The 115,343-nt window shown below is 44.1% G+C and carries 110 protein-coding genes, 1 tRNA gene and 1 riboswitch (2 of these 112 cut by a window edge); of the genes, 61 read left to right on the top strand and 50 right to left on the bottom strand.

The features are described 5' to 3' along the window. On the bottom strand, positions 1–143 hold the 5' portion of the coding sequence (locus tag QF117_RS10375; RefSeq protein ID WP_282388890.1) for a DNA topoisomerase III. Its footprint begins 1,852 nt before the window's first position; only the first 143 of its 1,995 coding nucleotides appear in the window; its start codon is at positions 141–143; the stop codon falls past the left edge of the window. 84 nt (positions 144–227) lie between these two features. Continuing rightward, a complete protein-coding gene (gene grxD, locus QF117_RS10370; RefSeq protein WP_282388888.1) occupies positions 228–566 on the bottom strand; it encodes a Grx4 family monothiol glutaredoxin in 339 nt (112 codons plus the stop codon). 255 nt (positions 567–821) lie between these two features. On the opposite strand from grxD, the gene sodB reads away from it, so the two are divergent. The 3 genes from sodB to QF117_RS10355 all read left to right on the top strand — a co-directional run bounded on the left by sodB (position 822) and on the right by QF117_RS10355 (position 2,970). Further along, on the top strand, positions 822–1,406 hold the full coding sequence (sodB, locus tag QF117_RS10365) for a superoxide dismutase [Fe] (RefSeq protein WP_017040349.1): 585 nt from the start codon (positions 822–824) through the stop codon (positions 1,404–1,406). Between the two features lie 186 nt (positions 1,407–1,592). Next, a complete protein-coding gene (locus QF117_RS10360; protein WP_282388887.1) occupies positions 1,593–2,096 on the top strand; it encodes a VC2046/SO_2500 family protein in 504 nt (167 codons plus the stop codon). 190 nt (positions 2,097–2,286) lie between these two features. Next, positions 2,287–2,970, top strand: a complete 684-nt coding sequence (locus QF117_RS10355; RefSeq protein WP_282388886.1) for an SDR family oxidoreductase — start codon at positions 2,287–2,289, stop codon at positions 2,968–2,970. A gap of 45 nt (positions 2,971–3,015) precedes the next feature. On the opposite strand, the gene QF117_RS10350 is transcribed toward QF117_RS10355, so the two are convergent. Next, positions 3,016–3,492, bottom strand: coding sequence for a low molecular weight protein-tyrosine-phosphatase (locus tag QF117_RS10350; RefSeq protein ID WP_282388885.1), 477 nt, complete (start codon positions 3,490–3,492; stop codon positions 3,016–3,018). A 250-nt stretch (positions 3,493–3,742) separates the two neighbouring features. Here QF117_RS10350 and QF117_RS10345 point away from each other — a divergent pair, with 250 nt between their 5' ends. Then, positions 3,743–4,684: a universal stress protein gene (locus QF117_RS10345; protein ID WP_282388884.1), complete on the top strand. Its 942-nt coding sequence runs from the start codon at positions 3,743–3,745 to the stop codon at positions 4,682–4,684. A gap of 162 nt (positions 4,685–4,846) precedes the next feature. After that, on the top strand, positions 4,847–5,452 hold the full coding sequence (gene cobO, locus QF117_RS10340) for a cob(I)yrinic acid a,c-diamide adenosyltransferase (RefSeq protein ID WP_282388883.1): 606 nt from the start codon (positions 4,847–4,849) through the stop codon (positions 5,450–5,452). A 175-nt stretch (positions 5,453–5,627) separates the two neighbouring features. Here cobO and QF117_RS10335 read toward each other — a convergent pair whose 3' ends face one another. The 3 genes from QF117_RS10335 to apbC form a co-directional block, all read right to left on the bottom strand. Further along, complete coding sequence (locus tag QF117_RS10335; RefSeq protein ID WP_282388882.1) at positions 5,628–7,835, bottom strand: AsmA family protein; 2,208 nt, start codon at positions 7,833–7,835, stop codon at positions 5,628–5,630. Between the two features lie 150 nt (positions 7,836–7,985). Then, positions 7,986–8,627: a uridine kinase gene (udk, locus tag QF117_RS10330; RefSeq protein WP_017033144.1), complete on the bottom strand. Its 642-nt coding sequence runs from the start codon at positions 8,625–8,627 to the stop codon at positions 7,986–7,988. A gap of 161 nt (positions 8,628–8,788) precedes the next feature. Next, positions 8,789–9,868 carry an iron-sulfur cluster carrier protein ApbC gene (gene apbC, locus QF117_RS10325; RefSeq protein ID WP_282388880.1) on the bottom strand — a complete coding sequence of 360 codons (1,080 nt, stop codon included), beginning with the start codon at positions 9,866–9,868 and terminating at the stop codon, positions 8,789–8,791. 155 nt (positions 9,869–10,023) lie between these two features. Here apbC and metG point away from each other — a divergent pair, with 155 nt between their 5' ends. Together metG and QF117_RS10315 are read left to right on the top strand one after the other, a co-directional pair. After that, positions 10,024–12,099 (top strand): methionine--tRNA ligase, encoded by a 2,076-nt coding sequence (gene metG, locus QF117_RS10320; RefSeq protein WP_282388879.1) that lies wholly within the window; start codon positions 10,024–10,026, stop codon positions 12,097–12,099. A 309-nt stretch (positions 12,100–12,408) separates the two neighbouring features. Further along, positions 12,409–13,233 (top strand): hypothetical protein, encoded by an 825-nt coding sequence (locus QF117_RS10315; protein ID WP_282388878.1) that lies wholly within the window; start codon positions 12,409–12,411, stop codon positions 13,231–13,233. 208 nt (positions 13,234–13,441) lie between these two features. Here the strand turns inward: QF117_RS10315 and udp are convergent, their stop codons facing one another. The 10 genes from udp to moaA all read right to left on the bottom strand — a co-directional run bounded on the left by udp (position 13,442) and on the right by moaA (position 22,236). Beyond that, positions 13,442–14,200 carry a uridine phosphorylase gene (gene udp, locus QF117_RS10310; RefSeq protein ID WP_282388877.1) on the bottom strand — a complete coding sequence of 253 codons (759 nt, stop codon included), beginning with the start codon at positions 14,198–14,200 and terminating at the stop codon, positions 13,442–13,444. A 277-nt stretch (positions 14,201–14,477) separates the two neighbouring features. After that, on the bottom strand, positions 14,478–16,817 hold the full coding sequence (locus tag QF117_RS10305; protein ID WP_282388876.1) for a zinc/cadmium/mercury/lead-transporting ATPase: 2,340 nt from the start codon (positions 16,815–16,817) through the stop codon (positions 14,478–14,480). Between the two features lie 83 nt (positions 16,818–16,900). Beyond that, complete coding sequence (locus tag QF117_RS10300) at positions 16,901–18,364, bottom strand: MATE family efflux transporter (RefSeq protein WP_282388875.1); 1,464 nt, start codon at positions 18,362–18,364, stop codon at positions 16,901–16,903. A gap of 76 nt (positions 18,365–18,440) precedes the next feature. Continuing rightward, positions 18,441–18,857: a CBS domain-containing protein gene (locus QF117_RS10295; protein WP_282388874.1), complete on the bottom strand. Its 417-nt coding sequence runs from the start codon at positions 18,855–18,857 to the stop codon at positions 18,441–18,443. A 162-nt stretch (positions 18,858–19,019) separates the two neighbouring features. Next, positions 19,020–19,235 carry a nitrate/nitrite transporter NrtS gene (gene nrtS / locus QF117_RS10290; protein WP_282388873.1) on the bottom strand — a complete coding sequence of 72 codons (216 nt, stop codon included), beginning with the start codon at positions 19,233–19,235 and terminating at the stop codon, positions 19,020–19,022. Positions 19,236–19,456: 221 nt separating this feature from the next. Then, positions 19,457–19,918, bottom strand: a complete 462-nt coding sequence (gene moaE, locus QF117_RS10285) for a molybdopterin synthase catalytic subunit MoaE (protein ID WP_282388872.1) — start codon at positions 19,916–19,918, stop codon at positions 19,457–19,459. 1 nt (position 19,919) lies between these two features. After that, positions 19,920–20,165, bottom strand: coding sequence for a molybdopterin synthase sulfur carrier subunit (gene moaD / locus QF117_RS10280; protein WP_282388871.1), 246 nt, complete (start codon positions 20,163–20,165; stop codon positions 19,920–19,922). Beyond that, positions 20,162–20,641 (bottom strand): cyclic pyranopterin monophosphate synthase MoaC, encoded by a 480-nt coding sequence (gene moaC / locus QF117_RS10275; RefSeq protein WP_282388870.1) that lies wholly within the window; start codon positions 20,639–20,641, stop codon positions 20,162–20,164. The genes moaD and moaC overlap by 4 nt, the downstream gene beginning before the upstream one ends. A gap of 15 nt (positions 20,642–20,656) precedes the next feature. Beyond that, positions 20,657–21,169 carry a molybdenum cofactor biosynthesis protein B gene (gene moaB / locus QF117_RS10270; RefSeq protein WP_282388869.1) on the bottom strand — a complete coding sequence of 171 codons (513 nt, stop codon included), beginning with the start codon at positions 21,167–21,169 and terminating at the stop codon, positions 20,657–20,659. A 77-nt stretch (positions 21,170–21,246) separates the two neighbouring features. Then, positions 21,247–22,236 carry a GTP 3',8-cyclase MoaA gene (gene moaA, locus QF117_RS10265; protein WP_282388868.1) on the bottom strand — a complete coding sequence of 330 codons (990 nt, stop codon included), beginning with the start codon at positions 22,234–22,236 and terminating at the stop codon, positions 21,247–21,249. Next, a riboswitch (molybdenum cofactor riboswitch) is annotated at positions 22,225–22,369 on the bottom strand. Its footprint overlaps the gene before it by 12 nt. Before the next feature lie 249 nt (positions 22,370–22,618). Between moaA and QF117_RS10260 the strand changes: the two genes are divergently transcribed. Further along, on the top strand, positions 22,619–23,509 hold the full coding sequence (locus QF117_RS10260) for a YvcK family protein (RefSeq protein WP_282388866.1): 891 nt from the start codon (positions 22,619–22,621) through the stop codon (positions 23,507–23,509). 19 nt (positions 23,510–23,528) lie between these two features. Here the strand turns inward: QF117_RS10260 and luxU are convergent, their stop codons facing one another. The 3 genes from luxU to uvrB form a co-directional block, all read right to left on the bottom strand. Then, entirely contained in the window at positions 23,529–23,870 is a 342-nt protein-coding gene (gene luxU / locus QF117_RS10255) for a quorum-sensing phosphorelay protein LuxU (RefSeq protein WP_282388865.1), read from the bottom strand. Further along, positions 23,870–25,261, bottom strand: coding sequence for a quorum-sensing sigma-54 dependent transcriptional regulator LuxO (luxO, locus tag QF117_RS10250; protein WP_282388864.1), 1,392 nt, complete (start codon positions 25,259–25,261; stop codon positions 23,870–23,872). The genes luxU and luxO overlap by 1 nt, the downstream gene beginning before the upstream one ends. 272 nt (positions 25,262–25,533) lie before the next feature. Next, positions 25,534–27,564: an excinuclease ABC subunit UvrB gene (gene uvrB, locus QF117_RS10245; protein WP_282388863.1), complete on the bottom strand. Its 2,031-nt coding sequence runs from the start codon at positions 27,562–27,564 to the stop codon at positions 25,534–25,536. A gap of 569 nt (positions 27,565–28,133) precedes the next feature. On the opposite strand from uvrB, the gene QF117_RS10240 reads away from it, so the two are divergent. From QF117_RS10240 to QF117_RS10195, 10 genes are all read left to right on the top strand, one after another. Further along, positions 28,134–28,209: transfer RNA gene (locus QF117_RS10240), tRNA-Asn, on the top strand. A gap of 253 nt (positions 28,210–28,462) precedes the next feature. Beyond that, positions 28,463–29,044, top strand: a complete 582-nt coding sequence (rsxA, locus tag QF117_RS10235; RefSeq protein ID WP_282388862.1) for an electron transport complex subunit RsxA — start codon at positions 28,463–28,465, stop codon at positions 29,042–29,044. Beyond that, the gene (gene rsxB / locus QF117_RS10230) at positions 29,044–29,634 is read left to right on the top strand and encodes an electron transport complex subunit RsxB (protein WP_282388860.1); all 591 of its coding nucleotides are present in this window, start codon (positions 29,044–29,046) and stop codon (positions 29,632–29,634) included. The genes rsxA and rsxB overlap by 1 nt, the downstream gene beginning before the upstream one ends. A 2-nt stretch (positions 29,635–29,636) precedes the next feature. Next, a complete protein-coding gene (gene rsxC, locus QF117_RS10225; RefSeq protein WP_282388858.1) occupies positions 29,637–32,255 on the top strand; it encodes an electron transport complex subunit RsxC in 2,619 nt (872 codons plus the stop codon). Beyond that, the gene (rsxD, locus tag QF117_RS10220; protein ID WP_282388856.1) at positions 32,255–33,301 is read left to right on the top strand and encodes an electron transport complex subunit RsxD; all 1,047 of its coding nucleotides are present in this window, start codon (positions 32,255–32,257) and stop codon (positions 33,299–33,301) included. Before rsxC ends, rsxD begins: the two co-directional genes overlap by 1 nt. An 8-nt stretch (positions 33,302–33,309) precedes the next feature. Beyond that, positions 33,310–33,945 carry an electron transport complex subunit RsxG gene (rsxG, locus tag QF117_RS10215; RefSeq protein WP_282388854.1) on the top strand — a complete coding sequence of 212 codons (636 nt, stop codon included), beginning with the start codon at positions 33,310–33,312 and terminating at the stop codon, positions 33,943–33,945. Beyond that, entirely contained in the window at positions 33,938–34,627 is a 690-nt protein-coding gene (locus QF117_RS10210) for an electron transport complex subunit E (RefSeq protein ID WP_282388853.1), read from the top strand. The genes rsxG and QF117_RS10210 overlap by 8 nt, the downstream gene beginning before the upstream one ends. 26 nt (positions 34,628–34,653) lie before the next feature. Further along, complete coding sequence (gene nth, locus QF117_RS10205; protein WP_282388852.1) at positions 34,654–35,295, top strand: endonuclease III; 642 nt, start codon at positions 34,654–34,656, stop codon at positions 35,293–35,295. Between the two features lie 9 nt (positions 35,296–35,304). Beyond that, positions 35,305–35,718: a lactoylglutathione lyase gene (gene gloA / locus QF117_RS10200; protein WP_282388851.1), complete on the top strand. Its 414-nt coding sequence runs from the start codon at positions 35,305–35,307 to the stop codon at positions 35,716–35,718. Between the two features lie 136 nt (positions 35,719–35,854). Then, positions 35,855–36,292 (top strand): DUF2753 family protein, encoded by a 438-nt coding sequence (locus tag QF117_RS10195; protein WP_017033161.1) that lies wholly within the window; start codon positions 35,855–35,857, stop codon positions 36,290–36,292. 20 nt (positions 36,293–36,312) lie between these two features. Here the strand turns inward: QF117_RS10195 and QF117_RS10190 are convergent, their stop codons facing one another. After that, a complete protein-coding gene (locus QF117_RS10190; RefSeq protein WP_282389456.1) occupies positions 36,313–37,197 on the bottom strand; it encodes an OmpA family protein in 885 nt (294 codons plus the stop codon). Between the two features lie 185 nt (positions 37,198–37,382). Here QF117_RS10190 and rnt point away from each other — a divergent pair, with 185 nt between their 5' ends. Beyond that, the gene (rnt, locus tag QF117_RS10185) at positions 37,383–38,030 is read left to right on the top strand and encodes a ribonuclease T (protein ID WP_282388850.1); all 648 of its coding nucleotides are present in this window, start codon (positions 37,383–37,385) and stop codon (positions 38,028–38,030) included. A gap of 189 nt (positions 38,031–38,219) precedes the next feature. After that, positions 38,220–39,545, top strand: a complete 1,326-nt coding sequence (locus QF117_RS10180; protein ID WP_282388848.1) for a Na+/H+ antiporter family protein — start codon at positions 38,220–38,222, stop codon at positions 39,543–39,545. A 248-nt stretch (positions 39,546–39,793) separates the two neighbouring features. Here the strand turns inward: QF117_RS10180 and sucD are convergent, their stop codons facing one another. The 8 genes from sucD to sdhC all read right to left on the bottom strand — a co-directional run bounded on the left by sucD (position 39,794) and on the right by sdhC (position 49,403). Continuing rightward, the gene (gene sucD, locus QF117_RS10175; protein ID WP_004734209.1) at positions 39,794–40,666 is read right to left on the bottom strand and encodes a succinate--CoA ligase subunit alpha; all 873 of its coding nucleotides are present in this window, start codon (positions 40,664–40,666) and stop codon (positions 39,794–39,796) included. Next, on the bottom strand, positions 40,666–41,832 hold the full coding sequence (gene sucC / locus QF117_RS10170) for an ADP-forming succinate--CoA ligase subunit beta (RefSeq protein WP_282388810.1): 1,167 nt from the start codon (positions 41,830–41,832) through the stop codon (positions 40,666–40,668). Before sucC ends, sucD begins: the two co-directional genes overlap by 1 nt. A 189-nt stretch (positions 41,833–42,021) precedes the next feature. Continuing rightward, the gene (odhB, locus tag QF117_RS10165; protein ID WP_282388809.1) at positions 42,022–43,230 is read right to left on the bottom strand and encodes a 2-oxoglutarate dehydrogenase complex dihydrolipoyllysine-residue succinyltransferase; all 1,209 of its coding nucleotides are present in this window, start codon (positions 43,228–43,230) and stop codon (positions 42,022–42,024) included. 28 nt (positions 43,231–43,258) lie between these two features. Continuing rightward, the gene (gene sucA, locus QF117_RS10160) at positions 43,259–46,084 is read right to left on the bottom strand and encodes a 2-oxoglutarate dehydrogenase E1 component (protein WP_282388808.1); all 2,826 of its coding nucleotides are present in this window, start codon (positions 46,082–46,084) and stop codon (positions 43,259–43,261) included. An 89-nt stretch (positions 46,085–46,173) separates the two neighbouring features. Further along, positions 46,174–46,887, bottom strand: coding sequence for a succinate dehydrogenase iron-sulfur subunit (locus tag QF117_RS10155; protein ID WP_017033168.1), 714 nt, complete (start codon positions 46,885–46,887; stop codon positions 46,174–46,176). Between the two features lie 15 nt (positions 46,888–46,902). Next, on the bottom strand, positions 46,903–48,669 hold the full coding sequence (sdhA, locus tag QF117_RS10150) for a succinate dehydrogenase flavoprotein subunit (RefSeq protein WP_282388807.1): 1,767 nt from the start codon (positions 48,667–48,669) through the stop codon (positions 46,903–46,905). After that, positions 48,670–49,017 (bottom strand): succinate dehydrogenase, hydrophobic membrane anchor protein, encoded by a 348-nt coding sequence (sdhD, locus tag QF117_RS10145; protein WP_282388806.1) that lies wholly within the window; start codon positions 49,015–49,017, stop codon positions 48,670–48,672. Beyond that, positions 49,011–49,403, bottom strand: coding sequence for a succinate dehydrogenase cytochrome b556 subunit (gene sdhC / locus QF117_RS10140; RefSeq protein WP_282388805.1), 393 nt, complete (start codon positions 49,401–49,403; stop codon positions 49,011–49,013). The genes sdhD and sdhC overlap by 7 nt, the downstream gene beginning before the upstream one ends. A gap of 393 nt (positions 49,404–49,796) precedes the next feature. Between sdhC and QF117_RS10135 the strand changes: the two genes are divergently transcribed. Next, positions 49,797–51,086 (top strand): citrate synthase, encoded by a 1,290-nt coding sequence (locus QF117_RS10135; protein ID WP_017033172.1) that lies wholly within the window; start codon positions 49,797–49,799, stop codon positions 51,084–51,086. Positions 51,087–51,199: 113 nt separating this feature from the next. Here QF117_RS10135 and QF117_RS10130 read toward each other — a convergent pair whose 3' ends face one another. Further along, positions 51,200–52,027 (bottom strand): Nif3-like dinuclear metal center hexameric protein, encoded by an 828-nt coding sequence (locus tag QF117_RS10130; RefSeq protein WP_282388804.1) that lies wholly within the window; start codon positions 52,025–52,027, stop codon positions 51,200–51,202. 91 nt (positions 52,028–52,118) lie between these two features. Between QF117_RS10130 and QF117_RS10125 the strand changes: the two genes are divergently transcribed. After that, on the top strand, positions 52,119–52,886 hold the full coding sequence (locus QF117_RS10125) for a DUF1853 family protein (protein WP_282388803.1): 768 nt from the start codon (positions 52,119–52,121) through the stop codon (positions 52,884–52,886). Positions 52,887–52,951: 65 nt separating this feature from the next. On the opposite strand, the gene pgm is transcribed toward QF117_RS10125, so the two are convergent. Then, positions 52,952–54,598 (bottom strand): phosphoglucomutase (alpha-D-glucose-1,6-bisphosphate-dependent), encoded by a 1,647-nt coding sequence (pgm, locus tag QF117_RS10120; RefSeq protein WP_282388802.1) that lies wholly within the window; start codon positions 54,596–54,598, stop codon positions 52,952–52,954. A 95-nt stretch (positions 54,599–54,693) separates the two neighbouring features. Next, positions 54,694–55,239 carry a replication initiation negative regulator SeqA gene (seqA, locus tag QF117_RS10115; protein WP_282388801.1) on the bottom strand — a complete coding sequence of 182 codons (546 nt, stop codon included), beginning with the start codon at positions 55,237–55,239 and terminating at the stop codon, positions 54,694–54,696. A gap of 93 nt (positions 55,240–55,332) precedes the next feature. Here seqA and QF117_RS10110 point away from each other — a divergent pair, with 93 nt between their 5' ends. The 3 genes from QF117_RS10110 to fldA all read left to right on the top strand — a co-directional run bounded on the left by QF117_RS10110 (position 55,333) and on the right by fldA (position 57,004). Continuing rightward, positions 55,333–56,094 (top strand): alpha/beta fold hydrolase, encoded by a 762-nt coding sequence (locus QF117_RS10110; RefSeq protein WP_282389455.1) that lies wholly within the window; start codon positions 55,333–55,335, stop codon positions 56,092–56,094. A gap of 103 nt (positions 56,095–56,197) precedes the next feature. Beyond that, positions 56,198–56,419, top strand: coding sequence for a DUF2788 domain-containing protein (locus QF117_RS10105; RefSeq protein ID WP_017033178.1), 222 nt, complete (start codon positions 56,198–56,200; stop codon positions 56,417–56,419). A gap of 51 nt (positions 56,420–56,470) precedes the next feature. Continuing rightward, positions 56,471–57,004 (top strand): flavodoxin FldA, encoded by a 534-nt coding sequence (fldA, locus tag QF117_RS10100; protein WP_282388800.1) that lies wholly within the window; start codon positions 56,471–56,473, stop codon positions 57,002–57,004. 88 nt (positions 57,005–57,092) lie between these two features. Here fldA and QF117_RS10095 read toward each other — a convergent pair whose 3' ends face one another. Next, a complete protein-coding gene (locus QF117_RS10095; RefSeq protein WP_282388799.1) occupies positions 57,093–57,584 on the bottom strand; it encodes a DUF4442 domain-containing protein in 492 nt (163 codons plus the stop codon). Between the two features lie 202 nt (positions 57,585–57,786). Here QF117_RS10095 and fur point away from each other — a divergent pair, with 202 nt between their 5' ends. Next, positions 57,787–58,233 (top strand): ferric iron uptake transcriptional regulator, encoded by a 447-nt coding sequence (gene fur / locus QF117_RS10090; protein WP_282388798.1) that lies wholly within the window; start codon positions 57,787–57,789, stop codon positions 58,231–58,233. A gap of 72 nt (positions 58,234–58,305) precedes the next feature. Here the strand turns inward: fur and glnS are convergent, their stop codons facing one another. After that, positions 58,306–59,967, bottom strand: coding sequence for a glutamine--tRNA ligase (glnS, locus tag QF117_RS10085; protein ID WP_282388797.1), 1,662 nt, complete (start codon positions 59,965–59,967; stop codon positions 58,306–58,308). Between the two features lie 256 nt (positions 59,968–60,223). Then, positions 60,224–61,783 carry an N-acetylglucosamine-specific PTS transporter subunit IIBC gene (nagE, locus tag QF117_RS10080; protein ID WP_282388796.1) on the bottom strand — a complete coding sequence of 520 codons (1,560 nt, stop codon included), beginning with the start codon at positions 61,781–61,783 and terminating at the stop codon, positions 60,224–60,226. A gap of 475 nt (positions 61,784–62,258) precedes the next feature. On the opposite strand from nagE, the gene nagA reads away from it, so the two are divergent. From nagA to asnB, 4 genes are all read left to right on the top strand, one after another. Continuing rightward, positions 62,259–63,395: an N-acetylglucosamine-6-phosphate deacetylase gene (gene nagA / locus QF117_RS10075; protein WP_282388795.1), complete on the top strand. Its 1,137-nt coding sequence runs from the start codon at positions 62,259–62,261 to the stop codon at positions 63,393–63,395. A gap of 2 nt (positions 63,396–63,397) precedes the next feature. Beyond that, entirely contained in the window at positions 63,398–64,612 is a 1,215-nt protein-coding gene (locus QF117_RS10070) for an ROK family protein (protein ID WP_282388794.1), read from the top strand. A 122-nt stretch (positions 64,613–64,734) separates the two neighbouring features. Beyond that, positions 64,735–66,324, top strand: coding sequence for a cation:proton antiporter family protein (locus QF117_RS10065; RefSeq protein WP_282388793.1), 1,590 nt, complete (start codon positions 64,735–64,737; stop codon positions 66,322–66,324). 227 nt (positions 66,325–66,551) lie between these two features. Next, complete coding sequence (gene asnB / locus QF117_RS10060) at positions 66,552–68,216, top strand: asparagine synthase B (RefSeq protein ID WP_017033186.1); 1,665 nt, start codon at positions 66,552–66,554, stop codon at positions 68,214–68,216. Positions 68,217–68,295: 79 nt separating this feature from the next. Here asnB and rfaH read toward each other — a convergent pair whose 3' ends face one another. The 4 genes from rfaH to htpG all read right to left on the bottom strand — a co-directional run bounded on the left by rfaH (position 68,296) and on the right by htpG (position 72,791). Then, positions 68,296–68,793: a transcription/translation regulatory transformer protein RfaH gene (rfaH, locus tag QF117_RS10055; RefSeq protein WP_282388792.1), complete on the bottom strand. Its 498-nt coding sequence runs from the start codon at positions 68,791–68,793 to the stop codon at positions 68,296–68,298. 48 nt (positions 68,794–68,841) lie between these two features. Next, positions 68,842–69,807, bottom strand: coding sequence for a ferrochelatase (hemH, locus tag QF117_RS10050; RefSeq protein WP_282388791.1), 966 nt, complete (start codon positions 69,805–69,807; stop codon positions 68,842–68,844). A 111-nt stretch (positions 69,808–69,918) separates the two neighbouring features. After that, positions 69,919–70,563 carry an adenylate kinase gene (gene adk / locus QF117_RS10045; protein WP_017033189.1) on the bottom strand — a complete coding sequence of 215 codons (645 nt, stop codon included), beginning with the start codon at positions 70,561–70,563 and terminating at the stop codon, positions 69,919–69,921. Positions 70,564–70,886: 323 nt separating this feature from the next. Then, positions 70,887–72,791 carry a molecular chaperone HtpG gene (htpG, locus tag QF117_RS10040; protein WP_282388790.1) on the bottom strand — a complete coding sequence of 635 codons (1,905 nt, stop codon included), beginning with the start codon at positions 72,789–72,791 and terminating at the stop codon, positions 70,887–70,889. 242 nt (positions 72,792–73,033) lie between these two features. Between htpG and QF117_RS10035 the strand changes: the two genes are divergently transcribed. Together QF117_RS10035 and QF117_RS10030 are read left to right on the top strand one after the other, a co-directional pair. Then, entirely contained in the window at positions 73,034–73,903 is an 870-nt protein-coding gene (locus QF117_RS10035) for a transcriptional regulator (RefSeq protein WP_282388789.1), read from the top strand. Continuing rightward, positions 73,903–74,427, top strand: a complete 525-nt coding sequence (locus tag QF117_RS10030; protein WP_017039259.1) for a regulatory protein ToxS — start codon at positions 73,903–73,905, stop codon at positions 74,425–74,427. Before QF117_RS10035 ends, QF117_RS10030 begins: the two co-directional genes overlap by 1 nt. Positions 74,428–74,524: 97 nt before the next feature. Here the strand turns inward: QF117_RS10030 and yfcE are convergent, their stop codons facing one another. The 5 genes from yfcE to QF117_RS10005 are packed head-to-tail and all read right to left on the bottom strand — an operon-like array spanning position 74,525 to position 77,386. Beyond that, entirely contained in the window at positions 74,525–75,070 is a 546-nt protein-coding gene (yfcE, locus tag QF117_RS10025) for a phosphodiesterase (protein WP_282388788.1), read from the bottom strand. A 33-nt stretch (positions 75,071–75,103) separates the two neighbouring features. Continuing rightward, positions 75,104–75,526, bottom strand: coding sequence for a CBS domain-containing protein (locus QF117_RS10020; RefSeq protein WP_017034671.1), 423 nt, complete (start codon positions 75,524–75,526; stop codon positions 75,104–75,106). Continuing rightward, the gene (locus QF117_RS10015; RefSeq protein WP_017034672.1) at positions 75,523–75,873 is read right to left on the bottom strand and encodes a P-II family nitrogen regulator; all 351 of its coding nucleotides are present in this window, start codon (positions 75,871–75,873) and stop codon (positions 75,523–75,525) included. The genes QF117_RS10020 and QF117_RS10015 overlap by 4 nt, the downstream gene beginning before the upstream one ends. Further along, complete coding sequence (locus QF117_RS10010) at positions 75,873–76,655, bottom strand: DUF1538 domain-containing protein (protein ID WP_282388787.1); 783 nt, start codon at positions 76,653–76,655, stop codon at positions 75,873–75,875. The genes QF117_RS10015 and QF117_RS10010 overlap by 1 nt, the downstream gene beginning before the upstream one ends. Then, positions 76,652–77,386: a DUF1538 domain-containing protein gene (locus tag QF117_RS10005; RefSeq protein WP_282388786.1), complete on the bottom strand. Its 735-nt coding sequence runs from the start codon at positions 77,384–77,386 to the stop codon at positions 76,652–76,654. The genes QF117_RS10010 and QF117_RS10005 overlap by 4 nt, the downstream gene beginning before the upstream one ends. A gap of 188 nt (positions 77,387–77,574) precedes the next feature. On the opposite strand from QF117_RS10005, the gene QF117_RS10000 reads away from it, so the two are divergent. From QF117_RS10000 to QF117_RS09975, 6 genes are all read left to right on the top strand, one after another. After that, positions 77,575–78,489, top strand: coding sequence for a TIGR01777 family oxidoreductase (locus QF117_RS10000; RefSeq protein ID WP_282388785.1), 915 nt, complete (start codon positions 77,575–77,577; stop codon positions 78,487–78,489). A 43-nt stretch (positions 78,490–78,532) separates the two neighbouring features. Next, entirely contained in the window at positions 78,533–79,360 is an 828-nt protein-coding gene (locus QF117_RS09995; protein WP_282388784.1) for an SDR family oxidoreductase, read from the top strand. A 303-nt stretch (positions 79,361–79,663) separates the two neighbouring features. After that, positions 79,664–80,518 carry a co-chaperone YbbN gene (locus QF117_RS09990; RefSeq protein WP_282388783.1) on the top strand — a complete coding sequence of 285 codons (855 nt, stop codon included), beginning with the start codon at positions 79,664–79,666 and terminating at the stop codon, positions 80,516–80,518. A gap of 212 nt (positions 80,519–80,730) precedes the next feature. Then, entirely contained in the window at positions 80,731–81,654 is a 924-nt protein-coding gene (locus QF117_RS09985; RefSeq protein ID WP_282388782.1) for an SPFH domain-containing protein, read from the top strand. Positions 81,655–81,662: 8 nt separating this feature from the next. Next, positions 81,663–82,112 carry an NfeD family protein gene (locus tag QF117_RS09980; RefSeq protein WP_282388781.1) on the top strand — a complete coding sequence of 150 codons (450 nt, stop codon included), beginning with the start codon at positions 81,663–81,665 and terminating at the stop codon, positions 82,110–82,112. A gap of 47 nt (positions 82,113–82,159) precedes the next feature. Then, positions 82,160–82,327 carry a hypothetical protein gene (locus QF117_RS09975; protein ID WP_282388780.1) on the top strand — a complete coding sequence of 56 codons (168 nt, stop codon included), beginning with the start codon at positions 82,160–82,162 and terminating at the stop codon, positions 82,325–82,327. A gap of 68 nt (positions 82,328–82,395) precedes the next feature. Here the strand turns inward: QF117_RS09975 and QF117_RS09970 are convergent, their stop codons facing one another. The 4 genes from QF117_RS09970 to zipA all read right to left on the bottom strand — a co-directional run bounded on the left by QF117_RS09970 (position 82,396) and on the right by zipA (position 87,993). After that, the gene (locus tag QF117_RS09970; protein WP_282388779.1) at positions 82,396–83,157 is read right to left on the bottom strand and encodes a DUF2057 domain-containing protein; all 762 of its coding nucleotides are present in this window, start codon (positions 83,155–83,157) and stop codon (positions 82,396–82,398) included. 81 nt (positions 83,158–83,238) lie between these two features. Further along, a complete protein-coding gene (locus QF117_RS09965; RefSeq protein ID WP_282388778.1) occupies positions 83,239–84,333 on the bottom strand; it encodes a porin in 1,095 nt (364 codons plus the stop codon). 529 nt (positions 84,334–84,862) lie between these two features. Continuing rightward, positions 84,863–86,878, bottom strand: coding sequence for an NAD-dependent DNA ligase LigA (gene ligA / locus QF117_RS09960; RefSeq protein WP_282388777.1), 2,016 nt, complete (start codon positions 86,876–86,878; stop codon positions 84,863–84,865). 113 nt (positions 86,879–86,991) lie between these two features. After that, positions 86,992–87,993, bottom strand: a complete 1,002-nt coding sequence (zipA, locus tag QF117_RS09955; RefSeq protein ID WP_282388776.1) for a cell division protein ZipA — start codon at positions 87,991–87,993, stop codon at positions 86,992–86,994. A 224-nt stretch (positions 87,994–88,217) separates the two neighbouring features. Here zipA and cysZ point away from each other — a divergent pair, with 224 nt between their 5' ends. From cysZ to crr, 5 genes are all read left to right on the top strand, one after another. Further along, complete coding sequence (gene cysZ, locus QF117_RS09950) at positions 88,218–88,961, top strand: sulfate transporter CysZ (protein ID WP_282388775.1); 744 nt, start codon at positions 88,218–88,220, stop codon at positions 88,959–88,961. A 422-nt stretch (positions 88,962–89,383) separates the two neighbouring features. Beyond that, complete coding sequence (cysK, locus tag QF117_RS09945) at positions 89,384–90,349, top strand: cysteine synthase A (RefSeq protein ID WP_282388774.1); 966 nt, start codon at positions 89,384–89,386, stop codon at positions 90,347–90,349. A gap of 299 nt (positions 90,350–90,648) precedes the next feature. Further along, entirely contained in the window at positions 90,649–90,906 is a 258-nt protein-coding gene (locus tag QF117_RS09940; protein ID WP_017034687.1) for an HPr family phosphocarrier protein, read from the top strand. A gap of 138 nt (positions 90,907–91,044) precedes the next feature. Further along, positions 91,045–92,769, top strand: a complete 1,725-nt coding sequence (ptsI, locus tag QF117_RS09935; RefSeq protein ID WP_282388773.1) for a phosphoenolpyruvate-protein phosphotransferase PtsI — start codon at positions 91,045–91,047, stop codon at positions 92,767–92,769. Positions 92,770–92,891: 122 nt separating this feature from the next. Continuing rightward, positions 92,892–93,401, top strand: coding sequence for a PTS glucose transporter subunit IIA (crr, locus tag QF117_RS09930; protein WP_017034689.1), 510 nt, complete (start codon positions 92,892–92,894; stop codon positions 93,399–93,401). A gap of 132 nt (positions 93,402–93,533) precedes the next feature. On the opposite strand, the gene QF117_RS09925 is transcribed toward crr, so the two are convergent. Further along, entirely contained in the window at positions 93,534–94,685 is a 1,152-nt protein-coding gene (locus QF117_RS09925; RefSeq protein ID WP_282388772.1) for a 2-octaprenyl-3-methyl-6-methoxy-1,4-benzoquinol hydroxylase, read from the bottom strand. Between the two features lie 261 nt (positions 94,686–94,946). On the opposite strand from QF117_RS09925, the gene miaB reads away from it, so the two are divergent. From miaB to lnt, 5 genes are all read left to right on the top strand, one after another. Further along, complete coding sequence (gene miaB / locus QF117_RS09920; RefSeq protein WP_282388770.1) at positions 94,947–96,371, top strand: tRNA (N6-isopentenyl adenosine(37)-C2)-methylthiotransferase MiaB; 1,425 nt, start codon at positions 94,947–94,949, stop codon at positions 96,369–96,371. Between the two features lie 171 nt (positions 96,372–96,542). Then, positions 96,543–97,646, top strand: coding sequence for a PhoH family protein (locus tag QF117_RS09915; protein WP_282388769.1), 1,104 nt, complete (start codon positions 96,543–96,545; stop codon positions 97,644–97,646). Between the two features lie 2 nt (positions 97,647–97,648). After that, positions 97,649–98,116, top strand: coding sequence for an rRNA maturation RNase YbeY (gene ybeY, locus QF117_RS09910; protein ID WP_282388768.1), 468 nt, complete (start codon positions 97,649–97,651; stop codon positions 98,114–98,116). Between the two features lie 101 nt (positions 98,117–98,217). Then, positions 98,218–99,117, top strand: a complete 900-nt coding sequence (gene corC, locus QF117_RS09905) for a CNNM family magnesium/cobalt transport protein CorC (protein ID WP_282388767.1) — start codon at positions 98,218–98,220, stop codon at positions 99,115–99,117. A gap of 29 nt (positions 99,118–99,146) precedes the next feature. After that, on the top strand, positions 99,147–100,679 hold the full coding sequence (gene lnt, locus QF117_RS09900; RefSeq protein ID WP_282388766.1) for an apolipoprotein N-acyltransferase: 1,533 nt from the start codon (positions 99,147–99,149) through the stop codon (positions 100,677–100,679). 181 nt (positions 100,680–100,860) lie between these two features. Here the strand turns inward: lnt and QF117_RS09895 are convergent, their stop codons facing one another. Continuing rightward, complete coding sequence (locus tag QF117_RS09895) at positions 100,861–101,331, bottom strand: zinc ribbon-containing protein (RefSeq protein ID WP_282388765.1); 471 nt, start codon at positions 101,329–101,331, stop codon at positions 100,861–100,863. A gap of 121 nt (positions 101,332–101,452) precedes the next feature. On the opposite strand from QF117_RS09895, the gene leuS reads away from it, so the two are divergent. The 13 genes from leuS to QF117_RS09830 all read left to right on the top strand — a co-directional run bounded on the left by leuS (position 101,453) and on the right by QF117_RS09830 (position 114,527). Then, positions 101,453–104,029 carry a leucine--tRNA ligase gene (gene leuS, locus QF117_RS09890; protein WP_282389454.1) on the top strand — a complete coding sequence of 859 codons (2,577 nt, stop codon included), beginning with the start codon at positions 101,453–101,455 and terminating at the stop codon, positions 104,027–104,029. A 143-nt stretch (positions 104,030–104,172) separates the two neighbouring features. Further along, positions 104,173–104,841, top strand: a complete 669-nt coding sequence (gene lptE / locus QF117_RS09885) for an LPS assembly lipoprotein LptE (protein WP_282388764.1) — start codon at positions 104,173–104,175, stop codon at positions 104,839–104,841. A gap of 8 nt (positions 104,842–104,849) precedes the next feature. Next, positions 104,850–105,872: a DNA polymerase III subunit delta gene (holA, locus tag QF117_RS09880; protein WP_282388762.1), complete on the top strand. Its 1,023-nt coding sequence runs from the start codon at positions 104,850–104,852 to the stop codon at positions 105,870–105,872. Positions 105,873–105,934: 62 nt separating this feature from the next. Continuing rightward, a complete protein-coding gene (rsfS, locus tag QF117_RS09875) occupies positions 105,935–106,252 on the top strand; it encodes a ribosome silencing factor (RefSeq protein ID WP_282388760.1) in 318 nt (105 codons plus the stop codon). Positions 106,253–106,255: 3 nt separating this feature from the next. Then, positions 106,256–106,726 (top strand): 23S rRNA (pseudouridine(1915)-N(3))-methyltransferase RlmH, encoded by a 471-nt coding sequence (gene rlmH, locus QF117_RS09870; protein ID WP_017034701.1) that lies wholly within the window; start codon positions 106,256–106,258, stop codon positions 106,724–106,726. A 5-nt stretch (positions 106,727–106,731) separates the two neighbouring features. Then, positions 106,732–108,621 carry a penicillin-binding protein 2 gene (gene mrdA, locus QF117_RS09865; RefSeq protein WP_282388757.1) on the top strand — a complete coding sequence of 630 codons (1,890 nt, stop codon included), beginning with the start codon at positions 106,732–106,734 and terminating at the stop codon, positions 108,619–108,621. Further along, a complete protein-coding gene (rodA, locus tag QF117_RS09860; RefSeq protein WP_282388755.1) occupies positions 108,618–109,739 on the top strand; it encodes a rod shape-determining protein RodA in 1,122 nt (373 codons plus the stop codon). Before mrdA ends, rodA begins: the two co-directional genes overlap by 4 nt. Then, entirely contained in the window at positions 109,717–110,529 is an 813-nt protein-coding gene (locus tag QF117_RS09855; protein ID WP_282388753.1) for a septal ring lytic transglycosylase RlpA family protein, read from the top strand. Before rodA ends, QF117_RS09855 begins: the two co-directional genes overlap by 23 nt. 95 nt (positions 110,530–110,624) lie before the next feature. After that, complete coding sequence (locus QF117_RS09850; RefSeq protein ID WP_282388752.1) at positions 110,625–111,803, top strand: serine hydrolase; 1,179 nt, start codon at positions 110,625–110,627, stop codon at positions 111,801–111,803. Positions 111,804–111,932: 129 nt separating this feature from the next. Next, positions 111,933–112,211 carry a DUF493 family protein YbeD gene (ybeD, locus tag QF117_RS09845; protein WP_017034706.1) on the top strand — a complete coding sequence of 93 codons (279 nt, stop codon included), beginning with the start codon at positions 111,933–111,935 and terminating at the stop codon, positions 112,209–112,211. A gap of 177 nt (positions 112,212–112,388) precedes the next feature. Then, positions 112,389–113,045, top strand: coding sequence for a lipoyl(octanoyl) transferase LipB (lipB, locus tag QF117_RS09840; RefSeq protein WP_282388749.1), 657 nt, complete (start codon positions 112,389–112,391; stop codon positions 113,043–113,045). Positions 113,046–113,049: 4 nt separating this feature from the next. Further along, positions 113,050–114,015: a lipoyl synthase gene (gene lipA / locus QF117_RS09835; protein ID WP_017034708.1), complete on the top strand. Its 966-nt coding sequence runs from the start codon at positions 113,050–113,052 to the stop codon at positions 114,013–114,015. Positions 114,016–114,197: 182 nt separating this feature from the next. Continuing rightward, positions 114,198–114,527, top strand: a complete 330-nt coding sequence (locus tag QF117_RS09830) for a hypothetical protein (protein WP_282388746.1) — start codon at positions 114,198–114,200, stop codon at positions 114,525–114,527. Between the two features lie 226 nt (positions 114,528–114,753). Here QF117_RS09830 and glyA read toward each other — a convergent pair whose 3' ends face one another. Further along, positions 114,754–115,343, bottom strand: partial view of a serine hydroxymethyltransferase gene (glyA, locus tag QF117_RS09825; protein ID WP_282388745.1) — the 3' end only. It continues 661 nt past the right edge of the window; only the last 590 of its 1,251 coding nucleotides appear in the window; its start codon lies beyond the right edge, outside the window; the stop codon is at positions 114,754–114,756.

The raw sequence follows: 115,343 nt of genomic DNA, 5'->3' as shown, positions 1-115,343 counted from the left end.
TCTAATAAGTGTCCAATACACCAAGTCACCACATCCCCGTTGCCACATTTGATGAACCCTTGGTCCTTCTTCTGTGGATTAGGCAATGCCGCCGCAATCGCGCGACCAAGACTGGGCTTTTCAGCAATAAAGAGACGAGACATAAAACCACAACGATAAAAACAATTAGGGCCACATTATGAAATGTGGCCCTAATAATTCAAGCAATAATGTACATTTGTACAGTATTATTCAGCATCGCCTTGTTCTGCGTTGGCCATCGCTTCTTTAACCAGAGGCTGTAATTCACCCTTTTGGAACATCTCAATGATGATGTCACAACCGCCGATAAGCTCGCCATTAATCCAAAGTTGTGGGAATGTAGGCCATTGCGCGTACGCTGGCAGTTCTGCACGAATATCTGGGTTTTGCAAAATATCTACATAAGCAAACTTTTCGCCACAGCCCATTAGAGCCTGTGATGCTTGAGAAGAGAACCCACAGCTCGGTAACTTTGGCGATCCTTTCATGTATAAAAGAATCGTGTTTTCTGCGATTTGCTGTTTGATTTTATCGATAGTTTCCATTGCTTCCTCTGTATCTAATTCCAGCGTTTAAGCCGTTATTCTAAAGCATTGCAAAAGAATAAAAAGCTCTCAAATAGTAAGGTTATTATTTTGTTCTCATTTTGCTGTAAATTTCTTAAGAAAATGAGCACCAACTCTTTTAATAAAGTAAAAACTTGCTAAACTATATCTCAGTCAGTCTAATCGACGCAATTACAATAATATTGGACGCAACAAAAAAGAGTTCGCTCTTTGACCTCACTGGAGAATTAAGCAATGTCATTTGAATTACCAGCATTACCTTACGCAAAAGATGCACTAGCACCATACATCTCAGAAGAAACATTAGATTTCCACCACGGTAAGCACCATAACACTTACGTTGTTAAGCTAAACGGTCTTATCCCAGGAACTGAGTTTGAAGGCAAAACACTTGAAGAAATCATCAAGACTTCAACAGGTGGCGTATTCAACAACGCAGCACAAATCTGGAACCACACATTCTACTGGCACTGTCTAGCACCAAAAGCAGGCGGCGAACCAACTGGCGCAGTTGCTGACGCGATCAACGCGGCATTCGGTTCATTTGAAGAGTTCAAAGCTAAGTTCACAGATTCAGCAATCAATAACTTTGGTTCTTCTTGGACATGGTTAGTGAAAAAAGCAGATGGCTCTCTAGACATCGTTAACACGTCTAATGCAGCAACGCCACTAACAGACGAAGGGGTAACACCACTTCTCACTGTTGACCTTTGGGAACACGCTTACTACATCGATTTCCGTAATGTTCGTCCTGACTACATGGCTGCATTCTGGAATCTAGTAAACTGGGAATTTGTAGCAGAAAACCTAGCGAAATAGTTCGGTTTCATCCCCCCTATATAATTTAGTCATATTCAAAGCCTGCATTCGTGCAGGCTTTTTCTTTATATCGTTTAGATAATAGTCAACCAATATCGTCCTCTAGCATTAGGCACATCTCGACAGTAGATAAATCTAAAGTTATCCAAGTACTTGCCGTTAAAAGTGAATTCAACGGGGAGTATTATGCAAGTTCATACGTTAGACAAAGCAGGCATTATCAACGAGCTACAATTTGGCTCGGGGATTAACCACGCCGTCCATGCTGGTAGACGCGCAGATTTTGCGTTGATTCTTTCGATGTTCTCAGATGATGTCCGAGACAACACGCCCATTGAAAAAATCGAGACACCTGAAATCACCGATCAAACTCTGCGTAAACGGTTCGAGTTGCAGCCACTGCAGCAGCTTCGTTCAGATCAATATTCATATGACATCTCAGCAGCTCAGGCCAATGCGTTCCATTACGGTGGAATGGCCAGCGCAAAATTAAATCATTATCTGACGCCAGAAGTGCTCGCATACTTACCTGAAGATACTCATGATCTTCCTGAAGAGGTGTATCACAATCTATCTGGCCACCATCGACGGCAACTTACTGAAAACAAAAATAAAACTCTTATTCCAATTGATCTCTATAACCAGTTAGTGGTGGCACAGCGTAGCTTTCAGATACAAGCCCAAGCATAGTTTTCAATCTCAAAACTAAGACCCATTCAACAAATGAATGGGTTAGTGTGACGATATACTGATTTTAACACTTAAACCTCCTCGCCCACTGCTTATTTGATGTTATTCACACTTAAACCACAGCTAATGAACCATGCTATGTGGACAAAAAAATCCCACCAATAAAAATAGACAAGGGGTATTGTCGTTCATGGATATTAAAAGTGCTGTCATTTTGATCACATCCGCGGGTTCACTACTAGGGGGAACGCTCGCCACTCATTTTTCTTCGTTGGGAGCAAAGTTAGTGTTGTGCGACCAAAACATACACACCCTTACGGATACCTACACCCGTTGCAAAGCCATATCCGACGACGTTTACTCGTTTAAAGTAGAAAATTATTCTCTTCATTCCATTCATCAACTGTTTGATTTTATTGATGAGAAATTTCAACGCTCACCGGATGTTTTAGTCAACAACTGGCCAAACTCCCCACTACCAGGGCTAACGAGCAATCAATCTGCAGAACAGTTTTCTGACCAATTGACCACCCTTGCATCCACTCTGTTTGGATTTGGTCAAGCAAGCGCTGAACGAATGTGCCTTGAAAAGAAGCATGGTGTGATCGTCAACGTCATCTCTGTAGATGAAAGCAAAGACTTTAAAGGTTTTGAGAATGCGTCTTCCATCGTGACGGGCTTTACTCAAAGTTGGGCAAAAGAACTGACGCCTTTTAATATTCGAGTCGGCGGTGTCGTGCCTGTGTTAAGCCACGCTTCCAAGAAAAGTGATTACCATTGGCTACAGATACAAGATGAGTTGATTAGAAATACCGAATATATTGTGGCAAATGACTACTTTAGCGGACGTATAATGTCCGCAGAAGCAACTTAGTTGACACCACATTGGGCTGAGCGATTCTCGTTGATAGCCTAACGTTTATCGCGTTTGAAAATGACGTTCCAGGATTTGTTCGGCGGCATCTTCTATCAAATCTAACACCAGTTCGAAGCCTTTCTCTCCGCCATAATAAGGGTCAGGTATCTCGTTGTACTCAGACTCACTGTGGCTTAAAAATAGTGAAAGCTTATGCTGATGTTCTGAAGGGCAAATATCATAAAGGTCAGCCAGATTTGCTTTATCGGCGGCTAAAATAAGATCAAAGTCCGTGAAGTCATTCTCTCTTACTTTTCTAGCCGTGATTCCATCAAAACAATACCCTCTCATCTCACCCGCTTGTTGCGACCTCGAATCTGGCGCATTACCTTGGTGATAACCTAAAGTACCAGCGGAATCCACCGTGATGTCTATGCCTTTTTCTTTCGCTTTGGCTTTCAAAACAGCCTCACCCGTTGGTGAACGACAAATGTTTCCCATACACACCACTAGAATGGAAGGTTTTTTCTTACTATGCATAACCTTAAATCTACCTCTATGTTCGATAATCGCTGAGTAACCATTAACTTATTGAAGTTATTTGATAATAGCCAGTCTGTCATCCATTTTTATTTTAAAATCGACCAACAAAACGGAGATAAACGTATAGTCACCTACGTTCTCTGGAGGAATGGAAACGGATGGGGTGACTCGTCATAAATGGTTACAATTATGCTCTATCAAAGCAACCTGTTCTTTGGCTAAAATTTAAACAACCAAGGAGATATGTATGAAACGATTTAAGAACATACTTTTCGCCACACAAGGATTGCCAGGACACAGTGATGCGCTGGTACAAACGGTTAGAATGGCCGCCAACAAAGATGTCTCCGTTTCTGGCCTTATTGCCTTTCCTTATTTCCCTAACGACTTACTTCAGTACCAACAGAGTTACGAGCAATCTCTTCATGACTCTCTCAAGCAAAGTGTAAAGAACTTTCGTATTGAGCATGGCATCTCTGAAGAACAGGTGCCGTTTCCTTTAATGGTCAAAAGCAGTGAACAACCAGCGGTTTGTATCATTAAAAAGGCCATCGAAAATAACCATGACCTGATCATTAAAGAAGCTGAACCACTGAATGAAGGCTCGGAAGGTTTTAAGGCCATCGACATGACCTTATTGCGTAAATGCCCATGCCCTATCTGGTTACACAGACCTGTTACTAAACAAAGAAGCAAACGTCGTATTGCGGTCGCCGTTGATCCTATGGCAGCCAGCGACGGGCACCATGCACTTTCATTGCAACTCTTGGAATTATCCCGCTCCATTGCCGACACCTACGACAGTCGTCTGCATATTATTTCTTGCTGGGAACACTACTTAGAAAACTACCCAGACAGCCAAGGGTGGATTCAAGTCGATGAAACTCAGCTCGCCGATCAAGTATCAAAAGCTAAAGAAGCGCATGAACAAGCGTTGCAAAGATTGATTGAAGAATCTGGAATTTCAGGTGAAATTGTCGTCCACCATCTTCACGGAAAACCAGACAACATGATTCCTGATTTCGTCAATGAAGCAGAAATCGATGTCCTAGCCATGGGGACACTGGCAAGAACGGGGATCTCAGGTTTTGTTATTGGTAATACAGCAGAGAATATTCTTCAATCCATAAACTGTTCTTTATTGGCAATGAAACCACAAGGCTTTGTTTCTCCAATCACATTGTCGTAATGACCTCTTTCGTCTTCAACGTAAACCCTCAATCCAGTATCACTTGGATTGAGGGTTACTGAGTGTTTTTTAATTTCCCTCAATCATTTTCTAATAGCAGGTTCTGGAGGCCATAAACTTCGGTTATGATAGTCAGCATTAATTGTATAAAAAGGACTTATCATGTCAGCCAATGACAGCAAAGAATCTCGCCATAAAGCTCGCCAACAAAAAGTAAAAGTAAAAGTGGATGAAAAAGTCGCGGCCGCACAGGAAGAAAAGGGCTTGCTGCTCGTTATTACCGGTAATGGAAAGGGTAAATCCACTTCTGGCTTTGGCACTATCGCGCGTGCAGTCGGCCATGGACAACAATGTGCCGTGGCTCAATTTATCAAAGGCACATGGGACAATGGAGAGAAGAACCTTCTTGAAAAGTTAGGCGTAGAATTCCAAGTCATGGCGACAGGCTTCACTTGGGAAACACAAGATAAAACGGCGGATACAGAAGCGGCACAAAAAGTGTGGCAAGAGTGCAAACGCATGCTGCAAGATGACACCATCAACGTGATTCTATTTGATGAGCTGACCTATATGGTTAGCTACGGCTATATAGAGTTAGAAGAAGTCCTTGACGCACTGAACAACCGCCCGGCTATGCAATCGGTCATCATCACAGGCCGTGGAGCGCATAGAAGCTTGATCGAGCTTGCTGACACCGTTTCTGAAGTGAAAAATGTGAAGCACGCGTTTGAATCCGGCGTGAAAGCGCTCAAAGGCGTTGACTGGTAGGGTTTCAGGTTTCCAAATCGATATCTGGGGGCATAGCTAAAACTGACACCTTTGCGCGTAACCCGCCCCATACCTAGTCAACAATAACCAACAATTGACCACAAATAGCCAACAATAAAAAGGCCGCACTTTGCATCATTGCTCGGTGCGGCCTTTCCATTCTTTAAGTGCTTAACTAATTAAAGAAACCTTTTAGAGCGCCTCTAATCGCATCTTTGGTTTTTTCATCACCCAGCTTATCTCCGTATTTTTCTTCAAGCTTGTTCAAGCCTCGATCCAGCTCTTTTTCTGCTTTTTGCTTCAACACATCGTCAAAAACCAGAGCAAACTTTGGTTGCACCCAAGAGCCTGTGACTTGAATCGGAATCGTCACATCTTTCAGGTCATCGATATTCTTACCACCCTGCCCTTGTAACGAACCAACGATAGAAGTACGTACCAGGAAGTTCACAGTTTCATCGATATAATTGGCACTGCCTTCACCATGAATACGAAGCAATGGCGACTGCATAGCCAAATTGTTCGTTGTGACTGTTCCTTTATTAAGCTTCAACGTTGCTTTCATGGCGCTGAAATCTGTTTTCTGAGGACCGGTTTGCTCTTCAACTTTTTCGCCTTTTATCTTGGCGTAATTAACTCGAATCAACTGCGCAACGTTAATCCCGTTCACCGCACCATCTTCAAAGTTGATGTCAATCGTACCCACTAAGTTTTTCTTAATACCGGTTTCAGTCAAGCTCTTACCTTTAACGTCAACATCGATATTTCCGGTACCTTCTAGCGTTTCGTTTTGAGCAACATCTCTAAGCAAAGGCAAAACTTTTACGCCTTTAATACGTTTCTTCGCGGTATACGTTGCCGGTGACTGGCGAGCATCTAATTTTGCACTGGCTGCAATGGAACCACCGTACAATTTTGAGCTAAATGATGTCAGTTCAGCTATGCCACGATTGACAGAGAATTGCGCCGAAACATCTTGCATGCTTGCGTTATTGGCTTTGAACTTATCAATGACAATCGAACCTTTCACATCTAACGTTTTCAATGCCGTTAGGTCAGGTTCCACTTCCACCGTTTGATCACTCGGTTTGGTTGGGGAAGTCTTCGCAGCCTTACCGTCACTTTCAGTTTTGTTTGATGAGGTTTCAGTTGTGGTATCGCTTCCCTTTTGAGTACTCGCTTGTGCGTTACCTAAACCTAAGAACTCATCCAGATCGATGTTCGGACTATGAAGATTGAAGCGAACCTTAGGAATATCAAGCAATGTAATATTCGCTTCACCATCCAGTTCGATAGCATTTGCGGTTAACTTTTCAAGAACAAATTGAAGGTGGCTTTTGGTTAAATCAAAACTTAAGTCCGATGCCATATCCACTTTCATGGGTGACTGAGGTAAAGACTCTCCGCCAAATGTGGCATCCAGAGTTAACTGATTGAGAAGGACCTTAGATATCGCACTGTCGATGTTTAACTGAGCGGAGCCTTTCATATTGAGATCAAGACCCGCAGCATTACCCGTAACAGCATAAGTTAGGTTATTGACTGCATCGAACTCAAACGTATCTAAGCCGATTTTGGCAGACTCAATGCTATTTTGTGGATCATTGAAGCTTGCTTCTAAATCGATATTCTTAAGCGCATAGTGAGAAAAACCAGACGCTAGCTTGAACTCCGCTTGGCCTTTTGCTGCAAACTTTTGTTGGTTATTTTGGCCTTTGGCAGCAAAGGTAGCAATCGTCCAATTGTCGAACTCAAACTGCGATAGCCCCAGTGAAACGTCGTATAATTTGGTCAACGAACCCGCTTGATGATCTTGAATCTCAAGTACCGCATTAGAAACTGTGACGCCTGCTAAATTAATTATCCAAGGTGTTGGTGAAGACTCATCTTGATTCGACGTGGTTTGCGATGCCGCAGAAGGCTCTGAACTCGCTAGCCCCTCTTTAGCGGGTGCAGTGTCCGCTTTGCCTACCTGAGATGAATCGCTTGGAGCTTGTGTTAACGCATCGATATTACGCTTACCCGATGTTAACGTTTCTAGATAAAACTCTGCGCCATCAAGAGTGACATTGCCAATCTCTAGCTGTTGATTGAACAGAGGCATGACTGAAACATCAACACCAATGGTTTCCACTTTGAACAAGTTTGGCTGGCTAAAACCCTTCGGGTTTCTTAATTCTGTTTTACCCAGTTCAAAACCAATCGAAGGAAAAAACTGCCAACTGATGTCCCCTTCAATCACGAGATCTAACCCAGTCTGTTGCTTGGCTTGATCGATGATCAAAGGTTTGAATTGATTCGGATTAACGAGAAAAATGAGTGCAGCGATCGCTATAAAAACAACGAACAGGGGGATGGCAATGAATAAAAACAGTTTTTTCATTCGCTTTTTCCTTGCTTGAGGTAATTCCTATCATCATTGTCTAGGAAATAAAAAAAAGAAAGTGGCACCTAAAGTGCCACTTCTTATCATAAAAATAAAGACTCATCGGCAACTAAACCTAAGAATCCAATCTTTTTACATTTCAACCCATTAAGCTTTCAATAACTTAGCAATGTGCGCTTTTAGTACATCGATAGCTATTCGGTTCTTACCACCGCGCGGAACAATAATGTCAGCGTACTGCTTAGATGGCTCGATAAACTGCATGAACATAGGACGAACCGTCTCTTGGTATTGAGTTAATACCGATTCCATTGAACGATCTCGTTCTTCTACATCACGTTTCACGCGTCGAAGTAAACAAATATCTAACGGAGTATCCATAAACACCGTTGCGTGCATTAATTTACGCAACCTAGGATCGGTTAACAGCAAAATACCTTCTAATATAATCACTTTTTTTGGTGTGAGTGTTCTTGAGTTCGGTAGGCGTGTATGTTCGGTATAACTGTATTCAGGGACTTCGACTTCTTGACCTTTGATCAACTTCTCTAGGTGTTCGCAAAGCAAGTCATGATCTAACGCTTTAGGATGATCGTAATTGGTTTTTACCCGTTCTTCCATGCTAAGGTGAGTTTGATCGTTGTAGTAACAGTCTTCCGTGATAACGCCGATTTGGTTATCGCCCACTTTCGCTCGCAGCTCTTTATAGATAGTACTTGCGATAAGGCTTTTACCAGAAGCCGATGCGCCAGCAATTCCGACGATGACACATTGATTATTCTCAGACATTTTTTACACCCAGTGATGGTTTGGAGAAACAAATAAACGGGCCGATTATAGGGAGTTCATTCTTTAGATTCTAGTCACGAACCGAGTTTAATGTCAGCTTTTGCTTAAATAGAATAACAAACCATCATGCAATCGATTACTTGATATATGTAACCTGCATTTTACTCGTCAATGAGTTGAAAACTGATCGCGTCAGGCTTAGGTTTTCCCTGCCAATATAAGCAACTGCACACACTTTCTGCTAAATCTAGATAACGTTTTTTGTGCTCACTATCGGCATTGGACGCCACAGTAGGCACACCTCGATCAATATCTTCCCTAACTTGGATATGCAATGGGATTTGAGCAAGCAAAGACAACCCATATTCAGCGGATAAGCTTTGCGCCCCACCTGCACCGAAAATATGCTCTTTTTCGCCACAATGGCTACAAATGTGGTAACTCATGTTTTCAACTAAACCGATCACAGGAACGTCAACTTTTCTAAACATGGCCGCGCCTTTTCGCGCATCCGCCAAAGCAAGATCTTGTGGTGTGGTGACAATAACCGCCCCAGTAACCGGAATTTGCTGAGATAATGTGAGCTGAATATCACCGGTTCCCGGTGGCATATCAATCACCAAGTAATCGAGATCAGGCCATTCCGTCTCATTCACCAATTGCGCTAACGCTTTCGATGCCATTGGCCCTCGCCAGATCGCGGCTTCATTTTTATCGACTAAATAACCAATAGAATGAGTGTGAATGCCATGCGCTTCAATAGGTTGCATCCACTTGCTATCTCTAACTTGTGGTTTTGCGTCCTCTTGACCTATCATCATTGGCACTGATGGGCCATAGATGTCCGCATCCAGTAAACCGACTTTTGCCCCAGACTGGGCAATAGCCAGCGCCAAGTTAACCGCGGTGGTGGATTTGCCTACCCCCCCTTTAGCCGATGTCACGGCAATGACATTCTTTACCCCTTTGATCGGTTGCAAAGACTGAGTATGAAGCGCTTTGACACTGGTCGTGACAGAAAACTGGAATGAGGACACTTTTTGAGACGCCTGAGCAGAGGTAATCCAGCTTTCCAAACTTTGCACAAGCTCACTGGCAGCAAAGGGAACGTCGATCTGGAAAACACCGGTCGGCAGAATCGTGACTATTCCTGCTTGATTAGCCCAACCTTCGATGAGACTAGGGTGAGAAAATTCATTGAGCCACAGGCAAAAATCCTGTTTAGATTGAAACTGATGCATACGTTCTCCTTTTTCATCATCCTAACACTCGCTTGCTTCTGACTGAACCCCAAAAAATTTGGGGGAATAGCCCATGTCACACCTTGGCGTTAACCGCGTCATGCGGTAGTATTAGCCATCATTTTATACCTATCAATTAAAGCGAATAATTAAGTATGGCAACTGAACCAAGAAACTCTTCTGCTAGGAAACTACTGGTAACTTGTGCCCTTCCGTACGCTAACGGTTCGATCCACCTTGGACATATGCTTGAGCATATCCAAGCGGATATTTGGGTTCGTTACCAGCGTCTACGCGGCAACACTGTAAACTTCATCTGCGCGGACGATGCTCACGGCACACCGATCATGCTTAAAGCACAACAGATGGGTATTACGCCAGAAGAGATGATTGCGGCAGTTAGCGAAGAACATCAAAAAGACTTCGCCGGTTTTGATATCAGTTTTGATAACTACCACAGCACGCACTCTGAAGAGAATCGCGAACTGGCCTCTCACATCTACCTTGAACTGAAAAAGAACGGTTTTATTTCTAGCCGTACCATCTCTCAACTGTTCGACCCTGAAAAAGAGATGTTCTTACCAGACCGTTTTGTAAAAGGCACTTGCCCTAAGTGTAAGTCTGAAGACCAATATGGCGACAACTGCGATAACTGTGGCGAGACATACAGCCCAACGGAACTGATTAACCCTAAATCAGCGGTATCAGGCGCAACGCCAGTGATGAAAGATTCAGAGCACTTTTTCTTCGACCTTCCTCAATTTGAAAGCATGCTAAAAGAGTGGACTCGTTCTGGCTCACTGCAAAACGAAACCGCCAACAAAATGCAGGAATGGTTTGAATCGGGTCTTCAGCAGTGGGATATCTCACGCGATGCACCTTACTTTGGTTTTGAAATCCCTGGCGAAAAAGACAAGTTCTTCTACGTATGGCTCGATGCACCAATCGGCTACATGGGTTCATTCAAAAACCTATGTGATAAGCGCGACGACCTAGATTTTGACGAATACTGGAAAAAAGACAGCTCGACAGAGCTTTACCACTTCATTGGTAAAGATATTGTGTATTTCCACAGCCTATTTTGGCCTGCAATGCTAGACGGAGCGGGTTTCCGTAAGCCAAACAACGTATTTGTACACGGCTACGTTACGGTCAACGGTGCGAAGATGTCTAAGTCTAAAGGCACATTCATCAAAGCAAGTACGTACCTAAATCACCTCGACCCAGAGTGCTTGCGTTACTACTACGCGGCGAAGCTGAACAGCCGAATCGACGACTTAGATCTTAACCTTGAAGACTTCACTCAACGTGTAAACGCTGACGTGGTCAACAAGATTGTTAACCTAGCTTCTCGTAACGCGGGCTTCATTACCAAGCGTTTTGAAGGCAAGCTCTCTGCTGAATTTGCAGAGCCTGAACTTTACAACGAGTTTGCAGCTGCCGCTGATCGCATCGGTGAGCTCTACGAAACGCGTGAGTTTAGCCGTGCTATCCGTGAGATCACTGCGCTTGCTGACAAAGCAAACCAGTACATCGATGAAAAAGCCCCTTGGGTTTTAGCCAAAGAAGAAGGTAAAGAGCAAGAGCTTCAACAAGTTTCTTCTGTTGGTATCAACCTTTTCCGCGTTCTAATGGCTTACCTAAAACCGGTCATGCCAGAACTTGCCGCTCGCACTGAAGCCTTCCTAAACGAAGAGCTAACATGGGAAGGTGTGGCGACTCCGCTCACTGACCATGAAATTACGAAATTCAAAGCGCTGTTTAGCCGTATTGACTCTAAGAAAGTGGAAGCCATGGTTGAATCGTCAAAAGAAGATGCAGCCGCTGAAGCAGCAGCAAAAGAAAAAGCAGAAGCTGAGAAAGAACAAGCAAACCAAACGGAACTCGACAAAGATCCAATCGCCGACGAGATTGAGTTTGATGCATTTGCAGCCGTTGATATGCGTATTGCTCGTATCATCTCTTGTGAAGAAGTGCCAAAAGCGAACAAGCTACTGAAGTTCCAACTGGATATCGGTGGTGAGACTCGCCAAGTGTTCTCTGGCATCAAGTCTGCATATAAACCAGAAGAGCTCGAAGGCAAGCTAACCGTAATGGTCGCAAACCTAAAGCCTCGTAAGATGAAGTTTGGTATGTCAGAAGGCATGATCCTAGCGGCTGGCCCTGGTGGCAGCGATCTATGGATTCTTGAACCACACGAAGGTGCACAGCCAGGTATGCGTGTCATGTAATGACGAACGTCCGTCGCCCTGACCTAATTTTACCTAGCTGGCTTGATTTGATTTGATTTGATTTGATTTGGCAACATAATCAGATCGTTGGTGAGGTAGGTAAACACGTCAATAAGCACATCAGAACGCTCATAGTCTTAGTACTGTGGGCGTTTTTTATATTCTACTTCTCCCTTATTTGGGGTCCCTTGCACCAAAAACGCACACACAATTAGAGTAAAATACAACTAAGTCATTGTTTTTAAATTAATTTAAAAGTGGCATGGAACTTGGACTACTCACTTTAGGTATATCTCTAAAGGAGTCGTTATGCTTATTCTTATCACCGTCATTTCATTCATTACTTTTGGCGTATTCGCCACATTACTCCACTCATCAAAACAGCGTGGATCCGCCTTCCAACGAAAATACCAACTCATCATCACATTAAGGCAGCTACTGATCTTATGCAGAAAATACCGCCGTGCTACGCATTCGGCATTGATCTACACCACTGACCCCAAGAATACTCTTGAGCCACTTAACCAAGAGATTTTAAAGCAAACCAATCATTTGATTTCCATTGCCCATTTCAATAACAAACCGGATTACCGAATTCTACAAATGAGGCTGACTGGTCTCGGCAAAGATTGGCACGAAAGAACAGTCGCTCGAAATCAGATAATCCACGGTGCAGCCATGAGGCATTGTATGTACTTGATGGATGAGATTGCGATGGCGTGGCTTGCAGAATCCGGCAGAGAAGATTTGGGGCATCAATATCATGTGAAATGGCAACAAGTCATCGACTCGATGGAAGCACTCACTCAATTGAGAATATCGATACAAGACATGGATACACAAGCGGGTATTCTACGTACTCAATACCGCTGTACCGCCATGTGCCGCAAACTGAACCAACTGTCGATAATCAGCCCATATTCGATGGCTTCTCAAGCCAGTCACCATGCCATACATCAATTGGAAGAGATGACCGACAATCCAAAATATGTGCTTTCGGCAGAGCAGTTATATGCATTAACCAGTGAAATATCCGTGAGCATCACCAGCGTGTATGACCATATTTTGTCTGAGCTAACAGAAGGTATCTATTTACCACTTCCAGCGTTAGAAACGTCGCAAGAGTGCCAGTAGATGGATGATAGGGCCATCAAATTCATTCCATAGCTAACGCAAAAGTTATCCTGAGATGAAGTCAAGATCCCAACCCAACTCATGGTTGGGATCTTTATCTATCTGTAAGTCTAATGACGTTTTCTACTTTACGTTATCCGCGACCAATAGAAAAAACCACCGATATCAGATCGGTGGTTTCAAATGTATGACTGTAATTACGTATTATTTAGAGCATGTTACGTGCTGCTGCAACCACAACCTTAATAGAACGCGCTTCGGTTTCTTTTAGTGTGGCATGATCTGGAATTTCTTTTTGAGTACGGTTGATGATAACACCCGCGACACAACCAGCTTTTAGACCAGAGCTTGCACACATGGTCAGTAGTGTTGCAGATTCCATCTCAAAGTTCAGTACGCCCATATCTTGCCACTCTTGCATAGAGCCTTGGAAACGCTTCACTACGCGTCCAGAGAACGTATCGTAACGCTCTTGTCCTGGGTAGAAAGTATCACTTGACGCAGTAACCCCCATATGAACTGTAGCACCAGATTCTTCAACGGCAGCTTTCATTGCCGTCGCGACATCAAAATCGGCAACCGCTGGGAACTCCATTGGTGCAAAGTGCAAGCTAGCACCATCAAGGCGAACTGAGCCAGTTGATACAATCATGTCTCCAACATTCACATGCGGTTGAATAGCACCAGTAGTACCAACGCGTAAGAAAGTACGAACACCAAGCTGTGCAAGCTCTTCGACTGCGATAGAGGTTGATGGACCACCAATACCTGTTGAACAAACGACAACCGGTTTTCCATCTAACTCGGCACGATAAAGCGTGTATTCACGATGACTTGCTAGAAAGACTGGGTTGTCCATTTCTTCAGCAATTTTTTGTACACGCGCAGGGTCACCTGGGATGATAGCAAGTGTTGCACCATTTAAATCAGCTTCTGTAATACCTAAGTGGAAAACGGCTTGAGACATATATCACTCCTTTTGCAGCTTGTTCAGCTATTCATTCAACGCATAACTACACTGTAGTTTAGTTGGTAACGTTATTAAATTAATCACCTCGCAACTGTAGCGAACCTAACCTCAACAAAGAGTGATCGATTTCACACCAAAAGATGATAGATTGTGTGATATTTCATAGAAAATCGGTTTGCATCACACTTTAAGTTGCTTTTATTGCATTGATTGCACATGAAAATGCCCACTTATTAGAAAAGTGGGCATTTTTATTTCAAGGACAAAAGCAGCATCAAGATGACTGAGAATCTATCGCATTAGATGGCTTAAATTTTAGCAGACGCAATGCATTGAGTGTCACTAAAGCGGTTGCTCCGCTGTCGGCTAGCACCGCAACCCAAAGACCGGTAATGCCAAGTAGACTCGTCACCAAAAATATCGACTTTAAACCCAACGCCAAAACCACATTTTGCCTGATATTATTTAGAGTTGCTCTGGATAACTCAATCATACTCGGCAACTCCACCAAGCGATTATGAGTAATCGCAGCATCCGCCGTTTCTAAGGCAACATCGGTGCCTCCTCCCATAGCAATACCGATACTGGCGGCTTTCATGGCTGGAGCATCATTAATACCATCCCCTACCATGGCAACATGACGGGTCTGTGAAAGCTCTTCAACATAACCCACTTTATCTTGCGGAAGTAAGCTGGCTTTATAATCGATACCAATCATCGCACTGATGGCGAGGGCGCTACGAGGGTTGTCACCAGTGAGCATAATTGAATTAATGCCTAATGAGTTAAGGTAACTGACCGCCTGCCTCGCATCCTCTCGTAATGTATCTTGCCAGGCGATAATGCCAATACAGTTCACTGTCTCCATGTTTGACGAGGTGTTTAGAGCCACGACAACGGTTTTCCCTTCGCTCTCTAAGGCTTCAACCTTGCTCATGACCTCCTTATCAAGGTCAATATCTAGCTTGCTCGGGGCGCACATTTGGTACTGTTCACCTGCGACATTTCCTCTGACGCCACTGCCTAACAAGGTCTGTTTTTCGGTCGCTTCTGGCAACGCTACACCGAGTTGCTTTGCTCGATTGACTAACGAAACAGCCAATGGGTGACTTGATCCAACTTCAATTGCTCCGACTACCTCTAATAGCGATGTCTCCTGCCAACCATTAAGGGCAATCACGTTGGTGACTTCAGGTTTTCCTTTGGTCAAAGTCCCCGTTTTATCAAACGCGACCGTTTGTACTTTACCCAGTTGTTCGAGCGCCGATCCACCTTTAATCAACGCACCGCGACGAGCCGCCGCTGCCAAACCCGAGGTAATCGCTGCTGGAGTAGAAATCACTAATGCACACGGGCAAGCGATAAGAAGTAAAGCCAACCCTCGGTAGACCCAAGTTTCCCAAGGTTGGGAAAATATTAAAGGAGGCAGGGTAATCACCGCTAAGGCGACCACCATCATCAGAGGCGTATACCATCGGCTGAATTTATCTAAAAAGCGCTCCAATGGTGCTTTGCGAGATTCCGCTTCTTCAATTAAATGCAAAATTCGATCAATGGCGTTTTCACCTTGTTTGGAGGTGATGGTGAAGCGCACCACTCTATCTACTACGACCGCCCCAGCCATCACGGGAGCACCTTGGTAACGCTCGACAGGAATCGATTCTCCAGTTAATGCGCTTTCATCAAAACTTGCGGATGCATCATGAAGCATCCCATCAGCGGGTAATCTGGCCCCAGGGGAGACTTCAATCACATCACCGGGATTCAGCTCAGTGGCGGCGACGTCAACTCGTTCACCATCAATAATTTTGACCGCCGTTTCAGGCACAAGAGCCATTAATGCTTGAACACCGCTGCGTGCTCGGGATGCAGCAAACGCCTCTAAACGTTCACCCACCAAGAATAAAAGCAGCACCATCGCCGCTTCAACCGTTTCACCAAGATACAGTGCCCCAATGGCCGCGACACTCATCAAGGTTTCAATGGAAAATGGGGTGCCAGACTGCGCCAAGTTGAATGCTTTTTTCCCAATTGGATACAAACCCGTTAAACAAGTTAGGATAAATAGCCACTCACTCACAAAAGGAGCAATCGGCTTGATTGAAGCCGCTACTAGCATCGCAAGGGCGATAAAAAGTATTTTTGAATTTTGTTTTATGACGGGCAGCCAACCGCTAGGGATTTCTACTTTTGATGGGCTTGCTGTTGAAGAGAGCGCAAATCCTGCGTGAATAACCGCCCGCTCAATATGACTCACCACGTCGGGATCACTATATCTTACGACCAGTTTTTCAGTGGCAAATAAGACCTTGGATTCCAAAATGCCTTCCAGCTTATTGACCGCTTTTTCTACCTTTCTTGCGCAGGAGGGGCAATCCATCCCTTCGACTTTCCAGCTCTGGGTTAAGGGGTCTGATGTAAACGGACTGGACTCACTTTCCTCATCATTTGGACCTGAACCGCTCTCACATTCGTTAGAACTGCAGCAGCCCGTATCGGATGTTGATACGCTTGCCATCTTAATGGAAGTCATCTTGGGGCTTGAGCAAGAACCTTTTAATGGTGTCACTGACCCGACCTTGCCTGAACGACACGCGTGATGTTTTGTGCACATAGTGTTTTCTCCTTATCATGTTCATAAAGAGTATAAACCTTTGAGTCGACTCCAAGGTCAAAGGTTTATTTCACTTTTTAGCCTTATTTTTCTTTCTTTTTAAGGGCATCCATCATCTCCTTTTCAACAACAGGATCATCAATAAGAACAGCATCATGCGAGCAAAATGGTTGTGAATTGACCGTCGCATAAGCCGGCGTTTCTTCATCAACTTCTTGCCCTTGCATTATGCCTGCGATGTGCTTTCTCAGCATATAAACGGCAATAAGACCAAAGACAACGGTACCCACCGCTTGTCCATAAAGTACCCCTAACGCGCCAAACCATTGTGCACCAATATAGACAAAAGGCAGTGTCCCTATCGTTGCTTTACCTAAATTCAGAGCCGTTGAGTACAGTGGTTTACCCAGATTATTAAACGATGTGTTCGCCACAAATAGTGTTCCATTGAAGACAAAGCTAATGGCGATATATGTACAAAAAGCGGCCACAATAATCTCAGCGTCGCCTTCTAAGCTGAAAGCTACAACAATAAAGTCTTGGATAAAATACAAAATCAGGCAAACCAATAAGGTATACGTGGTGGTGACAATCAATGAGTTGTTTAAGGTTTCTTTTACTCGGTCAAAACGTTCTGCCCCATAGTTTTGCCCGATAATGGGACCAACCGCCCCAGAAAGCGCGAAAATCACCGCAAAACATACGGGTATTAATCGGCCAATAACCGCATAACCCGCTACATAGTTCTCACCAAACTGAGCAATAAAAGTCGTCACTATCGCGTTACCGACGGGCGTGGCAATATTGGTAATGATTGCGGGGATGGCAATGGCTAAAATCACTTTTAGTGTTCTTTGCAGATCAGAAGCCGATGGCTTGCCAACCAAATCATGAACCTTGATGAGTGGGTACAATGAAAAATACAAAACGGTAAATCGGGCAACCACCGACGCAATTGCGGCTCCTTCAATATTCCACCCAAACCCAAAAATAAATAAGGGATCTAAGATCGCATTGACGATTCCGCCAGAAAGCGTTGCCCACATCGAACGTTTTGCATCACCCGCAGCTCTTAATCCTGCACCAGCGGCCATCGCTAGAGCTATAACAGGGCCACTTGGAATGATTATTTGCAAGTAAGCTTGTGCCCTTTCAGCGGCAACGCCCTTAGCCCCAATCAAGCTTAATAGCTCAGGGATATAGATGAACATCAGCGCTGAAACCATTGAGCTGATGATAAATGCAGTCGTCAGAATAGAGGCACTGAGTTGGCGTGCGTATTGACGCTGTTTAGAACCAATCGCTTTAGAGACCAAAGCCCCCATAGCAATCGATGTACCAATGGATATTGACGTAGAAAAAAACACTAAACTGCCCGCAAAGCCAACCGCAGCGGCGAGTTCTACTTGACCAAGCATACTGATGAACAGCATGTCGAGGAGATCAACCACGAACAGCGCCATCAAACCCACGGATCCTGCTCCTGACATCACTAGGATATGTCTCATGGTTGAGCCGGTGACAAATTTAGCGCTCTGATCTGACATTCAATCTCCCTTAAAACAACAAAGGCGCATTATGCGCCTTACATTTTGTTACTTAATCATAGACTGAGACAAACTATCACACCGGATGTTTAAAGCAATCATCAATGCTTTTTCCGATTGCTCGTAAGACATCACGTCGACTAATAATGCCTACCAACTTCCCATTATCAATCACAGGGTAGACTTTAGGCTTGCCTACTTTCATTTTGTCGGCCATTTCGATGATCGTGGTTTCTGGAGACACCGAGAGCACTTCTTTGTGCATGCAGTCACTCACTAAATGCGTGTCTTGACAGAAATAACTGACCTTAACCAATTTATCGAGCAGATCCTGCTCGGACAGGAAGCCAATGACTTTCTCTTCTGAATCAATAACTGGGCCACCAAGGTGCGTGCATTTCATTACTTTCTGTAAAGCCACACTCAACGACATATCAGGTGTAAAGGTAACAGCCTGAAGGGTCATGTAATCTTTTACTCTTTGTGATTCCATCGTCTACTCCTTAAGCGACAACTTTTATTGCGTATAAGGTAATTGTTGTCTAATTTCATGATTTTACTAAATCAATTTCACCTATTTTTACAATAGTTTTTATCTATAAGGTCTCCAACAAGTGCCCCAGCCCCTATACGGCCTCGATTGTCACTCCATCGTTCACGAACTCTTTTCTTGTTCTTGAGCCATATCTTTCATTGTAATAATGCTACTAATCAGAGAAACGCCAAAAGGGACACAATAAGTCAACGCAGCTTTTATCCAGTGTATTGTTGAAGCATGAAAAAAAGCATCATACTGATTGATAACATTTAAAAGCGTTCCAACAATGAGTGCAATATAGAGCGCTCGCTTTATGACTTTGCTATTGACCACGCAGTGATGCTCCTTTGCTTTATGTTGATTGTTTCCTAGCCCTTGCTTCTTGCACCTAGCTTAGCGACGGCAGGTTAAGAATGATTTTTACCTATTTTAGTATGGCAAAAATTTACACTGTGGGAGAAGAATCATGCCGAACCTTGGCAACAAGATCATAAAAGGCCAACCTAAGTTAGCCTTTTACATGAATCTGAATGGAGAGTAGTCAGTTAATGGATCTACTGTTTATCTTCCCACCTTAAAGCGGCTTGCGTATCTGAGTCTCTCGACTCGACCCAGCGAGTCGCCTGCGTGGTTCTTTCTTTTTTCCAAAATGGAGCTTTAGTCTTCAAGTAATCCATGATGAATTCACACGCTTCAAACGCCGCACCTCTATGTGCGCTAGAAACCCCAACAAAGACGATCTGATCGCCAATATCCAAATCACCGACTCGATGGATCACACTGAGCGCCAACAGCGGCCAACGCTCCTCTGCTTTATCACAAATTTCGGTGAGTGCTTTCTCTGTCATCCCAGGATAATGTTCAAGAGACAGCCCCGTCACGTTATCTCCTAAGTTCATATCACGCACTTTACCAATGAAGGTCACCACTGCGCCAGACTCCGTCCCTTGAGATAACTTTTCATATTCATCAGCAACCGAGAAGTCTGTCTGTTGCACACTAATGCGATTATCCATATTAGCCCCCAGTGACCGGAGGAAAAAAGGCCACTTCATCGCCATCTGAAATCGTTGACTCTAGAGGTACAATAGACTGGTTCACGGCGGCTAATAATTTACCCTGCTCTAAAGCCATGTCCCACTTTCCCTCTTGCTGAGACAGGTGAGCACGCACTTGCTCTACTGTGTCAAAATCCCCAGACAGGTCTAAATAATCAACGCCCACCAGCTCGCGGGTTTGTGCAAAAAAGAGAACTTTAATCATGATTCCACCTTGAAGTGTCCTGATTTACCACCGCTTTTTTCGAGTAAACGAACATGTTCAATGACGATGTCTTTTTGAACCGCTTTACACATATCATAGATAGTTAATGCCGCGACAGAAGCCGCTGTGAGTGCTTCCATTTCAACGCCGGTTTTACCCGCTAATTTACACACAGATTCGATGCGGACTTTGCTCTCCGACTCCATCGCCTCTAACTGCACTTCCACTTTTGACAATAACAGTGGATGACAAAGAGGAATCAAATCCCAGGTTTTCTTTGCCGCTTGAATGCCCGCGATACGCGCCGTTGCAAATACATCACCTTTGTGGTGCTGCCCCGAAATAATCAAATTAAGCGTTTCTGGTGCCATCGAAACAAAAGCTTCCGCTCTTGCTTCTCTTACTGTTTCGGCTTTGGTAGAGACATCAACCATATTGGCTTCACCCGAAGCGTTAATGTGAGTTAACTCAGTCATAGTTGGCTCCTGCCTTTATACCGACAAATGTGGCATGAAGTTACACGGGCGATGACTTGCATCAAGTTGCTGTTTAATGATTTTAGTCCAAGCAGTGCGGCACGCACCGGTCGAACCTGGCATCGCAAAAATAACGGTATGGTTAGCAAAACCCGCGATAGCTCGAGACTGAATGGTCGAGGTGCCAATTTCTTCATAGGACACGGTGCGGAATAATTCACCGAAACCTTCCACTTGCTTATCAAATAGAGGAACGAGGGCTTCTGGCGTACTGTCTCGTGAAGTAAAACCTGTACCGCCGGTAATCATAACGGCTTGAACCGTTTCATCGGCTATCCACTGAGAGACAATGGCACGAATCTGATACATATCATCAATAACGATTTTTTTATCCACGACATTGTGCCCAGCGTCTTTGGCCTGCTCAGCCAAGTAGCCACCTGATGTGTCGTTCTCTTCTGTACGAGTATCCGATACGGTTAACACCGCAATGTTTGCTGCCTGAAATTTGCTTTCTGCGTGACCCATTTGTTCACCTATGTTTAAAGTTGTATTGATATGTCAATCTGGTCAGTTTCCGACCGATACAAACGGCCAAAGACTGGCTAGCCACCGATGGATGCTAAATGAGGAGTTATTCCTGAATTGCCATCATGCAAATAGTGGCTTTGTGATTTATTTTGTAGCTGCTCTGAAATCCGGCTGATCAAACCTTGTTTCTGTGAATCGCTCTTGAGCAAATCTCTTAATTCAACACCATGGTCGCCAAAAAGACACATGTGTAGCTTCCCAACTGACGATACTCTCAGTCGATTACAGCTGTCACAGAAGCTTTTTTCATAGGGCATGATAAGCCCAATTTCCCCCAGATAATCTGGATGGACAAACACCTGAGCTGGGCCATCGTTGACTTCACGAACTTTCAAGATCCACCCATTCGCGATCAACTGATTTCGAATCGCAACACCAGATACATGATGACGCTGAAACAGATCATCCATTTCACCGGTTTGCATCAGTTCTATAAAACGCAGTTGAATGGGCCTGTCTTTTATCCAGTTAAGAAAGCTCGGTAATTCATGAGCGTTGAGATCTTTCATCAAAACCACGTTCACTTTAACCTGTGAGTAGCCCACTTCAAAAGCGCGATCGATTCCAGCCATCACTTGAGAAAACTTATTCTCTCCGGTTATTTGATGAAACATACGCGGGTCTAAACTATCCACACTGACATTGATATGAGTCAACCCGGCTTGTTTCCAAGATTCGACTTGTTTCTCCATGCGGTAGCCGTTGGTCGTTGTCGCGACTTTTTCTATCCCACGAGTTGATGACACGGTATGGATAATATCTTGAAAGTCTTTACGTAGACTCGGTTCACCACCAGTAATACGCACTTTAGAGGTCCCACATTCAGCAAATGCAGAGACGATACGCTTTACTTCAGGGACCGATAAAAAAGACGAGTTTTTCTGCCCTGAAGGCTTATAACCATCAGGCAGACAATAGGTACATTTAAAGTTACAGACATCTGTAACGGACAACCGTAAGTAATAAAACTTTCGGTTGAATTGATCTTCGAATTGTTTCGCCACGGAACACCTTTCCAAATACGGGAGGCCAAATCATTTCTAATTTAGCCCTGGTGGCATACCGCCACTGTCTCATTACGCTTATCCTTACCGATGCGGTGAACTTAGCTTAATGAGCTCGGAGTTATGGCAACCAAGTAAACCATGAGGGCTTACTGGTAGCTAGGCTATAAAATACTGAATATTTTGTTACGATTCCACTCTTGCAGTCAAAAAACCATGCTCGTAACAAAAAATACCCACTTTTAAGTAGTTAACACACGTTAATGACACTAAATTAGTACAAATACGCTGACTTCACTTAATATTGTCATTGAAAAGGCGACCAAAAAAGCAGTCACACCTCAACAAAAAACAATAACGCCTCAACGAAAAGAAGAATGTCATGACTTTATACTCATCAATAAAAGTGGTCGCCATCGGCGGCGGTCACGGTCTAGGTCGTATGCTTGCGGCACTAAAAGATTTTGGTTCAAATGCAACAGGGATTGTGACCACCACTGACAATGGTGGCTCAACAGGGCGGATACGTCACTGCCAGGGTGGGATTGCTTGGGGGGACACGCGAAACTGTATCAATCAGTTGATAACCGACCCATCAATAAGCTCAATGATGTTTGAGTATCGCTTTAAGGGCGCAGGGGAACTGGATGGGCATAACCTGGGCAATTTGATGTTGACGGCATTGGACAACCTATCCGTTCGACCCTTTGAAGCCATTCAACTGATCCGAAATATGCTAAAAGTTGATGTCAATATTGTCCCCATGTCAGAGCATCCTTCTGACCTTACCGCATTATCCATGGAGGGAAAATGGGTGACCGGGGAAACCAATGTCGATGAAATGACCGATGATTTAATGCGATTGGATTTGTCTCCAGAAGTGCCCGCGACAAAAGAAGGAGTCAGCGCAATAGAAGAAGCGGATTGTATCATTCTGGGTCCAGGCAGCTTTTTGACTAGCATAATGCCGCCATTACTGTTGCCTGAAATCGGCAAAGCCATCTCGACCAACACCAATGCGACTGTGGTTTTTGTCGAGAACTTATCCCCTGAGTTTGGCCCTGCAGGACGCATGAGTTTAAAGCAAAAACTAGAATGGTGTGAACGAGCCTGCCAAGGCCGTAAAATCGATGTGGTCCTCGGTGACACGCCACACCCAGAAATAGACCAAGAATGGCATTGTTTAACGACGGAGCTGGCTTCTCCAAATCGCGATTGGCGACACGATAGAAGCAAACTGCAAACAGCCATTGAACAATTACTGGGAGGTTAGTCGCTCTTTTAGCCAATCACTATTTGGTCACTAACGCTTGATATACGTCTCTTGTTAGCTCAAGCACGCTGACCATTTCCGTCGAATCAGTCTGCGGGTCAAGCCCTTGGCCCGTTTTTATTTTCATATCAATATCGATGGATAACTGACACAAACGATCAGCGCCAAAGCTTGCCGCGCTGCTTTTCAACGCATGGCTTATTTCTTTGAGGTAGGCGACTTTGTCGTGGCCTTCTTTACTGAGCAGCGTTTCAGCATACAGACCCAACTCATCAAGGAAAATATCCAGCAATACAGGCACATTTTCAGGCCCAATTTCGTTAGAAAGTCGCTCTACTTTTATCTTATTAAGTACGTCCATCACGGTTTCACATTGTTCCATGCTTGTAGTTTTCGATAGATAGTTGATGGGCTAACATCAAGATAACCTGCGGCCCGAGGAATATTCCCCTCACAGGCTTCAATGGCCTGTTCTATTGCGGCCTTCTCCGTTTGCCATAGTGGGAAAATATCATGCACCGAGGCTTGTTCTTTAACACTTGGCTGCATTCTGATTTGATTATCCATCGGCATATTGAGCGGAGGCGGGAGCATACTCAGTGTAATTTCTTTACCGTTGTTAAGAACCACGACATTGCGTAATACGTTTTGTAATTGCCTTACGTTTCCTGGCCATTCAAAACGATTGAAACACTCCACCACCTCAGGGGATAAGCGTACAAACCCCTTACCCTCTTCGTTCGACATAAAACCTAATAATGAATAAGCAATCTCTATCACGTCTTCCCCACGCTCACGCAAAGGCGGTAAATGAAGCGGGATAACATAGAGGCGGTAGTAGAGATCTTCCCTAAAGCGCCCTTCTTGGACTTCTTTCCAAGGATCTCGGTTGGTTGCACACACAAAGCGAACATCCACACTTTTCATTTTAGACGAACCTACTTTTTGAAACGTCCCCGTTTGAATAAAGCGTAGTAATTTAGTTTGTAAATCGAGGTCCATTTCACATAACTCGTCGAGAAACAGAGTGCCTCCGTCAGCGAGTTCTGCGGCCCCCTGCCTATCGGTCGCCGCGCCGGTAAATGCACCCTTCACGTGACCAAACAGCTCACTCTCAATCAGATCTTTAGGGATAGCCGCACAGTTAATCGCAATAAAGGGTTTATCACCACGCTTGCTGGCCGCATGAATCGCTTCGGCGCAGACTTCTTTACCGGTACCACTTTCTCCGGTAATGAAGATACTTGCTTTACTGGTGGCGGCGGAGTCAATCGTGCGGTAGACCGCTTGCATCATGTGACTGCTGCCAATGAAACCTTGGTAGTTTTGATTACCTGGATAGTCATCTTTGTTTTTAAGCTTACTCGCCTTACGAATAGCATTATTCACCGTGACACGCAGACGATCCGCTTCACAAGGCTTAATAAGAAAGTCCTGAGCGCCTAAACGCATCGCTTCAACGGCGGTATCGATAGAGCCGTGGGCTGTCATAAAAATAACCGGCACGTCAGGGTGAATTTGCTTCGCACTTTCTAGGACGTCCATCCCCGTCATATCTGGCAACCGTAAGTCAAGCAAGATAAGGTCGGGCGTTCGATTCTTTAAGCTATCAAGCGCATCTCGCCCCGTTCCGACAATATTAATGTCTATACCTAGCGGGGTGAGGTAAGATCGATACAGGGCCGCGACCGACGCGGTATCCTCTACCATCAATAAATATTTAGATTTATGTACATCTGACAGTTGCTGCATAACCTAGCCATTAGTTATTTGCATTTTTCTAGATAATTGCATTACGAATTGCATTTTGCAAACATAAGGCATCATTAATATAGCATCGAAAAGCTGTTTTTGCGTGGTACATCTCGAGTGAATGTTGACCTGACGCATCATAATCGAATGACAGCGATAGAAGAGACTCTAAGCGGATTTATAAAAAATCTCGTTGTGTTAAAACCTTATAAATAAACAAAGCCAATAAAGTCATACTCGATTGGCTTGTTACTATCGATTTTCTTTTTTTACTAACTATTGGTGATGAACTGCTGACGCAACTTATCGATCTCATCGCGTTTTGCCGCTGCTAGCTCAAACTCTAAATCTTGTGCATGTTGATACATCTGCGCTTCCATTCTCTTAATCTCTTTATCAAGCTCTTGCGGCGTTAACGTGTTGTAAGCCAATGATGGCTCTGCCACTTGAGATAATGGCACTTGCTTACTTGTTTTCTTCTTCTTTGACTTAGCGATGTCGCCGATTTCCATAATGTCTTTAACGCTGCGCTTCAACGCTTGAGGAGTGATCCCTTTCTCCAAGTTATACGCTTGCTGTTTTTCACGACGGCGATTGGTTTCATCGATCGCTTTTTTCATCGATTTAGTCATCGAGTCGCCATATAAAATCGCTCGACCTTCTAAGTTTCGAGCAGCACGGCCTATCGTCTGTATGAGCGATCGCTCTGAGCGTAAGAACCCTTCTTTATCAGCGTCAAGTATGGCCACCAGAGATACTTCCGGCATATCCAAACCTTCACGGAGTAAGTTAATACCCACTAACACATCAAACTCGCCTAAACGTAGATCCCGTATAATCTCAACTCGTTCTACCGTATCAATATCTGAGTGTAAATAACGGACTTTAACACCATGTTCGGTTAGGTATTCCGTCAGGTCTTCAGCCATTCTTTTTGTCAGTGTCGTGACCAGTACACGTTCATCTTTCTTAGCCCGAATTCTAATTTCGGATAAAAGATCATCTACTTGCGTTGCGACAGGGCGTACCTCTATCTGTGGATCAAGCAGACCAGTCGGCCTAACCACTTGATCAGCGATATCATTGGCTGACTTCTCCAGTTCGTAGTTACCCGGTGTGGCTGAAACAAAAATGGTTTGTGGCGCGAGAGATTCAAATTCTTCAAACTTTAGCGGACGATTATCCAGAGCTGAAGGTAGCCGAAATCCAAATTCAACTAAGGTTTCTTTTCTCGATCTATCTCCTTTAAACATTGCCCCAATCTGAGGCACGGTCACATGCGACTCATCGATAATCAGAACACCATCTTCAGGTAAGTAATCAAATAACGTCGGTGGCGGCTCACCCTCTTTCCGTCCACTCAAGTAACGAGAGTAGTTTTCAATACCAGAGCAAAAGCCAAGCTCATTCATCATTTCAAGGTCAAATTGGGTACGCTGACTGATCCTTTGCTCTTCAAGAAGTTTATTGTTCTCAAGTAGATACGTCTGACGTTCTTTCAAATCTTTCTTTATATGCTCAATGGCATCAAGAATACGTTCTCTCGGTGTCACGTAGTGAGTTTTAGGGTAAATAGTATAGCGGGGTAGATCTCTCTGCTTCACGACACCAGTAAGAGGGTCAAACACACTGATACAATCGATTTCATCGTCGAACATCTCTATTCTCACTGCATCTTGCTCTGACTCCGCAGGGAAAACATCAATGACTTCACCACGAACTCGAAATTGACCGCGCTCAAAGGCAACATCATTGCGAGAATATTGAAGCTCTGCCAAACGAAGTAAGATATCTCGTTGATTCATCACATCGCCACGGCAAATATGTAACATCATCTTCAAATAAGAGGCAGGATCACCCAAACCATAAATGGCAGAGACGGAAGCAATAATAATGGCGTCTTTACGCTCAAGTAATGCTTTGGTGGCAGAGAGACGCATCTGCTCGATATGTGCATTGATTGAGGAGTCTTTTTCTATAAACGTATCTGTCGTTGGTACATACGCTTCGGGCTGGTAATAGTCGTAATAGGAAACAAAATACTCGACGGAGTTGTTGGGGAAAAACGACTTCATTTCTCCGTAAAGTTGCGCAGCCAATGTTTTATTAGGAGCGAGTAAAATCGCAGGCCGCTGTGATTCGGCAATAACATTCGCTAGCGTAAAGGTTTTGCCCGATCCCGTTACCCCCAACAATGTTTGATGAGCTAAACCTGAATCCAAACCCTCGAGCAGCTTTTTAATCGCAGTGGGTTGATCACCTGACGGCTGATAATCAGACTTTAAATTGAACACTTTACTCATCTTCTCTCCAAGACATTAGACTCTCACTCCCACCATTGTCGCTGTATGTATATACACCTGCAATATTTATATTTAAGACTCGTCTAAAAGATTTCTTTTAATCATGATAAAAAGAGCGCACACACCGTATTTAGACTAGATAATCCATTTTACCTTTGGTATTATCTTTCGCCCTACACCGTCACCCCCGTAAAAAAACACTCATTTTTATTCACAAGATTTCCCCAATTTAGTGCAACGTGAACAATTTACCCTTCTCTTCATTCTCAAAAAATTTTCAATCTAACACTCAAAACCTCCCATTAATCCTTAAGTTACAATGAATTATCTTACACTTCACACTCTGATCGAATTAGAATCTTAACTCTATTCATTCAGCAAGACCCAGTTCTACCGAGTAATCCACACACTTATCCACAAATTTAGTGGATAAGTAAATGCAGCCCAATGGCGATAAGGCATAAGAGAAAGTAAAGTGAATTTCTACAAAAAATATTCACTATTTTCTCTTTCCAAATAGTTGACAGCCAAAAATTCTATCGTTAAAATTTGCCCCGCTTTACAGCAATTCCCCCTTAGTTCAGTTGGTAGAACGGCGGACTGTTAATCCGTATGTCGCAAGTTCAAGTCTTGCAGGGGGAGCCAAATTTTAAGGCCCAGTCTTTTGACTGGGCCTTTTTCATTTCTGTTCTCCGAATCCATTTCCCATGCCCAGTTAGATCTTGTCGTTTTGACACTAAGTTCTTTCTGATAGGACGTTTTATCGCTGCAAAAAAAACCAGACACGCTATTTATTCAATTATTTACTCTAAATCAGTAAAACCTTACTGTTCGTGAGTTGTTATTAGCTTGGCAAAGCACGATAATATTGGGATCGGAATTTCAAATAAATACAATTATGACCGAATATTTTTTATTGTTGATTGGCACTGTGCTAGTGAACAATTTTGTACTGGTAAAGTTTCTCGGGCTATGTCCATTTATGGGCGTATCAAAAAAACTGGAAACCGCAATCGGCATGGGTTTAGCGACCACGTTTGTGCTCACACTTGCGTCGGTTTGTTCGTACCTGGTCGAAAACTATTTGCTGGCTCCGCTTGGTATCGAATACCTGCGAACAATGAGCTTCATTTTAGTCATCGCTGTGGTTGTCCAATTCACGGAAATGGTGGTGCACAAAACCAGCCCTACGTTGTATCGACTGTTAGGGATCTTTTTGCCTCTGATTACAACCAATTGTGCGGTATTAGGGGTTGCTCTGCTCAACATCATCGAAAACCATAACTTTATCGAATCTATCATCTATGGTTTTGGGGCTGCTGCTGGATTTTCACTCGTCCTGATCTTTTTTGCTTCAATGAGAGAACGAATTGCAGCCGCGGATGTACCTGGCCCTTTTAAAGGTGCATCCATTGCCATGATTACCGCTGGGTTAATGTCACTCGCCTTTATGGGCTTTACTGGTTTGGTGAAAATGTAATGATCACGATTGTTATTGCCATCATCGCGGTTGTCGCTCTAGCCGCTGTATTTGGAGCGATACTTGGATTTGCCTCTATCAAATTTAAGGTTGAAGCGGATCCTATTGTGGATCAAATCGATGAACTTCTTCCTCAAACTCAGTGTGGTCAATGTGGTTACCCTGGTTGCCGCCCTTATGCTGAAGCCATTGCCAATGGCGATAAAATAAACAAATGTCCACCAGGTGGTCAGGCGACTATTGAGAATCTTGCTAACTTAATGGGCGTGGAAGTTGAAGAATCCGCACACGACCTGAATGACGCCGTCAAAACCGTGGCCTTTATTCACGAAGATATGTGTATTGGCTGCACCAAATGTATTCAAGCATGTCCTGTTGATGCCATCGTTGGCGGAACGAAAGCTTTACATACTGTCATCAAAGATGAGTGTACTGGTTGTGATTTATGCGTGGCCCCTTGCCCTACAGATTGCATTGAAATGATCCCTGTAGCTCAAACGACTGAAAACTGGAAATGGCAAATGAACTCGATTCCCGTTGTCGATATTAGCGACTCTGTGTCTCACAAAAAGCAAGACGAAGTGAGATAGATATGAGCACACTTTCATTAATCGAACAGATAAAAACCGGCTCATTGTGGCAATTCCACGGCGGTATACATCCAAAAGAAAACAAAAACCAATCTAATCAGAGCGTTCCGGTAAACGCCGACGTTCCACAAGAGATTGTGCTGCCCATTAAACAGCATATTGGCAAGCCGGGTGATCTCATCGTCAAAAGTGGCGACACGGTATTGAAAGGCCAAGCATTAACCAAATACAACACAACCATGATGCTTCCTATTCATTCTCCGACTTCGGGTGTCATTACCGCTATTGAACCAAGAATAACGAACCATCCATCAGGGCTCAGTGAGCCATGCATTGTGATTTCACCGGATGGTCAAGAACAATGGATAGAAAAAAACAGCATCGAGGAGTTCCAAAGCGCCTCTTCTGAAACTCTCCTTGAACATATTCGCCTTGCAGGAATATCTGGGATGGGTGGCGCAGGTTTTCCGACCGCAAAGAAAATACAGTCTGGGCTATCCAAGACCGATTTTCTGATCATCAACGCCGCTGAATGTGAGCCGTACATCACCGCAGATGATGTTCTAATGCGCCATTACGCAGAAGAGATTATTACTGGCATTGAGATTGTTGAGCACATACTCAAGCCAAAGCTCACCATCATCGCCATTGAAGATAATAAGCCAGAAGCGATTCAAGCGATTCAACATGCAGCGAAAGATAAAGATATTGTCATTCGAGTCATTCCCACCAAATTCCCTTCTGGTGGCGAAAAACAGCTGATTAAATTGCTGACCAATCAAGAAGTGCCTAACAATGGCATTCCAGCCGATATCGGAATGCTGGTGCAAAACGTCGCTTCGATGTATGCGATCAAGCGAGCCGTGTGTGATGGCGAGCCTCTGATCCAAAGAATCGTTACGTTAACGGGTAATCAATTCTCACAACCAAGAAACGTTTGGGCCTTAATTGGCACTCCGATTGAGTCTCTACTTCAGCAGTTTGGCTATAAAGCGGCAAAAAAAGCACCGCGTCTTATCATGGGTGGCCCAATGATGGGGTTTACGTTACCCAGCGCCTTGGTGCCTATCACTAAAACCAGTAACTGTATTCTGGCCCCGGGTACGAGAGAATTACCTCACAGCCAGTATGAGATGGAATGCATTCGTTGCGGGCAATGTGCCGAAGTATGCCCTTCAGCTCTGCTTCCTCAACAATTGCAATGGCATGCCAAGGCAGAGGAATACGATAAGTGTACCGAGCTTAACCTGAAAGATTGTATCGAATGTGGTGCTTGCGCTTATGTTTGCCCGAGTGAAATACCTCTCGTTCAATACTACCGTCAAGCCAAAGCCGAAATAAAAACCAGAAAAGAAGAAGCTCAGGCTGCGGAACGAGCACGTCAGCGATTCGAAGAAAGAAAAGAACGCTTAGAAAGAGCAAAAGCTGAGCGAGAAAACAAGTTTAAGAAAGCCGCGGATAGCCGTCGAAGCGAAATGAAAAAATCAGGCGGTGACGATGCGATAGCTGCGGCTATTGCTCGAGTAAAAGCGCAAAAAGAACAAACGCAAACCGATCAGCCGGGTGCCGAAAAAGTCGTTAAGCCCGCCGTCGCCGCTGCCATTGCACGAGCGAAAGCAAAACAAGCTGAAGCGCAGAAATCTAGCGAACCCGACAACACCGAAATGAGCCGTCTTAGAGCGGAACGTAAGAAACTCGCTCGTGAAAGAAAAGCGTTAGAGCACACTTCAGATCAGCAACCCACGCAGACAGAAACCGATCCGAAAAAAGCGGCTGTCGCTGCGGCTATCGAGAGAGCCAAAGCGCGTAAAGCACAACAAGCCGAAGTGCCACCAACTTCTGAGTCAGAAGCTCAAGCTCAAACTCAAGCTCAAGGAACGCCATCCGCCGAACCAACGGAAGCCAATCAGAAGAAGGCTGCTGTGGCCGCCGCTATCGCAAGAGCCAAAGCGCGTAAAGCCCAACAAGCCGAAGTGCCACCAACTTCTGAGTCAGAAGCTCAAGCTCAAACTCAAGCTCAAGGAACGCCATCCGCCGAACCGACGGAAGCCGATCCGAAGAAGGCCGCTGTGGCCGCCGCTATCGCAAGAGCCAAAGCGCGTAAAGCACAACAAGCCGAAGTTCCATCAACGCCTGAGCCAAAACCTCAAGCTCAAACTCAAGCTCAAGGAACACCATCAGCCGAACCAACGGAAGCCGATCCGAAGAAGGCCGCTGTGGCCGCTGTGGCCGCCGCTATCGCAAGAGCCAAAGCGCGTAAAGCACAACAAGCCGAAGTCCCATCAACGCCTGAGTCAGAAGCTCAAGCTCAAACTCAAACTCAAACTCAAGCTCAAGGAACGCCATCCGCCGAACCAACGGAAGCCGATCCGAAGAAGGCTGCTGTGGCCGCCGCTATCGCAAGAGCCAAAGCGCGTAAAGCACAACAAGCCGAAGTGCCACCAACTTCTGAGTCAGAAGATCAAGCTCAAACTCAAGCTCAAGGAACGCCATCAGCCGAACCAACGGAAGCCGATCCGAAGAAGGCTGCTGTGGCCGCCGCTATCGCAAGAGCCAAAGCGCGAAAAGCACAAAAAGAACAGCTCTCCAATCAACCCAATAATAATGAGGAGAAAGGCTAGTGGCTTTTTTTATCGCCAGTTCACCGCACGCTCACAATAAAAAGAGCACCTCAGATCTAATGAAGTGGGTGATGATTGCAGCATTACCTGGGCTTGTCGCGCAAAGTTACTTCTTTGGCTGGGGGACATTGATACAGTTAATAATGGCTCTATTTATTGCTGTTCTACTCGAAGGTGCCATCTTATTAATACGCAAGCGGCACCCATTGTCTGCACTGCGGGATTACAGTGCGCCTGTCACAGCATGGCTATTGGCTATTGCTATTCCCCCTTATTCCCCATGGTGGGTCATCGTCATTGGGTTGATTTTTGCGATTGTTATTGCCAAGCATTTATACGGTGGTATTGGTCAAAACATCTTTAATCCAGCAATGGTGGCATACGTCGTCTTGCTGATTTCGTTCCCTGTACAGATGACATCTTGGGTGACCCCTGTACAACTGAGTCAAGATCCTGTTTACTTTATTGATGCATTTTCTCTGATTTTCAGTGGGTTTAATCATGAAGGTTTGTCTCTTGCGCAGATTCGAACGGGTATAGATGGCGTCACAATGGCGACACCGTTAGATGCGTTCAAAACCGGACTGCACTCTGGAAGTACCGCTTCTGAAATCATGAAGCAAAGTCAATTTAGTGGTTTTGCAGGCGTAGGATGGGAGTGGATAAACCTCGCCTATTTGGCTGGCGGTCTATTGCTGATTAAACTCAGAATCATAAATTGGCATATTCCAGTCGCGTTTCTAGCCAGTCTAGTGGTGACGAGCAGTATTTTTTCTATCGTCACACCCGCTGAAACCGCGACGCCTCTATTGCACCTATTCTCCGGTGCGACAATGCTTGGGGCTTTCTTCATCGCAACTGACCCTGTATCGGCTTCAACGACCGTCAAAGGACGCCTTATTTTTGGTGCCTTCATTGGGTTCTTAGTCTTTGTTATTCGAAGCTGGGGAGGCTTCCCCGATGGTGTTGCATTTGCTGTGCTGTTAGCCAACATGTGTGTACCAATGATTGACTATTACACCAAACCACGCACTTATGGGCATTAAGGACTGTTATGTTAGCCGCTATTCGTAAAAATGGACTCACATTGGCGATCTTTGCTTGCGCGACGACAGGGCTTGTCGCGATCACCCATCATTTAACCAAAGATCAAATCCAACGCCAAGAGAAAGCCCAGCTCTTGTCTATTCTTAATCAAGTCATTCCCAAAGAGCTTCATGACAATGATTTATATCAATCGTGTACCTTAGTCTCAGACTTAGCACTAGGGACCGACGAATCTATGCCTGCTTATTTTGCGACACTCGATGGTCAGCCAAGCGCGGTCGCTATTGAGGCCATTGCTCCTGACGGGTATAACGGAGCCATAAAACTCATCGTTGGTATCGATCAGCAGGGTAACGTTACCGGCACGCGCGTCTTATCGCATCAGGAAACACCGGGACTTGGCGACAAAATCGACCTAAGAGTCAGCGATTGGATTCTAGGGTTCATTGGTAAATCAGTGACGGATACCAACCAAGATTCATGGAAGGTACGTAAAGATGGCGGGCAGTTTGACCAGTTCACCGGTGCGACCATTACACCAAGAGCGGTCGTTGGAGCCGTCAAACGTGCAGTGAGCTTTGTTAATGAGAATCGTGACCAACTAACGAGTCAATCGTTTAATTGTGGGGGTTCAAATGAATGATAATAAAACGCTATTAAAAAATGGGCTGTGGGACAACAACCCGGCACTGGTTCAGTTACTTGGGCTATGTCCTCTACTCGCAGTATCATCAACAGTGACCAACGCTTTGGGGCTGGGTATTGCTACACTTATCGTACTGGTTTGCTCAAATGTGGCGGTCTCTTTGGTGAGAGATTACGTGCCGAAAGAAGTTCGAATCCCAGTTTTTGTCATGATCATTGCGTCTGTCGTTACCTGCGTTCAGCTACTAATGAATGCCTATACCTATGGGCTGTATTTATCATTAGGGATATTTATCCCACTGATTGTCACCAATTGCGTCATCATTGGACGAGCAGAAGCGTTCGCATCAAAAAATCCAGTGTTACCTTCGGCACTCGATGGTTTTTGGATGGGTGTTGGTATGACCGCTGTACTGGTATTGCTTGGAGCCATGCGAGAGCTACTGGGAAACGGCACCTTATTTGATGGTGCTGAACTCCTGCTAGGCTCTTGGGCCCAATCCTTGAGAATCGAAGTTTTTCAGTTTGATAATAGCTTTCTATTGGCGCTTCTTCCTCCGGGTGCGTTTATCGGTGTGGGATTTATTATTGCGATAAAAAATGTCATCGACTCTCAGATAAAGTCTCGTCAGCCAACTGAGAAAAAACAAACCATTGAGCGCGCTAGAGTGACAAACTAGACGCTTTCATGTAAGTGAAAATAATAATGAATAACATAAAGCGTGTCGAAATCTTAAAACGTCTTAGAGACGATAATCCAAACCCTCAAACGGAACTCAACTGGAGTAGCCCGTTTGAACTCTTGATCGCTGTTCTTCTATCGGCTCAAGCAACAGACGTCAGTGTCAATAAAGCTACAGACAAGCTCTACCCCGTGGCAAATACACCGCAGGGGATATTTGATCTGGGTGTCGATGGTGTCAAAGAGTACATCAAAACCATAGGGTTATTTAACTCAAAAGCAGAGAACGTCATCAAGACTTGTCGAATGTTACTCGATCTTCATCAAGGGGAAGTTCCTGAAAGCCGAGAAGCATTAGAAGCATTACCCGGGGTTGGAAGAAAAACCGCGAATGTGGTTCTTAATACCGCGTTCGGTTGGCCAACCATTGCTGTGGATACTCATATTTATCGGGTTTCCAATCGAACCAAGTTGGCGATGGGGAAAACCGTTGATGATGTTGAAGAAAAACTCATTAAAGTAATACCCAAAGAATTTAAGCTCGATGTTCACCACTGGCTAATACTTCACGGTCGATATACTTGCGTTGCCCGTAAGCCTCGTTGTGGAAGCTGTATCATTGAAGACTTATGCGAATTTAAAGATAAAATTTACCCAGAAAGCTAGGAGTCCATAATGTCAAACGGAAGAATTCTTCACACGATGCTACGTGTCGGAGATTTAGATAAATCTATTGAGTTCTATACAAAAGTCATGGGCATGAACCTGCTCCGAACGAATGAGAATAAAGAGTACGAATACACACTCGCATTCTTAGGCTTTGGCGATGAATCCCAAGGGTCCGTTATTGAGTTAACGTACAACTGGGGAACAAAAGAGTACGACCTTGGTAACGCATTTGGTCATATCGCCATTGGGGTTGAAAACGTTTATACCACTTGTGATGCCATCAAGGCTGCCGGTGGTGTCGTTACTCGTGAAGCTGGCCCTGTCAAAGGCGGGACTACCGAGATCGCCTTCGTAAAAGATCCTGACGGTTACATGATTGAACTGATCCAGAATAAACAAGCTTCAGTTGGGCTAGGTTAATACTTTTTGAGACTTGTTCGCATTAAGGCAACCAAGCGTTGCCTTTTTTAACATTCAGTGATAATAATAACTCTCATTATCATTTGTTGTATCATTACATCAGATTTGTTCTATCAAGTCGCTCAGAGGGTTATCTATGACGGTTACAGAGTGGGAAAAACATACGTTACTCGCGGACGTTGCGATGCAGGAAAGTGACCATCTGAGAAGTATATTACACTACCAACAGGCGCTCACCATCAGTGAACAGCTGACTCATGAAGAAGAAATTCAAATAGAAGATCGATTGATCGTTTCTGTTATCTCTTGCCACAATATGGCCAGTTTCTGGCGCTCTGTGGGAGATGAGCGATATGAGCTGAAATACTTGCAGCTCGCTTCAGAAAAAGTGCTGTCTCTCATTCCACAATGCGCAAATAGCCAGTGCGATTCTTATATCGACTCCCTAGGTTGCTGTAAAAAGGCCTTGATTGAGTTCTTAAAACGTCACCCTAACCCATACATTGCCAAACAAGTCAGTCACCTAGACAGCGCAACAAACTGCAATCTGATTTCTATGTTTCAGTTAAACTAACGGCCAGTTTAACGCCGTGTTTAAACCTGTGTACGGCCTAGTGAAATAACGACACGACGGTTTTTGTCTTTACCTATCGGAGATGAATTATCTGAAACAGGGCGGCGTTTACCATAGCCTTGAATTTGAATTCTATCCTCGGGTAACCCCAACGATTGGAAATATCCGCGTAAAACTTCCGCCCGCTGCTCTGATAGATTTTGAGACACACTTCGGGTATCAACCGAATCTGTATACGTCGAAACCAATACCAAATCGATATCTTGATTGTGCCTAATATACTCAGCAATTTGGGCTAAACGCTTTTGAGATGCCTTATTGAGCTCCACACTGCTTCGATCATAATGCAAAATAGTAAACGCGATATCTTCGAAGCTATAGGGAAGCAGATTAGCAATGCAATCACTGAAAACATTGTACTTCTGCTGGAACAAGACCGACGAAAGAGCGACTTCAATTCTTTGATCCCGACTTTGCCAATCTTGATAGCTGAATGTAGGATAGCGGCCTTTTTCAAGCTCACCGAGAATTCCCCAAGCGGTCTGTCCGCCAATATAGCCGTCAAATTGTTTGAAAAACTTTATGCTTGTAATACGTTCCGCATTTTCACCAGGGCGCCATGCAGGTGGTAGCGACACTAAGCTAACATTCCGCGTTTCCCCCATCGGCCTGCGCATCTTAAGTTCAAAATCTAAGATGATTTTTTTACTCGCCCGAGATGAAAATTCAGCGTCACCATAATTTGGGATTGGGTGGACTAAGCGGCACTCTAGTGGCGTATTTGCCACCATTTGCCATGTAGATTGCATAGGCGTGGCGACATAACGTTTATCCAACGCAACCGCGTTTGGAGAAATCAGATGACTGGTTATTAGTACTGCGCTAATCGCGGCCCACTTCTTCATATTTGCTGTTCTCTTAGATACCACTTGATGACGGCGAATGTTTGCCGCTGCAACTTCTCTTACCCTACAATGCAAAATTCTAGCCATAAAACCGAATAAATTACGTTTCATTATTGGATTCTTCGGTTTTGCTCTCTGCTGGAATCTGCAATAATGCACGGCTTGTTCATCTGACTAAAAAAACTATGACTGTTGAAAATGAAACTCTAACGTTAAAGAAACGATTTCGTGGATACTTCCCTGTCGTCATTGATGTAGAGACTGCCGGCTTTAACTCAGATACCGATGCATTATTAGAGATTTGTGCCATTACGCTAACAATGGATGAACAGGGTGATCTTCATCCCGCTTCCACTATTCATTTTCACATCGAACCTTTCGAGGGTGCAAACCTAGAAAAAGCCGCGTTGGAATTCAACGGAATTATAGACCCATTCAGCCCACTTCGCGGCGCTGTTAGTGAAGAGCACGCATTAAAAGAAATCTATAAACTTGTGCGAAAAGAGCAAAAAGACCAGGGGTGCAGCCGTGCCATTATGGTTGCTCATAATGCCACTTTTGACCATAAGTTCGTTATGGCTGCAAGTGAACGTAGCAAGTTGAAAAGAGTCCCTTTCCATCCTTTTGCCACATTTGATACCGCTGCATTAAGTGGCCTTGCCTATGGTCAGACCGTTCTAGCCAAGGCTTGCAAAACCGCAGGGATGGAGTTCGACAACAAAGAAGCGCACTCAGCACGTTACGATACTGAAAAAACCGCTGAGCTTTTTTGTGGCATCGTTAATAAATGGAAAGCGCTTGGCGGCTGGCCTCTCATTGACGACAACAATTAATACCAACCACACTAAGTAAGTGCTCAGACATAACGCAGGTTAAACGCGAGAGAACAAGGCAAAGTTTTTCGATAAGTCGTTATTCTACCATCAAAAATTCTAATGCAATTATCGCCTGTTTAACCCGCTAGAGTGAGCCGTTATTTAGTACGATTGGTATAAATACAAACATAACTAACCGAGAAAACTATGAATCCTGTTGTAATTTCTGTCTGTATCATGCTGATACTCGCTTTAATGCGCGTGAATGTCGTTGTGGCGTTAACATTCAGTGCTATTGTTGGCGGCCTTGTGTCTGGCATGAGTTTAAATGACGCAGTTTCTGCATTTGAGAGTGGCTTAGGGGGCGGTGCAACCATCGCATTAAGCTATGCCATGTTAGGGACATTTGCTGTCGCTATTTCTAAATCAGGCATCACCGATTTGCTCGCACAAAATGTGATTAAGCGAATCAACGGCAAAGAGAGCGGAACGGCGACCACTGGATTGAAATACGCGGTCTTGGCATCGCTGATTTTGGTCACTATGTCCTCTCAAAACGTTATCCCAGTTCATATCGCCTTTATTCCCATTTTAATTCCACCTCTGCTAGGCGTATTTGCAAAATTAAAGATGGACCGTCGAATGGTAGCTTGTGTCCTAACTTTCGGTCTAGTCACTCCCTACATGATTTTGCCGATTGGCTTTGGTGGTATTTTCCTAAACAATATTTTGCTTAAAAACTTGCATGAGAATGGACTAGAAAGCGTCGTAGCATCTCAAGTGCCTATCGCAATGATTCTTCCTGCTTTGGGGATGGTATTTGGTCTATTGACTGCTCTGTTGTTCAGCTACAGAAAGCCTCGTGAATACAAAGAAACAACACTGACCCATATTAATGAAGAGCCAACGAGTATCGACAAGAAAAGTATTTTGGTTGCCTGTGTCGGTATTGTGGTTGCTCTGGCAGTACAACTGTCAACTGGCTCAATGATAATCGGCGCTCTAGCAGGCTTTATGGTCTTCACATTCGGCGGTGTCATTGCCTGGAAAGAGACACAAGATGTCTTTACCAAAGGTGTTCACATGATGGCGATGATTGGGTTTATTATGATTGCTGCGGCTGGTTTTGCTGCTGTTATGAAGCAAACTGGCGGTGTTGAATCCCTTGTAGACGCGTTATCAACCAGCATTGGTGATAACAAGCCACTTGCTGCGCTGTTGATGTTGGTTGTCGGCTTATTGGTCACCTTGGGTATTGGTTCTTCGTTCTCAACCATTCCAATTCTAGCAACGATTTACGTTCCTCTAGCCGCTGCGTTTGGGTTTTCACCGATGGCGACCATTGCTTTAGTTGGAACAGCCGCTGCACTGGGTGATGCGGGATCGCCGGCTTCTGATTCAACATTAGGACCAACGTCGGGCCTCAATGCCGATGGGCAGCATGAGCATATTTGGGAAACCGTTGTACCCACGTTTATTCACTACAATATCCCCCTGATCATTTTTGGTTGGATTGCAGCTATGGTTTTATAAATACGGTTCTATAAATACGGTTCTATAAATGCGGTTTATAAGTCCGGCTCTGTAAGGCCAGATCTTGAAATCAAGTTTCTCTAGTGGCATGGTCTATACCTACATCGCACTAGAGTTTGCGATAGTTTTGGAGTTAGCGCTCCTGTTGTCTTGGCATTCTTGTCTAAGGCATTCATTTGATTACGGAAACAAAAAAACCGAGTCTCTTAAGACTCGGTTTTTATTTACTTTTATTAACCTAAGTTAACTTACCAGCCCGTGATTTCACGTAGGCCTTTACCGATGTCAGCAAGAGACTTAACCGTCTTAACGCCTGCTGCTTCTAATGCTGCGAATTTATCTTCAGCCGTACCTTTACCGCCAGAGATGATTGCGCCTGCGTGGCCCATACGTTTACCCGGAGGAGCCGTAACACCCGCGATGTAAGAAACAACCGGCTTAGTTACGTTCGCTTTAATGAACTCAGCCGCTTCTTCTTCCGCAGTACCACCGATCTCACCAATCATTACGATTGCTTCCGTCTCTGGGTCTTCTTGGAAAAGTTTTAGGATATCAATGAAGTTTGAACCTGGAATAGGGTCACCACCGATACCAACACATGTGGACTGACCAAAGCCTTCATCGGTTGTTTGCTTAACGGCTTCGTACGTCAGAGTACCTGAACGAGATACGATACCGACTTTACCCTTCTTGTGGATATGACCCGGCATGATACCAATCTTACACTCGTCTGGAGTGATAAGACCTGGACAGTTAGGACCGATCATACGAACGCCAGTTTCTTCTAGCTTCACTTTAACGTCGATCATATCTGTTGTAGGGATACCTTCAGTGATCGTTACGATCAGTTCGATACCGGCATCAATCGCTTCTAAGATTGCATCTTTACAGAAAGGTGCTGGTACATAGATAACGGTTGCTGTTGCGCCAGTGACTTCTACTGCTTCGCGTACTGTATTGAATACTGGAAGGCCTAGGTGAGTTTGACCACCTTTACCAGGTGAAACACCACCAACCATTTGCGTACCGTATGCGATAGCTTGGTCTGAGTGGAATGTACCTTGACCGCCAGTGAAACCCTGACAGATTACTTTAGTGTCTTTGTTAATTAATACAGACATTATTTAGCCTCCGCAGCAGCAACAACTTTCTGAGCAGCATCTGTTAGAGATTCAGCTGCAATGATATCAACATCAGAATTAGCAAGTACTTCGCGACCTAGGTCTGCGTTGGTACCTTCTAGACGAACAACCACAGGTACGGTTACGCCAACTTCTTTAACGGCACCAATAATACCTTCAGCGATCATGTCACAACGAACGATGCCACCGAAGATGTTTACTAGTACTGCTTTAACATTGTCATCAGAAAGGATGATCTTGAATGCTTCAGCTACACGCTCTTTTGTTGCACCGCCGCCTACATCAAGGAAGTTTGCTGGCTTGCCGCCGTGTAGGTTTACGATATCCATCGTACCCATAGCAAGGCCTGCACCGTTAACCATACAGCCAACGTTGCCATCAAGAGCTACGTAGTTCAGTTCCCACTGAGCTGCGTGTGCTTCACGCTCGTCTTCTTGCGAAGGATCGTGCATTTCACGAAGTTTTGGCTGACGGTACATTGCGTTTGAATCAATGTTGATCTTGCCGTCAAGACACAGAAGGTTACCTTCACTTGTAATAACAAGCGGGTTGATTTCTAGTAGAGCTAGATCGTACTGAGAGAACATTTCACCAAGACCCATGAAGATCTTAACGAACTGTTTAATTTGATCGCCAGCTAGACCAAGTTTGAATGCCAATTCACGTCCTTGGTATGCTTGAGGGCCAACGAGAGGGTCGATCGCAGATTGGTGAATCAACTCTGGCGTTTCTTCAGCGATTTTCTCAATGTCCACACCGCCTTCAGTTGACGCCATGAATACAATTTTGCGCGTTGCACGGTCAACAACAGCACCTAGGTAAAGCTCGTTAGCAATGTTCGATGCTTCTTCAACTAGGATCTTGGTTACAGGCTGACCATTAGCGTCTGTTTGGTAAGTCACTAGGTTTTTACCTAGCCACTTTTGTGCAAACTCTTTAACGCCTTCTTTCGTGTCGTGTAGCTCTACGCCGCCCGCTTTACCACGGCCACCAGCGTGTACTTGACACTTAACAACTTTTTTTTCTGTGCTGATACGGCCAGCAGCTTCAAACGCTTCTTGAGGCGTATCACATGCGAAACCTTCTGGTACAGGCAAACCGAATTCTGCAAACAGCTGTTTGGCTTGGTATTCATGCAAATTCATTGTTTATTTCCATTTGTTTATCCCTAAAGGGATTTATTATTTCCATTAGACTTTCAGTCATACTGAGTCTACATCGTAGGGTGCTTCTAAATATCTATCGCTTAAACGATAAAATACAAATTAAGTGTGAGCATACTTAATTTGTAAAAATGGAGAGACCGTCGAAACGGGCTCCCCATATTGCTCTACTTATACATCAAGTAACAAGCGAGCAGGATCTTCTAGCAGTTCTTTAATGGTCACTAGGAAGCCAACTGATTCACGACCGTCAATGAGACGGTGATCGTAAGAAAGCGCTAGGTACATCATTGGTAGAATCTCTACTTTTCCATCAACCGCCATTGGACGGTCTTGGATTTTGTGCATACCCAAAATTGCCGCTTGAGGTGGGTTAATGATTGGCGTAGACATTAGAGAACCAAAAACACCACCGTTAGTGATAGTGAAGTTACCGCCAATCAGTTCATCGACCGTTAACTTACCGTCACGACCTTTAATCGCAAGCTCTTTGATGCCTTTTTCGATATCAGCAAAACCTAGCGTATCACAGTCTTTTAATACTGGAGTCACCAAGCCACGCGGCGTAGAAACCGCCATGCTAATATCAAAGTAATTGTGGTAAACAATATCAGTACCATCGATTGATGCATTGACTTCAGGGTAACGCTTCAGCGCTTCTGTTACGGCTTTGACATAGAAAGACATAAAGCCTAAGCGCGTGCCGTGGCGTTTTTCAAAGCTATCTTGGTATTGCTTACGCAAGTCCATGATAGGCTTCATATTCACTTCGTTAAACGTCGTCAGCATTGCCGTGCTATTTTTGGCTTCCAATAGACGATTTGCAACGGTTTTACGCAGGCGAGTCATTGGCACACGTTTCTGACTGCGAGCAGCAGTAGGAGCAGCTTGTATAGGCTCTTCTTTTGCTGCTGGTGCCGATTTGGCCGCAGCTAAATGCGCATCAATGTCTTCACGTGTTATACGACCACCAACACCCGTACCTTTAACCTGAGACGCTTCCAAGCTATGTTCTGCTAGCAAGCGACGTACTGCTGGGCTAAGTGCGTCGTTATTTTCATCCGTTAATGACGCTTTATGACGTTTGTCAGGCGATGCTTCTGTTTCATCGGTTGTATCCGATGTCGGCTCACCCGCTACAGCACCAGGCTTGAGTCGAGCAATAAGCTGTTTTGACAGTACCGTAGCACCCTCTTCTTCAATAATAGCTTCTAAAATACCCGCTTCAGGAGCCGGTACTTCTAGAACCACTTTATCGGTTTCAATGTCTACAATTACTTCGTCGCGCGCAACCGCTTCGCCTGGCTGTTTGTGCCATGTTGCTACCGTTGCGTCTGCTACTGATTCAGGTAAGTCTGGAACCAGAATTTCAATAGTCATATTCGTGTCTTCCTTTTACTTCTAGTTCTTAATTCGAAACTTTTGGGTTGATGGTCAAAGCATCGTCAACTAACGCTTTTTGTTGTTTCAGGTGCACCGACATATAACCAACGGCCGGTGACGCTGAAGCAGGTCTACCTGTATAGCGTAGCTTCGCATCAGTAGGTATTGCCGATAAGAAATTATGCTGGCTACTGTACCAAGCCCCTTGGTTTTGCGGCTCTTCTTGACACCAAACAAATTCTTTTGCATTTGAATAAGGAGCAATAGCAGCTTGCACATCCTCTAATGGGAATGGGTACAATTGTTCTATCCGCACAATAGCGACATCATCTTGCTCATTATTTCTGCGTTGAGCGAGTAAGTCGTAGTAAACCTTACCTGAACAGAAGACGACCTGCTTAACGTTAGACGCTTCTAATTCATCCACTTCCCCAATCGCCGATTGGAAAGTGCCCTCAGCAAGATCTTCAAAAGAAGAAGTACATAGGGGATGACGTAGCAAGGATTTCGGCGACATGACGATCAACGGACGACGCATTGGGCGCACCACTTGACGTCGAATCATGTGGTAAACCTGAGCCGGTGTAGACGGCACGACGATCTGCATATTTTGCTCAGCACATAATTGCAAGTAGCGCTCTAAACGTGCAGACGAGTGTTCTGGGCCCTGCCCTTCATATCCATGAGGTAGCAACATGGTTAGGCCACACAAACGTGCCCATTTTTGCTCACCAGAAGAAATGAATTGATCGATAACCACTTGGGCACCATTGGCAAAATCACCAAATTGCGCTTCCCAAAGCGTCAAACCACCAGGTTCAGCCGTTGCGTAACCATACTCAAAGGCCAGTACCGCTTCTTCAGATAGAACAGAGTCAAACACTTGGAATGGACCTTGTTTATCGTGAACGTTATCTAATGGAATGTAGGTACTCGCATCGGTTTGGTTGTGCAGTACAGCATGACGGTGGAAGAAAGTTCCGCGTCCAGAGTCCTGCCCTGAAATACGGATACGCTTACCATCATCAACCAAGGTTGCATAAGCCATTGTTTCAGCCATGCCCCAGTCAACGCGTTTTTCGCCACTTACCATCGCTAAGCGGTCGTTGTAAAGCTTGTTCACACGACTTTGCAGCTTATGACTTTCCGGGTACTGACAAATTCGGTTACCCAGATCTCTCAAACGTTCTACATCGATTTTGCTATCCCAATCGATATCCCAGTCATGACCAAGATATGGGGACCAATCGACAGAATGAAGCGCCATTGGACGCCACTCTTTGACCACAACCTCACCGTGATCAAGTGCATCGCGGTACCCATTAACTAACTCAGTCGCGGTTTCGATATCGAACTCGCCTCGGTCAATCAATACATCAGCATAAAGCTTACGTGGGGTTGGGTGCTTTTTGATCTTTTGATACATCAACGGCTGGGTGGCGTTTGGTTCATCCGCTTCATTGTGACCATGGCGTCGATAACACACCAACTCAATCACGACGTCGCGTTTAAATTCATTTCTATAATCAAGCGCTAAGCGAGCAACGAAAGCGACCGCTTCAGGATCATCAGCATTAACGTGGAATATCGGAGCCTGTACCATTTTCGCAATATCAGTACAGTACATGGTAGAGCGCGTGTCGCGAGGGTTCGAAGTAGTGAAACCAACTTGGTTATTCACGACAATTCGTACCGTCCCACCAACGCGGAAGCCGCGGGTTTGAGACATATTAAACGTCTCTTGCACGACACCCTGCCCTGCAATGGCAGAATCACCATGGACAGTAATAGGAAGAACAACGCTTCCATCTTTATCATTTAGGCGATCTTGACGAGCTCGAACCGAACCGATAACCACTGGGTTAACGATTTCAAGGTGAGATGGGTTAAAGGCCAATGCTAAGTGGACATTGCCACCCGGTGTAGCGAAGTCCGCTGAAAAACCTTGGTGATACTTAACATCACCCGTACCCCATGTATCATCATGTTTACCGGCAAACTCATCAAACAAATCTTGAGGTTTTTTACCCAGAACATTAACTAACATGTTCAGACGGCCACGGTGAGCCATCCCGATAACCACTTCTCTCATGCCTTGACCACCAGCATGACGAATCAGTTCTTTCGTCATCGGGATTAAAGCGTCACCACCTTCAAGAGAAAAGCGTTTTGCTCCTGGGAATTTAGCACCCAAGTAACGCTCTAACCCTTCAGCAGCGGTTAGCTCTTCAAGAAAATCACGTTTCTCTTCAAGGTTAAAAGAAGGTTGACCCGACACAGATTCCAAACGTTGTTGAATCCAACGTTTTTGTTCTGTGTTTGTCATGTGCATGTATTCGGCACCAATTGAACCACAATAGGTCTGCTTCAGTGCTTTATAGAGATCTTTGAGGACCATCGTCTCTTGCCCGATAGCAAAAGAACCGACATTGAATGTTTCATCAAAGTCTTCTTCGGTAAGATGGTGGAAAGAAGGGTCAAGATCTGGAACAGCAGGTCTAACCCATAAACCTAGGGGGTCTAGGTTCGCAGCTTGATGCCCTCGGAAGCGGAACGCATTAATAAGCTGCAGTACTTTTACTTGTTTAACATCGACATCAGGATCACTAACTTGGACATTGTAATGCTTAGTCTCTTGAGCAAGCCGACGGAAGTAATCACGGACACGTGAATGCGGTTGTTCAACCACTTCTGAAGATTGCACAGGCAAATCTTCAAACACACGTTTCCACTCCTCACTTACCAGATCGGGATCACTTAGATACGTTTCGTAGAGTTCTTCTACATAAGTCGCATTGGCGCCAGCCAAGTGTGAAGACTCGAGCCATGCCTTCATCACGCCGTTGTGCATATTTTCCCTTAACCAGTAGTTTTCACGTTTACGTCGACCTATAGATCGACTGTCTGTCGCCCTAATCCTAGGGCGACAATCTTATTAATTTAAACCGAACGATTGACTAACATAGTCTTAATATGACCAATAGCCTTCGTAGGATTTAATCCTTTAGGACAAACACTTACACAATTCATGATGCCATGGCAACGAAAAACGCTAAACGCATCGTCAAGATTCGATAAGCGTTCATCCGTTGCTGTATCTCGGCTATCAATTAACCAACGATACGCGGCAAGTAACCCTGCTGGGCCAATAAACTTGTCTGGGTTCCACCAAAATGAAGGGCAAGATGTCGTACAACAAGCACACATAATACACTCGTATAAACCATCTAAATGTGCACGCTCATCTGGGCTTTGCAAATTCTCACGTGACGGCGGTAAATTACCATCAGTCACTAGGAATGGCTTAACTTTAGAGTAGTTGTCGTAAAACTGTGTCATATCCACAACCAAGTCGCGAACAACTGGTAATCCTGGTAATGGGCGTATGACTATGGTTCCTTTCGCCGATAAATCTGACAAAGGAGTAATACACGCTAACCCGTTTTTACCATTCATATTTACGCCATCAGAGCCGCATACACCTTCTCGACATGAGCGTCTGAACGATATGCTTGGGTCTTGCTCTTTAAGTAATATAAGCGCATCAAGTACCATCATGTCTGAGCCATCTTCGACTTCCAACACGTAGTCCTTCATGTAAGGCTTTTGGTCTGTATCCGGGTTGTAACGATACAAAGAGAAATTCAATTTCATAATCGGGGCCTCTCCTTAGTACGTTCTAGCTTTCGGTGGAAATGCTTCACGATGTACAGGTTCCATATTTACACCCCGTTTTGACATGCTTTCTGTCTCAGGGTTATAAATTGAATGGCATAACCACTCTGCATCATCACGATCAGGGAAATCATATCTCGCATGAGCACCGCGACTTTCCGTACGGAAGTTTGCAGCGACTGCAGTAGCAAAAGCCGTTTCCATTAAGTTCTCAAGCTCAAGACATTCAACTCGCTGCGTATTAAACTCGGTTGATTTATCCGATAAATGCGCATTGTTCAGACGCTTTCTGATCTCTTTAAGCTCTTCTAAACCTTTTGCCATCGCATCGCCTTCACGGAATACCGAGAAGTTATTTTGCATGCATTGCTGTAAATCTTTGCGGATAACAGCTGGGTCTTCACCATCAGTACTGTTTTCCCAACGATTGTATCGCTCAAGCGAACGAGCAATGTCTTCATCTGTTGCTGGTTTAGCATCTTCCTGCTTTCTGAGCGTTTCACCAAGATGAAGCCCTGTTGCACGACCGAATACAACCAAATCAAGTAGTGAGTTACCACCTAAACGGTTTGCGCCATGAACAGATACTGAAGCAATTTCACCACATGCAAATAAGCCTTGGACTTCGACATCAGCACCATTAGCATCTTGCTTGATTGCCTGACCTGACACTTGAGTCGGAATACCACCCATCATGTAATGACAAGTTGGAATCACTGGAATCGGCTCTTTAACTGGATCAACGTGTGCAAACGTACGAGATAATTCACAAACACCCGGTAAGCGCGACTCTAACGTCTCTTTACCTAAGTGATCGAGTTTAAGCTTGATATGTGGCCCCCAAGGTCCATCACATCCTCGACCTTCACGAATCTCAATCATCATTGAACGCGCAACAACGTCTCGACCAGCCAGATCTTTTGCATTAGGTGCATAACGCTCCATGAAGCGCTCACCATCATTATTTAAAAGATAGCCACCTTCTCCACGACAACCTTCGGTCACCAATGTACCTGCACCCGCTATCCCTGTTGGGTGGAACTGCCACATTTCAATATCTTGCATTGGGACACCCGCACGGATAGCCATACCTACGCCGTCACCAGTGTTAATATGTGCATTCGTCGTTGACGCGTAGATACGCCCCGCACCACCTGTCGCCAGTATGGTTGCTTTAGCTTTAAAGTAGCAGACTTCGCCCGTTTCCATGCACAAAGCGGTGGTACCTAAAATAGCGCCATCTTCATTCTTTACTAAATCAAGCGCGTACCATTCTGAAAAAATGGTGGTCTCGTGCTTAATATTTTGCTGGTATAAGGTGTGGAGTAAAGCGTGACCCGTACGGTCTGCTGCTGCTGCTGTACGAGCGGCTTGCTCACCACCAAAGTTTTTCGATTGACCACCAAACGGGCGTTGGTAAATCGTGCCATTATCAAAACGAGAAAATGGTAAACCCATCTTTTCTAGTTCAATAACTGACTCAGGACCATTTTTACACATATACTCAATCGCATCTTGGTCTCCGATGTAATCAGAACCTTTTACGGTGTCGTACATGTGCTGCTCCCAGTGATCTTCATGAGCATTGCCAAGGGCTACGGTAATACCGCCCTGGGCTGATACTGTATGAGATCGTGTTGGAAACACTTTAGACAGCAAAGCACATGAAAGGCCTTGCTCTGAAATTTGTAGTGCAGCGCGCATCCCTGCACCACCAGCGCCAATTACAACGGCATCGAATTCTCGAACTGGAATAGTCACTTACGCACCCCACAAAATATAAAAACCAGAGAAAAAATAGCTCAATAGTGCCACCACAACAACTAACAGCAAACCGCCACGCAAGGTTGCGCATTTGACGTAATCCGTTAGCACCTGCCATAGACCAATCCATGCATGAATCAGCACGGACAGTAAAGCAAGCATGGTGAAGACTTTAGTAAATGTGCTACCGAAAAATTGAGTCCAAGAGATATAAGAAATATCGCCTGAGAAAGCTAAGAAGCTAATCAAATAGACGGTGTAAAGAGTCATGAGAATGGCGGTTGCACGAATCAATAGATAATCGTGAACGCCATTTCGTCCAAATGATGAAACATGCTTTACCATACTAGTACTCCTGCAAGAAGTGATAGAACGGCAGTGGCAGCAAAAGCGACTTTAGCACTTAAAGCTCCAGTATCGAGTTCTTCAAAGTAGCCGAAATCCATCAGTAGGTGACGTATGCCACCAACAATATGGTAGGCCAACGCGGTGGCGATTCCCCACAAAATAAACTTCACAAAGAAACCACTAACAAGGTCACCGGCTTCTTTGAATCCATAAGGGGACTCGAGGGATAGAGACAGTAGCCATAACAATATGCCAATCGCTACAAACGTAATCACCCCTGCCACTCGGTGCAGGATGGATGCGATTGCAGTAATTGGAAAGCTAACTGTCTGTAAATCTAAATTAACAGGTCTTGACTTTCTTTCTTTCACGGGCTTGCTCACTCAGCTCCATTGAGCATTTATTGTTATCAACGAATCTCGTGCGGAAACCGACAAAACACAACATCTAAGTAACAATTATGACGAGAAAAGCACCAGTTAATTGTAAATAAAATGTTAACAAAAAAACTGAAAAGCTAACCCCGTATTTGTTTCTAGCCTTGAATTTATAAGGTTTTCACCGAGATTTCTAGCGTCACTATACGACTGGCAACATTCTAATACAATTGATGTAACAATTTTTGCTACATAGAACAGATTTTTAACTTATTTGCTATAAAAAGTCATGCTAAGTGCACACATCGAAGGAGAATAATTGACTTTATAAGCGAACACACGTACAAAAATGGCAAATAAACATCCTGGACGGATTAATAATAAACAAAGGAGATTGTTATGGCGGATAAGAAAGCGACCCTTCATATTGAAGGTTTAGCGCCAATCGAATTGCCAATTATGGACGGGACTGTCGGCCCTCAAGTAATTGATGTTCGTAAGCTAGGTTCAAATGGATATTTCACGTTCGACCCTGGTTTTCTTGCCACTGCATCTTGTGAATCTCAAATCACTTACATTGATGGCGGAAAAGGTGTGTTACTGCACCGTGGCTATCCTATTGATCAGTTAGCGAACAACGCTGACTATTTAGAAGTCTGTTATATTCTTCTTTACGGTGAAGCCCCTGGTCGTGAGCAATACGAAACCTTTAAACGCACGGTAACTCGTCACACTATGGTCCACGAGCAGATCGCAAGTTTCTATCACGGATTCCGACGTGATGCTCACCCAATGGCAGTGATGTGTGGTGTGGTTGGCGCACTCGCAGCGTTCTACCATGATTCACTTGATATTAATAACGATACACACCGTGAAATCGCGGCTTATCGTCTGTTATCAAAAATGCCTACGTTGGCAGCAATGTGTTACAAGTACTCTATCGGTCAGCCGTTTATTTACCCAAGGAATGAACTAAGCTACGCTGAAAACTTCCTACACATGATGTTTGCAAACCCATGTGAAGAGTATGAAGTAAACCCTGTTGTCGCTCGCGCAATGGACAAAATATTCACTTTGCATGCTGATCATGAACAAAATGCTTCAACGTCAACAGTACGTCTTGCTGGTTCATCAGGTGCTAACCCATTTGCGTGTATTGCGGCGGGTATCGCGTCTCTTTGGGGCCCTGCTCACGGTGGTGCCAATGAAGCGTGTCTTCATATGTTAGAAGAAATTGGCAGCGTTGATAACATTGAAGAGTACGTAGCAAAAGCAAAAGACAAAGAAGACCCGTTCCGTTTGATGGGCTTTGGTCACCGTGTTTACAAAAACTACGATCCACGCGCAACAGTCATGCGTGAAGCTTGTCACGACGTTCTGAAAGAGCTGAATATTAAAGATCCTCTGCTAGACGTTGCGATGGAACTGGAACGCATTGCTCTTTCTGATGAGTATTTTGTTGAGAAGAAGCTCTACCCGAACGTGGACTTTTACTCAGGCATTATTCTTAAAGCGATTGGTATTCCAGTCTCGATGTTTACCGTTATTTTTGCGATGTCGCGCACTATCGGTTGGATAGCTCACTGGAACGAAATGCACAGTGATCCTACAAACCGTATTGGACGCCCTCGTCAGTTGTATACCGGTCAAGAACAACGTGATTTCCAACCGCTTCACGAACGTGATTAATGGTTTGGGGCTGTCTCTACGTTGTTAGTGGGGCAGCAAAGAAACAAAACTAAAAAGCTTGGCCACGTGCCAAGCTTTTTTATTTTCATTCCAGCCACACGGGTTTATGCCAACTAAACAGGGTTATCAATATCAACGAACATCACCTCAAGCCCATGCTCTGAATGTAACCACTCTCCTAATGCTTTAATGCCATATCGTTCTGTTGCGTGGTGTCCTGCTGCATAGTAATGGATACCCAGTTCACGAGCGACGTAAGTGGTGCGCTCTGATATCTCGCCTGAGATAAAGGCATCAAGCCCTTTTTGTGCAGCTAATTCAATATAGTCTTGTCCGCCACCCGTGCACCACCCCACTGTTTCAACCAGTTCGCCTTTGTCGACAGCGTTTTCTGGGGCTAGCTTCTCAAGGGATAAGCTCTCAAGGGATAAATTCTCAGCGGATAGGTTCTCAGGGGAAATATGCAGCGGTTGGCGATTGAGAACTTGATTAATCTTTGTGGCAAAGTCTCCTGCCGTCATGGGCTCATTTAGCCTCCCATACATTGCAACGGATTGAGCATGCCCTTCAAGGCCCCCTTCTACCTCTATGCCCAGTAAACGCGCTAATTCGGCGTTGTTACCTAAAGAAGGATGAATATCCAGTGGTAAGTGGTAGCCATACAAATTGATGTCGTTCTTAATCAGGGTTCGAATACGCTTACCTTTCATGCCTTTAATGGCTTCTGATTCACCTTTCCAAAAATAGCCATGATGGACTAAGATAGCATCTGCATTTAACGCAATGGCTTTGTCGATAAGTGCTTGTGATGCGGTCACACCGGTTATGATACGCTTAATGTCACTCTTGCCTTCTATTTGCATTCCATTCGGGCAATAGTCTTTAATTAGCTGGGGAGAAAGCTCTGTATTAAGGATTGCTTCAAGTTGCAGGTTATTCATGGTTCATTTCCATTGGCCTTATTTCATGCCAATGTTTATAGCAAGTTCACGGTCTAAAGTCGAAAGCTGTTGGAAGGAATATAGGGATTATATGGATTCGTTACACCGTTTTTATCAGTGGGTCATCACAGCCCCATCATTATTTGAACCTAGGCCTCCACTTGATAATTTACCGGCCCTCCCGCATCACTCACTCCCCTTAGGTGAAACGTACTCCGGAAACCCTCGTTTAGGGTTTTTATATCAGTATCTTTGTGAGAGGTTGTTCGAGCATTCGGATGATCATCAAATCGTCATGACAGAAGAGCAGATTAATGTGGATGGTAAAACGTTGGGGGAAATTGATTTTATCATTCAAAATCGCTCAAACCATCAATTTGAACACTGGGAAGTGGCCATCAAGTTTTATCTGTTGCACGGCTCCCATTGGTATGGGCCTAATTCTAAAGACCGGCTCGATATTAAGTTAAAAAGGATGACCGACCACCAACTAACCATGTCACAAACGGCCTCATTCAAACAAAAGTATCCGCAAATATCCCCTATTTCTTTACACCTTTTGCTTCAAGGGCGTTTGTACGTCAATCCATTTATTGATCAAGATATACCAGAAAGTTGTCATGGCTATGCGTTGAACGCTTCCCAAATACAGGGGAAGTGGTGTTATGAAAATCAATGGCATTTGATTGCGGAGCCTTTATACCCTCTAGAAAAGTACCAATGGGCCACTGGAGCTACCAAACTAGGCGAACCTATCGATAAGCCTACCGATCGATTTGTTCATGCTCAAACATCGTCTGGTGAGTTTTGGTTTGTCGTGCCTAACCACTGGCCAAACGAGCCAAAACCGAGAAGCTAAACCGACACGCTGAAAAACACGCATAAAAAAGGCGATCATCCGATCGCCTTTTCTTAAACTATCGACTACAAACCGGCATCTGCAAATACTTGATTCACAATATCTTGCGCTTCGGATTCAATTTGAGCCAAGTGCTCTTCGCCTTTAAAGCTTTCGCAGTAAATCTTATAGATATCTTCCGTACCTGACGGGCGAGCAGCAAACCAACCATTTTCAGTCGTCACTTTTAAGCCACCAATGGCCGCACCATTACCAGGAGCATGGGTCAGTCGCGCTGTAATCGGCTCACCCGCTAAAGTCTCAGCTGAAACCATCTCTGCTGAAAGCTTTTTCAAAATGTCTTTCTGTGGCCCATTAGCAACGGCTTGGATACGATTGTATTTTGACTCACCATGCTTAGCCGCCAGTTCCTCATAGTATTGCTGAGGGTTCTTGCCCGTTACCGCGGTAATTTCTGCGGCCAAAAGACACAATAAAATACCATCTTTATCGGTTGACCAAGGTGTGCCATCTTTTCTCAAGAAGGATGCCCCTGCACTTTCTTCACCGCCAAAACCAAATTGACCACTGTAGAGCCCGTCAACAAACCATTTGAATCCAACAGGAACTTCACAAAGCTCGCGCCCTAGGTCGGCCACCACACGGTCAATCAACGCACTAGATACGAGTGTTTTACCCACAGCCACGTCTTTACCCCACCCCTGGCGGTTACGGTATAGGTAGTCAATACATACGGCTAAAAAGTGGTTCGGATTCATCAAGCCTTGTGGCGTTACAATGCCATGACGATCGTAATCTGGGTCATTACCAAACGCCAAGTCATAGTCGTCTTTTAATTCAAGTAAACCTGCCATTGCATAAGGTGATGAGCAATCCATACGCACGACACCATCTTTATCCAAAGACATAAACTGGAACGTCGGATCAATCGCTTCACTGACCAGCGTTAAATCAAGCTTATAGGCAGTCGCAATTTGGCGCCAGTAATCAATACCTGATCCACCTAATGGATCAACGCCTAACTTTAGCCCTGATTTTTGAATCGCTTCCATATCAACAACGTTCACGAGATCATCGATGTAAGGCTTAACTAGGTCACACTCGACAAACAGATCAGACGCTTTTGCTTGTGCGATAGGCAGACGTTTCACACCCGCCAAATCAAGTGAAATCAACTCATTGGCACGGTCTTCGATCGCTTGTGTGAGTTCCGCTTCTGCTGGGCCCCCGTGAGTCGGGTTGTATTTGATACCACCATCTTGAGGTGGATTATGAGAAGGGGTGATCACAATGCCATCTGCTTTCGCATCATGTTTCAAATTGTGCGTCAAAATCGCATGAGAAACACCTGGAGTAGGTGTGTAGCCATTATGTTCTTGACTGATCACCTTTACGCCATTGGCAACCAATACCTCGACAACGGTCAAAAATGCAGGTTCAGACAACGCATGCGTATCTTTGCCCAAAAACAGTGGCCCTGTAATGTTCGCTTTAGCCCGAACTTCTGCAACCGCTTGAGCAATCGCCAAGATATGATGTTCATTGAATGTGGATTTGTCTGCCGTACCTCGATGACCAGAAGTGCCAAACTGGACCTTATGATCTGAATTGTTAGCCTGAGGTTGAAGTAGAAAGTAATTTGATACTAAAGCCGGAATATTATGCAAATCTTGTTGTTGTGCTTTTGTTCCAGCTCTTGGGTGCATAGCCATTTATGACGTCCTTTCTTAGGTAGGTTTGTAACACTAAAAAGCCTCACAATACGCTGCGAACCATGCATGTTATTGTGAGGCTTCAAGTATAAAATCTAAATCGTATTTATAACCTTTTCGATTAAATCAGCTGGAAAGTTCATTCTCGTCATCAGCTGCTCAGTCATTTGTCGTTTTCGACTGGTATTATTATTGGTTATAACCCAAAACGGTGTATTGGGAATCGCTTTGGGTTTAGTGGTATTACCGTTTGCCAATAGCGTCTGCTCATTATCAGCAAAATAAACGCGTTTGCGCCCTTTGACTTGGGTCGCTTCAGAAAAGCTTGCTGGGTTAACTCGGTGCAGAGTGGACAACACCAACATAAAACGATCAATCGCTTTCTTTAAGCTTGCAAACTCGTCAGAGATCAATAAAGAACGCATCTCTTTAATACTGTCGACCGCTTTTACTTTTCCCGCGTCTTTGCTGACAACAATACCTTTCGGCTTCACTTGTGCTTCTTCTTGCTGAGTCTCCGCATTTACGCCTTCATTTGCATTCAGTAATCGGCGCAATATATCAGACGCGCTTTCACCAATATGCTGAGTCTGGCTCGCAATATAACGGTATAGATCCTCATCAACCTCAATTGTTTTCATTCGCTTTTCACAATCTCTATGTTTAAACTCTGTGGGATTATAGCGAGATCTTCACTGATACTCTACGGCAAACCAATCATGAATAAGATAAAAATGTCTCAATTGCTCAACTACAAACTTGAAGGCTCCGGCCAAACTCTTGTTTTAATCCACGGCTTGTTTGGAAACTTGGACAATCTCGGCTTGTTAGCACGGGATCTTGGACACGATCATCAAGTTTTAAGCATTGATCTCCGAAACCATGGCTTATCGTTTCATTCTGAAACACATGACTATGCGTCTATGGCTGAAGATGTTGTTTTGCTTCTTGAACATCTTAACCTGACCGACGTCGTGCTGATTGGTCACTCCATGGGTGGAAAGGTCGCGATGAAAGTGGCGGCGATATCGAGTTCACTTATCAGCAAGTTGGTTGTTTTAGATATGGCGCCCGTGGCCTACCAAGTCCACCGACATGAAAATGTGCTTAATGGACTGCAAGCGGTCATCGAAGAAAAACCGACCAGCCGCAATAAAGCGTTAGACATCATGTCTGAGCATATTCTCATCGAAGGTGTTAGGCAGTTTTTGAGTAAATCCTTATTTCGCTCTGAGGGTATTATGTGCTGGCGATTCAATGTCGAATCCATTGTGACTCATTATTGGGAAATACTGGGGTGGCATAGTGTTGAACCGATCGCTATTCCAACGTTATTTATCAAAGGGGCGCAATCAGACTATTTATTACCAGAACACCAACCAGAGATTCAACGTCAATTTCCACAGGCTAAGGCGCATATCATCTCAAACGTTGGTCACTGGCTACATGCTGAAAAGCCAAAAGAAGTGCTAAGAGTGATTCGGAACTTTTTATAGTAACGCAACTCTCATTAAACACGCACAGATAACCCAGCACGGATTAACTTTAGCGTTTAACAATGATATAGTGCGCGCAAGTAAATTGGCATAAAGGGATTCCATGCTGTACGACTATATGAACATGCTTGAGTCTATTGGTTTAGACTTACTTTTTGCATCTATCTTCTTCCTCATTGGTATGGCGATAAAAGATGTTCTCAAACAAGGCAATGTTCCTCCTTTTGGGCGTCGTATTGTATGGCTAGTACTTTTCCTTGGTTGCGCAGGATTCATCGCAAAAGGATTGATCCAAATTAGCTGGGAAGGTTCAGGGCTTGGTTAGCCACTGTTTCTTTAGCCCCTCGACACAGACAATATTAAAGGTAATGATTCTATGGCAAGTGTAGGTATCTTCTTTGGTAGCGACACCGGCAACACAGAAGCTGTTGCAAAGATGATTCAAAAGCAATTGGGTAAACAACTCGTTCACGTTCAAGACATTGCAAAAAGTAGCAAAGAAGACATTGATAACTTTGATCTGCTTCTTCTTGGCATTCCTACTTGGTACTACGGTGAAGCTCAATGCGACTGGGATGACTTCTTTCCAGAGCTAGAAGGGATTGACTTCTCAACCAAGCTTGTGGGCATTTTCGGCTGTGGTGACCAAGAAGATTACGCTGAATATTTCTGTGACGCGATGGGAACGGTTCGAGACATCGTTGAAGCGAAAGGCGGCACTATTCTGGGTTATACATCAACCGAAAGCTACGAGTTTGAAGCCTCTAAAGCACTCGTCGAAGGGGATGATAGCCAGTTTGTCGGCTTATGTATTGATGAAGACCGTCAGCCTGAACTGACTGAATCACGTGTGAATACCTGGGCTGCTCAGATCCATGAAGAGATGTGCTTGTCTGAACTGACTGACTAAGTAAATACTTCACCAAGTTCAAAAAAAGAACCTCCATTCCCGGAGGTTTTTTTATTGCCTGTTAAAGGGTTATACCGCTAAACCCAAATTATTGCTTCTCATCACGACGATATTTGGGTTTCTTTCTCACGTATAACTTTCTCTGTACCTCTGCAACCACATCCCCGTTGGTGTCTTTTACATGGATGACGAACTCAGGAAAACACTTGTCACCATTCATCGTGGATTCATAAATTTCGTCGATTTGGGGCTGGGAGACCATAAAATCCGCATGAAGATCACCTAAACCTGGCTTAATAAAATTGATGCTTGCCTCTTTGTCCCAAACATAATATTTATCACCGAGTATTCCCATTAGCATTAATGAATAAACAGGATCCGTGAGTGAAAAAATGCTGCCACCATATTGAGTACGATTGGCATTTTTGTTCCACCAGCGCAGTTTTAGCTTCATCTGAACTTCGCGAAAGTCTTCACTAATTGACTGGATCTTTATGCCAGCCCCCCAGAATGGTGGCCAAATATTCAATGCAAACTTAACTATATTGGGGGTATATATTTTTGATACAAATGAATCCATAAAAATGCGACGGTCAGTATAGGTTGGTGTAAATTGTTACATAAAAGTTACTGGTCCGACATCTTTTGTGTCAAATTATGCAAAGTTTATCATGCATTCCTATTAACCCTTTGAACTTCGCGGTTTATTGTTGAGTGACACTACCCTATAATGGATAAAACGTTGGATCAGTTACGACCGCAGAACATCAACAGGAAAGTATATGTCAGATAATAACCAAGCGCTAAAGAATGCTGGTCTTAAAATAACCCTTCCAAGACTAAAAATTTTAGAGATTCTACAACACCCATCTAGTCAACATATTAGCGCAGAAGATTTGTATAAAAAGCTGATTGATATTGGCGAAGAGATAGGTTTAGCGACCGTTTACCGTGTTCTTAACCAATTTGATGATGCTGGTATCGTAACCCGTCATCACTTTGAAGGTGGCAAGTCTGTATTTGAACTGTCGACTCAACAACATCACGACCACCTTGTATGTTTGGACTGTGGGACAGTGATTGAGTTTGCTGATGATCTCATCGAAGAGCGTCAAAAAGAGATCGCTAAGAAGTTTAATGTTGAACTGACTAACCACAGCCTTTACCTATACGGGAAATGTGCAAGTGGTGACTGTAAAGAAAAATCAAACGCTCACAAGCCTAAATAAAACGTTTTTTAGAACAAAAAATGCCAGCATATGCTGGCATTTTTATTATCAGTAGAAAGCGAATATGGCTATTTAGCCAGCCCAGGTATCACGTAATCCTACCGTACGATTAAACACGAGAGCATCAACCTTAGACTCTTTGCTATCCACACAGAAGTAACCCGTACGCTCAAATTGGAACCCTTGCTCGGCAACCGCTGAAGCTAAGCTAGGCTCGACAAAACCGTTCACTTTCAGCAATGATTCAGGGTTGATCGTTTCAGCAAAATTATCTTCTGCTGCTGGGTTAGCAACGGTAAATAGACGATCATATAGGCGAATTTCCGCTGGCAGTGCTTTGTCAGCAGAAACCCAGTGAATCACGCCTTTTACTTTACGACCGTCAGCAGGATTTTTACCCAACGTTTCATTGTCGTAAGAGCAGAAAATAGTCGTAATATTACCTTCCGCATCTTTTTCAATACGCTCAGCTTTAATCACGTACGCACCACGCAGTCGAACTTCTTTACCTAGTACTAAACGCTTGTACTTCTTGTTCGCTTCTTCACGGAAATCATCACGCTCGATCCAAACTTCACGAGAAAATGGTACTTCGCGACTGCCCATTTCAGGATTATTTGGGTGGTTAGCAATCGTCAATGTCTCGACGCTCGTTTCGTCAAAGTTTTCAATAACCACTTTGATAGGATCAAGAACGGCCATAGCACGAGGCGCATTTTCATTCAGATCATCACGAATACAAGATTCTAGAGAACCAAACTCAATCATGTTCTCTTGCTTAGTAACACCGATACGTTTACAAAACTCTCGAATCGAGCTCGGTGTGAAACCGCGGCGACGTAAGCCAGATATTGTCGGCATACGAGGGTCATCCCAACCTTCAACTAGGTTTTCAACAACTAACTGATTCAGCTTACGTTTTGACATCACCGTATATTCAAGATTCAAACGACTGAATTCATATTGATGCGGTTGACAATCGATCGAGATATTCTCAAGGACCCAATCGTACAAACGGCGGTTATCTTGGAACTCAAGCGTACACAATGAATGAGTGATCCCCTCAAGGGCATCAGAAATACAATGCGTAAAGTCGTACATAGGGTAAATGCACCACTTATCGCCCGTTTGATGGTGAGTCGCAAAGCGAACGCGGTATATCACCGGATCGCGCATTACCATGAATGAAGAGCTCATATCAATTTTAGCTCGCAGACACGCCGTTCCTTCTTTGAATCCACCTTCGCGCATTTTCTCAAATAACGCTAAATTTTCTTCAGGACTACGATCACGATAAGGGCTCGCTTTACCAGGCTCTGTTAACGTACCGCGGTATTCACGGATCTGCTCTGGGCTCAACTCATCGACATACGCTAGACCCTTGTTTATTAGCTCAACTGCATAGCCATAAAGCGTATCAAAGTAATTCGATGAATAACAAACATCGCCAGACCAATCAAAGCCTAACCAGCTGACGTCATTTTTAATAGATTCAACGTACTCAACGTCTTCTTTCTCAGGGTTTGTGTCATCAAAACGTAGATTACACTGCCCTTGGTAGTCCTGAGCAATACCAAAATTTAAGCAAATAGATTTAGCATGACCAATGTGCAAATACCCGTTCGGCTCCGGTGGGAAGCGAGTATGCACGCTAGTGTGTTTACCATCCGCTAAATCTTTATCTATGATTTGGCGAATGAAATTCGATGGACGAGCCTCAGCAGCTTCACTCATCTATAGCACCTCAATATGGTTTAGTATTGTCAGAATTAATAGCCGTTAATGATCCACAATTCTACGCCTTTACACAATAAGAACTCGCATTAAATTATCAATTAGTCGCTGAACCCGTAAAGAATGGTGAAGAATACAGCGTTCACCTTTTAACCACTCAACGTTATAACCTTCAACACAAACAAAAAAAGCCTCCCAAAAGGGAGGCTTAATATTTTCACTTACTTGTCGTTATTCCAATTAAGGCGTGTTGCGACTAAGGAAGTTTTACATCTGAAAGGTCTTCACCTGGGCCGATTGCTTTCATTTCACCAGCAACGATTTCAGCCAGTGGGCCAAGAATAACTTGTAGGTTATTTTCGCCTAGTTTCACAACACCTTTCGCGCCAAGCTTCTTAAGTACAGCTTCATCAGCGATAGAGCGATCTTTAAGCGTTAGACGTAGACGTGTGATACATGCATCAATAGAAGTTAGGTTGTCGTGACCACCTAGAGCTTTAAGGTATTGACGTGCAACATCACCTTTTGGAGCGTCACCCGCTGGAGCGGCTGCGTCTTCATCATCGTCTTCACGGCCAGGCGATTTCAGGTTGAAAGCGCGGATTGCGAAGCTGAATGTGAAGAAGTATAGAGCACCAAAACCAAGACCAATCAACAGTAGAGTGAACGGTTTAGTTGCTAGGCCCCAGTTCAATACGAAGTCGATAAGACCAGCAGAGAAACCAAAACCGTGTAGCGTACCAAACATGTTAGCAACAACTAGAGACAGACCGGTAAACACAGCGTGCATTGCGTATAGAGCAGGCGCTAGGAATACAAACATGAATTCTAGTGGCTCTGTGATACCCGTTAGGAAAGAACAGAATGCTACTGAGAATAGTGCACCACCAACTTGGCTGCGTTTTTCAGCAGGAGCTGCTAGGTACATTGCTAGAGCTGCACCTGGTAGACCGAACATCATTACTGGGAAGAAACCGTTCATGAATACGCCAGCGCCTTTATCGCCACCGAAGAAACGGTGTAGGTCGCCAGATTTCACAGTTTCAGTCACTTCTTTCACAACCGTTGTGATTTCTGGAGTAACAGAGTTAGCGAATGTGAACGTGTGCTCTTGACCAACAACTAGAGTCTTAGCCAGTGTAGGGTCAACACAAAGTTGAGTGATGCTAGCGAATGCGCCTTGACCAGCAACGATGATTTCTTGACACGTACCCATACCGAACCAGAAGTAAGAGTTCAATACGTGGTGTAGACCGACAGGGATAAGTGCACGGTTAAGAGTACCGTAAACGAATTGACCAATAGCGCCAGACGTTGATACTGCGTGAGCTAGTGCGTCTAGACCAGACTGAACACCAGGCCAAACCACACCAGAAACCGCACCGGCAACTAGAGCGAATAGACCCGCCATAATAGGCACTAGGCGCTTACCAGCAAAGAATGCCAACCACTCAGGAAGACGTGTAGCATGGAATGCATTGTAAGAGTGACCTGCGATGATACCCGCGAAGATACCGCCGAAGAATGACATGTTTACGTCTGCATTGATTGTTGTCGCTGTAGCCGTTAGTACGAAGTAAGCAACAGCACCAGCAAGACCCGCTGCACCGTTACCGTCTTTAGAAAGACCAATCGCGATACCCAAACCGAATAGAAGCGGTAGGTTACCAAAAATTGCTCCACCAGCTTGCGCCATGAATGCGATATCTAACAGGTCGCCTTGACCCAAACGTAGTAAAAGCGCCGCAATCGGTAACGTTGCGATAGGCAGCATAAGAGCTTTACCTAGCTTTTGTGCGTATCCAAGAATATTCACCTTATAGTTCCCCCTATAGGAATTAATCATTATGCGAGTGACTTATTTCGGCCACTCAATTTAGTCGCTTTCAGTTTATGCCATTAATTTTGCTCCGCAAATTAAAACCTTACCATTTGTGATCATAATCACCAGAAACACCCAAAAAGGCAGGTTTTTGCTAGCTAGATCATAAAACTTATTTTACAATTAAAAAAAATGGCAAATAGACGATAGCATTTAGAGGTTATTAGCACCGAATTATAACGCTTAGGCCAATAACAGAAAGGCTTGCGTCACTTTTTAATAATGTAAGTTTATATTACGGAACGAACTTAAAAGAATGCACTTAAATCAATAAACCTAAGTGTTTTCACGCCATTTGCTAACTAAATTCCCAGCCTAATTGAACGTTAAAAAAGAAGTATTCACTCCGTTCTTTCCTTCAATTAAGCTCACAAGGTTTCATAAATATTTAAAATAAGGATTAGCTGAAATGTATGCGCTAACTAACTGTAAAATCTTCACCGGCAGCGATGTACTTCTCAATCATGCTGTTATCATTAATGAAGGCCTTATCGAGTCGGTTTGTGCTCTGTCAGAGTTGCCAGCAGATATCGAAATAAAAGATCTTCAAGGCGCAAATTTAAGCCCTGGTTTTATTGATTTACAGCTTAATGGTTGTGGCGGTGTCATGCTAAATGATGAAATCACCGCAGATACCATGCAAACCATGCACCTCGCTAACCTTAAATCTGGCTGTACCAGCTTTTTGCCGACGCTGATTACCTCTTCTGATGAAGATATGAAAAGTGCCATTAACGCGGCTCGAGATTACCATTCAAAATATCAAAACCAATCTCTCGGTTTGCACCTTGAAGGGCCATACCTGAATGTACTCAAAAAAGGCATTCATAGTGTTGACCACATCCGCCCTTCAGATGACAGCATGATTGATACTATCTGCGACAATGCAGACCTAATCTCAAAAGTTACGCTAGCACCAGAACACAATGCTCCTGAACACATCGAGCGCTTAAAGGCGGCGGGTATTGTCGTATCAATCGGCCACACTAATGCAACGTATGCGCAAGCGCGCCAAAGCTTTGAGTCTGGTATTACGTTTGCGACACACTTATTTAATGCGATGACCCCAATGGTTGGACGTGAACCCGGTGTTGTAGGCGCGATTTATGATACGCCTGAAGTCTACGCGGGTATTATCGCTGATGGCTTCCATGTTGATTATGCTAACATCCGAATTGCTCACAAAATCAAGGGTGAAAAGCTAGTATTAGTGACCGATGCCACAGCTCCAGCAGGTGCTGAGATGGATCACTTTATTTTTGTTGGCAAGAAAGTATATTACCGTGATGGCAAGTGTGTTGATGAAAATGGCACGCTTGGCGGCTCTGCACTGACTATGATTGAAGCAGTTCAAAATACAGTAGAGCATGTCGGTATCGCTTTGGATGAAGCTCTTCGTATGGCTACGCTATACCCTGCAGCAGCAATGGGTGTTGATGACCAATTAGGCCGAATTAAAAAAGGCATGGTCGCGAACCTTGCTGTGTTTGATAGAGACTTCAATGTTCAAGCGACTGTTGTTAACGGACAATACGAGCAAAATTAATCATGAATGGCGGACAGATAGGTAACGTAGATTTAGTTAAACAACTAAACAGTGCAGCGGTATACCGACTTATTGATCAAAAAGGTCCTATATCGAGAATACAGGTTGCTGATGTGAGTCAACTCGCACCAGCCAGTGTTACCAAAATCACCCGCCAACTCCTCGAGCGCGGTTTGATTAAAGAAGTGGCCCAGCAGGCTTCCACCGGCGGACGCAGAGCCATTTCTTTAACCACAGAAGTGGAACCCTTCCATTCAGTGGCAGTAAGGTTAGGCCGAGACTATGTTCAATTCAGTCTCTATAACCTAGGAGGAATAGAGCTGGTGACGGAACATCACGAGCTTATCTATTCTAATCAAACTCAGTTAACTGACGGCTTGATATCCCAACTTGGGCGATTTATTGAAGATCATCGCGCTATTACCAACCAATTGATCGCCATCGGTATTGCCTTGCCTGGCTTGGTTAATCCAGAAACTGGGGTTGTGGATTACATGCCAAATACGGACATTGACCACCTCCCACTTGGCAGCATCATCAAAGACAAGTTCAACGTTGAATGCTTTGTCGGGAACGACGTTAGAGGAATTGCGTTAGCTGAACATTATTTTGGCGCCTCTAAAGACTGCCAAGACTCGATATTAGTCAGTGTTCACCGTGGTACGGGTGCGGGCATTATTGTCAACGGTCAGGTATTTTTAGGGTTCAATCGTAACGTTGGAGAAATTGGTCATATTCAGATCGATCCTCTGGGCGAGCAATGTCAATGTGGTAACTTTGGCTGCTTAGAGACGGTGGCTTCAAACCCTGCGATTCTGGAACGAGTCCAGAAATTGATTAATCAAGGCTACGAGTCCAGCTTAAGTAAAGTAGACACTATCACCATTCAGGATGTGTGTGACCACGCCAATATTGGTGATGAGCTCGCGACACAAAGTCTTGTTCGCGTCGGCAATCAACTCGGGAAAGCCATCGCGATAACCATTAACCTGTTTAACCCGCAAAAGGTGGTTATTGCAGGTGATATTACCGCTTGTGAAGACATTGTATTCCCTGCAATTCGACGTAACGTGGAAAATCAGTCTCTCACCACTTTCCATAAGGCACTGCCAATAGTCGCCTCAAAAGTGGATAAACAGCCAACGATTGGGGCCTTTGCCATGATTAAGCGATCCATGCTCAATGGCGTTCTATTGCAAAAGCTTTTAGAAGATTAAGCTAGCTGGCAATAAACCTGCAGAACTTAGCACAAAACTTCTTGTTCTATAACTAATTGATGTACACTTTACGGCTGTGATTATTCACGGCCTTTTTGTTACTGAGGAAACAACTAAATCGTATGGACATCATCTTAATTTCCGCCACATTTTTTGCCGGCTTTATCGCTCTTAAGCTCAATCTTCCCCCTTTAGTTGGTTTCTTATTAGCGGGCTTTGGTCTGCATGCGCTCGGCTTTCAAAGCAATGAAACCATTATTACCCTTGCCGATCTGGGTGTCACATTACTGCTCTTTACCATTGGCTTGAAACTAGATATTAAAATCCTACTCTCCAAAGAAATCTGGGCTGGGGCCACCGTTCACAATTTACTGTCAACGCTGCTGTTCAGTGTCGCTCTGCTGATATTCAAATTTCTGGGTATTTCAAGCATCGCCACTATGCCCCTTGAACATATTGTATTACTTGCCTTTGCTCTCTCATTCTCCTCAACCGTTTTTGCGGTCAAAACACTGCAAGAAAAAGGCGAATTGAACTCAACATATGGCACGATTGCGATCGGTATACTGGTTATGCAAGATATCTTCGCGGTCATTTTCCTTACCGTATCAACCGGGAAGATCCCCGAATGGTATGCGATAGCGTTATTCGTGTTACCTTTTTTAAGGCCACTATTTTACACAATACTCGATAAAGTGGGACACGGGGAAATGCTGGTACTGTGTGGCATTTTCTTTGGCCTTGTCGTTGGTGCCGGTCTCTTTAACTTAGTCGGCGTCAAACCGGATCTCGGTGCGCTTCTTTTAGGCATGCTGCTGGCTGGTCATAAGAAAGCCTCCGAGCTGTCTAAATCACTCTTTAACATTAAAGAGCTTTTGCTGGTGTGTTTTTTCTTAAACATCGGGCTTTCCGCGCAACCCACGCTATCAGCCGTCGTTTTATCACTTCTGTTTTTGCTGCTGTTGCCCATTAACGGAATTCTCTACTTCCTCGTCCTTAAGGCCTACAAATTTAGAGTCCGAACGTCTCTATTAACCTCATTATCTTTGTTTAACTTTAGTGAATTTGGCCTGATTGTCGGTGGATTGGCCTTCCAAATGGGTTGGATGTCAGGCGATATTCTCGTTGCATTAGCCTTAACCATCTCTTTATCATTTATTGTCGCGGCTCCTATCAATAGAAACGGCCATGCTATTTATCAACGTTCAGCGGGTTGGTTAAAAGAGCACACCGCCGAGAAGCTTCATAAACGCGATCAGCTGATCAATCCAGGTAACGCTCAAATACTCATCCTTGGAATGGGCCGTATCGGATCTGGGGCATATGATGAGCTGATTAAACGCTATGGGAAGGTTAGCTTGGGTGTTGAGGTCAAAGAAGAAGCAGCGTTAGAACATCGCTCTGAAGGAAGAAATGTAATTTCAGGAGACGCGACGGATCCAGACTTCTGGGAAAGAATATTAGATACCGCCAATGTGAAGTTGGTTCTATTAGCGATGCCTCACCACCAAGGTAACCAAATCGCTTTACAACAGCTTCAAAGCCGAAACTTCCAAGGCCAAATCGCTGCGATCGCAGAGTACTCAGATCAACTCGATCTCTTGGTTGAAAATGGCGTAGATGCCGCTTTTAATATTTATAATGAAGCAGGCAGTGGTTTTGCGCGTCATGTGTGCGATCAACTAAAGCCGGTATTCAACAAACCAGAGTAATCTTACTCTCTTATTCATTTTATGTTTGGCGAGATACACGGTATCTCGCTAGCTAATGGCTACTCCCCAATCATTTATTAGAAAAAATCCATCAATATTAAGTTTATAGTGGATTTTTTCTAACCCTATCGTCTTTTTCTCATTTTTATTCTCTAATAGAGTTGCTTTTCTTAATCAAAATGGCAAATTGCTATTAACAGATTAAATAAAATTTAAAAGGAAGTTGTATGTGTTCAGTTTTTGGCATATTAGATATTAAGAGCGACGCTAGTTCGCTTCGTCCCGTGGCATTAGAGATGTCTAAAAAATTACGTCACCGAGGCCCTGATTGGTCAGGTATTTATGCATCAGACAACGCGATTCTAGCGCATGAACGTTTAGCCATTGTGGGATTAAATAGTGGAGCTCAGCCTCTTTATAGCCATGATAAAAAACACATACTTGCGGTCAATGGAGAGATCTACAACCACAAAGAGATCCGTGAACGTTACGAAGGCAAATACGACTTTCAAACCGACTCTGACTGTGAAGTCATTCTAGCGTTATACCAAGAATACGGCTCAGAGCTACTAGAAGAGTTAAACGGTATTTTCGCGTTTGTATTATATGACGAAGAAAAAGACCAATATTTAGTTGGACGTGACCACATTGGTATCATTCCTCTTTACCAAGGTTACGACGAACACGGTAACTACTACGTAGCATCAGAAATGAAAGCACTGGTACCCGTTTGTAAAACCGTGAGTGAATTCCCTCCTGGTTGTTACTACGGTTCAGCAGACTCTGAACCTCAGCGTTACTACACTAGAGATTGGAATGAATACGCAGCCGTCCAGGGTAACTCGACCAGCAAAGAAGAGCTAACTGAGGCTTTAGAAGCCGCGGTTAAGCGCCAACTAATGACTGACGTCCCATACGGAGTACTGTTATCTGGCGGTCTTGATTCTTCGATTACTTCAGCAGTCGCCAAACGATTTGCCGCAATGCGTATTGAAGATGATGGTCAGTCTGAAGCATGGTGGCCGCAACTGCACTCCTTTGCGGTTGGACTAGAAGGTGCGCCCGATCTAAAAGCTGCTCGTGAGGTTGCCGATCAAATCGGTACGGTTCACCATGAGATGACCTACACCATCCAAGAAGGCCTAGACGCTATCCGTGATGTGATTTATCACATTGAAACCTATGATGTCACCACGATTCGTGCATCAACACCAATGTACCTGCTGGCTCGAAAGATTAAAGCAATGGGCATAAAAATGGTTCTTTCCGGGGAAGGCGCAGATGAAATATTTGGCGGTTACCTGTACTTCCATAAGGCACCTAATGCGAAAGAGTTCCATGAAGAAACTGTCCGTAAGTTACTCGCTTTAAACATGTTCGACTGCGCACGAGCGAATAAATCGTTAGCGGCTTGGGGAGTTGAAGGTCGAGTACCGTTTTTGGATAAAGAGTTTATCGATGTTGCTATGCGTTTAAACCCTGAAGACAAGATGTGTGGTAACGGTAAGATGGAGAAACACATCTTACGTGAGTGCTTTGAGCACTACCTACCGGAAGCGATTGCTTGGCGTCAAAAAGAGCAATTTTCTGATGGCGTAGGCTATGATTGGATTGATACGTTAAAAGCAACTGCCGATGCTAACGTCACAGACAAGCAAATGGAAACAGCAGCGTTTCGCTTCCCATACAACACACCACAAACAAAAGAAGGTTACGCATATCGTGAAATCTTTGAAGAGTTGTTCCCACTAGAATCAGCAGCAGAATGTGTACCAGGTGGCCCATCCGTTGCTTGTTCATCTGCAAAAGCAATTGAATGGGATGAGTCTTTTAAGAACTGCGCAGACCCATCTGGACGTGCTGTTAAAGCCGTGCATAACGATTCTTACTAATCACAATAGAATCTGATTCATAAAAAAGGCACCTTTCGGTGCCTTTTGCTATTTCACTGTTCCGCATGAACAACGGTGTTTATTGCAAATCTAAATCTTTATTAGCAATACTAATTGGAACCTTTTTACTGATCATTTTCACTAATAATATCGATCGTGCTTCACCATCTGACTCTTGGTAAATGGCATCAATTCCTGCGAATTGACCACCCACTACCCCAATAATGTCGCCTTTTTCAGGAAGATTAAGTGACTGGACTTCGCAGTTATCTTGTTCTAACTGTTTCAGCGTATCGATCAGATCCCCTTGCACCTCTTGTGGGTGGTTGCCTATACGAACAAAATCCACCACACCGCGAGTCGATCGAACCGTTGTCAATGACGGCCCAGCCTCAAAATCGAAACGAACAAACATATAAGATGGAAAAAGTGGCTCTTTCTTAACCGCCTTTTTACCTCGGGTGATTTTTTCCACCTCAACTTCTGGGTAAAAGACCTCGACATTTTGATTTTCAAGGTGCAGTTTCGCTCGTTGCTGCTCACCTCGTTTACAATATAGAAGATACCAACGCTTCATAATTTACCAACAGCTTTTTCTATTTATTTTAAGTATATCTTACCCCTCTTAGAGGGTAAATTGTGTCTTCACTATCTGTTGTAATAACTCGATATGTTCATCCGAATCATTTAAGCATGGTATGTACTGAAAGTGCTCTCCGCCAGCTTCAACAAAGATCTCTTTACACTCTTCGGAAATTTCTTCTAATGTTTCCAAACAATCAGAGGCAAAAGCAGGGGTAACGATATCCAGCTTTTTAATGCCTTTTTCTGGCAGCTGTTCAAGGGTTTTGTCGGTGTACGGTTGTAACCACTCTTCTCGTCCAAAACGCGATTGATAAGTGTGCCCTATTTGCTCTTCATTTAACCCGAGTTCTTGCGCCAACAATTTGGTGGTGGTTAAACAATGCTGAGGATAAATATCGCCATTATCGGCATAGCGCTTTGGTATTCCATGGTAGGAGCAAAGTAAATAATCACCTTGACCGTTTTCCTGCCAGCTCTTTCTCACCGTAGCAGCAAGCGCTTTAATGTACTGTGGATGATCGTGGTAATCAGTGGTCAAACGATACTGAGGAATACGGGCAGATCCCTTAAAGGCCTTCAATAGACCATCGCTCACAGCAGCTGTCGTGGTTCCTGAGTACTGCGGATACAACGGAAGGACAAGGATGTCGTCCACGCCTCGTTCTTGAAGAGATGCTATGCCCGACTTTAGACTCGGGTTGCCATAGGTCATACCAAGTTCGACCGGGATACCTATCGCGGCCTCTAAGCGTTCTTTTTGTCTGCAAGAATACACCATCAAAGGCGAGCCTTCTTCCATCCATACCGATTGATACAATTTAGCGACTTTAGGTACACGGACAGGAAGAATAATGCCATGCAATAAAGGGCACCATAACCAGCGGGTCATATCAACCACACGGTGATCATGTAAAAACTCAGATAAAAATGCCTTCACTGCTTTTGGCGTAGCGGCATCCGGTGTCCCTAAATTCACGAGCAAAATGCCCTGTTTTGTATTTTCCATAACCCAGCTTATCGTTAATGTATGTCTGCTTGTTTACGCTTATCGGTCCAATACGGATCAAAAAAAAGCGACCTTATAAAGGCCGCTTCACTATATCAAATAACTTGTCAATTAAGACAGTGCTTTTGCCAGCTCTGCACTCACTTCAGCCACTTGCTTAGTGCCGTCAAATTTCAGGTACTGAGTGTTGCCTGCTTGTGCTTCTTTACCGTAGTACTCGATAAGCGGCGCAGTTTGCTCGTGGTATACGCCTAAACGTGCACGAACGGTCTCTTCTTTATCATCATCACGTACAACAAGGTCTTCACCGGTAATGTCATCTTTACCTTCCACTTTTGGCGGATTGTAAATTGCGTGATAAGTACGACCAGAAGCAAGGTGAGCGCGACGGCCAGCCATGCGCTCAACAATTACGCCGTCAGCCACATCAAATTCAATCACATAATCAACATTAACGCCCATTTCTTTCAAGCCGTCAGCCTGAGGAATGGTACGAGGGAAGCCATCTAGCAAAAAGCCTTTTGCACAATCATCTTCAGCAATACGCTCTTTGATTAAACCTAAGATGATCTCATCAGAAACAAGTTGTCCAGCATCGATTACTGATTTCGCTTGCTTGCCCATTTCAGTGCCCGCTTTAATTGCAGCACGCAGCATGTCACCCGTTGAGATTTGTGGAATACCATACTTTTCCATGATGAATTGAGCTTGTGTGCCTTTACCTGCACCTGGAGCACCTAGAAGGATGATGCGCATGTTTGTTCCTCTTTAGAAATAAATGATTTATACCGAAGCTCACAGTGTCACTAAATCGGTTAACCGTTTAGCGCAGTCGCAACGATAAGTTTCGGTATAAGGTTTTAAAACAGTGTTGTTTAGATGAGTATCCGTGCCTATAACCGATTACTCAGTCGAGCATATTAACATATTTTTTTACGTTCGGACTGAATTACGACTAAAGAATGGCTCAGCACGATAACGTTTACGTCCTTAATAAACAAAAGTTACGTCTTTTCGACGATTCTAAGGACAATTAGCAAAAAAGCTCGCCAAAGCGAGCTTTTTTTATACATTTGGTATTAAACCTTAGTCAAAAGCTTGTTGATCGCACCGACAAACTGAGATGGATCTTCCATTGAGCCTTTTTCCGCGAGCATTGCTTGACCTAGCAACACTTCAACCCATCCACCAAACGCTTGCTCATCGACTTCATCAGCCATGCGCTTAACAAGATCGTGTTGAGGGTTCAGTTCAAAGATGTATTTAACTTGAGGCGCTTCTTGGCCTGCCGCTTCGAGCAGCTTCGCCATCTGAGTACCCATTTCAAAATCATCCGTCACAACAACGGCAGGCGTACTATCAAGCTTAAACGTTGTGCGGACTTCTTTAACACGATCGCCAAGGTAAGCTTGGGTGCGCTCAACAACCGACTTGAACTCTTCTTCCGTCTCTTTTTGTTGCTCTTTCTCTGCTTCATCTTCAAATTTGCTAAGATCAAGACCCGCTTTCGTAATTGACTGGAACGCCTTACCATCAAATTCTGTTAAGTAGTTCATCAACCACTCATCAATACGATCCGACATAAGAATAACCTCAATGCCTTTCGCTTTAAATTGCTCAAGGTGAGGGCTGTTCTTCGCCGCAACATAGCTGTCAGCCGTGAGGTAGTAGATCTTATCTTGTTCTTCTTTCATGCGCTCAACATACGCTGCAAGACCAATCGTTTGATCTGAAGAATCCACTTCTGTTGAAGCAAAACGCAATAAACCTGCAATTTTCTCTTTGTTGGCTGAATCTTCTGCTGGGCCTTCTTTTAGAACCAAACCAAACTCTTTCCAGAAGCTTTGGTATTTTTCTTCGTCATTCTTAGCCAGACGCTCTAGCATTGTTAAAACACGCTTGGTACAAGCATTACGCAGTGATTGAGTCACTTTGTTGTCTTGTAGAATTTCACGCGAGACATTCAACGGTAGATCATTCGAATCAATCAAGCCACGAGTAAAGCGCAAGTAAGACGGCATGAACTGCTCTGCGTCATCCATAATAAAAACGCGTTGAACGTAGAGCTTCAGACCTGATTTATGGTCTCTGTTCATCATATCCCAAGGGGCTTTAGCTGGGATATATAACAAGCTAGTATAGTCGTTTTTACCTTCTACTTTGTTGTGGCTCCACAGCAAGGAATCGGCAAAGTCGTGCGACACATGCTTGTAAAACTCTTGGTACTCTTCATCAGAAATATCTGATTTACTGCGAGTCCACAGTGCTTGAGCTTTATTGATTTGCTCCCACTTTGATTCCTCTGTGTCCTTGCCTTCTTCATCTTTAACCGTGGTTAAGATAGAAACTGGGATTCCGATATGGTCAGAGTACTTACTAATGACATCACGTAAACGCCATTCTGAAAGAAACTCTTTACCTTCATCACGCATATGTAAAACAATATCCGTGCCGCGAGTCTCTTTAGTAATATCTTCAATGGTGTAGTCACCTTCGCCAGCAGAGTGCCATTGAACGGCTTGATCAGAGTCAAGACCAGCACGGCGAGTACGAACAGTGACCGCGTCTGCCACGATGAAAGCGGAGTAAAAACCGACACCAAATTGACCGATCAATTGTGAATCTTTGCTTTGGTCTTCCGACAATTTAGAGAAGAAATCAGCGGTGCCTGATTTGGCAATAGTCCCCAAATGCTCAATGACATCGTCACGAGTCATACCGATACCATTATCAGAAATCGTCAGTGTGTTCGCTGCTACATCAAAGGATAACTTAACCCCTAGATCGGCGTCACCAGCGTACAGATTTGAATCTGATAGTGCTTGAAAGCGCAATTTGTCTGCAGCATCAGAGGCATTAGAGATAAGCTCTCTTAGAAAGATTTCTTTATTGGAATATAAAGAATGAATCATTAGGTGAAGTAGTTGTTTTACTTCAGACTGAAAGCCGCGTGTTTCTTTATTGCTTGTTAACGTCTCGCTCATATTAGCTCCGTGACTCTTATCATTTATGTACAACCCACTAAGGGGCAATTGATAGTTAACATGAGGATGACAATTGTAAATTCAAGGTCAAAAACCATAAAAACACTGTTTTTTTTATCATTTTTGTTTATCCTACTGTCGAAACTTATCAAAGAAACTAAAATCATAACTTTGATGTTTCAGTCATTGACATTCAAACTCACTGTTTTCCCCTAATAACTTGTCTAATTAAGAAGAGTCCAATGAGCAATATAGGCACAAAGTTTATCCTTGCAGACCGATTTACTTTTGACCCAAATAACAACTCATTAGTAGATAACGAGAGCGATACTGACCTAGTGCGTTTAGGCAGTAATGAAAGCCGTATTCTATTACTGCTGTGCGAACGCCCAAATGAAGTGATTACTCGCCATGAATTGCATGAATTTGTTTGGCGAGATCAAGGCTTTGAGGTAGATGATTCGAGTCTCACTCAAGCGATCTCTACGCTGAGAAAAATGTTGAAGGACTCAACAAAATCACCGCTATTCGTAAAAACCGTTCCTAAGCGCGGTTATCAACTGATCTGCTCCGTGAAAGCAACCACAGTACTTGCTTCATCAAAAGAAGTTACGTCATTTAGCATTGAAGAAAACCCAATGTCAGAACCTGATGTTTCAGCGTCAGCGATTGAAGAATCAAAACAGGTTCCTGATGCCAATGAGAATAAAGTCAGTGCGCTCAGTGTAGAACCTAACGGCAAACTCACCACACCTTCAACGTTGATGCCTAAATTACTGCTTCTATTGGCGATGGCTCTGCCATTGATGGTGGTGCTTTTCACGACACCAAGTGAGTCTAAATTTAGAGAATTAGCGGTTTATCAAGATGTCCCGGTGATAACGCCATTCAATCATCCAGACCTTTCACAATGGCTTCCATCACTGGAACTATGTGTAAATAGCTACTTAAACCAACATAAAGACGAGTTAACCCCCATTAAAGTTATTGCTACGGGTGGTCAAAATGAGCAAGTGATACTCAATTACATTCACACTGTTGAGCAGTCTAGCAACAACAAAACCGTTCGTATTGTTTGGAAAAACCCTGATATTAACAAGGTGTGTTTATAATGAATAAGATCATGACTCAGAAAATCACGACTATTATTCTCGCAATATCTGCTTTGTTTAGCGCTTGGTTATATTGGGGAAGTGACCTCAAAGTTGAGCAAGTCCTTACTTCGCACGAGTGGCAGTCTCGATTAATCACAGAGGTATCTCATATCGCCGGTGATTCCGTTGGCCCATTACGCCGAGCTGAAGTCAATTCCAATGTAAAATACCTACCAAACGGGACTTACATCCGAGTGTCACTGGTACGCTTGATCGTTGAAGAAAGTGATAACATCGTCATGATCAATATCTCAGAAACCGGTGAATGGGATATCAGTGACAATTACCTTTTAGTATCACCAAAGGAATTTAAGGATGTCTCTTCAGCGCAAACCAAAGACTTTACTGAAGAGCAATTGAAGCTGATTACACAACTGTTCAAGATGGAAGCAAGACAAAGCCGCCGCATTGATATTGTCAATAAACAGACACTGTTGCTGACCAGTTTGAATCACGGTTCAACCGTTCTTTTTACTAACTAGTTCCTTGTTACTGTTGTGCTGATTAGGGAGACTTCTGTCTCCCTTTTTTTGTTTTGCATCGTTCTGATTACAAAAAATATTATTGACGTTGATATTTTTAATCTTGATAGTGTGAAAGAATCTCTCCGTCAAAGCTCACGACTTGAAGTACTCCGTCACTTAAGCGGCCAAAGCTTGCTGGGTAACCATCTCGAGGGAAAGTTGCCGAGCCCGGATTAAATACAACGATATCTCCGTGTTTTTCAGCAACAGGAATATGTGTATGCCCATGAACAAGGATGTCATTTTCTTTTAAGGGTGGGCGTTTATTCGAATTATAAAGGTGCCCATGCGTAATGAACATTCTCTGCCCATACTCCATTAAAACCCACGTGTAGTCCGTCATCATTGGAAAGTCCAATAGCATTTGATCAACTTCACTATCACAATTGCCTCTAACCGAAATTATTGAATCTGCGTACTGATTTAATAACACAGCCACCTCTGAAGGTGCATAACCTTCTGGTACTGGGTTTCTAGGGCCATGATTTAGCGTATCACCGAGTAAAATCAAAGTTGCAGCACCTGACTGTTCAAATTGTTCAAGTACTCGTTTCGTTGCTGGCAAGCTTCCGTGTAAGTCGGAGGCAAAAAATAATTCCACAGAAAATACTCCTGATTAATGACCAGCGATATTCTAGAGCCTATTTTCTCGCTCGTCATCTATAGCCATGCCATTAAACACAATATTATTGTAGCTAACCATACCTATCACTTCTCCATTTTCGATAACTGGCGCTCGACTGATTTTAAAGCGCTCAAACAGACGTGCGCAGTATTTCACATTCATATTAGGTGCGACCGAGAGAGCAGGTTTAGTCATGATTTCGTAGACGTTTGTTCTCATCGGAGAGCGATTTTTAGCCAGAACCTTTTTCGCGATGTCATTCATCAGTATGATGCCAAACTCATCCTCTTCGTTTCGCTTGTTTACGATAAGAGCCTTCACATTATGCTGGCGTGCAAGTGCAATCGCTTCATTGACCGTGGTTAACCCATCAACCATGACGTAGGTATTCGCCATGACATCTCGCACTTGTATTATTTCATGTGTCTTCATAGTTTATCCTCAACCACCTTCGTTAACGTTTCAACCTGATGAGCAACACCAACGGCATCTTCCACATCGATCTGCACAGCAATACCTTGACCAGACTCTGAATCAAACTCCCCGACGTCACTGATCGTTTCTAAAATATGCCGAGACAGGTGCTCCTCGACAACGAAAAGCAACACATCTTTTTGAACTTCTAAAGTCAAACCAAAGAAGGTTTTTTTCTTATTTAGCCCCTCGCCACGAGCGTTATTAATCACGGTGGCGCCTGTTGCACCAGCTTCTCTAGCGGCATCCAGAACGATGTCTACTTTACTGTCTTCAACAAATGCCAATATGAGTTTAAAGCGCATTAGACTTCTCCTTTAATGCTTTTTTTGTTCAATATTTGTGTTATTTGCGCATAAGCCATGACCGAAATAATCGGAAACAAGCTTGCAAAGGCAATCAGCCCAAAACCATCAATCACAGGATTTCGACCAGGTACCGTGGAAGCCAGCCCGAGCCCCAAAGCCGCAACTAATGGAACCGTAACAGTTGATGTCGTCACTCCGCCGGAATCGTATGCCAAAGGCACAATCAACTTAGGGGCAAAAAAAGTTTGAATAACTACAACGATGTAACCGCCTATGATGTAGTAATGGATGGGGTCCCCAACCACAATTCTGTAGCTTCCCAGAGCAATACCGAATGCTACGCCAATGGCAACGGCAATTCTCAAACCGTTAACACTGATGCTCCCACCGGAGACTTGGTTCGCTTTAATAGCCACGGCAATTAATGATGGCTCTGCAATGGTCGTACTAAACCCAATAAGAAACGCAAACAAGTACACCCAATAATAATCAATCCAAGAAAGATGCAGGCCAATGCTTAAGCGTACTTCATTAAGAAATTTAGGAGCAGTGAGTTGCTGCGCCATGGTTTCCCCCAATGGAAACAACGCTAAATCGAGACCAATAAGAAAAAGAGAAAGCCCGAGTAGGACATAAAAGAAACCTAGTAATACATGAGGGAGATTATTGATTGGGCGTCGTAATACAGCCACTTGAAAGCCAAACAGGATCGTCACAATCGGAATCACATTCACAATCGTATCAAGGAAAATACTGAAGAAATGATCAATAGTTATCATCCAATCACCATTCCATAAACCATGACAAACATCATGGGCAGTAGTGAGGCAAACGCAATCAACCCGAATCCATCGATCATTGGGTTTCTTCCTTTAATCGCAGAGGCTAACCCCACGCCTAAAGCGGTCACCAGAGGGACAGTAATCGTTGATGTGGTAACACCACCAGAATCATAAGCAATACCGATAATATGATCAGGGGCGAACCCAGTGAGTATAACAACCCCGATATACCCACCGATGATCATGTACTGTATTGGCCACCCTTTTAAAATCCGTAACACACCCACTAATATGGCCACCCCTACAGACAAAGCAACGGTATAGCGAAGCCCATTTGCGTAAGAATCGATCTCTTCAATGGCGCTGGATATGATGCCACCTTCTGCTGCGACCTCTGCTGCTTCATTGGCAACCGCCGTCAAAGCAGGTTCGGCTACGGTCGTACCAAACCCAAGACAAAACGCAAAAGCTAACAGCCAAAAGACACTCCCTTTTCTTGCGAACGCTTGGGCCATTGACTCACCAATAGGAAATAACCCCATCTCTAAACCAAAGATAAAAAAAGTAAGACCTAGCACAATCAGAACGAGTCCAAATAAAATCGACATCAAATTAGGCAATGGTTCTTGAAGTACAACGAGCTGAAAAAAAACAACCACCAAAATAATCGGTAAAAGATCTCTAAAGCTTGCAAACATTGATTTAAGTAATGTGGTTAAGCCGTTCATTCTATCTCCATGACAAAACTGCATTTTATAATCATGGTAAATGTAATTGACCTGAGGTGTGATACAACTAACGCAATGGAGATATAACTCGTCTTTTTTGTACCCTTGTCATCTCCTGGACGTATAAATAAATTGAAACTATGTCGTTCATCACATTGTGACTATACTCAATCAGTTAAGGAGGAAAAATGAAACTATTGATTACAGGTGGAACCGGCTTTATCGGCCGAGAATTACTCAAACATTTAATTACCCACCAAATAGTCGTGGTGACTCGTGATGTCGGCAATGCCAAAAAAAAGCTTTCCCACATTGGCAATAAAAATATCGCCTTTCTAACCTCACTTGACGACCTCCAAGATGTTAATGATTTTGATGCCATTATTAATCTCGCCGGTGAACCCATCGCAGATAAACGTTGGTCAAAAGCTCAAAAAGAGAAGATCTGCCACAGTCGTTGGAATACTACCGAAAAACTGGTCGAACTGATTCATGCTAGTACAACGCCACCCTCTATTTTTATTAGCGGCTCAGCCGTTGGGTATTATGGCGATCAACAAATGCACCCTTTTGATGAGTCATTGCAAGTCAATCAAACCGGATTTAGCCATCAAATATGTCAGCGTTGGGAAACCATTGCTCATCGCGCTCGCTCAGAGAATACACGTGTCTGTGTCATAAGGACGGGCATCGTTCTTCATCCGACCGGCGGTGCACTATTAAAAATGCTACCCATTTATAAGTTTGGCCTTGGTGGGCCGATTGGTTCAGGTAAACAGTACATGCCATGGATACACATGACAGATATGATAAGAGCTATTCTGTATTTGCTCGAAACTTCACACGCGAGTGGCATATTTAACCTAACTGCGCCTCATCCAGTCACTAACCACCACTTTAGCCAAACCCTGGCAAAAACGTTAAAGCGACCACACTTTCTATTTACACCCAAACCTTTGATAAAATTGATGTTAGGAGAAAGCGCTTCTTTATTGCTTGATAGTACCCGCTGCAAGCCTAAGAAATTAACCGAACTCGGTTTTCACTTTCATTACTCTCGTATTGAGCCTGCTTTCAAAAACTTATTACAACATCATAACTAATCGATTACTCTAGCGATTCAAAACCAAACATAGTGGCGTTTTAATGAGTCGATGGGTATTAATTACTGGCTGTTCTTCTGGAATCGGCCTGACTGCTGCAAAAGCATTAAAGGAGCGAGGATATAAAGTCATCGCTTCTTGTCGCAAAGTTGAAGATGTCGAACGGTTAACCAAACTCGGATTAACTTGCATTCAACTCGATCTTAACTGTGCAACCAGTATAAGCACAGCAGTAGAGTCGGTTCTAGCTATCACTGACCATCAACTCTTTGCATTATTTAATAATGGCGCTTATGGGCAACCAGGGGCGATTGAAGATCTTCCGACGCAAGCCTTGAGAGAGCAATTTGAAGCCAATTTCTTTGGTTGGCACCATCTCACCACGTTGCTTCTTCCTGTTATGCGCAGCAATGGTGAAGGACGGATCATTCAAAACAGTTCCGTTTTGGGCTTCGCTGCGATGAAGTATCGAGGGGCCTATAATGCCTCTAAGTTTGCGATAGAAGGATGGACAGACACGTTACGCCTTGAACTTGCTGGCACCAACATTTTCATTAGCCTCATTGAACCAGGCCCAATCGAAACTCAATTTCGCGCTAACGCATTGACAGCATTTGAACAGTGGATAGACACAAAAAACAGCCCACATCAGCAAGCCTATGCGCTACAAAAAGAACGGTTGAATAATGAGAAATCAGGGAATGCGTTTGCTCTTCCCCCTGAAGCTTGCCTGGCACCTTTATTTGATGCGCTTGAATCAAACAAACCAAAGATTCGTTATCGAGTGACAACCCCAACGAAAGTGTTCGCCATATTAAAAAGGCTCTTACCGAATCGGTGGTTAGATAAACTATTACAAAAAGCCGCTTAATGAGCAATCTGTAATCAAATCGTCATAGTTTACTGTCATAGTGCTCATGAAACATACAAAAGTGTGACTTAAAACATTTGACCGGGTGACGATTTTAATGACATTAACTCAACTCAATATACTTGGTGTATGCATTACGCTGACTTTGTTTATTTTGTTTTAGATTACAACAGCTCCAGATGCAGACCTCCTTTGAAAAGAAATGCCACTAAATAACGTGGCATTTTTCATTTCCCCTTGATAAACACGCTATAAGCCCCTATTTCTTATATCAATTGAGCGAATCACTTAGGATATGCACAAATGCAATCACCATATATTGTTGAAATGAATGAGCAAAACTTCAGAGACATTCTAGAAGGCTCGACGAACACTCCGGTCCTTATTCACTTCTGGGCACCAATGAGCCAAGAAAGTGCTGAAATCATCCCTCAACTTCAATCGGTTACTCAGCAGTATGATGGCGCATTCACGCTCGCTTTGCTCAACTGCGAACAAGAACAAGCCATTGCCGCTCAGTTTGGCGTACAGTCGCTTCCAACCATTGCCCTTTTTATTAATGGTCAAGCCGTTGATGGCCTTGGTGGACCTCAACCGATTGGCGCTATTGAGCAAATGCTAACCAAGCATTTACCAAGCCAAGATGAGCGAAACCTCACCAAAGCGCTCGAGTTAATGCAAGCCCAGCAATACGAACAAGCATTGGCTTTACTCAATTCTCTGGATGACGAAATCAAACTCAAACCCGAAGTAAAACTCGCGATTGCCGAAAGCTTACTGGAAACTCAACAGTTTGATTTAGCGGAAAAACAGCTAGAAAGCATTCCACTAGAATACCAAGATAATTATTACAAAGGCCTCATTTCAAAGCTTGAACTTCATAAACAAGCCGCTGATAGCCCAGAGATTCAAGCGCTAGAAAATACGCTTTCTCAAGATACCTCAAATTATGCAGCGGCTTGTGAATTAGCCCTTCAATACCATCAGGTAAGCCGTTCAGAAGAAGCCTTGGATCTTATATGGCGCTACATAAAATCGGATCTCAATGTAAGTGACGGAGAGCTAAAAAAAGCGATGATGGATATATTAAGTGCACTTGGACAAGGCAACCCTATCGCAGCAAAATACCGACGCCAGCTTTACTCACTCCTGTACTAACATTACTTTACTGAAATAGCTTATTAACATAGCTTGCTAGTTTAGCTTCCTAAAATAGCTTATTAATATCGTTGCATTAATAATAATCAACAACTTAAGGTTGTCATTTCAACCTTAAGTTGTCTAAAAACGACGACTCTGCCTAACTATTCCTAATCCAAACGCGCTAAAATAGACGACAATTCATACAAAAACCTAAGTTAGGAATGGTTATGCCAATTGATTCTCTTATTACTATCAGCGTGTTTATCTTCGTTGCCATCGCCGTTATTGCCTCAGCGGTTAAGACGGTTCCCCAAGGCAGTCATTGGACGGTTGAACGTTTCGGCCGCTATACTCATACATTACAGCCTGGCCTTAATATCATTATTCCGTTCGTTGATCGTGTCGGACAAAAAATCAACATGATGGAGCGAGTGCTTGATATTCCCGCTCAAGAAGTAATCTCTAAAGATAACGCTAACGTCGTTATTGATGCAGTCTGCTTCATACAGTGTATCGACGCTTCCAAAGCCGCCTATGAAGTCACTGATTTGTCTCATGCTATTCGTAACTTAACGCTAACGAATATTCGTACCGTGCTTGGTTCAATGGAGCTCGATGAAATGTTAAGTCAGCGGGATATGATCAATACTAAGCTGCTCACTATTGTCGATGAAGCGACCAACCCGTGGGGCGTTAAAGTAACTCGAATCGAAATCAAAGATGTTCAGCCCCCTGCCGATTTAACAGCCGCAATGAATGCCCAAATGAAAGCAGAACGAAATAAGCGTGCTGATATTTTAGAAGCGGAAGGTGTCAGACAGGCCGAAATATTAAAAGCCGAAGGTCACAAACAATCTGAAATATTAAAGGCCGAGGGCGATAAACAAGCGGCAATACTGCAAGCAGAAGCCCGTGAACGTGCCGCAGAAGCAGAAGCCAGAGCGACGGAAATGGTATCAACGGCTATTGCTCAAGGTGACATGCAAGCGGTTAACTACTTTATCGCTCAGGGCTATACCGAAGCATTGAAATCTATCGGTGAAGCGGAAAATAGCAAGATCATTATGTTGCCATTAGAAGCCACCGGATTGATGGGTTCAATCACTGGGATTGCTGAAATGTTTAAGACAGACTCAACGAAAGAAAAATAGGTGAACATGTGTTGGAATTCTTAGATTCAATCAATCATTGGCATTGGTTAGCGTTTGGCCTCGCCCTGCTCGCAATGGAATTACTAGGCACCGCTGGTTATTTTTTATGGCTAGGTATTTCAGCACTCATCGTCGGTGTTATCTTGTCTAGCTTACCGATGAGCTGGCAGCTTCAGTGGGTTTCGTTTGGCGTATTCTCTCTCATCACCACTTGGTTGTGGTGGAGAAAGCAAATCAAAAACGATACCCAAGACGATAAAAACCGAGACTTAAATCAGAAACAAAAGCAACTCGTGGGAAAAATACTCACAGTGAGCGAAGATTTACCCGCTGGATCTTGTCGATTAAAAGTTGGGGATTCCACCTGGAAAGCAGAGACATCTCAAGCGATATCTTCTGGGCAGACGATCAAAATAATAGGGGTGGATGGCATCACTCTAAAAGTTGAGGTTGTTTAATTGACGAACAACCTCTAAATTTGAAGTATAAAAAAAGAGGATAAAAAATGAACCGAGTCAAAATCCTGTTTTTAGCCTTAGTTTTCTCATTTCCTGCATTATCAAATACAGGGACTCCGCAGACGGGGCCACTTGTTGACTGTAAGCTTGAAAGTGGTGACGTTGTAAGGTTAACGGCGTTTATGTGCCAACAAAACAAAGGGCACAAAGTATAAACCAAAGGGTAAAAAGTATGAGGTAATAGGCAGGTGTTTATCACTGACATTTCACCTGCCTTGTAAGTTTATTCTTGCTCTAATAACCAAGCTAAAATCTGTTTTCTTTCCTTCATATTACTTTGGCCATACCAGTAACTGGTCATTTCTAATGCTTTACTGCCTTCGATAACTTCTACTTCTTTAGTTTTTCTGTTATCAAACGCCCAATCACTGAATACGGTTCTTTCTTCGTTAGACGCTTTCTCATACCAATATTCAACCATTTGAGATGGCTGGCTCGGAGCTGGGGACGTTTTCGCTTCAGGCTGGCTTTCTACAGCAACGGCGGTTGTTGCTGTTGTCGCTACCGCCATGCCTTCAATAGAATGCTTCGAGTTATATCGAGCTAATTCTTTGACATAATCGCGAGAAATACCGCTCGATGCAGGCAGTATATCTTGCTTTACTTTAATCTCTTTACCGGATTTATCCGTCACTACAAAACGTGGATCTTTATTGAATGCTTCTGCGTGCTCTACTCGAGTGATGTCAGATTCTATATCAATTTTCAAAGTCGTATCTGCAGCATCAAATGTGATAACAACAGGGTGTGAATTAAACTTTTCTTTTTCTCCCTGTTTATCGACAAGTTGGGCAACTCTAACAACAATTTGATTTTGCCCATTCTCATACTCGAATGTACTTTTCTTTAATACAAAGAATCCAACTTCTTCACCATTGGCTATCACTGCAGATATGTTTCTATCAATGGTTACATCAACGGCAGCCATAGGAGCGAATGAAGTAATCATGGCACCAACAACTAACATTCTATTCATTACTTTCATTTATATTCTCCTTTAAATGAAAACGAGCATCTAATCTAGATGCTCGTTTATACTACATAATACTGCTAGCTATGTAACTGATTAGAAGTAGTATTCTGCGCCAACGATGAAGCGTGTGCCATCATCGCCTTTAGTGTCACCTAGCATATCGTAGTTACGTACATCTGCGTATAGGTAAGTACTTGGAAGCAAGTAACCTAGACGACCAGTAATTGCTGTAGAGCTATCGTCCGCACCTTTAGACTTGATTTTCTTATCTGACTCAGAAGTTGCTGCGTAACCCGCTTTTAGAACCCACTGACCACCGATCACATACTGAGCTGTCGCTGAGAATGCATCTTGTGAATCGTCAGTGCGGTTGTTTTGCATGTTTTTGAATGCAGCTGTTAACGTCACGTCACCTAAGTAAGCTGAACCACCAACGATAGCGTAAGAAACATCACCGCCTTTACCTAACACAGCTAGGCCGAATTCTTTGTTGATCTCGTAATCACCAGTAGTTGGGTTCTTGACAATTGGAGCATCGTTAGTACCAGAGGTGTCATACTCCCCTTGGTGGTAGTAACCACCGTGGATGCTAAATGAATCTCTAGAGAAAGAAGCACCAACACTTGATACTAGTGCATCTGTTGTTGAACCCATTCCACTTAGTGTTGCTTGAATATTGAAACCACCAAATGACACTGAATCAAAACGAAGATTGTTATCTGTACGGTCAGCGTAAGATGCGTCAATCGCATTGTGCCAATCAAAAACGTTACCTAGGCCAGGGTTTGAGTGTGGCCAATCGACGTAGTTGTATGCAGCAACTAGCTGACGACCAAATTTGAATGAACCTAATCCATCAAATGCGAAACCAATGTATGTATCACGAGCACCAAATTGGCCTCCATTTGTACTATTGTTAGCATTCTGACCTTCAATCTGCCACACGAAATCTGGAGCAAAATCATCGAACTCAACTACACCACGGAAGCCGATACGAGATTCAATATCAACAACTACTGTGTTGTCTTTACCTTCTCCGCTTGGAGACCAAAGCTGAACACCACCAGCCGCTTGGCCATAAACTTGAACCGCTTGACCCGCTAGTTCGATTGCAGCGTTAGCTGAGCCAGAAACTGCAGCAAGAGAAACTGCCGCGCCTAAAAGTGTACGTTTAAACATTTTGTCCATGGAAAAAACTCCTAAAAAATGGATATATAGCTATTTTATATTTCTCACCTTAAGTTGGCCGCCGAAGGGAGAAAACAATTCCTATGTCGAAAATCTAAATTAGTCTTAATTTTTGATTTTCTTATTTCCTGCATACACATCGTGCATCCATGAGTTACAGACTAACTTTGCATCAAAAAATATCAACGAGAACTTAATTTTTATCTAAAAAAATATGAGCCAGGCCAAACTTTGCTCTAGTTAGTGATCAAGATCTTATAAATAAAATGAACTTTAGCAAATCAAAATCAAACCATTTAAAAACAATAACTTAAAGAAAAATTATCCAAACTTTACTTGAAGTGGATCGCATAGTTTTAGCGTCAAACCAACCTATAACTAATAATTTGAACAACATCACTCTATTTTATTTTTGTTGTTAGCCACAATTCACAAGACTATATTTTGAGCATAAAAAAAGGCACCAACCTTATCGGATTCGTGCCTTTTTTGGGTTTTTTAGCTATTTTTATCCGCTTAATAAAGATAACTAAGGGATTAAATCGACCAAATCTTGTTCCGTTCTCACTTCTATGCCTAACTCTTCTGCTTTAGCTAACTTAGACCCTGCTGCACTGCCCGCAAATAGCATATCGGTTTTCTTCGACACGCTGCCCGTTACCTTCGCGCCCAGTTTTTGCAACGCTTCTTTCGCTTCACTTCGGGTTAATTGAGAAAGAGAGCCCGTCAATACCACGACTTTACCTTCTAATGGCTTTGGCAAAGAACTGTCTTGAAGCAGTGAAAGGTCTGGCCAATGGACACCTTGATCAATCAAATCTCGGATGATATTGACATTTTTCTCTTGCGCAAAAAATGTGGTGATGTGCGCAGCGACTATTTCACCGATATCGGAAACGTCAAGCAACTGCTCATGAGTCGCCACTTGTATCGCCTCTAAGGTCAAGAAATGCTGCGCTAAATTATTAGCGGTTGCTTCACCCACTTCTCGAATACCTAAAGAGTAGATAAATCGCGCAAGCGTAGTTTCTTTGGCTTTGTTAAGGGCAGACACTATATTTTGTGCCGATTTAGGCCCCATGCGATCCAAAACCGTCAAAACACCCGCAGACAGTTTAAACAAATCTGCTGGCGTCGAGACCATCTCTTTATCAACCAGCTGCTCTATCACTTTTACACCCAAACCGTCGACATCCAACGCTTTACGCGAAACAAAGTGCTTAAACGCTTCTTTACGTTGAGCTTGGCAAACTAGCCCGCCACTGCATCGAGCGACCGCCTCTCCTTCCAATCGTTCAACATCAGACTGACATACAGGGCAATGGGTTGGGAATGTAATGTCTTGGCAATCTTCCGTTCTGCGCTCTAATATCACAGAAGCAATCTGAGGTATCACGTCTCCCGCACGGCGTATGATCACCGTATCGCCAATTTTTACTCCTAAACGTTCTATTTCATCCGCATTATGTAAGGTGGCATTACTCACCGTCACCCCACCGACAAAAACAGGTTCCAGCTTTGCAACGGGTGTAATTGCCCCGGTGCGCCCGACTTGGAATTCAACGTCATTGAGCTTAGTCAGCTCTTCCTCGGCGGGAAACTTATAGGCAATCGCCCATCTTGGGGCCCTTGCGACAAACCCCAATACATTTTGTTGTTCAGTGTCATCTACTTTTATAACCACACCGTCTATTTCATATTCCAATTCGCTGCGGCGCTCTAAGATGCTTTTGTAATACTGTTTAACCTCGTCAAGCGAAGCGACCTGCTTTGTTGCCGCACACATGGGTAGGCCCCAGCTTTTTAACTGAAGAAAACGATGATAATGACTATTGGATAGCTCACCACCTTCGACTATACCGACACTGTATGCATAAAAACTCAGCGGTCGCATAGCGGCAATTTTTGAATCTAACTGACGAAGGCTGCCCGCCGCGGCATTTCTAGGGTTAACAAACACCTTATCGCCTTTGCGAAGCGCTTCTTGGTTCATTTTTTCAAAACCAGCTTTAGGTAAGAAAACTTCGCCTCGCACTTCTATACGTTGCGGCCATCCTTCTCCTTGTAGTTTCAATGGAATGGCTTTGATTGTTCGAGCGTTCTCTGTCACATTCTCGCCCGTCGCCCCGTCTCCACGCGTTGCCGCCTGGACTAACACTCCATTTTCATACAAAAGACTGATCGCTAGCCCATCAAGCTTCGGCTCACAGCAATAGTGTTCTACCCGCTCCCCTGCCAATCGATCATTCAGACGTTTTTGAAACGAATCTAAATCGGCGTCGCTAAACGCGTTATCCAGTGACAGCATAGGCATTTCATGCGTTACCTGCTCAAAACCTTCTAGGGGCTTTCCCCCTACACGTTGACTCGGAGAATCAACCGACATTAATTCGGGGTGCTTTTCTTCTATCTCTCGTAACTCGCGCATCAATCTGTCGTATTCCGCATCAGGGAGCTCAGGGGCATCTTCTACATAATATTTGACCGCATGGTAATGAAGTGTATTTTTGAGTTGGTTTAATTTGTCAGCAATTAGATCAGACATAATATTCTCTAAACAGGTAATTAGATGTGTGAATGACAACAATAAAAAAGGCTCCAATCAGGAGCCTCCTTTGTAAAAAGCGTTTTTGTTACTTCTATCTTAGGCTCTTAAACTCAAGCAGGCAAAGCCGTTTTAAACTCTTGAATTTGTCGTCGATACGCTGACAGCCTATCTGGGGTCATGAGGTTGCGTCGGTCATCAAGCACGTTCCCCCCCAAATCATCGGCAATTTGTTGAGCGGTTCTTAAAAGCAGATTAAAGTTTTGCTCAGCGTCACCGTAACAAGGTAACGTCATAAAGAAAGAAATACCTTTGGTCGAAAAATCAGCTGGATCATCATGTTTTAGTGTCCCCGGCTGCATCATATTTGCCACACTAAACAAAACCTTACTGGTTGGCGACGCATCGGCATGGTAATGGAATATATCCATATCGCCATAGCTCAAGTCGTTTCGCTCCATGCTATCGAAAAGTTTAATGCCAGTAAAAGGACTGTCTCCTGCGCAATGAACGTTAAGGACGATGACTTCCACCTCTGGCTCAGTGCGTTCAGTACTACTCTCATTTACATTTGCCGACTCAGCCACATCAATTGTTTGGTTTTCTTCGGTAATACTGTCTATGTCATCGGTGCTGTCTAGCTCTACCTCAGGCATTGATTCGCTGCTTAGTGCGTAGTCAGGTTGATTCTCTGAGTGCTCTAATTCGTTAAAATGGCTTTCAACAGGAATGTCTGTATCGCTAATCGCACTAAAAGAAGGAATCTCCTGATCATCACGTTCGGTGTCTTGAGCATTGGTCATGATGGGCTCAAGCTGAGATTCATAGCTGTCGATGAGGGGATCAGAGTCAATCAAAGGATCTGCATCCGTCGAAATATCATTTTGAAAGTTCGGTGCTTTCCGCTTTTTACGAACCACTTCATAATCGTCTTCAGGAGCAAACCCACGCTCAGGGGGGACTTCTGTTTCGTCTTTTGTTGTCTTCAATTTACCGAGTGGTTTATCACCAAACTTGGTTTTCCCTTCTTTTTTACTGGTCCACAGACCATGAAACAGTAACGCTGCTATCGCCAATGCGCCGACAATAATAAGTACGAATCGCAATTCCTGCATACTTAACTCTCAATAACTTGATGATAAAAATAATGATCGAACGAACTGTATTCCGTTCACATCAAGGGAAAAAACCTAAATACTGGTGTTACTCTACCAAAACTCATGACTCTTTTAGAACAAATTAATGTAATAAGTTCAACCTTGATTAGAATTTCATCCTCTTTTTTTATTAACAAAGTTAAGTAGAATAGAGAATACGACACAAAAAGGGTAATTTCTGAATGGACGCAAGGTCTTTACAACGAAGTGGGTTTGGGTATTTTTTCTACGGGTTAGAGTTAGCATTAACTCCTGGAATTCGTCGATTTGTTCTTATGCCTCTGATGGCGAATATTATTCTGGTGGGCGGCGCGCTCTTTTACCTCTTTTCCAATATGGACAATTGGATAACTCAGTGGATGGCGCAACTGCCTGAGTTTCTGACTTGGCTCAGCTATATTCTTTGGCCCCTCATTGTGATTACCGTTTTAGCCACGTTTTCCTATTTCTTTAGCACATTGGCTAACTTCATCGCCGCCCCCTTTAATGGGCTACTGGCTGAAAAAGTCGAAGAATACTTAATCGGTCATTCGGTTAACGACGATGGGCTTCTCTCTATAGTTAAAGATCTGCCTCGTATTTTCGCACGCGAATGGAGAAAGCTCCTTTATGTTATTCCCAAAGCCATTGGATTATTTTTATTATTGCTTATCCCTGCCTTTGGCCAAACCCTAGGCCCAATTTTATGGTTTATATTCACAGCTTGGATGCTTGCCATTCAGTATTGTGATTACCCATTTGATAACCACAAGGTTGAGTTCAATCAAATGCGACACCATTTGAAACAAAATCAAACCAAAACCTACAGCTTTGGGGCTTTAGTTGCTATTTTCACCACGATTCCAATTCTAAACCTCATTGTCATGCCTGTTGCTGTTTGCGGTGCAACCGCTATGTGGGTAGCAGAATATAAAAACAAAATCTGATAAAAATCCTAGGGCGTGTTGATCTTTCGCGGTTAAATTTTGTTCGAGATAAAATCGTTTTAGGCGCGGCGAGAAGTATGATGCCTAGTTATTCTAAGCAAAGACTTCTCAACAAAGCATAAAACGATTTTAACCGAACCCTTCGGGCAGCACTTGTTGGGTATTGATACAGCGTTAGAGGCTTCTCAAGTAAAATAACTACATATCTAAGCCTCTGCCTTGTCTAAATACCCATCAAGTTGCTGCAAAAATCAGCTCGAAAGGTCAACACGCCCTAGCAGACACCTCTGTTTGCTAGGGTGCATTTGCCAGATAACCTACCTTGCTTCTATATGTTATAACTTTTTAATCCTTTTCCGTTTTTTACTTAGCGCATATTCTTCTACACATATTCACAAAACGTGTAATGAAGGAACATCAACATGAGCAAGATCTACGAAGACAATTCACAAACGATTGGTAACACTCCACTTGTACGCTTAAACAAAGTCAGTAACGGTAAAGTACTGGCTAAAGTTGAAGCCCGTAACCCAAGCTTCAGTGTTAAGTGCCGTATTGGTGCTAACATGATTTGGGAAGCAGAAAAAGCAGGAACACTGAAAGAAGGTGTTGAATTGGTTGAGCCAACAAGTGGTAACACTGGTATCGCCTTAGCATTCGTAGCAGCTGCTCGTGGATACAAATTGACGCTGACTATGCCTGAATCAATGAGCCTTGAGCGCCGTAAATTGCTAAAAGCACTAGGCGCAAAACTGGAACTGACAGAAGCGGCAAAAGGCATGAAAGGCGCTATTGCTAAAGCTGAAGAGATCGCTGCTTCAAACCCTGATAAATACCTTTTGCTACAACAGTTCAACAACCCAGCAAACCCACAAATTCACGAAAAGACAACTGGACCAGAAATCTGGGATGCAACAGATGGTGACGTTGATGTGCTTGTTTCTGGCGTTGGAACGGGCGGTACCATTACAGGTACGAGCCGCTTCCTGAAAAGCAAGAAAGACACATTGACTTCCGTCGCAGTAGAGCCAGCTGAATCGCCAGTGATTGCTCAAGTGCTAGCCGGTGAAGAAGTGAAGCCAGCTCCGCACAAAATCCAAGGTATCGGTGCAGGCTTCATCCCTGGAAACCTAGATTTAGAATTACTTGACCGTGTTGAAGCCGTCACTTCGGAAGAAGCAATCGAAATGGCTCAGCGCCTAATGGAAGAGGAAGGTATCCTTGCGGGAATCTCTTCTGGTGCAGCTATCGTTGCTGCTAATAGAATTGCTGAACTGCCTGAATTTGCAGGGAAAACTATCGTTGCCGTACTACCAAGTTCAGGTGAGCGTTACCTAAGTACAGCCCTATTTGCAGGTATCTTTGGAGAGAAAGAGAACCAGCAGTAATATGTGGTCAAATCAATTTTTACTACAAAAAAGCCCCTTTTAGGGGCTTTTTTGTTGATCCCTGCCGCACCTTTGGTACTATCAAGACGGTTTTATTTTTAGCTTCAAAATAAAGAAGCGATAAACATATTTAGACAATGTCGAATCGCCATATGGATAAGATTCGCGGTTGCATAACTTTGATCTAGTATCAGTTCTGACACGGAAACGACGTTACTCAGGTAGCAGAAAGTTGTTGAAAGAGTTAAGCTAAATTAGACGAATAAACTAACAAAAAATAAATCAATTGGGGTAATAACATGTACGAGAAGCAAGTAGAAATCACTGCAGAAAATGGCCTTCACACACGTCCAGCTGCACAGTTCGTTAAAGAAGCAAAAAGTTTTGATGCGGACATCACTGTGACTTCTAACGGTAAAAGCGCTAGCGCTAAGAGCCTTTTCAAGCTGCAAACTCTTGGCCTAGTTAAAGGCACAAAAGTCACTATTTCAGCTGAAGGCCCGCAAGCACAACAAGCTGTTGACCACCTAGTAGCACTAATGGACCAGCTACACTAATCCGGTCCCCTATTTTTAAAGCCATTTTGTGAAAGCAAAATGGCTTTATTGGAAATAGGGCAAAAAGTGAGCTACAACTTATCGTTAGCACTTTAGTTACACTCTCCCGTTTACAGTTGACCAATTTAAGGTAAGGCTATGATTTCAGGTATCCTAGCATCTCCAGGTATTGCTTTTGGTAAAGCACTACTTCTTCAAGAAGATGAAATTGTCCTAAATACACATTCGATTTCAGACGACCAAGTCGAAGCTCAAGTCCAATGCTTCTTTGACGCTCGTAATAAATCCTCTGCACAGTTAGAAATGATCAAGCAAAAAGCGCTTGAAACATTCGGTGAAGAAAAAGAAGCGATCTTTGAAGGTCACATTATGCTTCTTGAAGATGAAGAGCTAGAGGAAGAAATCCTAGCACTCATCAAAAAAGACAAAATGCACGCTGATAACGCAATTCATACTGTTATCGAAGAGCAAGCGTGTGCGCTAGAATCTCTAGACGACGAATACCTAAAAGAACGTGCAACAGATATCCGTGATATTGGTACACGTTTCGTTAAAAATGCACTCGGCATCAACATCGTTTCTTTAAGCGACATTGACGAGCAAGTTATCCTCGTCGCTTACGACCTAACACCATCAGAAACAGCACAAATCAACCTAGACTACGTTCTTGGTTTTGCTTGTGACATCGGCGGTCGTACTTCTCATACTTCAATCATGGCACGTTCACTTGAACTTCCTGCTATCGTGGGTACTAACGATATCACTAAGCAAGTAAAGAACGGCGACATGCTCGTACTAGACGCGATGAACAATAAAATCATCGTTAACCCTTCTGAGGCTGAACTAGAAGCGGCTAAAAAAATCAAAGCCGATTTTGAAGCAGAAGCGGCTGAGCTAGCAAAACTGAAAGACTTACATGCTGAAACTTTAGACGGACACCGTGTAGAAGTTTGTGGCAACATCGGTACGGTAAAAGACTGTGATGGTATTTTACGTAACGGTGGTGAAGGTGTTGGTCTGTACCGTACTGAGTTCCTATTTATGGACCGTACAGCACTTCCTACTGAAGAAGAGCAATACATTGCTTACAAAGAAGTAGCCGAAGCGATGGAAGGTGAGTCAGTGATTATCCGTACTATGGATATCGGTGGCGATAAAGACCTTCCATACATGGATCTTCCTCAAGAGATGAACCCATTCCTAGGCTGGCGTGCAGTACGTATTAGCCTAGACCGTCGTGAAATCCTACGCGATCAACTGCGTGGCATCCTACGTGCATCTGCACACGGTAAACTGCGTATCATGTTCCCAATGATCATTTCTGTTGAAGAGATCCGTGAACTGAAAAAAGCCATCGAAGAGTACAAAGTTGAACTTCGCGCTGAAGGCCTGGCTTTCGATGAAGACATCGAAATCGGCGTAATGGTTGAGACTCCAGCAGCTGCTGCAATCGCACACCACCTTGCGAAAGAAGTGTCTTTCTTCTCTATCGGTACTAACGACCTAACGCAATACACTCTTGCAGTAGACCGTGGTAACGAGATGATTTCTCACCTATACAACCCACTATCTCCAGCGGTTTTACTTGTTATCAAACAAGTCATCGATGCTTCTCACAAAGAAGGCAAATGGACAGGTATGTGTGGTGAGCTAGCAGGTGATGAACGTGCAACGCTATTGCTTCTTGGTATGGGCCTAGATGAGTTCTCAATGAGCGGCATCTCTATCCCTAAAGTTAAGAAAGTTATCCGTAACTCTAACTTCGCAGAAGTTAAAGCTATGGCTGAGGAAGCACTTTCACTCGCGACTGCTGCTGAAATTGAAGCTTGTGTAGATAAGTTCATTGCAGAGAAAACTCAATAATCTGCTGGTAACCACTGTCATAAGCGACAAAAAGAGTTAGACGACTAAAAGTAGTCGTCTATTGTTTATGATTGGTATACTATATTTGACAGAATAAAACTAAACGTTAGGAGCATGACACAATGGGTCTGTTTGACAAACTTAAAAAGCTTGTATCTGATGACAGCGCTGATGCTGGTGCAATCGAAATCATCGCACCACTTTCTGGTGAAATCGTAAATATCGAAGATGTGCCAGATGTGGTTTTCGCTGAGAAAATCGTTGGTGACGGTATCGCAATCAAGCCTGCTGGCGACAAAATGGTAGCTCCTGTAAACGGTACTATCGGTAAGATCTTTGAAACTAACCACGCATTCTCTATTGAGTCTGACGATGGCGTTGAACTATTCGTTCACTTCGGTATCGATACTGTTGAGCTAAAAGGTGAAGGCTTCACTCGCGTAGCGGAAGAAGGTCAATCTGTTAAAGCTGGTGACACTATCATCACTTTCGACCTAGCGCTTCTAGAAGAGAAAGCAAAATCTACACTTACTCCAGTTGTTATCTCTAACATGGACGAAATCAAAGAGCTGAACAAGCTTTCTGGTTCTGTCACTGTTGGTGAGAACCCAGTTCTACGCGTAACTAAGTAATCTGACTTAACTACTCGAAGAATTAAAAAACGCTGCTCTTTGCAGCGTTTTTTGTATCTAACGTTTACTGTTTAACTATCGTTTACTGTTTAACTATCCGCGAGCCCGTTATTCTTTACGTAACTGGATTTGTTACTTCAATCCAACCGCGTATTTCAGTACTTCATTTTTTAATGCACCAGAGTTCTCCGCTATTTTTAGCACACCATTACGAACAAACTTAGTCAGTGGGTTTGTGGATTTAAATCCTTTATAAAAGAGATCCATTCCAGTTTGCATCAGTAAATTATCCCTACGCCTTTTACTTTCATAGCGCGAAAGGTCATCCAGTTTAAGCTCACCACCTTCTGTCTCATCCAGCAGTGACACGACATCCTTAAAGCCTAAATTAACCCCCTGTCCTGCAAGTGGATTAATGGTATGAGCAGCATCTCCAACTAAAACACATCTGTTTTTTACGTATTGCTGAGCATGTCGACGAGTGAGTGGAAAAGAGCCGCTCTCTAGTACTTTGATGTCACCTAACTCTTTCGGAAAGTGGGAAAGTATTTCCGTTCTTAAAGTCTCATTGTCCATGGCACTGAGTTGACGGATACGCTTCGGGGCGTCATACCATACAAGTGAACCGTGCTGGCCACTTAACGGAAGGAACGACCGAGGACCTGAAGACATAAATTGCTGCCAAGTAATGTCTTGTTGAGCAAGCGCTGTCTCGACATTAATGAGCATGCAGTGCTGGCGGTAGTCCCACGCTGTGACCCCGATACCCGATAGTTGTCTGACTTGCGAATTAGCACCATCAGCACCAACAACCCATTCTGCTTCGATAACCTCTCCTGACTCTAATGTCAGTTGATTCGAATTAGCGAACTCAATCGATTTTAATTGCTCTGGGCACCTAATTTCCAAATTGGGGTAGTGGGAGAACTCTTGCCACAAACCTAATTGAATCAGTCGATTCTCGACAATGTACCCAAGCTCAGGCAAATCGAGTGAATCAGAATGAAAGCGGGTTCTACACTCAGGGTGCTCCCATGTTTCAAGACGCTTATAAGGGCAAACACGCATTGCAGATGTATGCTTCCATCCCCCTAAGCGCTCTAATAACGAAACCGATGCGTGAGAAATAGCAGAAACGCGAATGTCATGCGTTTGAGCAACGCTATAACTCTCTGGCTGTCGATTTTCAATCACAACGACATTACGCCCCTGTTTAGCAAAGCCGATGGCAACCGCTGCGCCAACCATACCACCGCCTACTACTGCAATTTCATACTTCTTCATCAGATCGTAACTCAAACTATTCAAGACAATTTATTGTACGTTTTCATAACGATAATGTAAGCCTCTTTATTTGGCTTTCATTTCGCAAAATTTACGCACTTTATCCTCAACATTAGTTTTTGCCTAATCACTGGTCAGTCGGTTTTGAAAGCAGTACAATACGCCGCTTGCCGCCTCGACAGCCTTTCATAGGCGCTTTTAGGCGGAGAAACACTGGGCGATTTGCTCCCTTATTTTAAACTAACGATCGAGCGAACAGAAATGAGCAAGAAACTACTAATTAAAACATGGGGCTGCCAGATGAATGAGTACGATTCATCAAAAATGGCAGACCTACTGAACGCAGCCAATGGCTACGAACTCACCGAAGATCCAGAAGAGGCAGATGTACTGCTACTCAACACTTGTTCTATTCGTGAAAAAGCCCAAGAGAAAGTGTTCCACCAGCTTGGTCGTTGGAAAACCCTTAAAGATAAAAAAGAAGGCGTTGTTATCGGTGTTGGCGGTTGTGTCGCCACACAAGAAGGCGACCATATTCGTCAACGCGCACCGTTTGTTGATGTTATCTTTGGTCCTCAAACGCTTCATCGACTGCCACAAATGATCGCTTCTTCCCTTTCAAATGAAGCGCCGGTTATGGACATCTCTTTCCCAGAAATCGAGAAGTTCGATAACCTTCCTGAGCCTCGTGCAGACGGCGCAACGGCTTTTGTTTCGATCATGGAAGGCTGTTCAAAATACTGCACTTACTGCGTTGTACCTTACACTCGTGGTGAAGAAGTGAGCCGTCCAATGGATGATGTTCTGTTTGAAGTGGCTCAACTGGCTGAACAAGGTGTCCGCGAAGTCAACCTTCTTGGTCAAAACGTAAACGCATATCGTGGCCCACAGCACGATGGTGAAATCTGTTCGTTTGCCGAGTTATTACGCCTTGTTGCGTCTATTGATGGCATTGACCGTATTCGATTTACAACCAGCCACCCACTAGAATTTACTGACGATATCATCGCCGTTTATGAAGACACGCCAGAGCTAGTTAGCTTCCTTCACCTACCTGTACAAAGTGGTAGTGATCGTATCCTGACGATGATGAAACGTCCTCACACGGCGATTGAATACAAATCCATCATTCGTAAGCTACGTAAAGCGCGCCCTGATATTCAAATCAGCTCTGACTTTATCGTCGCCTTCCCAGGTGAAAGTGATAAAGACTTCCAAGATACGATGAAGCTGATTAAAGAAGTAGATTTCGATATGAGCTTTAGCTTTATCTTCTCAGCACGTCCGGGGACACCTGCGGCAGATTACCCATGTGATCTCCCAGAGCAAACCAAGAAAGATCGTTTATGGGAACTACAACAACAGGTGAATAGCCAAGCAATGCGTTTTTCTCGCCTAATGCTAGGTACTGAGCAACGTATTTTGGTTGAAGGCCCGTCTAAGAAGAACCTGATGGAACTTCGTGGCCGTACTGAAAATAGCCGCGTTGTAAACTTTGAAGGGTCAGCTGATCTTATTGGCCAATTTGTCGATGTAAAAATCACCGATGTTTTCGCTAACTCACTTCGTGCAGAACTAATCCGCACGGAAAAAGAGATGGATCTTCGTAGCGTGATTTCTCCAACTCAAATGATGGCACAAACAAAACGTGAAGATGAGTTAGGTGTAGCCACCTTTACCCCATAAGATCCTTATCAGAAAGCTGATATATAAAGCTTGAAATTCTCTCACTAAGTGACCATCTTAGAATGAGAGATATCGTGACTAAAAGCCCGGTCTCAATCGGGCTTTTTGCTATTAGTTTAAATTTGCTATTAGTTTAAAATAGACGCGACTGGTTTAAAATGAGAGGCAACCTTGAGCAATAAAATTGTTACGCTAGAAATTAACTTAGAACCTTCAGATAACCGCCGACTAGCCAGTTTATGCGGTCCTTTCGATGACAACATCAAGCATTTAGAACGCAGATTGGGCGTTGAAATAAACCATAGAAACAATTTCTTTACCATTGTTGGTAAGCCCCATACAGCCGCAGCTGCACTGGATATTATCAAATCTCTTTATGTCGACACCGCTCCGGTACGTGGCAATATTCCCGATATTGAACCTGAACATATTCATCTCAATGTGAAGCAATCGGGTGTTCTTGAGCAAACGACTGAACCTACGCTCGAACATGGCAAAGAAGTCTTCATTAAAACCAAAAAAGGGGTAATTAAGCCTCGTACGCCAAATCAAGCGCAATATTTAGTGAATATGGTCACCCACGACATTAGCTTTGGTATCGGCCCTGCTGGTACAGGGAAAACTTACCTCGCTGTGGCGGCTGCCGTGGATGCCCTTGAGCGACAAGAGATCCGCCGTATTTTACTGACACGCCCAGCAGTCGAAGCGGGTGAAAAACTCGGTTTCCTTCCTGGCGATCTAAGCCAAAAAGTGGACCCTTACTTGCGCCCTCTTTACGACGCTTTGTTTGAGATGCTTGGCTTCGAGAAAGTTGAAAAACTGATTGAACGCAACGTTATTGAAGTCGCCCCTCTCGCCTACATGCGTGGCCGTACTTTAAATGATGCCTTCATCATCCTCGATGAAAGTCAGAATACGACGGTAGAACAAATGAAAATGTTCTTAACCCGTATTGGTTTTAACTCTCGTGCTGTTATCACTGGTGACGTGACACAAATTGACTTACCTCGTGGGGCACGTTCAGGCCTTAGACACGCCATCGAAGTGCTCAGTGAAGTGGACGAGATCAGCTTTAACTTCTTCCTCTCTGATGATGTGGTTAGGCACCCTGTCGTTGCCCGAATCGTAAATGCTTATGAGAAGTGGGAAACACAAGATCAGAAAGAACGCAAAGAAATCGAAAAACGTCGCCGTGCAGAGCGAGAAGCACTCAATACCGAATCAACGCCTCTCGTCAACAATCAAGCATCACCTGAAATCAAAGAGCCCAAATAAGCATGACAATTGAATTAGACCTGCAACTGGCCGTTGAAGACGAGCAAGGCCTCCCAAGCGAAGCCGACATTCATCTCTGGTTAAGCAAAGCTGTGACAAACTTTCAGCAACAAGCGGAAGTGACTATTCGCATTGTCGATAGTGAAGAAAGCCAAGAGCTCAATCATCAATACAGAGGCAAAGACAAACCCACTAACGTGTTGTCCTTTCCGTTTGAAGCGCCTCCTGGTATTGAACTTGATCTGCTCGGTGATCTCGTCATTTGTCGCCAAGTCGTTGAGCGCGAAGCAAAGGAGCAAAATCAACCCGTTTTTGCACACTGGGCGCATATGGTTGTACATGGTAGCCTGCATCTGCTAGGTTATGATCATATTGACGATGCTGATGCCGAAGAAATGGAAGCGTTAGAAGCAGAAATTTTGCAATCAATGGGGTTTGAAGACCCTTATAAAGATGAAAAGCTGAGTTAAAATACAATCATCGCCGAACAATTTGGTTTGCCTTTAAGAAACTGTCGAAGGCAATTATGTGCGCTATCACACTTTTGGTAGCAATATAGATATGAGAAGAAATGAACGAAGGTAATCCTCCCTCTTCGCCGGAAGGTAAAAAAGAAAAGGCCGAAGGTCCGAGTAGAAAGTCCTTTTTAGGACGTCTTGGACAACTTTTTCAAACAGAGCCCAAAGATCGCCAAGAACTGGTCGATGTCATCAGAGACTCTGAAGAAAACGATTTAATTGACCATGATACGCGCGATATGCTTGAAGGTGTTATTGAAATATCTGAAATGCGAATCCGTGACATCATGATACCTCGGTCTCAAATTGTCACGGTAGAAAAAAGTGACGATCTTGATAAACTCGTCTCTTTGATAACCGATGCGCAGCACTCTCGTTATCCCGTGATCAGCGAAGACAAAGACCATGTAGAGGGAATACTTCTCGCCAAAGACTTACTCAAGTATTTGGGCTCTGAAAGTGAAACCTTTGCAATAGAAGAAGTTATTCGTCCAGCGGTCGTTGTTCCTGAAAGTAAACGCGTTGACCGCTTACTTAAAGAGTTTCAAGAAGAACGCTACCACATGGCGATTGTCGTCGATGAATTTGGCGGTGTATCTGGCCTTGTGACTATCGAAGACATTCTCGAAGAGATCGTCGGTGAAATTGAGGATGAATTTGACGACGAAGAAGAAGTGGATATTCGTAAATTGAGTAAACATACTTTCTCGGTCAAAGCCTTAACCACCATTGATGAGTTTAATGAAACTTTCCAAACTAACTTCAGTGCGGATGAAGTGGATACCGTAGGAGGACTTGTAATGAGCGCCTTGGGTCACTTACCTTCGCGTGGTGAAGTGGTTGAAATCAATCATTATGCGTTTAAGGTCTCGGCTGCTGATAACCGACGTGTACTGCAACTTCAAGTCACCGTACCCGATGAAGAACCCCTTCCTCAACCAACGGAAGAATAATCCAACCTCGCTTTCGAGAATCTTGATAGATGACTAATAACATTATTCATCGCCTACAGCGGCCTTTAGGGGCCGTTTTTGTTGGCGCTTTAACCACTCTGGCTTTTGCTCCTTATCAAATTTGGCCGCTGGCTATCATTAGCCCGTTGTTACTTTTAGCTTTACTCCAAGGGCAATCATCCAAACAAGGCTTTTTTATTGGTTATGCTTGGGGAATCGGCTTATTTTCCACCGGCATCAGCTGGGTCCATATCAGTATTGATGTCTTCGGCGGCATGCCCAAAATAGCGAGCCTGTTTTTGATGGCGCTACTGGTCGGCTATCTTGCTCTATATAGCGGTCTGTTCGCTTGGTTATTAAACCGTTACTTCCCTCTGGTCAGTCGCCATCGATTTATCCTAGCCGCTCCTGCTTTATGGCTTCTTACCGATTGGCTACGCGGTTGGGTAATGACTGGCTTTCCATGGCTATGGCTAGGCTACAGTCAAATAGATTCACCACTCGCGAACTTTGCACCCATAGGTGGCGTCGAGTTCGTCACTTTTCTGCTGGTGCTCTCTTCTGCAGCCATGGCTTTTGCCCTATTTAGCCGTTCATGGTCAATATTACTCATTCCATGCGTCATCTTATCTTCTGGATTTGGCCTGAGAAATGTTGACTGGGTAATTCCCGACTCTGACAATTCGACGAAAGTAGCATTAATACAGGGCAATACTGACCAATCCAGTAAATGGGTACCCAGTCAGCGCTGGCCAATAATCATGAAATATGTCGATCTAAGCCGTGAACACTGGGATGCGGATATCATTATCTGGCCAGAAGCGGCCATTCCTGCCTTTGAATTTGAGATCCCAGCTTTTTTACGAAGTCTTGATGAGTCCGCTAAAGAAAACCAAACGGCAATCATTACCGGTGTTGTGAACAAAAGTGACACGGATAACTTTTACAATAGTGTCCTCGCCATTGGCAACACACCTTACGGCGACTACAGTTACGACCCAAATGAACGCTATCATAAACACCACCTATTACCTTTTGGTGAGTTCGTTCCATTTGAAGACATTTTAAGACCGATTGCGCCATTTTTTAATCTGCCAATGTCCTCATTCAGTCAAGGGGACTTTGTTCAACCTAACATCATCGCCAATGGTCGTCATATGGCGCCAGCGCTGTGCTATGAGATTATATTTAATGAACAAGTTAGGCGAAACGTCACCGATGATACGGACTTTATTCTAACGCTCTCTAATGATGCTTGGTTTGGGGACTCTATTGGCCCGCTGCAACATATGGAGATTGCGAGAATGAGAGCCCGAGAGCTAGGCAAACCTTTGATTCGTTCTACCAATAACGGTGTAACAGCGGTAACCGACTTTAAAGGGAATATTATCGAACAAGTCGCACAATTTGAGACCGCGGTGTTAACGGCCACTCTCCAATCAACAATCGGCCAGACCCCTTATCGTAATGTTGGGACTTGGCCATTGTATATTTGGGTGGCTTTAAGCTTGGTTCTTTCAACCATTGCAGCTCGTAACACCGTAGCTAAGCCTAAACGTTAAGGCCCTGAGCTTTCGTACTTAATGATCAACGCTCAACGATCAGTACTTAACAGCAACGCGCTCAGTACTTAACACTAACAACCGATAACCTAGTACCTCGTACCTAAGAACAAAGATGATTTGTTCAGTGCTAGATTATCGGTGTTAGCGGCTCCCAGCGAAAAACAGAATATAATATTCGCTAAGGCTTTAATGCCTGACGACTAAACCCGGTATGGCCGCATTGCGTACAAGCAATCACTTTTGTGGGATGGTTATACTGCACCTTATGACCGCAATCATCACAAATCAAAATACCAAGCCCTATCATATCCCCAGCCTGATAGAGCCCCTGGTGTTCAAGATCTTGAAACAGCTCGACCCACTCAACCTTTGTTCGATCGGTAATATCAAGCAGCCCTTGCCAAATTGAGTCTGAAATCATGATCGAAAACGGGCTGCCTTTGCTCTCTTCATAATTATCAGCGAACGCCTTAAAGTCAGATTGTAGATACGCTGAGATCAAAGAAAGCTCATCTTTAGTCATATCATTAGCAGCGCTGACGACCTTAGCGGATGTTTCAAAAACATGGGTAATTTCTTCAGGGCTACTTTTCAATGTTTCTACGACTTCATCGAACATATCTTCGTAACCCGCTTTATGTTTTGGCATAACAGACCCCTTCATGACAGATTGGCTATTGTTGTACTTCGCTCCTTTAGGTATTCTATGTCGATCTACTCGTATCTGTTCTAACCGAACTCACAAATTCCAAGATAACCGGATATCATCGATGCAAGAGCAATATAACCCGCAAGACATTGAACAAAAAGTTCAGCAGCACTGGGACAACAGCAAGACCTTTGTTGTAAGTGAAGACCCAAATAAAGAAAAATTCTACTGTCTCTCTATGTTTCCTTACCCTAGTGGGCGACTGCACATGGGTCACGTGCGCAACTACACCATCGGTGATGTGGTATCTCGCTTCCAGCGTCTGCAAGGAAAAAATGTCATGCAGCCAATTGGTTGGGATGCATTTGGCCTTCCTGCTGAGAACGCCGCCGTCAAGAACAAAACGGCGCCAGCACCGTGGACATATGAAAACATCGAGTACATGAAAAACCAGCTGAAATTACTCGGCTTTGGTTATGACTGGAGCCGTGAATTCGCCACCTGTACGCCAGAATATTACCGTTGGGAACAAGAGTTCTTTACCAAACTGTACGAAAAAGGCCTGGTTTACAAGAAAACCTCTTCGGTTAACTGGTGCCCTAACGACCAAACTGTCCTTGCTAATGAGCAAGTAGAAGATGGTTGCTGCTGGCGTTGTGACACGCCTGTAGAACAAAAGAAGATTCCACAGTGGTTCATTAAGATCACAGAGTACGCTCAAGAGTTGTTAGATGACTTAGACAACCTTGAAGGTTGGCCTGAAATGGTGAAAACCATGCAGCGTAACTGGATCGGTCGTTCTGAAGGTGTTGAGCTCTCGTTCGCTGTTAACGGTGAAGAAGCGCCTCTAGAAGTGTACACGACGCGTCCTGACACGCTAATGGGTGTTTCTTACGTGGGCATCGCGGCAGGTCACCCACTGGCAGAGAAAGCCTCTAAGAACAACCCTGAACTTGCAGCATTCGTTGATGAATGCCGTAACACCAAAGTGGCTGAAGCCGAATTGGCAACGATGGAAAAGAAAGGCATGGATACTGGCCTAACGGCTATCCACCCTCTTAACGGTCGTGTTGTTCCTATTTACGTCGCTAACTTCGTTCTTATGGATTACGGTACAGGCGCGGTAATGGCGGTTCCTGCTCACGATCAACGTGACTACGAGTTCGCAGTGAAATACGGTATCGACATCATTCCAGTCATCAAACCAGAAGACGGTTCTGAGCTAGACGTTTCTGAAGCGGCTTACACAGAGAAAGGCGTCTTGTTTGATTCTGGTGAATTTGATGGCCTTGCATTCCAAGAAGCGTTCGATGCCATTGCTGCCAAGCTTGAAGCTGAAGGCAAAGGCAAAAAGACTGTCAACTTCCGTCTGCGTGACTGGGGGGTATCTCGCCAGCGTTACTGGGGCGCTCCAATCCCAATGGTCACCACTGAAGATGGCCAAGTTCACCCAGTACCAGCAGACCAACTTCCAGTCATTCTTCCTGAAGACGTAGTAATGGATGGCGTAACGAGCCCAATCAAAGCAGATAAGTCTTGGGCAGAAACGACATTCAATGGTGAGCCAGCACTTCGTGAAACCGATACATTCGATACCTTCATGGAATCGTCTTGGTACTACGCGCGTTACTGTTCACCACAAGCGGATGACATTCTGGATCCAGAGAAAGCAAACTACTGGCTACCGGTTGACCAGTACATTGGTGGCATCGAGCACGCTTGTATGCACCTGTTGTATTCTCGATTCTTCCATAAACTGCTTCGTGATGCGGGTTATGTCACCTCTGATGAGCCATACAAACAACTACTATGCCAAGGTATGGTATTAGCTGATGCGTTTTATCACGAAAATGAAAAAGGCACGAAAGAGTGGATCGCACCCACAGACGTGACCGTTGAGCGTGATGCAAAAGGCCGTATTGAAAAGGCAACCGACGATCAGGGCCGTAATGTTGAGCACTCTGGCATGATCAAGATGTCAAAGTCTAAAAACAACGGTATTGACCCTCAAGAAATGGTCGACAAATACGGCGCTGACACCGTACGTCTATTCATGATGTTTGCGTCTCCTGCAGACATGACACTTGAATGGCAAGAATCTGGCGTTGAAGGGGCAAACCGCTTCCTTAAGCGTGTTTGGAAACTGGTTCATGCACACTCATCTAAGGGTGCTGCCGAGGCAGTTGATGCATCTGCGCTTTCTGGCGACCAAAAAGCACTTCGCCGTGACGTTCACAAGACCATCGCAAAAGTCACCGATGATATCGCTCGTCGTCAAACCTTTAACACCGCGATTGCTGCCATCATGGAGCTCATGAACAAGCTAGCGAAAGCGCCGCAAGAATCAACACAAGATCGTGCGATTCTAGATGAAGCACTGAAAGCGGTTGTTCGCATGCTTTACCCAATGACGCCACACATCTCTTACGAAATGTGGATTGCATTGGGCGAATCCAATGTTGACTCAGCAACATGGCCGACGTTTGATGAAGCGGCACTGGTTGAAGATGAAAAAACCATTGTGGTTATGATCAACGGTAAGCTACGGGCGAAACTACAAGTTCCTGCTGATATTACAGAAGATGCAGTCAAAGAGCTTGGCCTTAACGACGAGAACGCCATTAAGTTCCTAGATGGCTTAACCATTCGTAAAGTGATTTACGTACCAGGAAAGCTGCTTAACATCGTGGCAAACTAATGTAATTTAGACTTTAGTTACGTGTAATCTAAGCAGGGTGCTTATCCACCCTGCTTACTTATCTAATCGCTCTGCATCTTGTTCCATTGATAAGCACAGAGAGCCATTAGATAAGTATTCCAATTAATGAGAGCCTCCTAAACATGCGCCTGACTTCTAACTCATTTAAACTTGCTTGCGTTGTATTCAGCGCCAGTTTAATTTCGGCATGCGGATTCCATCTGCGTGGTGATTACTCTGTACCCGAAGAGCTGTCGACGATTTCTATCACCAGTTACGATCAATACAGCACTTTTACGCGAGTGGTCAAAAATCAATTTCGCCTAAATGATGTGGAACTCGTGTTGCCGAATGAAGAAGTCCCAAACATGCACTTATTGGGCGAGGGTGTTGGTGAACGCACATTGTCACTTTACCAAGGCTCACAAAGCACAGGGCCTCGCACAGCAGAAATTGAGTTGACCTTTCGAGCCTCATACCGCGTCACCATTCCTGAATTAGGCGCGAAGACCTTTTCTACTAGCGTGACTCGAAGCTACCTTGATAACCCACTGACCGCTTTAGCGAAGTCAGTGGAACGTGACATGATCGAAGATGAAATGCGTAAACTCGCGTCAACACAAATCATTCGTCAGATGGGCCGACTAAGAGCCGATATCGAAGCACATGAAATGCTCCTTGAAGAGCAATTCGTTGCGGGTTATGACAATACGGAAGAGCAGTACAAAATCAAAACCATTGAAGGTGAATTGCCACAAGTCTCAAACCCACAAGCGGAAGCCAACGCCACCGCTTCAGACTCTGCCCAATAGAGCCGAACATGCGCATTTACGCCGACAAACTTTCGGATCAACTGAATAGGCAACTCCATCCTGTCTATTTGCTGTTTGGTAATGAGCCACTGCTGATTCAAGAATCCCACCAGGCTATCCGAAACAAAGCGCAGACAGAAGGGTTTGATGAACGTCATCGATTCACCTTAGACAGCAACCTAAACTGGAATGATGTGCACGATTGCTGTCAAGCACTCAGCTTATTTTCCGCTCGCCAAATGATCGAATTAGAAGTGACAGAAGCTGGGCTGAATGCAGGGCATTCCAAAGAGCTTGTGTCACTATGCGCTATGCTTCATCCTGATATTTTGCTGATCATCATTGGTGGAAAACTCACCAAAGCGCAAGAGAATGCTAAGTGGTTCAAAGCCTTAAATAGCCAAGGTTGTTGGGTCAGTTGCTTAACACCAGACATTCAAAGACTGCCGCAATTTGTTCAATCTCGCTGCAATGCACTGGGGTTAACGGCAGATGCAGAAGCCAGACAAATGCTGGCTCAATGGCATGAAGGCAACTTATTTGCCCTATCCCAAAGCTTAGAAAAATTAGCACTTCTCTACCCCGATGGGCAATTAACTCTGGTTAGATTGGAAGAATCCCTAAGCCGTCATAACCATTTTACTGCTTTTCATTGGATCGATGCACTGCTGGCTGGAAAAGCAAAACGAGCTCAACGGATTTTACGCCAGCTTGAAGCGGAATCGGTAGAGCCTGTGATCCTGATTCGTTCAGTTCAAAAAGAGCTTATGCTTTTGCTTAAGCTGCAAGTAGAGCTCAAAACAGCGTCGGCATCTCACGTCTTCGATAAGCACAGAATATGGCAATCGAAACGACCGCTTTACAACAGCGCTTTGTCTCGACTCTCTTTCGTCGCTATTCAACAACGTTTAAGCTTACTTGCACAGTGCGAAATATTGTCTAAAACTCAATATGACACATCTCCTTGGCCAATATTGCACCAATTGAGCTTAGAGCTGTGTCAGCCGTCTATCAACCTGGCGGTATCCTAATAAAAGCATGCTATACTGCGCAGCCAAAAATTCACCCATTAACACCCCCTGAGGAATTCCTTTTGTTACGTGAAGAACTGAATAACTTTCTTGCTGATAAAGCAGACGATATGAAAGCACTGAATATAAAAACGATCGATGTACAAGGTAAATCAAGCATCACTGACTACATGATTATTTGTACTGGTACTTCTAAAACACACGTGGCCTCTATCGCAGGGCATGTTGCAAAAGAAGTGAAGCAAGCGGGTTTAGACACGTTTGGTATGGATGGTGAAAAAGAAGGCGAATGGGTTGTTGTGGATATGGGTACGACCATGCTTCACGTCATGCAAGAAGAGCACCGTGAGCTATACCAATTAGAAAAACTTTGGGGCTAGTTTGTGAAGATTCAGCTTATTGCCGTTGGGACTAAAATGCCTAAGTGGGTCGAGGAAGGCTTTCAAGAGTATCGTCGACGATTTCCACATGACATGCCTCTCGAATTGATCGAAATAACGGCAGGTAAGCGTGGGAAAAACGCAGATATTGCTCGAATCCTACAAAAAGAAGGGGAAGCAATGCTGGCTGCAGTACCAAAAGGCAATCGCATTGTGACTCTGGATATACCGGGCAAGCGTTGGGACACCGAACAGCTCTCGCAACAATTAGAAGCCTGGAAGCTAGACGCACGCGACGTATCGATTTTAATCGGTGGTCCTGAAGGGTTAGCCCCGGCATGCAAAGCAGCGGCTGATCAAAGCTGGTCTCTCTCTCCGCTAACGCTCCCTCACCCTCTTGTACGAGTGTTGATGGCTGAAAGTCTGTATAGAGCTTGGAGTATTACAGCCAATCACCCTTATCATCGAGAGTAACCTCCATGTTGCGTAAGCGTAGCCAAATTAGAGACCACCATGAAGAAACACGGCTATTTAAAAGTCGTGCTCTTATTTCCTTTCTCGGCATCATCTTTTTGATGGGCATTCTGCTGGCGAATCTCTACAACATTCAGGTTAATCAATACCAAGACTACAAAACTCGCTCTAATGACAATCGCATTAAAGTCGTGCCAATTGCGCCGAATAGAGGCCTCATCTATGACCGTAATGGCAAACTTCTCGCTGAAAACCGCCCTGTTTTCAACCTAGAGATTACACTAGAAAAAGTCCGCAATATTGATGAGACGATTGCGCGGCTGCAACAGGTACTGCCTGAAATCACGTCAGAGCGAATCGAAGCATTTACTCGCGAACGACGACAAACCCGTCGCTTTAATTCAGTTCCTTTGTTGACTCAGTTAACTCAAGAACAAGTGGCTAAGTTTTCGGTGCAGCAACACAATTTCCCTGGTGTTTCCATTACTGCTAACTTGAAGCGCTACTACCCTTACGGCAGTGTGCTTACCCATGTTATCGGTTACGTATCTCGAATAAATGACCGGGATTTACAGCGATTAGCGCGTGAAGAACGAGCCGCGAACTACCAAGCCACTCGTGACATCGGCAAACTTGGAATCGAGCGCTTTTACGAAGAAAAACTGCACGGTATCGCTGGCTATCAAGAAGTCGAAGTGAACAGCCGTGGAAGAATTATACGAACATTAAAGTACGTGCCACCGATTCCTGGCAAAGATATCGTTTTGAATCTCGATATCGATTTACAGCTTTATGTTCACAGGTTACTCGATGGTCGTCGAGGCTCAGCTATCGTGCTCGATCCTATTGATAATGGCGTCCTCGCAATGGTCTCTAGCCCGAGCTACGATCCCAATGCATTTGTGCATGGCATTTCATCCAAAGCCTACAACGCACTATTAACTGATATCAATCGTCCCCTCGTTAACCGAGCAACGTTAGGTATCTATCCACCAGCGTCAACAGTCAAACCTTTCATCGCCGTGGCAGCCCTGCAAGAAGGTGTCGTCACCACGAAAACCGTGCGTAATGACCCTGGCTACTGGAAAATCCCAAATTCGAAGACTCGCCCTTTTAGAGATTGGCTTCGTTGGGGACACGGAAAGGTCGACATTGTAAAGTCTATTGAAGAATCCGTGGATACTTTCTATTACCAAATTGCTTACGACATGGGCATAGATCGGCTATCAAGCTGGATGAGTATGTTTGGTTTTGGCGAGTATACTGGCATTGATATTTATGAAGAAAGTAAAGCCAATATGCCCACTAGAGACTGGAAAGTCGCCCGTCATCGTACGCCTTGGTACCAAGGGGATACCATTCCTGTGGGGATAGGTCAGGGCTATTGGACAGCAACACCGATGCAAATCGCCAAAGCCACCTCTGTGTTGATTAATCATGGCGAAGTCACGGCGCCCCATTTGCTGCGATCAACGATTAAAAATGGTGAAAAGTTCGATCTTCAACAGCTGGAAGACTTTGAAACATACCCTCCGATTACCGGAGTTCCTGAACGATACTGGAATGTCGCAACCGAAGGCATGCGTCTGGTTAACCACGGTGTAAAGGGAACGGCGCGACGTGCGTTTAGAGACCTTAAATACGTCAGTGCAGGCAAGTCAGGAACGGCGCAGGTATTTGGCCTTGCAGAAGACCAAGAATATAACGCGGATGAATTAGAAGAGCATCTTCGCGATCATGCCCTGTTTACCGGTTATGCTCCTTTCGATAAGCCCGAGTTCGTCGTTACTGTCGTATTAGAAAATGCAGGCGGAGGCTCCACTCATGGTGGTCCTGTCGTCAGACGAATATTTGATCATGCCATACTTGAAAGACAAGAAGGAACAGAACAATGATCTTTGATCCTTCAGCAGGAAACAATCGCGCTTTTTTTCACCGCTTTCATATCGACTTGCCGTTATTACTCGGCATACTTGTCCTGATGGCTTTTGGCCTTGTTGTGATGTATAGCGCAAGTGGGCAAAGCTATGGGATGATGGACAGGCAAGCAATGCGAATGGCGCTGTCACTTGGCGTTATGGCGATGTTGGCTCAAATCTCCCCTCGAACCTACGAATCACTTGCTCCTTTTTTATTCTTTTGTGGCATTACTTTGTTGCTTGGGGTGCTGTTTTTTGGGGAAGCCTCAAAGGGCGCACAACGTTGGTTAAACTTAGGGTTTATTCGCTTTCAACCCTCTGAGTTACTCAAGCTCGCCGTTCCTTTAATGGTTGCTCGATACATAGGAAAACGAGCCCTACCGCCAAGCTTTAGAACTATCATAGTCTCATTGGTGATGGTATTTGTTCCCACGATTCTCATTGCTAAACAACCCGATCTAGGCACATCCATTCTCATCGCTGCTTCTGGTATTTTTGTTATATTTTTGGCGGGTATCAGCTGGAAAATCATTTTTGCAGCGATGGCCTGTGTGGGAGCTTTTGCGCCAATATTATGGTTTTATTTAATGCGCGAGTACCAAAAAGTACGCGTTAGAACACTGTTTAATCCCGAGTCAGATCCGCTGGGTGCTGGCTACCACATCATCCAAAGTAAGATTGCCATCGGTTCGGGAGGCGTATCCGGTAAAGGTTGGCTGCAAGGCACCCAGTCTCAACTCGAGTTTCTACCCGAGCGACATACTGACTTTATCTTTGCGGTTATCGCCGAAGAATGGGGCATGCTAGGGATCCTCGCTTTACTGACCATTTATCTTTTCATTATGGGAAGAGGTTTATATCTAGCGAGCCAAGCTCAAACCTCCTTTGGACGAATGATGGCGGGCAGTATTATTTTGAGCTTCTTTGTTTACGTCTTTGTTAACATTGGCATGGTCAGTGGTATCTTGCCCGTTGTTGGCGTTCCTCTACCATTAATCAGCTATGGTGGTACCTCTATGGTCACCTTGATGGCAGGCTTTGGCATATTGATGTCCATACACACTCATAGAAATGCATTCTCAAAGGCGACATAAATTGATCACTCAAAAGCACATCCTCATACTCGCAGTGACCAGTGCAACCTTATTCGGTTGTTCGTCCTCTGGCCGCTATAGCCTCGACCAAGACGTTGCGCCAAAAGAGCCGATTTCCGTCGATCATATTGAAGATGCCGTTCCTCAATACGAACCTTATAGCTTGGGGGGAAACAGTAATTACACCCTACGAGGTAATAGCTACGTTATCGTTAAAGACGCGAAAGGCTTTACCGAAACAGGCAAGGCTTCCTGGTATGGTAAAAAATTTCACGGTCATTTGACTTCCAATGGTGAAATTTATGACATGTATTCGATGACAGCAGCGCATAAAACTCTGCCCATCCCTAGCTATGTCAAAGTCACCAACCAGGATAACGGAAAATCAACCGTGGTTCGTGTTAATGACCGTGGCCCATTTCATGAGGGTCGCATCATCGATTTAAGCTATGCCGCAGCCATCAAGCTGGATGTCGTCAAAACAGGTGTTGCTAATGTAGAAATTGAAGTGATTACGGTTGAACGACCAGAATCCGCCCATAAACAAAACGCACTACCAAGCTATATTGTGCAAGTCGCCACCTCGAAGCATCAAGATCGCTCTTTAGACCTCTCTAACGATCTCGCGGCAAAATTGTCTGTACCCAGTTATATTGAATCCAATCAATCCCTTCATCGTGTTTTTCTCGGGCCATTTAATGACTATACGTTGACGCAACAGACCCTTGAACAAGTTAAAGTGCTTGGATACTCTTCAGCCTTCATAAAAAAGCACACAGTCGCCCAGTAATCACTCATCATATTCGGTGCCATAGACGTGGCACTGGTGTGAATAATGGTTTCTGTTAATATACGGACAGTTAAAACAAAAATTTTGTATTCATCATGAAAAAAACATCAGTACTTAATACCATCCTCACATGCTCGATTGCTCTTTCTTCCGTTGCAACTACTCTGGCTCACGCCTCGCCAATAGTCGTACCTGACGCGCCCCAAATCGCTGCAAAAGGATTCGTTCTTCTTGACTTTCATTCCGGAAAAGTTCTGGCTGAAAAAGAGATGAATACCAAATTATCCCCAGCCAGCTTAACCAAGATGATGACAAGCTACGTTGTTGGTCAAGAGATAGAGCGTGGTAACCTTTCACTGACCGATGAAGTGACCATAAGCGAAAACGCATGGGCGAAGAACTTTCCTGACTCATCGAAAATGTTCATCGAAGTCGGTACAACCGTGACCGTTGAAGATCTCAACCGCGGTATTATCGTTCAATCGGGTAATGATGCCTGTGTCGCGATGGCTGAGCATATTGCAGGATCAGAAGACGCCTTTGTCGATTTGATGAATGCTTGGGCAGATACCATTGGTATGACCAACACTCACTTTGCCAATGTACATGGTTTAGACAGTGATAGTCTCTATTCTACCCCTTACGATATGGCACTTTTAGGATCGGCGCTGATCCGTGACGTACCCGACGAGTACCGTATCTACTCTGAAAAAAAATACACCTACAACGGCATCACACAATACAATCGTAACGGATTATTGTGGGACAAGAGCATGAATGTTGATGGCATTAAAACCGGCCACACAAGCAATGCAGGTTATAGCTTAGTCAGCTCAGCAACTGAAGGTAAAATGCGTTTAGTGGCGGTCGTCATGGGCACCAAAAACGCCAATGCACGAAAATCTGAAAGCAAAAAACTACTCAGCTATGGTTTTAGATTCTTCGAAACAGTCGCGCCTCACAGTGCTGGCGAAACCTTCGTTGAAGAAAAAATCTGGATGGGTGATAAAGATAGCGTCGCGTTGGGTGTGGATGTTGATACTTACGTAACCTTACCTCGCGGCCAAGCCAAGAACCTAACCGCGAGTTTTGTTCTTGAAAGTGAGTTAGAAGCGCCGATCATGAAAGGTGACGTAGTCGGTAAGCTTTTCTATCAACTAGAAGGTGAAGATGTTGCCGAGTACCCATTACTCGCTCTGGAAGACGTGCAGCAAGGCGGTCTCTTTAGCCGACTTTGGGACTACCTAATGTTACTTTTCAAAGGTTTTTTCTAATCTAACCTTTTTAATTATTTGAAAAGCTGCCTAGTGCAGCTTTTTTCATTTAGGTACTTAGTTGAGATCCCGCTCAATAGACAGTAATATTCGTCCCCTAAAAACCGATTTAACCTTGGAGTATCTACAATGATGACCATTAATTCAGATGCAAAGCTTAAAGACTTGCTCGAATTCCCGTGTTCATTCACCTTTAAAGTGATGGGCTACGCAAAACCTGAATTACCGGAGCTGGTATTGGAAGTCATTCAACGTCACGCTCCAGGTGACTACAGCCCAGTTGTTAAGCCAAGCGCTAAAGGCACCTATAATTCCGTATCAATCAACATCACAGCAACGTCTATTGAGCAGGTAGAAACCCTGTATAAAGAGCTGGGCGATATTGATATCGTACGCATGGTCTTATAATAAAGTTTAAACTTTAAAATAATATTGAAAGCAGCCATTGGCTGCTTTTTTGTTTTTAATCAGATACCTATGATATATGAGCGTTTTTCCTGGTTAATTTGTGGTTATCAAGATGTAGTCCATTCTCATGAATGTGTTTATAATGCGATAACTTTACAAATCACTACGGAAAGCGGAATGCCAAATCAATTAGTCGTCAGACAACTTGGTCGCCAGGATTACCATCCTGTATGGAAAGCGATGCACGAGTTCACCGACAATCGAACCGATGAAAGTAGCGATGAAATTTGGTTAGTTGAGCATAATCCTGTATTTACGCAGGGGCAGGCAGGAAAAGCGGAGCATATTCTCGCTGCGGGTGATATTCCTGTCGTGCAAAGTGATCGTGGGGGGCAAGTCACTTATCACGGTCCAGGCCAATTAGTGGCTTACTTCTTAATTAACCTAAGACGAAAAAAATTAGGCGTTCGAGATCTCGTTACACATATTGAGAATCTCGTCATCAATACTCTAAAAGCTTACAATATCGAAGCTTCAGCAAAGCCCGACGCACCCGGTGTTTATTCCGACAATAAAAAGATCTGTTCCCTTGGATTAAGAATTCGAAAAGGCTGTTCTTTTCATGGTCTAGCACTGAATGTTGATATGGACTTGTCTCCGTTTTTGCGCATCAATCCATGTGGTTACGCAGGAATGGAAATGGTACAGGTTAGCCAGTTAGGTGGACCAAGTCAGCTAGACGTCGTTGAACAGCAATTAATACAAGAACTCGTCGCACTCCTAGACTACGAGCACGTTAAATTTTGCACAAAAGCCCTTAACGAGAAGCAGTAAAATCATGAGCAAACCAATTCAAATGGAAAAAGGCGTCAAATACAGAGATGCTGACAAAATGGCATTGATTCCTGTTAAAAACATGCCAAGCGAAACAAAAGAAGTATTGCGTAAACCAGACTGGATGAAAATAAAACTGCCATCAGACAGTAAGCGCATCAAAGAGATCAAATCGGCTCTGCGTAAGAATAATCTTAACTCGGTCTGTGAAGAAGCCTCTTGCCCTAACCTTTCAGAGTGTTTCAACCACGGAACGGCGACCTTCATGATTCTAGGTGCTATCTGTACACGCCGCTGCCCGTTTTGTGATGTTGGCCACGGCCGACCTCTTGCTCCAGAAGGTGATGAACCGAAGAAGCTGGCACAAACCATTAAAGACATGAAACTTAAGTATGTGGTAATTACCTCAGTCGATAGAGACGATCTAAGAGACGGAGGCGCACAGCACTTTGCCGATTGTAACCGAGAAATCCGCGAGCTTAACCCTAACATTCATATTGAAACATTGGTCCCTGACTTTCGTGGCCGTATGGACATCGCCCTTGAATTGCTAAAAGACAACCCACCGGATGTCTTTAACCATAACCTAGAAACCGCCCCACGCCTGTATCGTAAAGCGCGCCCGGGGGCGAACTACAAATGGTCATTAGAACTTCTTAAAAAGTTTAAGCAGCAGCACCCTAATGTTCCGACTAAATCGGGTGTGATGATGGGTCTTGGGGAAACAAAAGAAGAAATCATTCAAGTTCTTAAAGACTTACGTGAGCACGATGTCACCATGCTCACTCTGGGTCAGTACCTCGCACCAAGCCGTCACCACTTGCCGGTTGAACGCTATGTACCGCCGGCTGAATTTGAAGAATTGAAAGAAATTGCGTTGGATCTAGGTTTCACTCACGCAGCTTGTGGACCCTTTGTGCGTTCTTCTTACCATGCTGATATGCAAGCACAGGGCAAAGAAGTGAAGTAACGCCAATATTGATAAAGTCGGTGACATCATCGACTTTGCTTTCTTATCTATGGTAAACCATCCATGGTTAATAATAGATGGTGAATAATCCGCTTCGCAATTGAAACTGAGCGGTAAAATCGATAGGCTAAAGAAACTAACGGAATGCACTCACCTATCGTTAAGATAGCTAAGGAATAAAAATGAATAAAATGGGATTATTGGCGCTATTGTTTGCAGCCGTTACTGCGGGTTGTGCTAACAACACCAAACAAGACAACTATAGAGAAGCCTCTTTCGAGCTTTGTAACACAGAGGTCGATATTTATTCGGTCAGTGATGATGGCCGCGTTCGTATCGTCTGCTCTGATGGTTCAAAGTTCGCTCTAACATCGGAAGAAACGTTAGAAGTCATGCGAGATATCAATATCGATTACTGTGACGGTGAAGGGCTGGGTAAATTCAACGAAAGCCGTAAATATTACTCGTTCCAATGTAAATCAGGTACCTTGCTGAGTATTTCGAAGAAGTAAGACGACCTTTTAGACTATAACCGATATTAAAAAGACCAGCTCTTCAACAAGCTGGTCTTTTCGTTTCTAGGTTTCGTTCTACGCAGAAACTAAAAGAGCCCCCAAATTGGAAGCTCTTCATTATTATTTTCAAACTTAACGAATTCTAGTTCTAGGGAAAGGCGCGGAGTTTACGCTAGTAAATGAGCACCTTTGACACCGAAATAGAACAGTTAAGGCAGAAAAATTAAGCGTAAACCGGTAGACGCTTACAAATTTCTAACACTTTTGCTTTGGTTGCTTCGATAACAGACTCATCGCCCATGTTATCAAGGATGTCACACATCCAGCCAGCAAGAGCTTTCGCATCTGCTTCTGAGAAGCCACGACGAGTAATAGAAGGAGAACCGATACGGATACCAGACGTAACGAACGGGCTACGTGGGTCGTTTGGTACTGAGTTCTTGTTAACAGTGATGTTAGCTGAACCTAGTGCTGCATCGGCTTCTTTACCTGTGATGTCTTTGTCGATTAGGTCAACGAGGAACAGGTGGTTCTCTGTAGAACCTGAAACGATGTTGTAACCGCGAGCTAGGAATTCAGCAACCATTGCTTTTGCGTTAGCCACTACGCGAGCTTGGTATTCTTTGAATTCTGGCTCTAACGCTTCTTTGAACGCTACTGCTTTACCCGCGATAACGTGCATTAGAGGACCACCTTGGCCTCCAGGGAATACTGCTGAGTTCAACTTCTTGTAAAGATCTTCGCCTTCGTTAGAAAGGATAAGACCACCACGAGGACCCGCAAGCGTTTTGTGCGTTGTTGTTGTCACAACGT

Source organism: Vibrio sp. YMD68, assembly GCF_029958905.1.
GTDB lineage: Bacteria > Pseudomonadota > Gammaproteobacteria > Enterobacterales > Vibrionaceae > Vibrio.
Note: the sequence above shows the minus strand (reverse complement) of the source record. Positions and strands in the feature narration are given on the sequence as shown.

Excerpts from the sequence above, each read along its gene's own strand:
- grxD (WP_282388888.1), bottom strand. The coding sequence starts at position 566 with ATGGAAACTATCGATAAAATCAAACAGCAAATCGCAGAAAACACGATT.
- sodB (WP_017040349.1), top strand. The coding sequence starts at position 822 with ATGTCATTTGAATTACCAGCATTACCTTACGCAAAAGATGCACTAGCA.
- QF117_RS10360 (WP_282388887.1), top strand. The coding sequence starts at position 1,593 with ATGCAAGTTCATACGTTAGACAAAGCAGGCATTATCAACGAGCTACAA.
- QF117_RS10355 (WP_282388886.1), top strand. The coding sequence starts at position 2,287 with ATGGATATTAAAAGTGCTGTCATTTTGATCACATCCGCGGGTTCACTA.
- QF117_RS10350 (WP_282388885.1), bottom strand. The coding sequence starts at position 3,492 with ATGCATAGTAAGAAAAAACCTTCCATTCTAGTGGTGTGTATGGGAAAC.
- QF117_RS10345 (WP_282388884.1), top strand. The coding sequence starts at position 3,743 with ATGAAACGATTTAAGAACATACTTTTCGCCACACAAGGATTGCCAGGA.
- cobO (WP_282388883.1), top strand. The coding sequence starts at position 4,847 with ATGTCAGCCAATGACAGCAAAGAATCTCGCCATAAAGCTCGCCAACAA.
- QF117_RS10335 (WP_282388882.1), bottom strand. The coding sequence starts at position 7,835 with ATGAAAAAACTGTTTTTATTCATTGCCATCCCCCTGTTCGTTGTTTTT.
- udk (WP_017033144.1), bottom strand. The coding sequence starts at position 8,627 with ATGTCTGAGAATAATCAATGTGTCATCGTCGGAATTGCTGGCGCATCG.
- apbC (WP_282388880.1), bottom strand. The coding sequence starts at position 9,868 with ATGCATCAGTTTCAATCTAAACAGGATTTTTGCCTGTGGCTCAATGAA.
- metG (WP_282388879.1), top strand. The coding sequence starts at position 10,024 with ATGGCAACTGAACCAAGAAACTCTTCTGCTAGGAAACTACTGGTAACT.
- QF117_RS10315 (WP_282388878.1), top strand. The coding sequence starts at position 12,409 with ATGCTTATTCTTATCACCGTCATTTCATTCATTACTTTTGGCGTATTC.
- udp (WP_282388877.1), bottom strand. The coding sequence starts at position 14,200 with ATGTCTCAAGCCGTTTTCCACTTAGGTATTACAGAAGCTGATTTAAAT.
- QF117_RS10305 (WP_282388876.1), bottom strand. The coding sequence starts at position 16,817 with ATGTGCACAAAACATCACGCGTGTCGTTCAGGCAAGGTCGGGTCAGTG.
- QF117_RS10300 (WP_282388875.1), bottom strand. The coding sequence starts at position 18,364 with ATGTCAGATCAGAGCGCTAAATTTGTCACCGGCTCAACCATGAGACAT.
- QF117_RS10295 (WP_282388874.1), bottom strand. The coding sequence starts at position 18,857 with ATGGAATCACAAAGAGTAAAAGATTACATGACCCTTCAGGCTGTTACC.
- moaE (WP_282388872.1), bottom strand. The coding sequence starts at position 19,918 with ATGGATAATCGCATTAGTGTGCAACAGACAGACTTCTCGGTTGCTGAT.
- moaD (WP_282388871.1), bottom strand. The coding sequence starts at position 20,165 with ATGATTAAAGTTCTCTTTTTTGCACAAACCCGCGAGCTGGTGGGCGTT.
- moaC (WP_282388870.1), bottom strand. The coding sequence starts at position 20,641 with ATGACTGAGTTAACTCACATTAACGCTTCGGGTGAAGCCAATATGGTT.
- moaB (WP_282388869.1), bottom strand. The coding sequence starts at position 21,169 with ATGGGTCACGCAGAAAGCAAATTTCAGGCAGCAAACATTGCGGTGTTA.
- QF117_RS10260 (WP_282388866.1), top strand. The coding sequence starts at position 22,619 with ATGACTTTATACTCATCAATAAAAGTGGTCGCCATCGGCGGCGGTCAC.
- luxU (WP_282388865.1), bottom strand. The coding sequence starts at position 23,870 with ATGGACGTACTTAATAAGATAAAAGTAGAGCGACTTTCTAACGAAATT.
- luxO (WP_282388864.1), bottom strand. The coding sequence starts at position 25,261 with ATGCAGCAACTGTCAGATGTACATAAATCTAAATATTTATTGATGGTA.
- uvrB (WP_282388863.1), bottom strand. The coding sequence starts at position 27,564 with ATGAGTAAAGTGTTCAATTTAAAGTCTGATTATCAGCCGTCAGGTGAT.
- rsxA (WP_282388862.1), top strand. The coding sequence starts at position 28,463 with ATGACCGAATATTTTTTATTGTTGATTGGCACTGTGCTAGTGAACAAT.
- rsxB (WP_282388860.1), top strand. The coding sequence starts at position 29,044 with ATGATCACGATTGTTATTGCCATCATCGCGGTTGTCGCTCTAGCCGCT.
- rsxC (WP_282388858.1), top strand. The coding sequence starts at position 29,637 with ATGAGCACACTTTCATTAATCGAACAGATAAAAACCGGCTCATTGTGG.
- rsxG (WP_282388854.1), top strand. The coding sequence starts at position 33,310 with ATGTTAGCCGCTATTCGTAAAAATGGACTCACATTGGCGATCTTTGCT.
- QF117_RS10210 (WP_282388853.1), top strand. The coding sequence starts at position 33,938 with ATGAATGATAATAAAACGCTATTAAAAAATGGGCTGTGGGACAACAAC.
- nth (WP_282388852.1), top strand. The coding sequence starts at position 34,654 with ATGAATAACATAAAGCGTGTCGAAATCTTAAAACGTCTTAGAGACGAT.
- gloA (WP_282388851.1), top strand. The coding sequence starts at position 35,305 with ATGTCAAACGGAAGAATTCTTCACACGATGCTACGTGTCGGAGATTTA.
- QF117_RS10195 (WP_017033161.1), top strand. The coding sequence starts at position 35,855 with ATGACGGTTACAGAGTGGGAAAAACATACGTTACTCGCGGACGTTGCG.
- QF117_RS10190 (WP_282389456.1), bottom strand. The coding sequence starts at position 37,197 with ATGAAGAAGTGGGCCGCGATTAGCGCAGTACTAATAACCAGTCATCTG.
- rnt (WP_282388850.1), top strand. The coding sequence starts at position 37,383 with ATGACTGTTGAAAATGAAACTCTAACGTTAAAGAAACGATTTCGTGGA.
- QF117_RS10180 (WP_282388848.1), top strand. The coding sequence starts at position 38,220 with ATGAATCCTGTTGTAATTTCTGTCTGTATCATGCTGATACTCGCTTTA.
- sucD (WP_004734209.1), bottom strand. The coding sequence starts at position 40,666 with ATGTCTGTATTAATTAACAAAGACACTAAAGTAATCTGTCAGGGTTTC.
- sucC (WP_282388810.1), bottom strand. The coding sequence starts at position 41,832 with ATGAATTTGCATGAATACCAAGCCAAACAGCTGTTTGCAGAATTCGGT.
- odhB (WP_282388809.1), bottom strand. The coding sequence starts at position 43,230 with ATGACTATTGAAATTCTGGTTCCAGACTTACCTGAATCAGTAGCAGAC.
- sucA (WP_282388808.1), bottom strand. The coding sequence starts at position 46,084 with ATGCACAACGGCGTGATGAAGGCATGGCTCGAGTCTTCACACTTGGCT.
- QF117_RS10155 (WP_017033168.1), bottom strand. The coding sequence starts at position 46,887 with ATGAAATTGAATTTCTCTTTGTATCGTTACAACCCGGATACAGACCAA.
- sdhD (WP_282388806.1), bottom strand. The coding sequence starts at position 49,017 with ATGGTAAAGCATGTTTCATCATTTGGACGAAATGGCGTTCACGATTAT.
- QF117_RS10135 (WP_017033172.1), top strand. The coding sequence starts at position 49,797 with ATGGCGGATAAGAAAGCGACCCTTCATATTGAAGGTTTAGCGCCAATC.
- QF117_RS10130 (WP_282388804.1), bottom strand. The coding sequence starts at position 52,027 with ATGAATAACCTGCAACTTGAAGCAATCCTTAATACAGAGCTTTCTCCC.
- QF117_RS10125 (WP_282388803.1), top strand. The coding sequence starts at position 52,119 with ATGGATTCGTTACACCGTTTTTATCAGTGGGTCATCACAGCCCCATCA.
- pgm (WP_282388802.1), bottom strand. The coding sequence starts at position 54,598 with ATGGCTATGCACCCAAGAGCTGGAACAAAAGCACAACAACAAGATTTG.
- seqA (WP_282388801.1), bottom strand. The coding sequence starts at position 55,239 with ATGAAAACAATTGAGGTTGATGAGGATCTATACCGTTATATTGCGAGC.
- QF117_RS10110 (WP_282389455.1), top strand. The coding sequence starts at position 55,333 with ATGTCTCAATTGCTCAACTACAAACTTGAAGGCTCCGGCCAAACTCTT.
- QF117_RS10105 (WP_017033178.1), top strand. The coding sequence starts at position 56,198 with ATGCTGTACGACTATATGAACATGCTTGAGTCTATTGGTTTAGACTTA.
- fldA (WP_282388800.1), top strand. The coding sequence starts at position 56,471 with ATGGCAAGTGTAGGTATCTTCTTTGGTAGCGACACCGGCAACACAGAA.
- QF117_RS10095 (WP_282388799.1), bottom strand. The coding sequence starts at position 57,584 with ATGGATTCATTTGTATCAAAAATATATACCCCCAATATAGTTAAGTTT.
- fur (WP_282388798.1), top strand. The coding sequence starts at position 57,787 with ATGTCAGATAATAACCAAGCGCTAAAGAATGCTGGTCTTAAAATAACC.
- glnS (WP_282388797.1), bottom strand. The coding sequence starts at position 59,967 with ATGAGTGAAGCTGCTGAGGCTCGTCCATCGAATTTCATTCGCCAAATC.
- nagA (WP_282388795.1), top strand. The coding sequence starts at position 62,259 with ATGTATGCGCTAACTAACTGTAAAATCTTCACCGGCAGCGATGTACTT.
- QF117_RS10070 (WP_282388794.1), top strand. The coding sequence starts at position 63,398 with ATGAATGGCGGACAGATAGGTAACGTAGATTTAGTTAAACAACTAAAC.
- QF117_RS10065 (WP_282388793.1), top strand. The coding sequence starts at position 64,735 with ATGGACATCATCTTAATTTCCGCCACATTTTTTGCCGGCTTTATCGCT.
- asnB (WP_017033186.1), top strand. The coding sequence starts at position 66,552 with ATGTGTTCAGTTTTTGGCATATTAGATATTAAGAGCGACGCTAGTTCG.
- rfaH (WP_282388792.1), bottom strand. The coding sequence starts at position 68,793 with ATGAAGCGTTGGTATCTTCTATATTGTAAACGAGGTGAGCAGCAACGA.
- hemH (WP_282388791.1), bottom strand. The coding sequence starts at position 69,807 with ATGGAAAATACAAAACAGGGCATTTTGCTCGTGAATTTAGGGACACCG.
- adk (WP_017033189.1), bottom strand. The coding sequence starts at position 70,563 with ATGCGCATCATCCTTCTAGGTGCTCCAGGTGCAGGTAAAGGCACACAA.
- htpG (WP_282388790.1), bottom strand. The coding sequence starts at position 72,791 with ATGAGCGAGACGTTAACAAGCAATAAAGAAACACGCGGCTTTCAGTCT.
- QF117_RS10035 (WP_282388789.1), top strand. The coding sequence starts at position 73,034 with ATGAGCAATATAGGCACAAAGTTTATCCTTGCAGACCGATTTACTTTT.
- QF117_RS10030 (WP_017039259.1), top strand. The coding sequence starts at position 73,903 with ATGAATAAGATCATGACTCAGAAAATCACGACTATTATTCTCGCAATA.
- QF117_RS10020 (WP_017034671.1), bottom strand. The coding sequence starts at position 75,526 with ATGAAGACACATGAAATAATACAAGTGCGAGATGTCATGGCGAATACC.
- QF117_RS10015 (WP_017034672.1), bottom strand. The coding sequence starts at position 75,873 with ATGCGCTTTAAACTCATATTGGCATTTGTTGAAGACAGTAAAGTAGAC.
- QF117_RS10010 (WP_282388787.1), bottom strand. The coding sequence starts at position 76,655 with ATGATAACTATTGATCATTTCTTCAGTATTTTCCTTGATACGATTGTG.
- QF117_RS10005 (WP_282388786.1), bottom strand. The coding sequence starts at position 77,386 with ATGAACGGCTTAACCACATTACTTAAATCAATGTTTGCAAGCTTTAGA.
- QF117_RS10000 (WP_282388785.1), top strand. The coding sequence starts at position 77,575 with ATGAAACTATTGATTACAGGTGGAACCGGCTTTATCGGCCGAGAATTA.
- QF117_RS09995 (WP_282388784.1), top strand. The coding sequence starts at position 78,533 with ATGAGTCGATGGGTATTAATTACTGGCTGTTCTTCTGGAATCGGCCTG.
- QF117_RS09990 (WP_282388783.1), top strand. The coding sequence starts at position 79,664 with ATGCAATCACCATATATTGTTGAAATGAATGAGCAAAACTTCAGAGAC.
- QF117_RS09985 (WP_282388782.1), top strand. The coding sequence starts at position 80,731 with ATGCCAATTGATTCTCTTATTACTATCAGCGTGTTTATCTTCGTTGCC.
- QF117_RS09975 (WP_282388780.1), top strand. The coding sequence starts at position 82,160 with ATGAACCGAGTCAAAATCCTGTTTTTAGCCTTAGTTTTCTCATTTCCT.
- QF117_RS09970 (WP_282388779.1), bottom strand. The coding sequence starts at position 83,157 with ATGAAAGTAATGAATAGAATGTTAGTTGTTGGTGCCATGATTACTTCA.
- QF117_RS09965 (WP_282388778.1), bottom strand. The coding sequence starts at position 84,333 with ATGGACAAAATGTTTAAACGTACACTTTTAGGCGCGGCAGTTTCTCTT.
- ligA (WP_282388777.1), bottom strand. The coding sequence starts at position 86,878 with ATGTCTGATCTAATTGCTGACAAATTAAACCAACTCAAAAATACACTT.
- zipA (WP_282388776.1), bottom strand. The coding sequence starts at position 87,993 with ATGCAGGAATTGCGATTCGTACTTATTATTGTCGGCGCATTGGCGATA.
- cysZ (WP_282388775.1), top strand. The coding sequence starts at position 88,218 with ATGGACGCAAGGTCTTTACAACGAAGTGGGTTTGGGTATTTTTTCTAC.
- cysK (WP_282388774.1), top strand. The coding sequence starts at position 89,384 with ATGAGCAAGATCTACGAAGACAATTCACAAACGATTGGTAACACTCCA.
- QF117_RS09940 (WP_017034687.1), top strand. The coding sequence starts at position 90,649 with ATGTACGAGAAGCAAGTAGAAATCACTGCAGAAAATGGCCTTCACACA.
- ptsI (WP_282388773.1), top strand. The coding sequence starts at position 91,045 with ATGATTTCAGGTATCCTAGCATCTCCAGGTATTGCTTTTGGTAAAGCA.
- crr (WP_017034689.1), top strand. The coding sequence starts at position 92,892 with ATGGGTCTGTTTGACAAACTTAAAAAGCTTGTATCTGATGACAGCGCT.
- QF117_RS09925 (WP_282388772.1), bottom strand. The coding sequence starts at position 94,685 with ATGAAGAAGTATGAAATTGCAGTAGTAGGCGGTGGTATGGTTGGCGCA.
- miaB (WP_282388770.1), top strand. The coding sequence starts at position 94,947 with ATGAGCAAGAAACTACTAATTAAAACATGGGGCTGCCAGATGAATGAG.
- ybeY (WP_282388768.1), top strand. The coding sequence starts at position 97,649 with ATGACAATTGAATTAGACCTGCAACTGGCCGTTGAAGACGAGCAAGGC.
- corC (WP_282388767.1), top strand. The coding sequence starts at position 98,218 with ATGAACGAAGGTAATCCTCCCTCTTCGCCGGAAGGTAAAAAAGAAAAG.
- lnt (WP_282388766.1), top strand. The coding sequence starts at position 99,147 with ATGACTAATAACATTATTCATCGCCTACAGCGGCCTTTAGGGGCCGTT.
- QF117_RS09895 (WP_282388765.1), bottom strand. The coding sequence starts at position 101,331 with ATGCCAAAACATAAAGCGGGTTACGAAGATATGTTCGATGAAGTCGTA.
- leuS (WP_282389454.1), top strand. The coding sequence starts at position 101,453 with ATGCAAGAGCAATATAACCCGCAAGACATTGAACAAAAAGTTCAGCAG.
- lptE (WP_282388764.1), top strand. The coding sequence starts at position 104,173 with ATGCGCCTGACTTCTAACTCATTTAAACTTGCTTGCGTTGTATTCAGC.
- holA (WP_282388762.1), top strand. The coding sequence starts at position 104,850 with ATGCGCATTTACGCCGACAAACTTTCGGATCAACTGAATAGGCAACTC.
- mrdA (WP_282388757.1), top strand. The coding sequence starts at position 106,732 with ATGTTGCGTAAGCGTAGCCAAATTAGAGACCACCATGAAGAAACACGG.
- rodA (WP_282388755.1), top strand. The coding sequence starts at position 108,618 with ATGATCTTTGATCCTTCAGCAGGAAACAATCGCGCTTTTTTTCACCGC.
- QF117_RS09855 (WP_282388753.1), top strand. The coding sequence starts at position 109,717 with ATGCATTCTCAAAGGCGACATAAATTGATCACTCAAAAGCACATCCTC.
- QF117_RS09850 (WP_282388752.1), top strand. The coding sequence starts at position 110,625 with ATGAAAAAAACATCAGTACTTAATACCATCCTCACATGCTCGATTGCT.
- ybeD (WP_017034706.1), top strand. The coding sequence starts at position 111,933 with ATGATGACCATTAATTCAGATGCAAAGCTTAAAGACTTGCTCGAATTC.
- lipB (WP_282388749.1), top strand. The coding sequence starts at position 112,389 with ATGCCAAATCAATTAGTCGTCAGACAACTTGGTCGCCAGGATTACCAT.
- lipA (WP_017034708.1), top strand. The coding sequence starts at position 113,050 with ATGAGCAAACCAATTCAAATGGAAAAAGGCGTCAAATACAGAGATGCT.
- QF117_RS09830 (WP_282388746.1), top strand. The coding sequence starts at position 114,198 with ATGAATAAAATGGGATTATTGGCGCTATTGTTTGCAGCCGTTACTGCG.